This window comes from Nocardia ninae NBRC 108245, assembly GCF_007990755.1.
GTDB classification, from domain to species: domain Bacteria; phylum Actinomycetota; class Actinomycetes; order Mycobacteriales; family Mycobacteriaceae; genus Nocardia; species Nocardia ninae.
On sequence record NZ_BJXA01000010.1, the window covers coordinates 1 to 112,584 of the forward strand.

Sequence of the window (112,584 nt, forward strand, 5' to 3'; positions counted from 1 at the left end):
ACCGCCGTGCCGTCGGCGAGCAGCCTGCGGGCGGTCGCGCCGCCCTGCTTGCCGGTGGCTCCGGTGACCAGGACGAGGTTGTGCTGAGGGGACATGCGTGCCTTCTCTGTCGATAGAATCGGGTCGGGCGACCCGCATTTCGGACCATACGGGCGCTGGGACCCGGTTCGCCAGGTCAGGCAACGGAAGGCCGTAACGAAATGAGTGCTCCGAGCCCTGCCGCGCGGGCCGACGCCAGACGTAACCGCGCGCTCGTACTGGCGGCCGCGCAGCGGGCATTCGCCGAACACGGCCCGTCAGTCTCGCTGGCCGAGGTGGCCCGACGGGCCGGCGTCGGGGCGGGCACCGTCTATCGGCACTTTCCGACGAAAGTCGATCTGCTGGAAGCGGTTATGCAGCAGCGGGTCGACCGGCTGGCGAAGCTGGCCGCCGCCTACCTCGATGCGCCGGATCCCGGTGCGGCCTTCTTCGAGTTCTGCACCGAGGTGGTGGTGTCGACACCGGGCAATGAGGCGCTGTGCGAACTGGTGCAATCCGACGACGGCTGGCCGCGGGCTTTGCTGATGAGCGCGGGGGAGCGCTTCCATCGGGCGCTGGGGGCGTTGCTGCTGGCCGCACAGCGGCAAGGCACCGTTCGCAGCGATGTCGAGGTGCCCGATGTGCTGGCCATTTTCACCGGCTGTGTTGCCATACAACGGCTTCGGCGGTCCGAAGGGCTCGATCGCGCGGCCGCGTTGGTCCTCGACGCGATGCGCGCCACCTCGACCGTAACGAATCGCTCGACGGACGCTGATATGCGTAACGAATCAGCGGATAGTAACGAAACCGGCGACCCGCACTGCCCGGTATGCGACGCGCGGGTTCGGCACACCGGAACCGGCCGCCGCCCTCGCTACTGCTCGGCGGCGTGCCGCCAAAAAGCGCACCGCCAACGCGCCGCCGCCCGGCGGCCGTGATCGACGGGACATAGCGGCGGGCCCGAGCGGCTTGTCGCCGACGCCCTGTCCCGTCGATCGTGAAGGGGTCCGGGGCTGTGATTTGAATCGCTTTGTCTGGGGACGGGACCGGATGGCGCATAAGCGACATGTGCCATCGGCGGCCGTGGCCCGGATGGGCGGGCTTACAAGAGGTCGCTGACGTCGTTGGGGACGTCTACGGCGTACTTACGCAGGATGTCCATCGAGATCACTTCCAGGGCATTTTCGTGCGTGGCGGCCAGCACTACGGGTGCGGCGACACCGTCCTCATGCGCGTGTAGCCATCGCACGGCCACTACGCACCACCGGTCTCCTGGCTGCAAGCCCGGAAAGTTGTTCTCCGGGCGCGGCGTACTCAGATCGTTGCCGATAGACGCCTGGTGCTCCAGGAATTCGGCCGTGACGACGGTGCACACGGTGTGGCTACCGAGATCCTCCGGCCCGGTGCTGCAGCAGCCGTCCCGGTAGAAGCCGGTGAGAGGATCGGTGCCGCACTCTTCCAGCGGCCCCCCAAGCACGTTTCGATCGGTCACGTCGCCGATCCTATTGCCACCTCGCGAGAAGTTCCGCAGGACAAGAAATCTCGGGGGTTGTGTCTCTGCGCCGGGGCGGCGTGGTAAAGCGGGCCGGTCCGTTCTGCAAGGATGGGCGCGTGAGTGCCGAAGCCTGGATCCTGATCGCCGTGGCCGCTGCCCTGCTGCTCGTGGTGCTTGTCGTCGGTTTTGTCCGATACAAGCGCTCGCGGGTGTCACTGACGCCGCCTACCGCCGACAAAGAGCTGACCGACAAGTCGGGTGGCTATGCGGCGTCCGGTGGGTTCAGTTTCAGTCAGGGTGGCACCGCGACCAGGCCCGAGCCGTTGCCGGTGGAGCGGACCGACACCGACGGCCAGCCGCACGTCGGTGACGACGCGGCCATTCCGCGGGACGCGCACAAGCGGGGGATCACCAACGTTCCGCTGCCGGAGGCCGACATCGTCGAGGCGCCGGAAACCGAGTCGGCCGGAGCCGATACCGCAGCGGACACGGAAACCGCGCCGAAGGGGACCGCAGGGGCGGGAGAAACCGGCACGGCCGGATCGGAAACCGCTCCCGCCGGACCCAGTACTGCCTCCGCGGGTTCGAGTGCCACGGCTGCCGAATCCGATGCTGCGGCGGCAAAGGAGTCTGGCACGGCGGCCACCGGATCCGGCGCTGCGGCTGCTGAATCCGGCACTGCGCCGGTCGAGTCGGGCACCGCGCCTGCTGACTCGGCCACTGCTGAATCCAGCACTACCCCTGCCGAATCCGCCACCACCGCCGCTGACTCGGGTACCGCCCCGGCCGGTTCGAAAGCCCCGACCGGACCGACCAAAGCCAGGAAGGGCACCGGCACGGCTCCGTCCGGCACGGACGCGACCGCAGCCGGCACAGCCCCCGCCGCACCCGACACCGCCGCCGGCGCCGAAGCCCCCATCCCTCTCGAGGACATCGACCCCACCGCAGGCCGCCTCGTCCGTCTGCGCGGCCGCCTGTCCCGCTCCCAGAACGCGGTCGGCAAGAGCCTGCTCGGCCTGCTCGGCGGCGGCGACCTCGATGACGAGTCGTGGGAAGAGGTTGAGGACACCCTGGTGCTCGCCGACCTGGGCACCGCAAGCACGGCCGCCGTGGTGGCCCGGCTGCGCGCGGAGATGGCCTCCCGCAGTGTCCGCACCCCCGAGGCGGCCCGCGCGGTGCTGCGCGACGTGCTGATCGAGGCCCTGCGCCCGGAACTCGACCGCTCGATTCGCGCCCTGCCGCACCCCGACCACCCGTCGATCCTGCTCGTCGTCGGCGTCAACGGCACCGGAAAGACCACCACCACCGGCAAACTCGCGCGCGTACTCGTCGCCGACGGCCGTCGCGTGCTGCTCGGCGCGGCCGACACCTTCCGCGCCGCCGCCGCCGACCAGCTGCAGACCTGGGGTGAGCGCGTCGGCGCCGACACCATCCGCGGCAAGGAGTCCGCCGACCCGGCCGCCGTCGCCTTCGACGCGGTGACCGCGGGCATCGAGCGCGGTGTCGACGCCGTCCTCATCGACACCGCGGGCCGCCTGCACACCAAGACCGGCCTGATGGACGAGCTCGGCAAGGTCAAGCGCGTCGTAGAGAAGAAGGCCGCCGTCGACGAGGTGCTGCTCGTGCTCGACGCGACAGTCGGCCAGAACGGCCTGATGCAGGCCCGCGTCTTCGCCGAGGTGGTCGACATCACCGGTGTGGTCCTCACCAAGCTCGACGGCACCGCCAAGGGCGGCATCGTCTTCCAGGTCCAGCACGAGCTCGGCGTGCCGGTGAAACTGGTCGGCCTCGGCGAGGGCGCCGACGACCTGGCACCCTTCGAGCCCGGCGCGTTCGTGGACGCACTGCTCGGCTGAGTCACGCTGTCAGCGTCCGGTAGGGGAGCCCGCTCTTCCACTACCGGACGCCGTCGCGATCCTGGGTGAGAGTTCCGCCGTAATCCACCCTCGGCTCAGCGAATCGTCGGATGACCCGCACCCGGCGACGAAATATTTCTCCCCGCCCGTGGTGTTTGCGGCGAAACGCATCGCAAACGGAATGTTTGCTAGCTCTACTCGCCAGTAGCCGCAAATCCCTTTTGTCCGGAGTCACCTTCCGACCGGCGCGAAAACTTGCCGGTTAAACCACGAAACGTGGAAGCAACACAACTGGCCCATCCGTTCACGCAGGCGAAACACGCCAGCTCTGTGGATGAAACACCAAGTGAGGACCCTTCTGTGCAGGTCCATTTGCCGGAGTCGGCAGGGCCCGAGATGAGGAGGACTTCAAGGTGGCATTTCCCCTTACCGGTGCACCGGACACCGGTGACACCGCATGGATGCTGGCGAGCTCAGCGCTCGTATTGTTGATGACGCCCGGTCTGGCGTTCTTCTACGGCGGCATGGTCCGTTCGAAGAACGTGCTGAACATGATCATGATGAGCGTCAGCGCCATGGGCCTCGTCGGCGTGCTCTGGTCGCTGTACGGATACTCGATGGCATTCGGTGACAACAAGTTCGGCGTTATCGGCGATCCCGCTCAGTTCTTCGGACTGAAGGGATTGATCGGCGGTAACGCGGTAGCCGAGGTCAAGGACGCGAGTGGCACCGTCACCACGGCGGCCACCGACATCCCGCTGCTCGGCACCATTCCGATGACGGTGTTCGTCGCGTTCCAGCTGATGTTCGCCATCATCACGGTCGCTCTCATCTCGGGCGCGGTCGCCGACCGCCTGAAGTTCGGTTCCTGGCTGCTGTTCGCCGGCATCTGGGTCACCGTCGTCTACTTCCCGGTCGCGCACTGGGTCTTCGACTTCGACGCCAAGGACGCCGACGGCAACGTCATCCACGAGGGCGGCTGGATCGCCAACAAGCTGATGGCGGTCGACTTCGCCGGTGGTACCGCGGTGCACATCAACGCCGGTGCCGCCGCACTCGCCCTCGTGCTGGTGCTCGGCAAGCGCAAGGGCTGGCCTGCTACCCCGTTCCGCCCGCACAACCTGCCGTTCGTCATGCTCGGCGCCGGTCTGCTGTGGTTCGGCTGGTTCGGCTTCAACGCGGGCTCCGCGCTCACCTCGGGTGGCCTGGCCGGGTCGACCTTCGTCATCACCGCCATCGCGACGGCGGCGGGCCTGCTGGCCTGGATCCTGGTGGAGAAGTTCCGTGACGGTAAGCCGACCTCGCTCGGCGCGGCCTCGGGCATCGTGGCCGGTCTGGTCGCCATCACCCCGGCCTGCTCCTCGGTGAACGTGCTCGGCGCGCTCGCCATCGGTGGCGTCGCCGGCGCGCTGTGTGCCCTGGCGGTGGGCCTGAAGTACAAGTTCGGCTTCGACGACTCGCTCGACGTGGTCGGCGTGCACCTGGTCGGCGGCATCGTCGGCACCTTGATGATCGGCCTGGTCGCCGCGCCCGAGACCGGTGCGGCCAAGACCGGCCTGTTCTACGGCGGCGGCATCGACCAGCTGTGGCGTCAGGCGGTGGGCGCCGGTGTGGTGCTTGCCTTCTCCTTCATCGCCAGCCTGATCATTGCCTATATCGTGAAGTTCACCATTGGGCTGCGCGCGAGCGACGAAGCCGAGTCGGTGGGCTTGGACGAGTCCGAGCACGCGGAAACCGCCTACGATTTCGCCGCTGTGGGCAACACGGCACGTTCGGCCGTCAAGGAGGCATGACGAACATGAAACTGATCACCGCAATCGTCAAACCGTTCACACTCGAGGACGTCAAGACCGGGCTCGAGCAGGCGGGCGTGCTCGGCATGACTGTCAGCGAAGTCCAGGGTTACGGCCGCCAGAAGGGGCACACCGAGGTCTACCGCGGTGCGGAGTACTCCGTGGATTTCGTGCCCAAGGTGCGGGTCGAGGTGGTCGTCGACGACGCGTCCGTGGAGAAGGTCGTCGAGGTGATCGTGGAGGCCTCGCGCACCGGCAAGATCGGTGACGGCAAGGTCTGGGTGACTCCGGTCGACACGATCATCCGAGTGCGGACCGGCGAACGCGGTACCGACGCTCTGTAGGACAGATATCGATCGAGCGGCGGCCCCGCCTCCCACCGGCGTACCGGTCGGGGCGGGGCCGCGGCGCATGGATGGGCGGTGGGTTGTGGGTAGTGACGAGCACGGCGGTGACCGAACGGTGGCCGGAGACGCCAACGGCGGCAAGGTATCCAATGGAGCGGCCGATCTGGTCCGCGCTCGAACCCAACTGCTCGACGGCGGCATGCCACGCAATCCGCGCCTCGACGCCGAGTCCCTGCGGCAAGCCCTGGTCGATCTCTACGAACTGTGGCTGACCAGCAAAGGCGCCGAACTCGGCATCACCAGGGACAGCGGCCTCGCCGTCGTCGCGGTGGGCGGGCTCGGCCGCCGGGAGATGCTGCCGTACTCCGATCTGGACCTGGTGCTGCTGCACGACGACGTGGACCCGGCCAGGGTCGCCGAGGTCGCCGATCAGCTCTGGTATCCGCTGTGGGACGCCCACATCAAGCTCGATCACAGCGTGCGGACCGTCCCGCAGGCGCTGCGGGTGGCGTCCGACGATCTCATCGCCGCGCTCGGCATGCTCGAGGCCAGGCACATCGTCGGCGACCAGGATTTGAGCGATCTGCTGATCGGCGGGGTGCGCCGGGAATGGCGGACCGGCATCCGCACCCGGTTCGACGAGCTGATCGCCCAGGCCGAGGCGCGCTGGCAGCGCAGCGGCGAGATCGCGCACCGCGCCGAACCCGACCTGAAGAACGGGCGCGGCGGCCTCCGCGACATCCAGCTGCTCGACGCCCTCGCCATCGCCCAATTGACCGACGCCATGCCGGGGCTCGGCCCCGAGGTGCCCGGTGGCGGTCTGCGCCAAGCACATCGGCGTTTGCTGGATGTTCGCACCGAGCTGCATCGGGTGGCCGGTCGAGCCCGGGACCAGCTGCGCGCCCAGGATGCCGACGAGATCGGCGCGGCGCTGCGCATCGGCGACCGATTCGATCTGGCGCGCACGCTCAGCGACTCCGCGCGCACGGTGAGCTACTCGGTGGACGTCGGATTGCGTACCGCGGCAAACGCTTTGCCGCGCCGCGGCTTGGCCCGGCTGCGCCGTATGCCGGTGCGCCGACCGCTCGATGAGGGGGTGGTCGAGCACGCGGGCGAGGTGGTGCTGGCCAGGGACGCGCGGCCGCAGCGCGACCCGGGGCTCATCCTGCGGGTGGCGTCCGCCTCGGCGCAGACCGGGCTGCCGATGTCGGCCACCACGCTGAACCGGCTCTCCGAGGACGCGCCCGAACTGCGCGAGCCGTGGCCCAAGGACGCCCTCAACGACCTGCTGGTGCTGCTGGGCGCGGGCCGGGGTGCCATCGATGCGATCGAGGCACTCGACCGAACGGGCTTGTGGGGCAGGCTACTTCCGGAATGGGGCGCCGTCCGCGACCTACCGCCGCGCGACGCGCTGCACACCTGGACCGTCGACCGTCATCTGATGGAGACGGTGTCCTACGCCAGCGCGATGAGCACCCGCGTCGCCCGGCCGGACCTGCTCGCCCTCGGCGCGTTGCTGCACGACATCGGCAAGGGCCGCGCGGGCGACCACAGCGTCGTCGGCGCGGAACTGGCCACCCACATCGGCCGTCGGCTCGGCCTCTGGCCGTCGGACGTGCGCACGCTCAGCGCCATGGTGCGCCATCACCTGCTGCTCCCGGACACCGCGACCCGCCGCGACCTGGCCGACCCGGCCACCGTCCAGCGCGTGGTCGACCTGCTCGACGGCGACCCGGAACTGCTGGAACTGCTGCACACCCTGGCCGAGGCGGATTCGCTGGCCACCGGCCCCGGCGTCTGGGGCGACTGGAAGGCCTCGCTCATCGGCGACCTCGTGCGCCGCTGCCGCCTGGTGATGGCAGGCGGCGAGCTACCCGAGCCCGAACCGATCGCGCCGGAACTGGTCGCCAAGGCCGCCTCGGGCGGCGTGCACGTCGAATTGAAGCCGGGGGAGGGCAAATACATCTACACGGTCACGGTGATCGCGCCGGACGCCGCGGGCCTGCTCTCCGACGCCGCCGGGGTGCTCGCGCTGCACTCGTTGCGGGTGCTTTCGGCCTCGCTCGGCGTCGAAGGTGACTCCGCCATCGACACCTTCGTGGTGTCGCCGAAGTTCGGTGACCCGCCGGATGCCGGACTGTTGCGCCAGGAACTCATCCGCGCCATCGCCGGTGATCTGGACGTGGCGGCGGTGCTGGCGAAGCGCGAGCGCGAGGCCGGTGGCATCGGCCCCGGCCAGTACGCCCAGGCGCAACCGAGGGTGCTCTGGTCCGGCACCTCGGTCCCCGGTCAAGTGCTGCTCGAGCTGCGCGCCGAGGACCGGATCGGGGTATTGAGCAGGCTCGCCGCCGCACTGGAGGCCTGCGGAGCCGACGTGCGCTGGGCAAAGGTTGTGACCATGGGCTCGGCGGTCGTCGACACTTTCTGCGTCGACCTCGGCAGCGAGGACACCCCGGACCGCCGTGCGGCCATCGAGAAGGCGATGCTCGCGGTCGTGCCGCGGCCCGCACCGAAGAAGCCGGAGAACGGAATGCCGGGTCCGGAGATCATCGGTTCCTGACCGGTACCTGCGGTAACCAATCTGTTGCACGTGATTTGCTGGAACCCATATCTCGAGGCCCCCTCACGTTCTAGTATCAGAGCGTCTGGCTATCGCTAGCATGAGGGGAGCACGTCGGTGGCAATTGAAGTTGTTTCGGCGTCGATGATGACGAGCGACGAGACCACGCATATGGCGCGGTGCGTCGGCGAAGATCGCTGGGTTGTTTCCTGGCTACCGGGTCGCACATTGTCCGGACAACAGGCTGTGACCGCCATGACCATCGCCTCCACGGTCGCCAACTCACGAATCCCCACGACCACGGAATGGGCCATTCTCGACGACCTGGCCCTCGAACTGGGCTTGACCGCCCGCGAGGCGGTCTACATGGTGGCCCAGGAAAATCACGACTATCGCAAGACCGTCAAACCGCGTCGCCGTTCCCTCGAATAGGCACGCCACTCGAGTGGGAAACACCTCGACCGGGCAGCGAAGCGGCCCGGTCGATTTCTCGCGTGTTCGCGCAGAGCGCGAATGCGCGGGGCCGCCCCGTGCGCGGCCAGGCCGGTGATCCCATTACCCTGGGAGACAATTGACGTCCCCCGAGATCAGGAGCGCGATCGGTGTTCGAATCCCTGTCCGACCGGCTTACCGGTGCCCTCAAGGATCTGCGCGGTAAGGGGCGTCTGTCACCGGCCGACATCGACGCCACCTGTCGCGAGATCCGGCTAGCCCTGCTCGAAGCCGACGTCGCGCTGCCGGTGGTCCGCGGTTTCATCGCCCGGATCAAGGAGCGCGCCAAGGGCGCCGAGGTCTCCGCTGCGCTGAATCCGGCCCAGCAGGTCGTCAAGATCGTCAACGAGGAACTCGTCGGGATCCTCGGCGGCGAGACCCGGCGGATCACCCTGGCCAAGACCCCGCCGACCGTGATCATGCTCGCCGGTCTGCAGGGTGCCGGTAAGACGACCCTCGCCGGCAAGCTCGCCAAATGGCTGAAGGGACAAGGACATCAGCCGTTGCTGGTGGCCTGCGACCTGCAGCGTCCCGGCGCCGTCACCCAGCTGCAGGTGGTCGGTGAGCGCGCAGGTGTGCCCGTGTTCGCACCGCACGGCGGCACCTCCATCGGCGGTGGCGACAACGCGCTCGGTGTCAGCGCCGCCGACCCGGTCGTGGTCGCCCGCGGCGGTATCGAGGAGGCCCGCGCCAAGCAGTACGACGTGGTCATCGTCGACACCGCCGGTCGTCTCGGCATCGACGAAGAGCTGATGCGCCAGGCCGCGGGCATCCGCGACGCCGTGCAGCCGGACGAGACGCTGTTCGTGCTCGACGCGATGATCGGTCAGGACGCGGTCAGCACCGCCGAGGCCTTCCGCGACGGCGTCGGCTTCACCGGTGTGGTGCTCACCAAGCTCGACGGCGACGCCCGCGGTGGCGCCGCGCTGTCGGTGCGCGAGGTGACCGGCGCGCCGATCATGTTCGCCTCCACCGGTGAGAAGCTCGAGGACTTCGACGTCTTCCACCCGGACCGGATGGCCAGCCGCATCCTCGGCATGGGCGACGTTCTCAGCCTGATCGAGCACGCCGAGCAGATCTACGACCAGGAACAAGCCGAGGAAGCCGCCCGCAAGATCGGCAGCGGCGAGATGACGCTCGAGGACTTCCTCGATCAGATGCTCGCCATCCGCAAGATGGGCCCGATCGGCAACCTGCTCGGCATGCTGCCCGGCGCGGGCCAGATGAAGGACGCGCTCGCCGCCGTCGACGACAAGTCGCTGGACCGGGTGCAGGCCATCATCCGCGGCATGACCCCGGCCGAACGGGCCAACCCGAAGATCATCAACGCCTCCCGCAGGCTGCGCATCGCCAACGGCTCCGGCGTGCAGGTCTCCGAGGTCAACCAGCTCGTCGACCGCTTCTTCGAGGCGAAGAAGATGATGGCGATGATGGGCCGCCAGATGGGTATGCCCGGCTCGCGGCGCGCCAACAACAAAAAAGGCAAGAAGGGCAAGAAGGGTGGCCGCGGCCCCACGCCGCCGAAGGTGCGCGGTGGCATGCCGGGCCTGCCCGCGGGGATGCCGGGGATGCCCGCCGGAATGCCGGACCTCTCCAACATGCCCGCCGGGTTGGACCAGTTGCCGCCCGGACTCGAAGGGTTCGATCTGTCGAAGTTGAAGTTCCCGAAGAAGTAGACGCCCGAACGCCGCTCTGCACCGAGATCGCCGGTGCGGGGCGGCGTTTCGTTTCGCAGGCGGGCCCGCTGTGCGCCGCCTCTCCGCATGCCGCCGCCTCGTCTCGCGCCGCCGCGCCGACCCCTCGGCGCATGCAGTTATCGGCGCGGCCGCCGTGGGCTGCGGTTTGATGCGTGACTGTCACGGGGCGTGGACGTTAGGTTGGAGACAGCCGACGTCGTCTGGAGGTTGCTGTGCATCTGCGAGGTGTGGTTCTCCCCGGGGAGGAAGTCCGCGATCTGTGGGTGCGGGACGGGCTGGTGTCGTTCGAACCGGTACCCGGCGCTGAAACACTGTGCCGCACAGGGTGGATCGTGCCCGGCCTGGTCGACGCGCACTGCCACGTCGGGATCCGCTACGGCGGCGGCGACGAGGATCACGACGGCGCCATCGCGCAGGCCGAGACCGAACGCGACGCCGGTGCGCTGCTGTTGCGCGACGCCGGCTCGCCCATCGACACCCGGTTCATCGATGACCACGAGGAACTGCCGCGGATCATCCGCGCGGGCCGCCACATCGCCCGCCCGCGCCGCTACATCCGCGAGCTGGGCATCGAACTCGACGACGAGCGCGACCTGCCGGAGATCGTCGCCGAGCAGGCCCGCTTCGGCGACGGCTGGGTGAAGATCGTCGGCGACTGGATCGATCGCTCCGTCGGCGACCTGCGTCCGCTGTGGAGCGACGCCATCCTCAAGGAGGCGATCGCCGCCGCCCATGCCAACGGCGCCCGCGTCACCGCCCACGTCTTCGGCGAGGACGCGCTACCCGGCCTGATCGACGCGGGGATCGACTGCCTCGAGCACGGCACCGGTCTCACCGACGACACCATCGAGATGATGGTCGAGCACGGCACCGCTCTCGTGCCGACCCTCGTCAATATCGACACCTTCCCCGAAATCGCCGACAGCGCAGGTAAATTCCCCACCTACGCCGCGCACATGCGCGACCTGCACCGCCGGGTCCGCGGCACCGTGGCCAACGCCCACGACGCGGGTGTGCCGATCTTCGCGGGCACCGACGCGGGCGGATCCATCCGGCACGGTCGTATCGCCGACGAGATTACCGCCCTCGCCGGAGCGGGCCTGTCCGCACACGACGCCCTCGGCGCCGCCTCCTGGAACGCCCGCACGTGGCTCGGCCGCCCCAGCATCGAACACGGCGCCCCCGCCGACTTCGTTGTCTACCAAGAAGATCCGCGCACCCACCCCGAGACGCTCACCACCCCGTATGCGGTAGTCCTGCGCGGCCGCTTGTATGCCGACCACACGCCCGTCACCGGCCACCGGTAGTCGACCGGAAACCGGCGCTGCGATTACCGCCACCATTTTCCGGTGATCATGATCGCGTCTCGGGTGCCCGCGTAGGGTCAGGTGATATGAGCATTCGCCTCGGTTATCAGATGCCCAACTTCAGTTACGGCACGCCAGTTCGCGAGTTGTTCCCGACCGTTGTCGCGCAGGCCAGGGAGGCCGAGGCGGCGGGGTTCGACACGGTGTTCGTGATGGACCATTTCTATCAGTTGCCCGGCCTCGGTGAACCGGAGGATCCGATGCTGGAGGCCTATACCGCGCTGGCTGGAATCGCCGCATCGACGGAGCGAATTCAATTGTCCGCGTTGGTGACCGGCAATACCTATCGCAATCCGGCTTTGCTCGCGAAGACCGTCACCACGCTCGATCTGGTCAGTGCCGGCCGCGCGATTCTCGGCATCGGCGCGGGCTGGTTCGAGCTGGAGCACAAATCCTATGGCTTCGAATTCGGAACTTTCACCGAGCGTTTCGAGCGGCTCGGCGAGGCGTTGCAGATCATCGAGCCGATGCTGCGCGGCAAGCGTTCCACCTTCGACGGCAAGTGGTATCACACCGACGACGCCATCAACGAGCCGCAGCTGCGCGACGATCTGCCGATCATGCTCGGCGGCGCGGGGGAGAAGAAGACCTTCGCGCTGGCCGCCCGCCATGCCGACCACCTCAACATCATCTGCAATGCCTCGGAGCTGCCGCGGAAGATGGCGGCTTTGCATCAGCGCTGCGCCGAGATCGGCCGTGATCCGGCCACGATGGAGGTGAGCTACCTGTGCTTCCTGATGGTCGACGAGGATGGCGACCAGGCGCGCGAACAGCAACGGGACTTCTTGCGCAGCATCGATATCGATCTGTCCACGCTGTCCGAGGAGGAACGCGAGCAGACCGTCGCCGACCGTCAGTTCGTCGGCACGCCCGATGAGGTTGCCGAACAGTTGCAGACCAGGGTGCTCGACCATGGTGTGCAGGGCATCATCGTGAACATGGTGACCAACGGTCACGAACCCGGCGCGGTCGAGCTCGCCGGACGCACCCTTGCTCCGCTGGTCCGCTGAGTATCGAAGGCCCTGAAAAGTGTTGGGGCGCGAAAACTTCTGGGCTCGATAGACTTGGTCTTGTGACGACGACCACACCGCGGCGCGCGTCCTACGGCTTCGACGCGCCGCCGGTCATGCTCACATTGGGTGTCCTCGCGGTCGGCTTTCTTGCGGCCGCCGTCGGCAACGCGGTGGTCGGCAATGCCGCACCGGCCTGGCTGACCTTGCTGGGCGGTCTCGCCATGGCCGTGCAGTTCGGACTGTTCCTGCACGCGACCCGGCGCGGAAAGTTCCGCGCCTGGGAACGCCTGCTCGACGATCTCAGGCTGCGCGGCGACGAGCGCCTGCTCGACCTGGGCTGCGGTCGCGGCGCGGTGCTGCTCGCGGCTGCGAAACGGCTACCCAAGGGACGCGCGGTCGGCATCGATCTGTGGCGCTCCGTCGACCAGTCCGGCAACAGTCTCGCAACCACCGAGCGGAACGCCGTGGCCGAAAACGTCGCCGACCGCGTCGAATTGCACACCGGCGACATGACCGCCCTGCCGTTCCGCGACGGCGAATTCGACGTGATCGTCTCCAGCCTCGCCATCCACAACATCAAAGCCCCCGCGCGCCGGGCCGCCGCCGTGCGCGAGGCACTGCGCGTGCTCCGCCCCGGCGGGCACCTCGTGCTGGTCGACATCGGCCGGACCGGCGAATACGAGTCCACGTTGTCTGCGAACGGCGCGGAGACGCTCACCGCGCGCACCCTCGGCTGGCAGCTGTGGTGGGGCGGGCCATGGACGAAGACGCACGCGCTCACTGCCGAGGCTCCGCCCGCGACTTGAGCGCGAGGGACGGCGGAATCCCGCGGTGCCGATGAATTCCGTTGGCGCGGCACGTCTTCAGTAGAAGACGCATTCCCGACCGGCAGGAGCAGCGATGCGGGACCTGATAGTGACCGAGAACATCACCCTGGACGGCGTGATCGAGGCCGCGGACTGGTTCGCGGTGGCCAACGCCGAAGGGGTGGATCAGTCCGACCTCACGGCGGTGCTCGGCACGCACATGGCGAACTCCGACGCGGTGCTGTTCGGCCGCGTCTCCTTCGAGGAGATGCGCGGGTACTGGCCGAAGCAGATCGACGACCCGACCGGCGTCACCGACCACCTGAACAAGACGACGAAATACGTCGTGTCGAGCACCATGGAGGACCCCGAGTGGGAGAACACGGTCATCCTGCGCGGTGTGGACGACCTCCGCGCCGTGCGTGAGCAGCCGGGCAAGGACATCGTCGCGACCGGCAGCATCCAGCTGGTGCACGCCCTCATCGCCGCCGACCTGGTCGACGAGTACCGTCTGTTCGTTTACCCGGTGGTCCAGGGCACAGGCAGGCGTTTGTTCGCCGATGCCGCGCGTATCCCGTCGTTGCTCCTCGTAGAGACGCACCCGTTCAACTCCGGCGTGGTGCTGCTGCGTTACCGGCGGCCGTAGCGGGGCCGGCCTGTCTCCAGGTACGCGATTTCTGGTGGCGGTGACCCATCTGGCACAATGAACAACCGTCCTTCCGGACAAGTGTCAGCCCGTCTCCGGTTACGTACCGCGCGGCGGTCACACACTCCATGCGCTAAACCGGGCTCGCAGACCGTGCGGGTCGCTGAATTGCGCCGTGACCAACCTACGAAAGAGGCAGAACAAGCATGGCTGTTCGCATCAAGCTCACCCGCCTGGGCAAGATCCGCAACCCGCAGTACCGCATCGTCGTCGCCGACGCGCGCACCCGCCGGGACGGCCGGTCCATCGAGTCCATCGGCCTGTACCACCCGAAGGAAGAGCCGTCGCTCATCGAGATCGATTCCGAGCGCGCTCAGTACTGGCTGAGTGTCGGCGCGCAGCCGACCGAGCCCGTCCAGCGCCTGCTGGAGATCACCGGCGATTGGCAGAAGTTCAAGGGCCTGCCGGGCACCGAGGGCACCCTGAAGACCAAGGCTGAGAAGACGTCCAAGCTGGACCTGTTCAACGCCGCGCTGGCCGCCGCCGACAACGGCCCGACCAACGAGGCCGTCACCCCGAAGAAGAAGGCCGCCAAGAAGGAAGAGGCCGCCGAGGCGCCCGCCGCTGCCGAGGCCGCTGAGTAATGAGTGCTGTCGTCGCCGATGCCGTCGAACATTTGGTTCGCGGCATCGTCGCCAATCCCGATGACGTCCGCGTCGAGCTGATCACCGGCCGCCGCGGACGCACCGTCGAGGTGCATGTGCACCCCGACGACCTGGGCAAGGTGATCGGTCGCGGCGGTCGTACCGCGACCGCGCTGCGCACCCTCGTCGCCGGCATCGGCGGCCGGGGCATCCGGGTCGACGTGGTCGACACCGATCAGTAGATGGAACTTGTCGTAGGACGGGTCGCCAAGTCGCACGGCGTGCGCGGTGAACTGGTCGTCGAGATACGCACCGATGATCCCGCGGCCCGGTTCGCGCCGGGCAGCACGCTGCGCGGACGGCTGCCGCGATCCAAAGAAGTCCACGACTTCACCGTGGAGTCGGCTCGGGAGCACTCGGGCCGGCTTCTGGTGTTTCTCGCCGGCGTCGCCGGCCGGGACGCGGCCGACGCGTTGCGCGGCACGCTGTTCGTGGTGGACAGCGAGGACCTGCCGCCGTCCGACGACCCGGACGAGTACTACGACCACGAACTCGAGGGGCTGACCGTCCAGCTCACCGACGCGACCGTGGTCGGCACCGTGCGCGAAGTGCTGCATTCCGCTGCGGGAGAACTGCTTTCGGTGACCGCCGCGGAAGACGGCCGGGAGATCCTGATCCCCTTCGTCACCGCCATCGTGCCAACGGTGTCCCTCGCGGACCGGCTGATCGTCATCGATCCGCCCGAAGGACTCCTCGATCCGGAATGAGGTCGGCGTGAAACTCGATGTCGTCACGATCTTCCCGGAATACCTGGAGCCGCTGCGAACGGCGTTGCTGGGCAAGGCCATCGACAAGGGCCTGCTCTCGCTGGACGTACACGATCTGCGCCGCTGGACCCACGACGTGCACAAGTCCGTCGACGATTCGCCCTACGGCGGCGGGCCGGGCATGGTCATGAAGCCGACGGTCTGGGGTGACGCCCTCGACGAGGTCTGCCCCGACGACGCACTGCTGGTCGTCCCCACACCCGCCGGTGTCCCGTTCACGCAGGAAACTGCGCACCGCTGGGCCGCCGAAGAGCACCTCGTTTTCGCCTGTGGCCGCTATGAAGGCATCGATCAGCGCGTCTTCGACGACGCCGCCCGCCGAGTCCGCGTCGAAGAGGTCAGCATCGGCGACTACGTCCTCATCGGTGGCGAGGCCGCCGTGCTCGTCATGACCGAAGCCGTCGTCCGCCTGCTGCCCGGTGTGCTCGGCAATCAGCAGTCCCACCAAGAGGATTCGTTCTCCGACGGCCTGCTCGAAGGCCCCAGCTATACCCGCCCCGTCGTCTGGCGCGACCTCGAGGTGCCCTCGGTGCTGCTGTCCGGCGACCACGCCAAGGTGGCCGCCTGGCGCCACGAGCAATCCGTCGAGCGCACCCGCGCCCGCCGCCCGGACCTGCTTCCCGGCACCGACTGAAGGTGCTCTCGCGCCGAGAGCACCTGTCTACGGCAGCAACCCGTGCCGGCGCGCGGTGACCACGGCCTCGTGGCGGGTATGCGCGTCCAGCTTGGTCATGGCGTTGCGGAGGTAGCTCTTGATGGTCTCCGGCCCGACCGAGAGGCGTTGGGCGGCTTCCTGATTGGTGCAGCCGAGCGCGATCTGAGCGAGCACGTCCAACTCACGCCGGGACAGGTGCGGAGCGTCCGTCGCCGGGTCGCCGACCATCACGCGCGTCAGGCGTTCGCACACGGTGTGCAGGCGATTGCGGAGGTGGTCGTCGGCCGAGTGGACCATGCCGCGGAGTTCGGCGTGGATGTCGCGCAGCTCCTCGGCCATGGCGGGTGCGGTGTCGGAGGCCGGGTTGGTCGCCTCGAGCAGCCGCAGGCGCCGGTCCACCTCGTCGCGAATAGCGATCTCGGTGGCCAGTCGGCGACCCGCCTGGACGACGAGGTCGGCGGTGCGATCGCCCAGCGGGCTCGCACCGCGCGTCGCCGCGTAGAGCACCGCGCGCGAGCGCTGGCCGACCACCACTGGCACCGCGACGATCGAGCGGAGCCCTTCGCCGGAGACCGGCCCGTCGTAGTGGTGGGTGATGCTGGAGGTGTTGAAGTAATCCGAGACCGAGGCGGGGCGGCCGGAATCCATCACGCGCCCACCGAGACCCGAGGTGCGCAGCACCGAGAGTCCGCGCAGGCCGTTGGTCAGGGTGCCGACGAATTCTGATAGCAGCAGTGCATCGCCGTGCACTTCGCCGCCGAACGCCACCGGCACCCGCGCCGTGCCCGCTACCCAGCGGATTTCGGCGCGCAAGGCGTCGGCGTCGCGTGGACGCAACAGTGAACTGTGGGTCATGGGACTCACCCCTTTTCGGGGGTAGTGGGTGATCGATGTGACCCACATCCTATTGGGTGAGCTGGATCATGATGAGGAGTGGCGGAAATGGGCACCGATCTGACTGCGCGGGTGCGCGAACTGCTGGACATGTACGACCGGCCCGACGCGTGCGCGGCGGACCTGCTGTGTGACCGGCATCCGGCGGACGCTATCGCCTGCACCATCGTCGATCGCGACCTGTCCTCGATCGATCTCACCTACGGCGAACTGCGCGAACGTTCGGCGCGTTTCGCCACCGGCCTGGCCCAACTGGGGATCCAGCAGGGCGACCGGGTGGCGACACTGATGGGGAAATCCACCGATCTGGTGGTGGCGTTGCTCGGGATCTGGCGCCGCGGCGCGGTACATGTTCCGTTGTTCACCGCGTTCGCGCCGCCTGCCATCGCGTTCCGGCTGGAGGCGAGCGGCACCTCGATCGTCATCGCCGATGCCGATCAAGCGGCCAAACTGGCGCCCGGCCCCGACATGCCCGCCGACCCGCCATGGCAGCTCATCGTCAGCGGTGACGCGCCCGAGGGCACGCTGGGCATGGTGGATCTGCTCGCCGAAGACGCGCAGCACGAACCGGCGGCGGTGATCGGCGGCGACGGTCTGCTGGTCGAGCTGTTCACCAGCGGCACCACCGGAACGCCCAAGGGCGTGCCGATTCCGTTGCGCGCACTCGCGTCGTTCCAGGCGTATCAGGAGTTCGCACTGGACGTGCGCGCGGACGACGTGTTCTGGAACGCCGCCGATCCGGGCTGGGCGTACGGCCTGTACTGGGCGATCATGGCGCCGCTGGCGAGCGGTGTGCGCAGCATCCTGTTGCACGCCCCGTTCTCGCCGACGCTCACCTGGCAGGTGCTGGAACGCTTCGGCGTCACCAACTTCACCGCCGCCCCGACGGTGTATCGCGCACTGCGCGCCGACAGCGCCGGGGCGTCGATGCATGCCGCACTGCGCCGCGCCTCGTCCGCCGGTGAACCGCTGACCCCCGAGGTCGTCGCATGGTCGCAGGAGCATCTGGGTGTCGCCGTGCGCGACCATTACGGGCAGACCGAGCACGGCATGCTGATCTGCAACTCCTGGCACGAGGCGCTCGACGCCGAGGTCCCGGCCGGCTCGATGGGCCGGGCGCTGCCAGGGTGGACGTGTGCGGTGCTGTCCGATGACAGCGACACCATCGCGCCCACCGGCGAGCTCGGCCGGGTGGCCATCGACACCGAAAACAGCCCGCTGCTCTGGTTTCTCGGCTATCTCAACGCGCCGGAGCGCACCGCGCAGCGCTACACCTCCGACGGCCGCTGGTACCTCACCGGCGACGCGGGCTCGCAGGACGAGAACGGTTTCTTCCGCTTCTCCGCGCGCGACGACGACGTGATCATCATGGCCGGCTACCGGATCGGCCCGTTCGAGGTGGAGAGCGTGCTGGTGTTGCACGACCAGGTCGCCGAGGCCGCGGTGGTCGGCATGCCCGACGAACTGCGCGGTGAGGTGCTCGAGGCGTTCGTGGTGTTGCGCGACGGGGTCGCCGGTAGCGTCGAGCTGGAGGCCGAGCTGCAGGATCTGGTGAAGAAGAAGTTCGCCGCCCACGCCTACCCGCGCACGGTGCACTTCGTCGAGAGTCTGCCGAAGACGCCGAGCGGCAAGGTGCAGCGATATGTGCTGCGGCAGAAGGGAAACAAGTGATGTCGCTCCCGAGTTACGCGTCCGGCACCTCGGAAACCCCGCTGCTCGGTGACACCATCGGCGGCAATCTCGACCGCACCGTCGCCGCCTACCCGGACCGGGAAGCGTTGGTGGACAAGCCCACCGATCGGCGCTGGACCTACCGCGAGCTCGGTGCCGCGATCGACGCGCTGGCCACCGGGCTGGCCGAGCGCGGTATCGGCAAGGGCGACCGCGTCGGCATCTGGGCGCCGAACTGCGCCGAATGGTTCTTCGTGCAGTACGCGACGGCGAAGATCGGCGCGATCCTGGTCAATATCAATCCCGCCTACCGCACCAGCGAGCTGGAATACGTGCTGTGCCAAGCGGGTGTGCGGGTGCTGGTCGCGGCCCCGGAGTTCAAGACCTCGAACTATGTCGCGATGATCGAGGAGGTTCGGCCGAACTGCCCGGCACTGGAGCAGGTGCTGGTGCTCGGTACGCCGGAATGGGATGAGCTGGCGGGCACCGCGATCGACGCGGATCGGTTGGCCGCGCTGGGCGCGGAACTGTCCATCGACGACCCGATCAACATCCAATACACCTCGGGGACAACAGGTTTCCCCAAGGGTGCCACGCTCAGCCATCACAACATCCTGAACAACGGCTTCTTCGTCGGTGAACTCTGCGGCTACACCGAACAGGACCGGATCTGCGTGCCGGTGCCGTTCTACCACTGCTTCGGCATGGTCATGGGCAATCTGGCCAGCACCAGTCACGGTGCGGCGGTGGTTATTCCGGCGCCGGCGTTCGATCCGGTGGCGACCCTGGCCGCCGTCGAGTCCGAGCGCTGCACCTCGCTCTACGGCGTGCCGACCATGTTCATCGCGCTGCTCACCGAATTGGATTCCGCCACACCGGATCTGTCCAGCCTGCGCACCGGCATCATGGCGGGCTCGCCGTGTCCCGTCGAGGTGATGAAGCGCGTGATCGACCGGATGGGCATGCACGAGGTGTGCATCTGTTACGGCATGACCGAGACCTCGCCGGTGTCCACCCAGACCCGCCGCGACGACGGCATCGACCGGCGCACCGCCACCGTCGGCCGGGTCGGCCCGCATCTCGAGGTCAAGATCGTCGATCCGGCAACGGGTCTCACGGTGCCGCGCGGCGAGCCGGGCGAACTCTGCACCCGCGGCTACTCGGTGATGCTCGGCTACTGGAACGACCAGGACAAGACCACCGAGGCGATCGACACCGCCCGCTGGATGCACACCGGCGACATCGGCGTGATGGACGACGACGGCTACCTGGCGATCACCGGCCGGATCAAGGACATGGTCATCCGCGGCGGCGAGAACGTCTACCCGCGCGAGATCGAGGAGTTCCTCTACACCCATCCCGACATCCTGGATGCCCAGGTGATCGGCGTGCCCGACCCGAAATACGGTGAGGAGCTGATGGCCTGGATCCGGATGCGCGACGGCGCGGCGCCGTTGGACGCCGAGGCCGTGCGCGAGTTCTGCGCGGGCAAGTTGGCGCATTTCAAGATTCCGCGCTATGTGCACGTGGTCGAGGAGTTTCCGATGACAGTCACCGGCAAAATTCGCAAGGCGGAGATGCGTGAATTGTCACGTGGGCTCCTGTGTTTGCCGCAGGAAGTCTGATATCGCTGCTGGTGAGAGACGTTAACGTAGCGGATGCCCCGAATTGTGTGGTCATGTGAGTTGCCAGTGATCCACATATGGTGGAACAAGGTCATTTTCGGGGATTGACAAATCTGATATCGAAAGGTCTTGCATGTCCATCAGTTCGTTATCACGTGTCCTGGCCGGCGTTTTCGTCGGCGCCGCACCACTGCTCATGGTCGCACCGGCCGCCTCCGCGGCGCCGAACGGCCCCTACGAATGCTCGGGTATTTATCTGACAAGTGATGGTTCCGCGGAAGTGGAGTCGTGCATTTATGCGGAGAACGGCGTGCCGAGGGCATTCGGTGGAATCACTTTCAAAAATGATTCTATCAATTCGAAGAATTGCACCATGGTGGTGACCGTCGTGGATAAAGACGCGTACGCCGACGGGGGCACCGATGAACACGTCGCAACCAGCGGTCCATTCCCTTGCACCAACGGCAGATACCCCTCCCCGCCGTTGACGGTTGACCAGGCCTTGGCGAAGCCGGGACATCGGTATGTCAGTTTTACCGAGGTCACCAAGGACGGCAACGGGATCATCCGGATGTACAGCCCGGAATTGATCTTGCCGTAGGCAATTGGGTCCAGTTGCGCGAACCACCGAACCAGGCCGAGCACGCTCGGCCTGGTTCGTCGCGTCGTGCCGAAGGCCGGACCAGCGGTGACACGGCACGTGCGACCCGGTTCCACTGGGTGCGGGCCCCTTGTCGGGTGGTCCCGGTAGTGTCTGCGGACGTGACGACAGCGCCCGAGACTGTAAGTGCAGAGTCCGACCCCGCCGTGCTCCCATCCGCGACGCCCCTCGGTGTCGCGAGCCAAGCGAGCGTGAACCGTCGCATCGCCGACGAGCTCGCGGTGCGGGAAAGCCAGGTGCGTGCCACCGTCGAGCTACTCGACGCCGGCTCGACCGTGCCGTTCATCGCGCGATACCGCAAGGAAGTCACCGGCGGCCTCGACGATGCGCAGCTGCGCCTGCTCGACGAGCGTCTGCACTACATCCGCGAGCTCGACGAGCGCCGCGGCGCCATCCTCGAATCCATCCGCGGCCAGGGCAAACTCGACGACGCGCTGCACCAGCAGATCATGCTCGCCGAGACCAAGGCCCGGCTCGAGGACATCTACCTGCCGTACAAGCCGAAGCGGCGCACCAAGGCGCAGATCGCGCGCGAGGCGGGCCACGAGCCGGTCGCCGACGCGCTGATCAACGACCCGACCACCGATCCCGCGCAGTACAACGCCGAGCAGCTCGACGGTGCGCGGTCGATCCTGGTCGAGCGGTTCGCCGAGGACGCCGACCTGGTCGGTGAGCTGCGCGAGCTGATGTGGAACCGCGGCCAGGTCCGGTCGGCCGTGCGCGCCGGCAAGGAGGAGGCCGGCGCCAAGTTCGCCGACTACTTCGAGTTCAACGAGCCGTTCACCAAGCTGCCCTCGCACCGCATTCTGGCGCTGCTGCGCGGGGAGAAGGAAGACGTACTGTCGCTCCATCTCGAGCCGGACACCGAAGAACTCGAACCAGGCGAACGCTCCATTTATGAGGGACGCATCGCCATCAAGTTCGGCATCGCCGACAAGGGCCGCGCCGCCGACACGTGGCTGCTGGATACCGTGCGCTGGGCGTGGCGGACCAAACTGCAAGTGAGCCTTGGCATCGACACCAGGATGCGGCTGCGGCAGGCGGCCGAGAAGGACGCCGTCGACGTGTTCGCGGCGAACCTGCGCGACCTGCTGCTCGCCGCGCCGGCCGGCACCCGCACCACCATGGGTCTGGACCCCGGCTACCGGACCGGTGTGAAGGTGGCCGTCGTCGACGCCACCGGCAAGGCCGTCGCCACCGAGGTGATCTACCCGCACAAGCCGCAGGGGCAGACCGAGAAGTCCCTCGCCGTGCTCGGCGCGCTGGTCGCCCGGTTCGGGGTCGAGCTCATCGCCATCGGCAACGGCACCGCTTCGCGGGAGACCGATGCCCTTGCCACCGAGCTCATTTCGCGCATTCCGGAGAACAAGCCGACCAAGATCGTGGTGTCCGAGGCGGGCGCGTCGGTGTACTCCGCCTCCGCCTACGCCACCCAGGAACTCCCCGACATGGACGTGTCGCTGCGCGGCGCGGTATCGATCGCGCGTCGCCTGCAGGACCCGCTGGCCGAACTGGTGAAGATCGATCCCAAGTCGATCGGCGTCGGCCAGTATCAGCACGACGTGTCCGAGACGCTGCTGGCGCGTTCGCTCGGCGCGGTGGTCGAGGACGCGGTGAACGCGGTCGGCGTCGACGTGAACACCGCCTCGGTGCCGCTGCTGTCGCGGGTGTCCGGTATCGCCGGGTCGGTGGCGGAAAGCATTGTGGCGCACCGTGATCAGAACGGGCCGTTCCGCAGCCGTACTGCGCTGCTCGAGGTGCCTCGGCTCGGTCCGAAGGCGTTCGAGCAGTGCGCGGGCTTCTTGCGGATTCGCGGCGGTGACGACCCGCTGGACACCTCCGCGGTGCACCCCGAGGCGTACCCGGTGGTCCGGCGGATCATGGAGCAGACCGGCCGAGACATCACCGAGGTCATCGGCAACACGACCGTGCTGCGCTCGCTGCGCGCCGACGAGTTCACCGACGAACGCTTCGGTCTGCCGACCGTCACCGACATCATCAGTGAACTCGAGAAGCCGGGCCGCGACCCGCGACCGGAGTTCAAGACCGCGGAATTCGCTGCGGGCGTGGAGAAGGTCGCCGACCTCGAGCCCGGCATGGTGCTCGAAGGGGTCGTCACGAACGTCGCCGCGTTCGGCGCGTTCGTCGACATCGGTGTGCACCAGGACGGACTCGTGCACGTTTCCGCGATGTCGCACAACTTCATCAAGGATCCGCGCGAGGTGGTGAACACCGGTGACGTGGTCAAGGTGAAGGTGCTCGAGGTCGACGTCGCCAGGCAGCGCATCGGATTGTCGCTGCGGCTGGACGACGAGCCGGGCGTCGCCGCCAAGGGTGAACGCGGCGAGAACCGGCAGCGTGGCCAAGGTGAGCGCAAGGGTGGCGCGCCGGAGCGGCAGAATGGGCAGGGCAAGAACCAGCAGGGCCGCAATCAAGGTCAGCGGAACCAGGGCCAGGCTCGCGGCGGTGGCAATCAGCGCCGCAACGCGCCTGCGCCGACCGGTTCGATGGCGGATGCGTTGCGCCGGGCGGGTTTCGGGCAGTAGTTCGGACGGAGGATTCAGGCGGCCATGCGACGGTGGCTCAGTGAGGATGTGATCGCGCAGGGCAGGCTCCCGCTGCTGTGCTTCCTTCTAGGGTTCATCGTCGGCTTCCTGTTGATCCGGCTCAGCGTCCGGCTGATCCGCAAACAGGTGCGCTGGTGGCCGGGCAACGTGCGGTCCGGCGGGGTGCACATCCACCACATGGTGTTCGGGGTGATTCTGGTGCTGGCGTCCGGCGTCGGCATGGTCACCCAGTACCAGACCGCCGACACCACTACGGCCGCCGTGCTCGCCGCCGCCTTCGGGGTCGGTGCCGCGCTCACTCTCGACGAATTCGCGCTCATCTTCTATCTGCGCGACGTGTACTGGGAGGAGCAGGGACGCACGTCGGTCGACGCGGTGTTCGTCGCGCTCGCGGTAACCGGGTTGCTACTGCTGGGCTTTCACCCGCTGTGGTTGCTGGACATCAACGACTTCCGCAGCGACCCGAGCATCGAGGTCCGGGTGTTCGTGGTTGCCTTCGCCGTGGTGAACCTCGGGCTCGCGGCCATGGTCATCGCCAAGGGCAAGATCTGGACCGGCCTGTTCGGCATGTTCTTCCTGCCGCTGCTCGTCGTCGGCGCACTCCGCCTCAGCAGGCCCGGCGCCCCCTGGGCCCGCTGGCGTTACGCCGACCGCCGCCGCCTCATGTACCGCGCCATCGTCCGCGAACGCCGCTACCGCCGCCCCGTCATCCGCGCCAAGATCTTCGTCCAAGACCTGGTCGCCGGTAAACCCGACGTCGAACACGTCCGCACCGCCGCCGAAGCCGAGCTGACCCGAACCGTGGTACCCGCCCCACCCGCACCCCACAGGCATCACTTATCCCTGTTCTCCTCGGACCACGAGCCGGTGGCGGACACGCCTGACGCCGAGCCGGTGGTCCACGCGCCTGACCGTGAGTGAGTGAACCCAGTCAGCACGATCTGATCGGCCACCGCACCGCGTTGCTCGAATACTCGGATCCAGAACGTGATTCGCTGCAATCACGCTGGTATCGCCGAGTTTTCCGATATCAGCGCGATCTGCATGCACGCGGCGATCAAGGCGGTCTCACCCACCGCGCAGAGCAACGATTGGGCGAGTGCGGCACCAGGATCCGCGGTAACCACGTCGAACCACATGTCGACCACCGCGGCGCCGGCGACCGCCGACGCGACCAATCGGGCGCGGGAGTCATTGCGGCACAACAGAATTGTGGTCAGACCGCAACCGGCGGCCAGCAGGAGGTCCAATCCGACCCACGCGGATGACCAGTTCCGCACCTGAGCAGTACTCGGCAAGGTATTCGAGAGCACGGCCGCCCACGGCACCAGCGCGAGGGCGCTGGCGGCAATGAACCAGCGTGCCTTGTCGCCGGGCAACCGGGTTCGGGGAGCCGATGACGGGAGCAGGGCAGTCATTCGCATGTCGGCCACGGTACGTCCGCAAAGGTTTCTTTGCAAACGAATCTTTGCAAAGAAATCTTTGCTACTCTTCGTCTCATGGCACCGGGCAGAAGCGACGACATGACGAGCGCCGAGCGCACCGCGCTGTATCGCACGCTCGCGCACCCGTTGCGCGGTCGCATCCTCGACTACCTGAGCAAGCACGGCGAAGCGAACTCGGCGACGCTGGCGAACGTGCTGGGGGAGAGCACCGGCTCCACCAGCTATCACCTGCGCAGGCTGGCCGAGCTCGGACTGATCACCGAGATCGCGGAGAAATCGACCGGTCGAGAACGCTGGTGGCGGTCGCTGCCGTTCAGCCACACCACGCCCGACCCGGCGAGCATGGAACCGGCGGAGTACGCCGCGGCTGAGCAACTGGCCCGGCTGAAGTCCGGCCGCGATATCGAGCTGTATATGCGAGCGGTGCGCGAATGGGCAGGCCCGGATGGCTGGGCGCAGGTCCAGCGCCACGGCACGTACCTGACGAAAGCCCAGGTCGGCGAGTTCATGGCGGAGTATCTATCACTGCTCGAGCGTTACACTGTCGATCGGGCCGACGCACCCGAAGGGGCCGAGCCGATGAACATCCGCCTGTTCGCGGTGCCCGAGGCCCCGGCCTGATTCTGGGGGCGATTTTTCCAGCGAACCCCTGATCTGGCACAATACTCAGGTTGCCCTGGGTGATCGTGGACCAGGCGCATCCCCTTGAATCGGAGCATGAACCGGCCGAGCACGCGATGTGCCGCCAGGGTCCTCTGTTCGCGCGAACCCATAAGGATGGAAATGAACACCCTTGACTTCGTCGACGAGAAGTCGCTGCGCAGCGACGTCCCCGACTTCCGGCCGGGCGACACCCTCAATGTGCACGTAAAGGTCATCGAAGGCTCGAAGGAGCGCATCCAGGTCTTCAAGGGCGTCGTCATCCGACGCCAGGGCGGCGGCATCCGCGAGACCTTCACGGTCCGCAAGGTGTCGTTCGGTGTCGGCGTGGAGCGCACCTTCCCGGTGCACACCCCGAACATCGACCACATCGAGGTCGTCACCCGCGGTGACGTCCGTCGCGCCAAGCTGTACTACCTGCGCGATCTGCGCGGCAAGGCCGCCAAGATCAAGGAAAAGCGCTGAGCTGACCTGTCGCGCCCCGCGCGGCAGTTGGTGGCTGTCGCCACGCATAGACACGTCGAATAGCCCGACATCCTCGGATGTCGGGCTATTCGTTTGTTCGGCGCAAGCGGGTTGGTCGCCGTGCGGCGCGAGCGGGTTGGTCGCGGTGCGGCGCGAGCACCTGGCGGGACCGCCTCGGTCGATGTGCTCGAATCTGCGCGGGGCGGGCTCGGTGGCATGCCACTGGGGCGGACTCGCCGCCTACCTGGGTGGGAACACCCCCGCCGGCTCATCGATGGTCGCCGGAACGTCAGGCATGATCACAAGACGGCAGTACTCGAAGGTCGCATCAGTGGGCATGAACCTGTACTCCACTGCAGCACCCCCAATGAGCGGGCTAATCTAGTCCGCGTGGCAGACGAAAGCGGGTCGATTGCGGTGTCCGGGTCGGACGACGAAGGAAACCGTCCGCGCAGCAGGCGGCGCGGAAAGCAGCGCAAACAGCGACCGTTCTGGCAGGAGCTGCCGATCCTGGTCGTGATCGCGGCGGTGATCGCAGCCCTCATGGTCACTTTCATCGGGCGCCCGTACGTGATTCCGTCCCAGTCGATGGAGACCACCCTGCACGGCTGCGCCGGTTGCACGGGCGACCGCATCTACGTGCAGAAACTCAGCTACTACTGGGGTGATCCGAAGCCGGGCGACGTCGTTGTGTTCGTCGGACCGCCCTCCTGGAACGACACCTACCGGTCGATTCGATCGGACAACGCCGCCGTGCGCGGCGTGCAGAACTTCTTCTCGTTCTTCGGCCTGGTGCCCCCGGACGAGAACGACCTGGTCAAACGCGTGATCGCGGTCGGCGGGCAGACCGTCGAATGCTGTGATCCGCAAGGGCGGGTCATCGTCGACGGCAAGCCGCTGGACGAGCCGTACGCCCGCTACATCGTCCCGTACACCCCCGGCCAGCCCTTCGGCGCCGGTGGCGGGCGCGAGTTCAAGCCGGTGAAGGTGCCCGAGGGTCATCTGTGGGTGATGGGCGACAACCGCAACGAGTCGCGGGATTCGCGCGCCCACATCAAGGACGAGCTCCAAGGCACGGTGCCGGTGGACAACGTCCGCGGCAAGGCCGTCTTCAAGATCTGGCCGCCCGGCCGGATCGGTCCGGTGCGTTCGGAAAACGCCCAGGAAAACTAGACCATCAGCGGCCGCAGCATAATTGGACGGTGGGGCAGGGTCGAGTGGTACAGAGCAATGGGTGGCCGCCGCGCGTGGTGATGCGCAAGGCCAGTGGGTTGCGCACGCTGGAAGCGGCATTGATCCGCAGCGGGCTCGGCCCGGTGGCCGGCGTCGACGAGGCGGGTCGCGGACCGTGTGCGGGACCGTTGGTCGTCGCGGCGTGCCTGCTGGCGCCGAAGGCCTACGACAAGCTGGCCGGGCTCGATGACTCGAAGAAGCTCACCGAGCCCGTCCGGGAAGAGCTGTATCCGATCATCACCCGGCTCTCGCTGGCCTGGAACGTGGTGGTCATCCCGGCCTGGGAGATCGATTCGATCGGTATCCACGTCGCCAATATCGAAGGCATGCGGCGCGCGGTCGCCGGACTCGGTCGGACGCCGGGATATGTGCTGACCGACGGGTTCCGGGTGCCGGGCATTCCGGCGCCGTCGCTACCGGTGATCGGCGGTGACGCCGCCGCGGCCTGCATCGCCGCCGCCAGCATCCTGGCGAAGGTCACCAGGGACCGGATGATGGTCGAGCTCGACGCGCGGTTCCCCGGCTACGGTTTCGCGTCCCACAAGGGCTACAACACGCCCGACCACATCGCCGCGTTGCACCACCTCGGCCCCAGCGACGAACACCGGCGTTCCTGGCGCAATGTGCGGGAGGCGGCGGGCCTGCGGCCGGTCGCCACGGTGGCCGAGGAGGCCGACGCGGTACTCGCGGGCGAGGTCGACCCGATGATGTCCGAGGAGTTCCCAGTCGTGCGTCCGGATAGCCGAGTGGCTACCGGCGCTACCCATGCGCGATGATGTCAGCACACGACGCAACGCGGCGAGAAGGAGGACGTCCCACCCGATGAGTGCCGAGGACCTCGAGAAGTACGAAACCGAGATGGAGCTCTCGCTGTACCGAGAGTACAAAGACATCGTCGGTCAGTTCTCGTACGTGGTGGAGACCGAGCGCCGTTTCTATCTGGCCAACTCCGTGGAGCTGCGCCCGCAAAACGCCGACGGTGAGGTGTATTTCGAGGTTCGGATGAGCGACGCCTGGGTGTGGGACATGTACCGCCCGGCCCGCTTCGTCAAGCACGTCCGAGTGATCACCTTCAAGGACGTCAACATCGAAGAGCTCGAGAAGCCGGACCTGCGCCTGCCGGAGTAGCCGGCCGGCCCGGCAACTCCCATTCCTCGGTGCCCGCGCACCGCGAGTTGTCCACAGGGCCTCGGCTATCAACAGGTTTTGTCTTTGCCCAGGTCGAGGCCCGAAGGCGCGGTGCCCGGCCGGGGACGCTGACCGAGTGACAGACACAAGGGCGCTCGGCGCGTACGGCGAGAAACTGGCGGCACGGTACCTGCAGGCCGCGGGGATGGAGATCGTCAGCAGAAACTGGCGATGCAGATACGGCGAACTGGACCTGATCGCCAGGGACGCCGACGTCACCGCATTCGTGGAGGTCAAAACCCGGTCCGGGCTCGGGTTCGGGATACCGGCCGAATCGGTCACCTTCACCAAACAGCAGCGCATTCGACGGCTCGCCCTGCTGTGGCTGGCCGAGCAGGACGGGCCGTGGCGGCACATCCGGTTCGACGTCGTCTCGGTGCTCCTGATCCGCGGGCACGAACCGCAGATCGACCATCTCGAGGCGGTGTTCTGATGGCCCTGGGCCGGGCTCATTCGGTCGCGGTCACCGGGGTGGACGGTCTGCTGGTCGAGATCGAAGCCGATATCGGGCAGGGGCTGCCCTCGGTGCACCTGGTCGGCCTGCCGGACACGGCCCTGCAGGAATCGCGGGACCGGGTGCGCTCGGCCGTGGCGAACTCGGGGGAGAAGTGGCCGGACGGGCGGGTGATTCTGGCGCTCTCGCCTGCGACACTGCCCAAGATCGGCAGCGTTTACGATCTGGCCCTGGCCATTGCGGTGCTCGACGCGTCGGGTGCCGTTCCGTCGGAGCGGCTGGCGAAGACGGTGCTGCTCGGCGAGCTCGCGCTGGATGGCCGGGTCCGCCGGGTGCGCGGCATCCTGCCCGCGGTGATCGCGGCCCGCAATGCGGGGTGGCCAACGGTCGTGGTGCCGGAGGCGGCGATGGCCGAAGCCGGATTGGTCGCCGGGGTGGAGGTTTTCGGGGCGCCCAGCCTGCGCATGGTGGTGGCCTGGCTGCGTGGCGAAGGCACGCTTCCCGAACCGAGTGGGCAGCTGCCCGATCCGGTGCGCTCCGGCGGCGACCTGAGCGAGGTGGTCGGGCAGGACGAAGCCCGCTGGGCACTGGAGGTGGCCGCGGCCGGCGGGCACCATCTGCTGCTCACCGGTCCGCCAGGAATCGGGAAGACCATGCTGGCGCAACGTCTTCCGGGGCTGTTGCCGCCACTGTCGGAGTCCGAATCGTTGGAGGTGACCGCCATCCATTCGATGGCGGGCGTGCTGTCCGGGGATCATCCGCTCATCACGATGCCGCCGTTCGTCGCACCGCACCACTCGACGTCGGTGACCGCGATGGTCGGCGGCGGCTCGGGCACCGCACGGCCGGGCGCGGTGAGCAGAGCGCACCGTGGCGTGCTCTTCCTCGACGAATGCGCCGAGATCGGGACCAAGGTGCTGGAGGCGATGCGAACTCCGTTGGAAGAAGGCGAAGTTCGCATTGCCCGCCGCGACGGCGTCGCCCGATATCCGGCCCGGTTCCAGCTGGTGCTCGCCGCCAACCCCTGCCCGTGCGCACCGGCGCGGGACGTCGACTGCATCTGCGCACCGCTCGCCCGGCGCCGCTACCTCGGGAAACTGTCCGGGCCGCTGATGGACCGCATCGACATCTGGGTGCAGATGCGCGGACAGTCCGGTGCCGCGTTCAGTACCGACGAGGCCGAGAGCAGCGCGGTGGTGCGCGAGCGGGTCGCCGTGGCGCGGCAGGCGGCGGTGCGGCGCTGGCAGGAGTTCGGCTGGCTGAACAACGCCGAAGTCCCCGGACATATTCTGCGCCAACGATTCCGGCTACCGCGGGAGGCGATTGCTCCGGTCGAGACGGCGCTGCGTCTCGGTCGAATGTCGGCGCGCGGAGCCGACCGGGCCATCAGGGTGGCTTGGACGATCGCCGATTTGCGTGGTGCGGAGCTGCCGAACTCGCAGGATGTGCTGGCGGCGTTGAACTTTCGTCAGCGGGGTGTGCAGTGAGTACTGGGCAGGTCGCCCGAACGGGTAGCGAGCCGGTGTCGCCTCCGGGGTCCGCCGGTGGAGAGCTGCTGGTGGCCGGTGCGGAAGGGTGTGCCGCGCCCATCGATCTCGACGCCTACGAGCGGCGGCTGGCGTGGGTGTATCTGTCCCGAGTGGTGACCGGGCCGTGTGCGGCGTTATCGGCATTGATCGAGTCGGTCGGCGTGCTCGAGGCGGCACGGGCAGTGCGCGAGTGCGACCTGCCTGCGTCGCTGCGCGGGCCCACCGAGCAGCGGCGCGAGACTGATTCGGCGGCACGGGATCTGGAGACGATCGAGCGGATGGGCGGGCGCGTCGTCACGCCGGAGGATCCCGAGTGGCCCGCGTGGCGGCTGCTGGGACTTGCCCAACTCGATGCCGAACGCGACCAGGACGGCGCGGTGCCGCTCGTGCTGTGGGTGCGCGGCCCGCTGTCGTTGCTGGAGTCGAGCGACCGCGCGCTCGCGGTCGTGGGTGCACGATGCAGTAGTGGGTACGGAAATCAGGTCACCGGCGAGATCGCGGGCGACCTGGCGGCCCAAGGCTGGACCATCGTGTCCGGCGCGGCATTCGGGATCGACGGGATGGCGCACCGCGCGGCACTGGCCGTAGGCGGACGCACCATCGCGGTGCTGGCCTGCGGCATAGACCGGCCGTACCCCGCGCAACACGATCGGCTGCTGGCCGAGATCGCCGAGACCGGACTGGTGGTCAGCGAATATCCCCCGGGAACCACCGCTCACAAGCACCAATTCCTGGCCCGCAACCGACTGGTCGCCGCATTGGCGGACGGCGTCCTGGTGGTCGAGGCGGGATTGCGCAGCGGCGCGCGCAACACGGTGAAATGGGCACGCCGCCTCAACCGTCCGGCGCTGGCCGTCCCCGGCCCGGTCACCTCGGCCGCGTCCGTCGGCTGCCATCGGATGATCCGGGAAGGGGAAGCGCTACTCGTCACGCGTGCCGAAGAGGTCATCGACGAGGCGGGCCCCCTCCACCTGCCCTTGCCCGGCGTCGCTGGTCGGGGCGACCGGCGTAAAGAAGCCCTGTCCGGTGACGAAGCGCTCGTGTTCGCGGCTATGCCCGAGATCGGTTCTCGCCTGCCCCGTGAACTCGCGAACTATGCCGGACTACCTCTGCCGGTCGTTCGCGCGGCACTGCCCGCGCTCGAACTGGCAGGCCTGGTTACCGCCGACGCGGATGGCTGGCGACGAACAACGACGTACGGCAAGTAATGGAATCTCAGCCCTATCAGGAAGGATGTCCCGATGTATGGTACTGGTACCATAACCAGCATGGCTCTCAAGAAGACTACGGTCATGGTCGACGAGGATGACCTCGCGATCATCAAGGCGGCCGCTGCGCGCGAAGGCCGTCCAGAGTCCGAATATTTCCGCGAGGCGTTTCACATCGCGGCACTGCGCGCCAAGCGGTGGGAAGACGACGACTGGGATATCCCGGAGCTCGACTTCGGTCGTGAAGTGACCAAAGACGACATCAAGAAGGCTGTATCGGACGCGATCGCCGACAAGCTGTGATCGTCATCGCCGACACGTCGGGGCTGGTTGTCGCCTTCAACAAGGTCGAGCGCGAGCACGTGGAGACCAAACGCTCGATGCAGCGCGCCGCACTGGTCGTCGCCTCGCCGCTGATACTGCACGAGATCGAGCACATCATCACCCGCGATCTGAACCGCTCGGCGGCGCATGGCATCAATGATTGGATCCTGGCGCAGGAACGCACCGGCAGATTTCTGGTTCCCGGAATCGGGTCCGGACTGATCCGTAAGGCGCGGCGGATTCAGAACCACTACATGTCGTTGTGTCTCGATCTCGCGGATGCATTGAATGTGGTGCTGGCGGCTGAGTTCGAGACCAACACGATGCTGACTCTGGATCGCCGGGATTTTCGGGCGATCCGGCCACTGACTGGCGCCAAGGCATTTCGCCTGCTTCCCGACGACCGCTGACTTGTCCGCCCGGCGAATGATCGAGCGACTCGGGCGGGACCGGCGCGGTGGCTTGCCAACGGGGACGACTGTCGGGACGGTGGTGGGATGGATGAGCTACCCGAGGATCTGGAAGCGCTGCTGACGGAGTACGGCAGGCATCTGCGGCTCGGGCGGAACCGATCGGCGCACACGGTGCGCGCTTATCTGGGGGATGTGCGTTCGCTGCTGGCGCACCTGTATGCCAGATCGGCGGATTCCGCGGTGCGCGAACTGGATCTGCTGCTACTGCGGTCCTGGCTCGCGCAGCAGTCGACGGCGGGGGTGGCGCGGACCACGATGGCGCGGCGGGCGTCCGCGGCGCGGACCTTCACCGCCTGGCTCACCCAGACCGGACGGTTGGCCGTCGATCCGGGATTACGCCTCGGTTCGCCCAAGGCGCATCGGGTGTTGCCTGCCGTCCTCGGCCAGCAGCAGGCACTCGGCGTCATGGGAGCCGCGGAATCCGGTGCCGCACAGCATGACCCGATGGCACTGCGCGACCGGCTGATCGTGGAACTGTTGTACTCCACCGGAATTCGGGTCAGCGAGTTGTGCGGCCTGGACATCGACGACGTCGATCGCGAACGCCGGGTGGTTCGGGTGCTCGGCAAGGGCAACAAGGAACGCTCGGCCCCTTTCGGAAGACCCGCCGACGAGGCGATCGGCCACTGGCTGCAGCACGGCCGCGCGGCCTTCGCGACCGCCGAGTCCGGACGGGCACTACTGCTCGGCCGCCGCGGCAAACGCCTCGACCAACGTCAGGCCAGAACCGTTGTCCACGAAGTGGTGTCGTCCATCCCGGGAGCCCCCGATATGGGCCCGCACGGTCTACGCCACACCGCCGCCACCCACCTGCTCGAGGGTGGTGCAGACCTCCGTGTGGTGCAGGAACTTCTCGGCCACGCCAGCATGGCCACCACTCAGCTCTACACCCATGTCTCCATCGAACGTCTCAAGAAGGTGCACGACCAAGCTCATCCTCGCGCCTGAAGTGCGACGATCGGCCGCTTTGGTGAGCTGAGGTGTAATGACCGCGCTGGTCTTGCTCACGAGGAACGGTTCCAGCTCTGCGAGCAGCGAATTCACCGATCGTCACTCGGTCTCCAGTACGCGGAGTTCGTCACCCGTATCGCCCTCGCTGATTTCAGGGCCCGCACTCCTAAGGCCGGCCGACCGAGCCGGTCATCGTGGGTTGTTGGCGGGGCGGCCTGCTGTGCTGCCAGGCGCTCGGCCGGATCCGCTGACGGAGGCGGAGGCGGCGCAGATCTGCCACCGCCGCCTCCACCACGAAGAATGCGCATCCCGAGATGTAGTGCGGATCCCTATTGGGATCAGCCGACCTCCACCGTGTCCGCCTGCGGCAGTCCCGCCGACGGCTTCCGCGTCCGCAGCAACGTCACACCGAGCACTGCGGCCGCAACGCAGAACCCCGCACTGATCCACGAACCGGTCGACATGGCGGTGGTGAACGCATCCTTCGCAGCTTCGCCGAAGCCGAGTTGGAAAGCGGCACCGATGGATTCACGTGCCGCAGCGGGTGCGTCCGTCGGCATGTGATCGGTGAACACACCGGCGAGCACGCTGCCGAGGATGGCGATGCTGATCGCCATACCAACCTGCTGCAACGTGTCGTTCATGGCCGAACCGACGCCGGCGTGCTCGAGCGGAATGGCGCTCATGATCGAGGTGTAGGCGGCAGGGCCGGCCAATCCGCCGCCGATGCCCATGACGAGCATGCTGACCAGGATCCACAGGTATCCCTCGCCGATCGCGAGAATCGCGAACGCTCCCGCCATGATCAGCAACCCCGAGACGATCAGCGCCTTGTTGCTGATCTTCTTGCCCAAGGTCGCGCCGAGCCCGTTGCACACCGCGGCGGCCACCGCGTACGGCAGCAGCGCCAGCCCGGCTTTCATCGGCCCGTAGCCGAGCACGAACTGCAGGTACTGGGTGAGCATCAGCATCACCGCGCCCATGCCGAACACCATCAGCAACAACGTGAACGCAGTGCCGGTGAAGTCCCGATTGCGGAACACCGCCAGCGGCAACATCGGATGCTCCGATCGGCTCTCCCACACCACGAACCCGATCGCGGTCAGCACGGCCAGCGCGATCATGCCGATATTCCACTCGCGTTCGATGATCACGTAGACCGTCGACACCAGCGCGACGATGGACAGCAGCACGCCGACCAGGTCGACCGGCCGCTGCTCACCGGTGGACTCCGGCATGAGAACCAGCGCGGCCACGATGGCGAGCACCGCTACCGGGATATTGAGCAGGAACACCGACCCCCACCAATAGTGCTGCAGCAGTAGACCACCCAGCGTCGGCCCGGCCACGATGCCGACCATCGAGACGGTCGACCAGGCCGCCATCGCCTTGCGCCGCTCGTCCTCGGCGAAGGTGGTCATCAGGATGGACAGGGTCGACGGCATCAGCAGCGAACCGCCGATGCCCATCGCCACGCGCGCGGCGACGACATGCCATGGCTCGGTGGCGAGCACCGCGGCCAGCGAGGCCACGCCGAAGACGGCGAGGCCGTAGATCAGCATCCGTCGCCTGCCGAATCGGTCGGACAGGCTGCCTGCGGTGAGCAGGAGTCCGGCGAAGACCAGCACGTAGGCGTCCAGGATCCACTGCACGTCCGACGGTGTGGCACCCAGTTCCCGGATCAGCGACGGGATAGCGAGATTGAGCACAGTGCTGTCGAGCATCAGCACCAGCAAGGACAGGCAAAGGACCCCCAGAATCCACCAACGGCGAGGGTCTCGTACAACGTTCGATTCCACTCGAACAGCGTACGAGAGACTCGAACAATGTGCGAGTGAATATAGGATCGACACGTGACCAAGCAGTTCACCTCGGTATGGATCCGCGAACCCCGTCAGCCGAAGACGTCGGGTCTACGCCTCGATCAGATCATCGGCGCCGCCGTCGAACTCCTCGACGCCGAAGGACTCGAGTCCTTGAGCATGCGCAAGATCGGCGCCAAGCTCGGCGCGGGCGCCACCAGTCTGTATTGGTATGTCGCCAACAAAGATGAACTGCTGGAATGGGTCCTCGACGAGTTCTGGGGCATGGTGGAGGTCCCGGAACCAGAGCAGGCGCCGTGGCGTGAAGTGCTCACGACATTCGCCTACAACTTCCGCGCCGCGCTGCGCGAGCATCCGTGGGGCGCAACCCTGATCGGGCAGCTACCCAGTCTGGGTCCGAATGCGCTGCGGCTCACCGACCGGCTGCGTCGCGCGTACGTCGGCGCGGGCTTCCGCGGCGTCGATATCTACTTCGCCAGCGGCACGGTGATGTCCTATGTGCTCGGAGTGGTGACGCCGGAGATCGCCTGGCGGAAGACGTATGGCGACATGGAGATCGACCGGGACCTCATCGTGCAAACGATGGAAGGCGTGGCCGAGGACTATCCCGAACTGCTCGCGGACTATCAGGAGGCGACGCCGGAGGACACCGAGGTCTCGCGAGCGATGTCGTTCGACTTCGGTTTGCTGTGTTTGCTCGACGGTCTCCAGCACCGTCTGCGCGGTTTCCCCGAGGGGGCGCGTCCTCGATCCGAGGAGTAAGGCCTCGTCAATCATCGGCTTTCGGTCCGTCGCGGGGGCCATCTTGATAAACTGGAACAAGTTCTAGTTTATGGGCCCGGTGGTCCAATGAAACGGTGCGCTCCACGGCTCGAAGCGGGTGCGCGGGAAGGCGTTCGGGTGAGCACCCATACCGTCCTCGGCCAGGAAGTTCACATGCCGGTTCGTATCCGGCTCGCACACGCTTTCATGGCGACCTACCTGGTTCCCGCCGACGCCGCGCAGCAGTTGGTCGACTACTCCGGGTTGCGAGTGCTGCACCTGCCGGGCGGCCGGGCTATGTGCTCGCTCGTTTTCGTCGAGTACGTCGACGGTGATCTCGGCCCGTACCACGAGTTCGGCGTCTCCTTCATGGTCCGGCACCACACCGCCACAGCGGCCGGCCGGTTCGGCGACGTCCGGGCCTTGGCGACGAATCAGGCCGGAGTCTTCATCCATCGACTGCCGGTCGACGGCGACTTCACGCTCGCGGCGGGGCGTGGAATCTGGGGATTCCCCAAGGAACTCGCCGATTTCAGTGTTCGTCACGACACGGAAACTCGTCACGGTGCGCTGCGCCAGGAGGGTGAGCTGATCGTCGACCTGACTGTTCGTCAGGGCTTTCGCACGCCGGAACGTCGAAACACCGCCTCCTCGTTCGACGCCTACTCGCACATCGACGGCGTCACTCGATGCACGCCGTGGCGGATGGAGCCGTCGGGCATGCGCGCCCGTCCGGGCGGGGCCACTTTGTCCCTCGGCAATCACCCCATCGCCGACGAACTGAAGTCACTGCGCCTGCCCCGTCGTGCTCTCATGGCGTCCAGCATCGCCCGGTTGGCGATGACCTTCGAGGATGCCGATCCTGTCTAGGCCACCATCAGCGCGAACCGGGTGCGAGCCCGGTCGATAACCGCATGATCACGGCCTTGCGCGGTTCGTGGACGCTCTGAGAAGGTCCGGTTAGTGTGACGTAGCGGATTGTTTGCTCGCCGACTGTGGCGTAGCGGACTATTCGCTCGCAGCCCGAACCGATCTGTGTGGGAGAGGTGCCCGTGAACTCCGACGACCAGCGCGAGGTGCTGGATCCGGGCGACAGCCCGGCGGAATCACGCGGAGTCGTGGCTGAGATGTGGGGAAAGTTCCGGGCGATGCGCGGCCCGCAACACATTCTGGACGGCGCAGCTCCGGCGATCGGTTTTCTGATCGGATACTCGGCAGCCGGTGCGGAGGTCGGTGTTTTCGTCGCCATCCTGATCGCAGTCTTGCTGGGCGCTGTGCGGCTGATGCGCGGCGATTCGGTGCGGGTGGTTGCGGGCGCGGTGCTGGTGATCCTGGTGTTCTCGCTGTTCGTCGAGATCACCGGGGAGGGGCGCGGTTTCTATCTGCCCGAAGTAGCGTTGAGTGTCGTGATGACCGTGCTGTTCGGCGCGACCTTGCTCACCGGAAAGCCACTCAGTTACACGGTGAGCCGCAGGATTCGGCTCGAACCGGCCGAGCCCGCCGACACGGCGACGCGGCTGCGCCTGCATCGCCGAATCACCTTCGCCTGGTTCGTGTTCTGGGCGGCGCACGTGGCGGTGATGGTGCCGCTGTACCTGGCCGACAAAGTGGTCCTGCTCGGCACCTTCGCCCTGGTCTTCGGCAAGCCCGCGCTGGTCGTGATGCTCGCGTTGACCTGGTTGTGGGTGCGCAGCAAGACCACGGTCCGAGCCGGGGCGGCATGACGCTGCCGAGCCCCGACGCCGTGTCGGAGGACGGGGAAGAAGAGGTCGATTACCGCTTCACCCTCGCCAACGAACGCACGTTCTTGGCGTGGATGCGCACGTCGCTCGGTCTGCTCGCCGGTGGTGTCGCGGTGCACACATTGGTGCAGCCATTTCGGATGGGCGGCATGCGGCGCGCACTCGCGCTGAGTTGCCTGGTCCTCGCGGTGATCGTCGCGGTGGGCGCGTATGTGCATTGGCGCCGAGTCGGGGTGGCGATGCGGCAGGGGCGTCCGCTGCCCGACACGGTGATGGTGCCGATCCTGTCCGCGGGCATCGCTGTCGTTTCGGTGCTCGCGGGTGTCGCGGTGTTGCTGCGATGAGCCGCGCCGGGCTCGCCGCGGAACGCACCGCCTTGGCCTGGCGACGGACGGCGGTGGCCGCGATGATCACCGGCGCACTGTTCCTGAACCATGCCGTGACCAGCGGGTGGCGTCCCGCGATGATCGCGCCCATCAGTGCGGCGATCGCCATGGCCGCGCTGGCAGGGCTGAGTTACCTGCGCAACCGCAGCTTGCATCAGGGCAACTACGGCCACGGCAGACGGGTCGTCGCCGCGACGACCGTGGTGGTGGTGGTCGTCGCTGGTCTCGCGGCAGCTATCCAGTTCACCGATCCATCGCCCTAAATCCGTACCGGCACAGCGACTTTGTACCGACTCTCAGGAGGATGACATGAGCGAACGACGCGAGCGGATCGTGTGTCAGCGGGTCTGGCGCATATCGGAGCCGAGTGTCAGCGGGGTGCGGGCATGAGCGATCGAACTGAGCGAATCGTGCCAGCGCGTGCGGCGCAGGCTGGAGCCGAGTGCGAGCGAGGTGCGGGCATGAGTCAGCGAAGTGCACGGATTGTGTCGGCGCGGGTGAGGTATGCCGGAGGCGAGTGCCGGCGAGGGGTGAGTATGAGCGATCGGAGTGAGCGGAGCGTGTGGCGCCCATCGGAGCCGAGTGTCAGCGAGGTGCGGGCATGAGTGAACGAAGTGAGCGAATCGTGTGCCGATGCGCAGGACGCATGCTTGTGCAGGGTGCTAGCGAGGTCCGGGCATGAGCACAGCGACCGAGCCGAGCGATTTCATCGTTGCCGAGCAGCGGCGTGCGGCCGCCGCGATGCCGTTCGCCGATACCGCCGATCTCGCGGATGCCGAGCGCGGGTTCATCGCCGCGCCGGAGTCCGGCTTGGTGACCGCAGCCGACGGAAGTGTGGTGTGGGACAACGACTCCTACAGCTTCTTGCGCGGATCCTGTCCCGCGTCGGTCAATCCGAGCCTGTGGCGGCAGTCCGGCCTGGTCATGATGCAAGGGCTGTTCGAGGTCACGGCTGGGATCTATCAGATCCGGGGGTTCGACCTGTCGAACATGACCCTCGTCGAGGGCAAAACCGGTGTGCTGGTGATAGATCCGCTAATCACAGCGGAGACCGCGGCCGCCGGTCTGGCGCTCTATCGTGCGCATCGAGGCGATCGTCCGGTGACCGGCATCATCTACACCCATTCGCACGTCGATCATTTCGGCGGCGTGCTGGGGGTTACCAGCACCGATGATGTTGCGGTCGGCCGCTGTCCCATCCTTGCTCCGGCGGGTTTCTTGGCGCACGCAGTGGCTGAGAACGTGTACGCGGGTACCGCCATGGCGCGACGAGCGGGCTACATGTACGGCGCCGTGCTGCCACGTGGGCCGCTCGGGGCGGTGGGCGCCGGTCTTGGTCAGACTAATTCGATCGGCACGATCACTCTGATTCCGCCGACCGTGGACATCACCAGGACCGGGCAAGAAGAAACGGTCGACGGGATCAGGATCGTCTTCCAGATCACCCCCGGTACCGAAGCACCCGCCGAAATGAACTTCTACTTTCCCGAGCACCGCGCACTGTGCATGGCCGAAAACGCCACGCACACACTGCACAACCTGCTCACCCTGCGCGGCGCCCTGGTGCGCGACCCGCACGTCTGGGCGAAGTACCTGACCGAGGCGATCAACCTGTTCGCGCGCCGGTCCGATGTGGTGTTCGCCTCCCATCACTGGCCCACCTGGGGCACTGATCGTCTGGTGGAATTCCTTGCGCTGCAACGTGATCTATACGGGTACCTGAACGACCAAACCCTGCGCCTGTTGAACCAGGGCTACGTCGGCGCCGAGATCGCCGAAATGCTCACGCTGCCATCGGCTATCGAGGGCAGCTGGCATACGCACGGGTACTACGGGTCGGTCAGTCACAACGTCAAGGCCATCTACCAGCGGTACATGGGCTGGTTCGACGGCAACCCGGCGCATTTGTGGGAGCATCCGCCGGTCGAATCCGCTGTTCGGCATGTGGAATTCATGGGCGGCGCCGAGGAGGTCCTGCGCAAGGCGCAGGAGTCCTACGATGCCGGCGACTATCGCTGGGTGGCCCAGGTGGTCAACTACGTGATCTTCGCCGATCCCACCAATGATGCCGCGAAAGCGTTGCAGGCCAGCACCTTCGAGCAACTCGGCTACGGCGCGGAGAACGCGACCTGGCGCAACTTCTACCTCAGCGGCGCCTATGAACTGCGCTACGGCTCGTTCGGCACGCCGACCAAGGCCACCTCGCCGACCATGCTCGCCGCACTGACCGTCGACCAGATCTTCGACGCCATGGCGCTGCGCGTCGACGGGCCGAAGGCGTGGAATCAGCGGGTCGTCGCGGAGTGGCAGATCAGTGACGAGGATCGGGTGCACCGCCTCGAACTGCGCAACGGGCGGCTGACCCACTACGACCGGCCCGACGGGGTGCCGCTGCCCGAACCCGACGCGACCTTCACGCTGAGCAAGGCGACGCTCATCCGAGTGTTACTGACGGGCGAGGATTTCGGCGTCGCGGCGGCCGCGGGCGACATCCTCATCGACGGTGATGTCACCAAGCTGGCCGAGCTCGTAGGCGTATTCGACGCGCCGGACCCGGACTTCTCCATCGTCACGCCGCGGGGCACCGTCGGGTAGCTCACCCGCGAAACATGTTCGACTCCGCGAACGACTCTCCTTACGGTGGTGATCATGTCAACCGAGCCGTCGACCGATCCCTTGCGTGCGCGCCTGCGCGCCGCACTGTCCGTGGCGATGAAATCCCGGGACCGCCAGGCGATCACCGCCCTGCGGTCCACGCTGGGTGCCATCGACAATGCGGAGGCGGTGGATGTCGGCGAGCATCGGGCGGGTGCCGTGGAGGGTAGCGCGGTCGGCCTGGGCGTCGCCGAGGTTGCCCGGCGCGAGCTGACCGAGGGGGACATCGAACAGATCGTGCGCGCCGAGATCGCCGAACGCCGCACCGTCGCTGAGGAATACGATGGAGTCGGGCGCGCGGAGCAAGCCGAGGAGTTGCGGGTGCAGGCCAACGTGTTGGCGGACCTGCTCTAGAACCGCTACCAACCCAAACCGAGGCGATCTGAGTCCGGGTCCGCCGGCGTGATGTAGAACTGCGGAACGCTGCTCGGCCGCGCACCGCGACCGAGCATGAAATCGCATCTCGAAAGCCGGGAGCCGGGAGCCCAGTTTCCTTGCGCGTCAGGGCGTGGTGGGCAGGGTCTTGATGTATCGCCCGGCGACGAAGCGCTGGATGAGGCGAGCTACCGGACCGCCGAGCCGGGTGTACCAGGTCGCCGGGCGGGAGAATGCGGTCACTACTCCGTATACGGCGTCGTCGGCCGGGTCGTACTCGACGGAGAACAACTCCTCGCCGCTCTCCGGATGCCCCGGCAGTGTGCCGTAGGCGAAGCCGCGCTGATTCGGCGCGGCCAGCACGTACACCACCCGGCACGGCGCGGTGATGGCCAACGGCCCGATGCCGAGCCGCACCGTCAGGCGAGTGCCCGGCTCGGCGGTCGGGGTCGAGGCCTCATGAAAGATGCCGGTGCCCTTCTGCATCCGATACTCCAGGATCGCCACCGCCGCGTGCTCGAACAGCGCCCGCCCGTGCCCGATCTGCCGCCGTAACCGAAACCCGTGATACCCCGCAGGCAGCTCACTGCTCGTGGCACCGACTTCGGAATAGGTGAACGGCGGATCACTGGGCCCATGCTCCATGCCTTGATCTTCACCCCGGCCGGCCCGGTTGGGAAGCATTACGCGGCGTCGGTTTCGACACGCCGAGCGCCCAGTGGCACGTACTCACGACGGTTCCACCGGTTTCAGGCGTAGGGGAGCGAGGTGCAGCAACCCCAGGGGATCCAAGTACTCCCGTCGGCGCCGACCACCACCTTCGCTCCTCAATCCCCAATGCAGACACGTCCCACACCCTTCGTGCCCGGCTTCCAGCGTGCCGATCCGGTCGCCTCGCCCAACCCTGCGCCCCACCGAAACCTCTGCGCGCACAGGCTCATACGTGGTCCGCAACCCACCCGGATGATCGATCGACACCACCGCCTTGTCCGCCACTGTCCCGGCGAACACCACGATCCCCTCTCCTGCGGCCAGCACGCCCTGTCCGGGCGCACCAGCCAGATCCACCCCGCGGTGCCCCGGCAGCCAGTTCTGCGCAGGCTTGTCGAACCGCCGCAACACAGCAGGCCGAGGCTGCAGCGGCCAGCCGAACCCACCGACCGGTGCGGCCGTCGAGGCCGGCTCCACGCAGATCAGCACGATCAACACGAGACCGATCAGGACGAAGGCCCGGCGGACGCTTTTGCTCCCCATCACGCGAAATCAATCAGTTGCGGCTGATGGCAACGCCAGCGGTGCAGGCGAGACGAGCCCACAGAACTCGGAATCGCTCGGCGACATGAAAAACAGTGCAGGACCGACATATTCGCAGAACTCCGGGTCAAGCGGAGATATCGCCAACAGGCCGACACCGGATCCCCTCTCATGCGCCGCCTCATCGCCCGTGACGCGCAACGGCGCCGGACGCACCAGCCCACAGAACGAACCTGTGCACGTCGCGAGCGCGCCGGCCGTGTTGTGCGGCGCCCCATCGCCCGTGACGAGTACCGGTGCCGGGCGTACGAATCCGCAGGATGAACCTGTGCACGCCGTGAGCGAGGCTCCCACGCCCGGTGGCGCCGGTTCACCCTCGGCTCGTATCGATGTCGGCTGAACCATCCCGCAGAGCACGCCTGGGCACGTCGCCAGCGGTCGGCCCGCGGCATGCGGCCACGTCAACCACTCCCGCTCGCAGACCAATCTCGCGCATTCCACGCGCACGGACGGCAAATCCTGCGGAACCCCGCCCACGACAACAGTGGCAACTTGCGCAGGCGGCCCGAGCCCACCCGCCGCAACCGGCGGCGCCGTCAACACAGCGAGCGCGAAGAAAAGCGGTATGACCAGCGTCATCATGGACGAGATCGGTTTCGAAGGCATGCCACAAAGCCTCATCCGAGCGAACCGATCCCGGAACCCCCACTGCCCCGAATGTGGACAACTTTCTCGACTGTGGACATCCCTCGTTCCACAGTCGGCAACCACCACCGCGTACCCCCTGACAGGCCGATTTAGTAGCTGGCCTGGAACCCGATAGACTGATCGAGCGGTCTGTGCCTGCATAGACCGACTTCGCGCGCCACCCCGTGCTTGTTCGCAACGGCGCTGTTCGAATCGAGCTCATCATCCATCGATTCGCGACGGTGTCTGTGCGGAGCAGGGAGTCGTCGGCTGGTCCCCACCTTCACGGTCGGGTCCGACGGTTCGGAGGCGCCAGGGCAGTGGATCACCGATTCACTGCGTCAACCGGCAAACGAAAGAGAGATACGGGAGCTATGGCTGTCGTAACAATGAAGCAGCTGCTGGACAGCGGCGCGCACTTCGGGCACCAGACACGGCGCTGGAACCCGAAGATGAAGCGGTTCATCTTCACCGACCGCAACGGCATCTACATCATCGACCTGCAGCAGACGCTGACCTACATCGACAAGGCCTACGAGTTCGTCAAGGAGACCGTCGCCCACGGTGGCACCGTTCTCTTCGTCGGCACCAAGAAGCAGGCCCAGGAGTCGATCGCGGCCGAGGCGACTCGCGTCGGGATGCCCTACGTCAACCAGCGCTGGCTGGGTGGCATGCTCACCAACTTCTCCACCGTGCACAAGCGCCTGCAGCGCCTCAAGGAGCTCGAGGCCATGGAGCAGACCGGTGGTTTCGAGGGTCGCACCAAGAAGGAAATCCTCATGCTCACGCGTGAGATGACCAAGCTGGATCGCACCCTCGGTGGTATCCGCGACATGGCCAAGGTGCCCTCGGCCATCTGGGTCGTCGACACCAACAAGGAGCACATCGCCGTCGGCGAGGCGCGCAAGCTGAACATCCCGGTCATCGCGATCCTGGACACCAACTGCGACCCCGACCTGGTCGACTACCCGATCCCGGGTAACGACGACGCGATCCGTTCCGCCGCACTGCTCACCAAGGTCGTCGCCTCCGCGGTGGCCGAGGGCGTGCAGGCGCGGGCTGGTCTGTCCTCCGGCGACGACAAGCCGGAGTCGGGCGCGGGCGAGCCGCTCGCCGAGTGGGAGCAGGAGCTGCTCGCGTCGGCCGCACCGACCGCCGAAGCCGCTGCCGAGACCCCGGCTGAGGCCCCGGCCGAGGCTGCCGCTGAGGCCGCCCCCGCCGAGGCTCCGGTGGAGACCCCGGCCGAGGCCTGAGTCTTCTCAACCCACGGCGGCGTGCGCCGGTAGCCTGCGTAACCACGTAGGGACAGCGAACGCCGCCGTTCAGGCACTGTTCCGGCGGTGATCACGATCGCGTGCGATGGTGATCACCGCTGCCCAGTATTCAAGTACTTTCTCCGAAGGAGGCTCGCCCCCGATGGCGAACTACACCGCTGCCGACGTGAAGCGGCTCCGGGAGCTCACCGGCTCCGGGATGATGGATTGTAAGAACGCGCTGGCCGAGACCGACGGTGATTTCGACAAGGCCGTCGAGATCCTGCGCATCAAGGGCGCCAAGGACGTCGGCAAGCGTGCCGAGCGCACCACCGCCGAGGGCCTGGTCACCGCCAAGGGCGGCGTCATGCTCGAGATCAACTCCGAGACCGACTTCGTCGCCAAGAACGCGGAGTTCCAGGCGCTGGCCGATCAGATCGTGGCTGCCGCCGCGACCGCCAAGCCGGCCGACCTGGACGCGCTCAAGGCGCTCGACCTCGGCGGCCAGACCGCCGACGAGGCCGTGCAGGCGCTGGCCGCCAAGATCGGCGAGAAGCTCGAGCTGCGTCGCGTGATCTCCTTCGACGGCCCGGTCGCCACCTACCTGCACAAGCGTGCCTCGGATCTGCCGCCCGCTGTCGGCGTGCTGATCGAGTACCAGGGCGAGGGTGACGCCGCGGCTGACGCCGCTCGTGCCGCCGCCATGCAGGTTGCCGCGCTCAAGGCGAAGTACGTGACCCGCGACGAGGTTCCGGCCGACATCGTGGAGAACGAGCGCCGCATCGCCGAGCAGACCGCTCGCGAAGAGGGCAAGCCCGAAGCCGCACTGCCGAAGATCACCGAGGGCCGCGTCAACGGCTTCTTCAAGGACGTCGTGCTGCTGGAGCAGTCGTCGGTCACCGATTCGAAGAAGACCGTCAAGGCGCTGCTGGACGAGGCCGGGGTCACCGTGACCCGCTTCGCCCGCTTCGAGGTCGGCTCGAACTGATCGCGCCCCGCACGGTCGTCCCGGCAACCGCCGGGAACCAGACGCGGGACCTGGTCTGAATGCCGTCCAATGGCTACATAGAGCAGACCCCTCGTCGACCGATATGCCGGTTGACGGGGGGTCTTCCTATGCCGCCGAGCACACATAGGGCAGGATAGGGGCCGCTCCGTGTTGAGGAGCCTTTCCGAGCTGCCGAATTCTTTGACGCACTTGCCTGCCGAGAACACGTTGACCGCCGAAGGAGAAGAACACCCATGACGGACCCGGGGAACGACCGCCCAGGATATCGCCGGGTGCTTCTGAAATTGGGTGGCGAGATGTTCGGCGGCGGCCGCGTCGGCCTCGACCCCGATGTGGTGGAGACGGTTGCGGAGCAGATCGCCGAGGTGGTCGCCACCGGCGTGCAGGTGGCCGTGGTGATCGGCGGCGGCAACTTCTTCCGCGGCGCCGAGCTCGAGGAGCGCGGCATGGAACGGGCCCGCTCGGATTACATGGGCATGCTCGGCACCGTGATGAACAGCCTTGCGCTGCAAGACTTTCTGCAGAAGCAGGGCATCGAGACCCGGGTGCAGACCGCGATCACCATGGGCCAGGTCGCCGAGCCCTACCTCCCGCTGCGCGCCAAGCGGCACCTGGAGAAGGGCCGCGTGGTGATCTTCGGCGCGGGCATGGGCATGCCGTACTTCTCCACCGACACCACCGCCGCCCAGCGCGCTTTGGAGATCGGCGCCGAGGTGGTGCTGATGGCCAAGGCGGTCGACGGGGTGTTCACCGCCGACCCCAAGGTCGACGAGGACGCCACCATGTACTCCGAGATCACCCACAAAGAGGTCATCGAACAGGGCCTCAAGGTCGCCGACGCGACGGCCTTCAGTCTCTGTATGGACAACCAGATGCCGATGCTGGTGTTCAATTTGTTGACCAAGGGCAATATCGCCCGAGCGGTCGCCGGTGAGAAGATCGGCACATTGGTTCGGTCCTGACCCCGCGACCCGCGGATCATGACGATGACGACGCTGTGGAGGAAACGGTCGTGATTGAAGAAGCGCTCTTCGACGCCGAGGAGAAGATGGAAAAGGCTGTCACGGTTGCGAAGGACGATCTCGCAGGCATCCGCACCGGACGTGCCAACCCGGGGATGTTCACTCGAATCGTCGTGGACTACTACGGCTCGCTCACCCCCATCACCCAGATGTCCAGCATTACGGTGCCGGAGCCGCGCATGGTCGTGATCAAGCCGTACGAGCAGGCACAGCTCGGCGCGATCGAGACCGCGATCCGCAACTCCGATCTCGGTGTCAATCCCACCAACAACGGTGACATCATTCGGATTTCGGTACCGCAGCTCACCGAGGAGCGCCGCCGCGAGCTGGCCAAGCAGGCCAAGGGCAAGGGGGAGGACGCGAAGGTGTCGATCCGCAATGTCCGCCGCAAAGCCATGGACGAACTGTCGCGCATCCAGAAGGATGGCGAGGCGGGCGAGGACGAGGTCGGGCGTGCCGAAAAGGACCTCGACAAGACCACCGCCAAGTATGTCGGCCAGATCGACGAACTGGTCAAACACAAGGAAGCCGAACTGCTCGAGGTCTGACGCCGGTGGCGTGAGCGATGGGCACCGGGAATGCCGCCGATGGGACACCGCAGCACGCCCGCCCGGGCGGGGGACGAACGGAACGACGAGTTGAGCGACGGGACAATCGTGGCCGAGAACGCCGCCGCGACCGGTGCGGCTGAGGAGCCGAGGCCGGTGAACGGCACAGCTGAAGCGAGGCAGGAGCACGTGCGCGATGCGGGAGCGTCGGGGCACGAGCCGTTAGCCTCCGCTGCGGCGTCCGGTCACGACGCTTCGGCCGATGGGGACGGTTCGGCAGCCCGTCTCGACGGTGCCGCGGGGCAGCAACCTCAGACCTCCGAGGCATCCGTGTGGGCATCGAATGCCGCGGGCGCTGAAGAGGCTCCGGCTGCCTCGGCGGCCGAGCACGATCCGGAGGCGCACGGCCCCAACGCGGTGCTCGCCGCCGCGCCCGCGCCCGGCTCCCGCGCGGGCCGGAATCTGCCCGCGGCGCTCGCGGTCGGCTTCGGTCTCGGCCTCTCGCTCATCGCGATTCTGCTGTTCGTGCCGAAGGTGTTCATCGGTGTCGTCGGTGTCGCGGTGGGTGTGGCGACCTGGGAGGTCGCCAAACGTCTCCGCGAAGCCGACGTCCTGGTGCCGCGCATCCCGCTGATCGTCGGCGGGCAGGCCGTGTTCTGGCTCGGCTGGCCCTACGGGGCCAGCGGGGTCGCGGGCGCGTTCGCGGGCACCGCGCTCACGTGCATGGTGTGGCGCCTGTTCGACCACGGCTTGCAGACCGCGCCGCGAAACTTCCTCCGCGACACCGCCATCGCCCTCTTCACGCTGGCCTGGATTCCGCTGCTCGCCTCGTTCGCGACGCTGCTGCTGCTCGAACCGGACGGCAACCTGCGGGTGCTGACCTTCATGATCCTGGTGGTCTGTTCCGACGTCGGCGGTTATGTGGCAGGCGTGCTGTTCGGCAGGCATCCGATGGTGCCGTCGATCAGCCCGAAGAAATCCTGGGAAGGCTTCGGCGGCTCACTGGTCTTCACCGTCATCGGCGGCCTGCTCACCGTCACCCTGCTGCTGGAAGCCAACTCGATGATCGGCGTCGTCCTCGGCGTCGGCCTCGTCCTGGTCGCTACCTGCGGCGACCTCATCGAATCCCAGATCAAACGCGAGCTCGGCATCAAGGACATGGGCACCCTGCTGCCCGGTCACGGCGGCATCATGGACCGCCTCGACTCCATGCTCCCGTCGGCCTTCGTCTCCTGGTTGGTTCTCTCAACCCTGCTCTGACCTGCGACTATAAATTCTTGCCACCCTGTCGGCCAAAATTTATACTCGCAGGATGTCCGAAGACAAGCTGTCGCGTGCCGAGGTGGCTGTGCTGTCGTTTCTGCTCGGCAGCCCTGCTGCCCAGCGGCAGGTCGGCATCGCGGAAGCTACCGGAGTGACGCAGGCGCGAGTGTCGCAAATCCTGGCTGCCGCTGATGCGTTCGGCTGGACCGAACGCGGCCCGGACGGCTGGCAGGTGCGCCGCCCCCGCGAGCTGTTCGAGCGTCTTGTCGCCGCCCGTCCGCCCAAGGTCGACGTCGTCGAGTCCTGGTACAGCCTCGACACCATGCAGCGGCAGATCGAGCTGGCGTTGGAACAAGCCTCGGATCAACAGGTTTCGCTGCAGGTTTGCGGCGATTGGGCAGCGGATCGGGTCGCGCCGTGGCGAATCCCGGACATCGTCTATCTGCACGCCGACGGGCATTTGGACCTGCAAGCAGCAGGTTTCGTCCCGGTCGAAACGAGTCCTGCCGACGCGACCATCGTGGTGAACGTCGGCAAGCTCGCGCCCGGATTGCGACTCGACCCGGCGATCGCCACGGCGATGGGCGGCCCGCCTGCGCAAGCGTGGCCGCTCGCACCCATCACCGAGATTGCCCGGCACTTGCTTACCGGCAACGGGCCCGATACTGCCGAAGCCGTAGCCGAACTCGAACAACGCTTTCTCGCCGCCCGCAGCGAGCTCGAGCGCGTTGCATGATCGAGCTGGCGGTCTTCAGCGGTTCGCGGGCCGAGGACGGTGCGTATCTGGCGCTGGCCGACGCCGCGGCCGCCGGTGCCGCGCTGGAGTCGTGGGCGGTGATCGGCGGGCACATGGTCAATCTCCATGTGCTGCGCAGCGGGGTATCGGTCCCGTTGCGCGCGACCAGAGATGCTGATCTCGCGGTAGAACTAGTAACCATCCGGGACGGAGTCCTGCTGGATCGATTGCGCGGCATGGGCTATGACAATCCACGGGCGGGCAACCGATTCGAGCGCTCGGTCGGTGGAGCTGCCGCGACGATCGACTTGCTGGCACCGTCGTTCACCAACCGGCATGTCCCCGATCTCGATGCGGGACCGATCGCGGTCGACGGCATCCCGGCGCTGCATGTGGCGTTGGCGCGGGAGCCGGTGTGGATTGCTTTGAGCGCCGAGCTGATCGATGGCACCCGGACATCCGCCATCGTCGCGATCCCGGACATCGCAACGGCCCTCTGCATCAAAGTCTTCGCTTACCTGCACCGCTTCACTCCGCGTGACGCCGAAGACATCGCACGACTGCTCGAATGCGGATACGCGGACCGGACATCCTGGCCCACCGGAACCACTTTCACCGAGGCGCTCGATCTGCTGCGCGAGCATTTCGACCAGCCGGGACACGCGCTGCGGAGGTGCACCGGAAATCCCGCGCGCACCCGTGCCCTCGTTCGTGCTCTCACGCCTTGACGGTCCGGCATTCTCCGCCGAAGCGCGATGAGCTACCTCTTCGCGACGCGGCGGAGTTGCAGGATGCGCAGGCCGCCGACCAGAGCCATCACCAGCGCGCCGCCGATGACCGACAGCAGCACTGCGACGCCGAGCGGCAGCGAGAAGTGCCAGAAGAAGAAGCCGACCTCGACCTGATCCAGGTTCTGCAGGATGAAGACCAGTAGGACGATGAGAATGAGAGCGCCCGCGATCAGACTCATCCAGGTGGTGCCGGTGCGCGTGGACAGCGATTGGCGGTGCTTGACCGGGGCGGTGCTCGGCGGGGTGGTGGCCGGTGGTGCGGTCGGCGGCGTCGGCGCCGTGCGCTCGTCCGTCAGATCCGGATCGGGCTCAGGCAGGTGTTCAGCATTGGTGGACATGTTCCGATCATTGCCCACTGCTATGACAGTTACACGTATTTCCCGGCGACGATCCGGCCATGTCGGAACTGCCGCGTGCGGGCGAGTGTGCGGCACATTCGCCCAGATGGGAGAATGGAGGAACTATGACCGTCTCCCTGCCCCTCGTTTTCGATGCTCCGCGCCGTGGCATGCCGCCCCGGCACCTCGCCGACCTCGACGCAGAGGGCAGGCGGGCAGCTATCGAGGAGCTGGGACTGCCGAAGTTCCGCGCCGACCAGATCGCCCGCCAGTACTACGGCAGGCTGCAGGCCGACCCGGCGCAGATGACGGATCTGCCCGCGCCCGTGCGCGAGAAAATCGGCGAGGCGCTGTTCCCGCCGCTGATGTCGGTGGTGAAGCACGTCGCCTGCGATGCGGGCGAAACCCGAAAGACGTTGTGGCGCGCGGGCGATGGCACCCTCTTGGAGAGCGTGCTCATGCGCTACCCCGACCGCGCCACCCTCTGCATCTCCAGCCAAGCAGGCTGCGGCATGGCTTGCCCGTTCTGCGCGACCGGCCAAGGCGGACTGAACCGCAACCTGTCCACCGCCGAGATCGTCGACCAGGTGCGCGCCGCGGCAGCCGCGATGCGCGACGGTGAGGTCGCGGGCGGGCCGGGCCGGCTGTCCAACATCGTCTTCATGGGCATGGGCGAACCGCTGGCCAACTACAAGCGGGTCGTCGCCGCGGTCCGCCGCATCACCTCCCCGCCGCCGGACGGTTTCGGTATCTCTCAGCGCAACGTGGTCGTCTCCACCGTCGGACTGGCCCCCGCGATCCGCAAACTGGCCGACGAAGACCTCTCGGTCACCCTCGCCGTCTCCCTGCACACCCCCGACGACGAACTGCGCGACACCCTCGTCCCGGTGAACAACCGCTGGGCGGTCGCCGAGGTCCTCGACGCGGCCCGCTATTACGCCGACAAGTCCGGTCGCCGTGTCTCCATCGAGTATGCGCTGATCCGCGACATCAACGACCAGCCGTGGCGGGCGGACATGCTGGGGCAGAAGTTGCACAAGGCTTTGGGTTCTCGCGTGCACGTCAACGTGATTCCGTTGAACCCGACGCCGGGTAGCAAGTGGGATGCCTCGCCGAAACCTGTTGAGGCCGAGTTCGTTCGGCGTGTGAACGCCCAGGGTGTACCGTGCACGGTCCGTGACACCCGCGGCCAGGAAATCGCTGCTGCCTGCGGACAACTCGCTGCCGAAGGCTAACGAATACCGAGGCGTCCGGCTTGTATGCAGTGGCGCTGTGGCCCTTGAGGGGTGGGAAGCTGTTATCGCAGGAGGAAGGTCCGCAACCGGGTCGATTCCTTGAACTCATTGAGCGTGAGTGTGTTTCGCGCGGATCAACGCCAGACAGCCCTTGTCCCCCGGTGACACACGCAGCCAGGAGACTGTTGCCTGCAGACAGTCGGGCCGCAGTAGGCGTGACGGGTGTTGTGGCACAACGGTCCGTCGGCTAGTTACGGTGCCTGCTCGCCTACGATCTCAATCGGTTCCATGTCGCTTCCGATCCATTGCCACTTAGGTCTGTGCCCGAGGATCAGCAGTACCGCGTCACCGTACCGAAATGGGTCCGATAGCAGGGTTTCTAACCTCCGCAAATCTTCCTCGACCGCTGTGGCAGCCTTCTTTATTTCCACTGCGAGCAGATTCGAGTCATTGGTACCCCGGACATGGATGATTAGGTCCGGTCTCTCTCCGAACGGGCCGTTTTTGACAATCGCTTTCGGTCGTTTTCCTTGGCGGTTGTACTCGGCATCCACACGCAGCTTGCTACCCGGGCGCTCGATCGCATTGGCGAGGCTCTGACCGAGCCGGAATGCGATTGCTTGCTCATGTACCGCAGAAAGGACAAGCTCGCGCTCGGCTCGATACAGTGTCAGGATCGCACTATGGAGCAAGTCGCGGAGCTGCTGTTGGGTCGGGTAGCCATCACCGATAGGGTTCTTTTCATGAGAGTCGCCAGTTGATCGAGGCACCTCAATGGATGGGCTCACCGGGTTTGAAATTCGCGTCGCCAGTCTGTGACCCATCCACGCATGGCCGCGATGAGATCTGATGTCCTGTACTCAGCGAATGCTTCGTCGGTGATTTGCATCAACGTGCCGAGGGCGTGAGCGAACATGCGCGGCTCGGAGCCATCGTCAGCACTTTTGGTGAGAGAGCTCAGTCGGTCGCGGCTGTAGCGGCCGCTGGTGAGCGCGGTGCCGACACTCAGGAAGTCCCTGGGAAGTGCTCGCCTGTAGAGTGCGCACATCTTGTTGGCTACGGCATCGTCGGGGTGGAGGACCGTTCCGATGTCGAGCAGGACAGGAGGGTGTGCTCGCCAGTCGGCGCGGATGGCGTAGCCGCCAGCGAGGGCGAATCCTTGGTCGCCGGCCACCGCGAGCGCGATTTCTGCCAGCTTGCGATGGCGTGGCTCCACTGGATGCCTACGCCGAGGCCAGTCGGCTGAGTTGCGCGAGCTCAGGGAACCGGCTTTCCCAAGCGCGTTTGATCTGCTGAGGGAGCCAGATGTAGGACCAGAGCCGTTTGAGAACTGCCTCGTTGAGGTAGTGGTACAGGTCGGTCGGGCTGGCTGCTTCGTTGATCACCGTGCGGTAGAGGTCGACGATTCTTCCTGGCCGGTCGAGGTCGTACTCGGCACGGCCGGACCAATCGAGATGCGTTGGAAGGTTGACGACGCCGCTGGTCGGGCCCGTGAGCAGGTGCAGGTCCTCGGGCACGGCGACAGGCTTGTGGTATCTCGGCCCGCCCTGTGTCAGTTCCGGCATCTTCTCTCCCTCCTCTGGCATATTGCTTGTCTGGTCAGCTTACCGTCGGTGTCCGACTGGCAGCGCGCGACAAAGCGCATTTATTTCCGCAGGTCAACCGGTTTGTAGGACGGTGGTTATGGGCTACCGCTGGCCAACTACTAGCGGGTCGTCTCCACCGTCGGCGTGAAACCTGTTGAGGCAGAGTTGGTTCGGCGGGTCACCACACCCAGATGTGCCGCGACACGGTGCGCGGTTACCTGAGGCGGGAGATCGCCGCTGCGTGTGGACAGTTGTCAGCGGAGGACCTGGTTTCGTAGTTGCACCTGTCACTCGAGGGCGCGACTCTGGAGTTGGATCTCGGAACCCAATGTGTCAGCGGCTCAATAGTTTCGGCGAAGAAGGTGATTCCATCCGGCAATGCAACCGGTGGAGCGCAAAACTGGAACCTGTTGCGGTTTGTGCTGCATGATCGTCTCCAGCGAGGTTGATCCCTGGCTGTGCCGATTGAGACGAGCGAACAGAGGCCCGCAGATGACCACCTCGCACGATCCACCGCCGCGTGTGCAGTTGCCCGACGATTTCTTCCGCCGCGCATACGAGATCTACCCGAGCTTGCGGGAAGCCGGTGGTGTCCACGAGGTGACATTCCCCGGTGGTGGCACCGCTATTCTGATTACCGACTACAAGCTGGCTCGCCAGGCACTCGGCGAGGAGAGCCTGCGGAAAAACCCCGCCGCGACCACCAGCCCCGAGGTCAAGCAGTTCGCTGAGCTCACGTTGCCCGCGCTCGCGATGGCGGAGCGACTGCCGTGGTCGGATCCGCCCGAGCACACCCGCCTGCGGGCGCTGGTGGCCGACGCATTCACACCCCGGACCGTGGCCGCTCTCCTGCCACGGGTGCAAGAGATCGCCGAGAAACTGCTCACCGACCTCGCTGCGGCCGCCGACGAGCCGGTCGACCTGCTACCGGCGTACGCCACACCGCTGCCGGTGCAGGTGATCTGTGAAGTCCTTGGCGTCCCAGCCGCTGATCACCAGCAATTCGGGGAATGGGTGCAGACGATGTTGCTGTCCCAGAATCCGGGTCAGGAACGCGCTCGGGCAAGCAAGAAGTTCGCGTACTACCTCATGGGGCAGGTGAGTCTCCGCAGGCAGCGAGCCGATCTGGTGTCCTGGACTCCGGATGACCCGTTGCCGGCCGACCTGCTCGGCACGTTGATCATCCGCTGTGATGCCGCGGTCGCAGCGGACCCCCCGATCGCCGAGCTGCCGACCGCCGACCGAATCGCCGCGGCCGACCGGGCCATCGCAACGAATACCACCGTGCTTCTGGCTGCCGGGTACGAAACCACGCGTGGGTTGATTGCCAACAGCATCATGCTCCTGACACCCGAGCTCCGCGACGAACTCGTCGCCGACCCGGATCGTATCGACACCTATGTCGAGGAGGTGCTGCGCATCGCAAGCCCAGGACCGTTCGCCACCATGCGGTACACCACCGCGCCATTGGTGCTGGGGCAGTTCGAGATTCCGCCGGGCCGGGTGGTCATCGTAGGGCTCGGCGCGGCCAACACCGATCCCGCGGTCTTCGACGACCCCCTGCATGTGCACTTGGGCGACCGCTCCGGCCCGATCCATCTCGCGTTCGGTCTCGGCATGCACTACTGCATCGGTGCACGACTGGCTCGGCTCGAAGGGCAGGTGGCGCTGCGAGCTCTACTGGCGCGCTACCCCGACTTGTCTCTCGCCGCTGCCCCCGCCACCCTCCCGATGGTCGAGTCGATACTGACGGCAGGGCCGCAGTACCTGCCGGTCCGGCTCGCTCCCGCTCCGGTTTGAGGGCACGTCGCGCCATCGCTCGGCACTGATGCCGACTACTAGGATTCGTAATCCGCCGGCCATCTACCGAATTCGAATGGACATGACCGCAGAGCAGATCACCGGGGCGAGCGAAGATGGCTCCACGCCCGAAGCCCCCGACCGCCGAAACGTGGTGTCTAGTAGACCGGCGCTGACAGTCGGCCAAGCGGCGGTGCGGGATCGGCTGGCCAAGGCCCGGATCGAAGCCGAGCCCCGACTCAGTCAGCAAGATCTCGCCGACCTCACCGGACTGTCGGTCGCGACGATCAAGGCTTACGAGTCCGGTGCCAGGAAGGTGACTCATCGCACCTTGGCAACGGTCGCCGCCGTGCTGGAACTACCTGATCTGCACAGTCTGGAAGAGATTCTGGTCCAAGGCATTCAGCTCCAGCACGCGGTGCCGGGCGCACAGATCGTCCCGGAACCGCGCGACAAGGCATGGGTGCACAGCATGTCCTTCCCTGCCGCGCTGCTGATCCCGGGACTCCTGTGGGTGCTCGAGGCGAATGCCGCCTATGAACGGCTCCACCCCGGCGTTCGGGCCGGCAGCTCGTTTCTGGAGTGGCTGGTCCTCGACCCTCGATCGAAACACGTGCTGAGCGAAGATTGGTGGCCGGAAACGCATCTCGGTGTCTGGACGGCCATCCAGTTACGGCACCATTTCGTCGGACAGGCCGATCTGCAGGCGCTCGACAGGATGTCCAGGGCGCCGGAATTCCAGATCATGTCGACCCGGCCTGCGGCACGTTTCTACGCCAGCCGCGCGCGACTGCACCTGCGCGATCACACCGGCCAGCAGTACTACTACGTCAACGTCCACCGAGACGCCAATCCGCTGCCCCGCTCCGGCACGCCGGCACTGCCACCGGTGCTCTTTCATTCGCTGATTCCCGTCGAGACGCGGTAGCACCGTTGGTGTCCGCCAGCTGCCGAACAGGCGGTTCTTCGAAAGGCGTTGGGGCGTACGGAAAGTGCTACAAGTTGTAGACATTCTTTCGTCCGGCTTTCTGAAAAGTCGCTGGCCGCGCACGGGGCCGCGCGGAATGGTCCGCGAGACGGTTGACAAGCGTCGTGCGTCGTCAAAGACTGCACCCATGACGAGTGAAAAGCCTTAGGGCGCAAACTTTTAACGATCCGATCCTCTGATCGGATCACCGCGCGATGCCAGGGCATGCGCGAGCAAGCCGTTGCAAGGTTGACGGCTCGAATCATTATCTCGGCACGCCGACTCCGCACATCGGAGGATCGGCGGCACCGCGCCGTCCGGTCGACTAGCCCGCCCCCGACTACACCACATTCGCCATACCGATGACGTTCTCGCCTTTGAAGGTGTACCGCCTGGCTCGAGCAAGTACGGTCCCCAATCTGGAGGGGAGGGGACCGCACTGCGTGCTGGCCAGACGGTGCACCTTGAGGGGCGAGAACCATCGGCCCTTTTCGACGGGTTGACGTGGACAGCGGAACCCGTACCAGCCGACAGCTTGCACGGCCGCGGTCGGGTGCGAGTGTGCAAAGGCAGGCGAGCCAGTTCGGGTCGGATACCGGCTTGTGGAGATGCGCAGCTCTGCTGCACTCTGCGCGTTCACTATTGGAGTCGTAACCCACGCGGTTACCTATTCCATTGCGATGGCGCTGCGCGTCGCTGCAGGCGATCCTCGACCGCCCACAAAGGGGCGAGGCGGGCGTTGACGATCGACGAGTGCTGAGCCAGCCCGCATATGCGTCGCATAACTGTGCTCAGTGGCCGAGCCCCGGTCTGCCGGGCACGTGGTTGAGGTCGGTCCTAACACGAGTGGTCGCTTGGTTGGTGGACGTGGCGGGATGTGCGTGAGATGCTTTCGCGATTCGATCGCGGGGGACGCGACGTGAGCCGAGGGGGAGTCGAAGTGGATTGCTTTGTGGGACCATCGCCTGCGCTGAATACCGCACCGGTGGAAGACCGTCGGCAATGTGCGGCGGGCTTGTCTGCGAGTCGGTCAGCCGGTGACGCGCTGCATCCCGAGCGGTCGCAGCGGTCGGGCAGGCCGGCTCCGCGTCGCATGCTGCGTGCTGGGCACCTCGGGTCGCGTCTCGATGGCGAATCGGATAGCGAGGCAAAGGAATTCGCTCATCGCGTGGTGCGATGCGCCCTGGAAGTACTCGATCGTCACCGACCGGTCGCGCAGCTCGGCCACATTGCTGACCCGGCGGTGGTGTCGGTGGTGCGCACAGTGATCAAGGGTGGCTTTGTGCCTGGGGCTGAATTGGGCACGGCGGTACTGAGACGGGTCGACGTCGTGATGGTCAACGGTGCTGCTGCGGAGGTGTGCGCCTCGTACGACCGAGGACACCGTCATTTCGCGCTTGCCGCACGCATTGCCCGCACTCGCGCCGGCTGGCGGCTGACCGCTCTCCGTGTGCTGTGACAGCACGCATTCGGTGTGGTCGTGGCCGTTGATTCGGTCGACCTGACGGGCTCGGCGGGTTCACGGCGTTCCTGGCTGGAATCGCGCGCGAACCTTAACGTTGCGATAGCAACGATAACGACGTCGCCGACGAGATTTCGGCCCACATTCGCAGCTTTATCGTTGCTATCGCAAGCTTAAGACGCCGCGGTGATGGGTGGAGACGGGAGATCAGCGCGAGTCTGCTCCGGCCCGCCGCTCGTAGCGGGAACGTGCGCGGAGGTAGGCGGTGTGCAGTAGTTCGCGGGTCACGGTGTCGGTGCGGGTGCCGGGGTTCACGACGGCGAGCCAGGCTGCGGTGCCGTAGATGGGGTGGGGGATGACGGTGTCGGTGGCGCTGTGGTCCACATCCGCGGTGATTGCTTCGCGCGGCTGGTGACCGGTGTGGTCGATGAAAGCGTCTTTTCCTGCGGCGATATTGACTCGGAAGGTATCGGCGCGGTTCAGGCGCGAGTTCTGGTCGTCGGGGTAGTCCTTCGTGACGATGGTGGCGAAGGGCTGGGTGTTGGTGGGGACGACGCCGTCGGGGGAGTAGTAGAAGAAGGTGTCGCCCCAGCTGATCTCCGGCCACTGGTCGCCGGCGGCGGGGCGGAGAATCAGTACGCCGTCGAGGGCTGCCACGAAGTCGATGATCTCGTCTATGGTCATGGTTCCAGCGTGTCATTCAAGTGCTTGTGTGGACTTTGGGCACGGTCGCTAGGAGTTCTGTTTGCGAAACCTCAACTCGCAGGTCATGCGCACCGTAGATGTCGCACGCCGGGTCGGGTACTCGGTGCAGCAGGTGCGCAACCTCGAACGCGAGGGCGTCCTGCCGCCTGCGACACGTACTCCGGGCGGACACCGGGTTTATGGGGAGGTGCACCTCCATGCGGCGCTTGCTTACCGGGCACTCGCGGCTGCGACTGACCCGACCGAAGCCAAGAAGATTCTGCGGACTCTCCACACGGGCCCGCTCGCGACAGCCCTCGCCCTGCTCGACGCCGCGCACGCAAGACTGCACGTTGAGCGCATCGAACTCGGCCACGCCCAACAGGCCGCCGCATCGATCTCCTTCGAGCCGATCGTCGACGTACACAGCGCCGATTCGATGAGCATCACCGAACTCGCCGACGCCCTCGGCATCCGCACATCGACGTTGCGGCATTGGGACGCAGAAGGTCTGGTCATCCCAGAACGCAGCCGAACCCAACAGGGAGCACGGCACTACACCCCCGCGCAGGTTCGGGACGCCCGTATCGTCCATCAACTCCGCAAAGCCGGCTACCCGATCACACACCTCCGAGCCGTACTGCCCGAGCTGCGCCAGGCCCACCGATCCGACGACGTGCAGTCCGCCTTAGCCGCCCGGGACGCCACCCTCGCGATGCGTTCCACAGCGTTCCTCGACGCCGCCGCAGCCCTGCACGCCGTGATTTCATCCCCTGCTGTCACGGTTCCGGACCAGGCCGCTGACCGCTAGCCGACTGGCTGCGGCGAGGCTCACAATTCGCTTCTGAGCATGGGAAATGCTGCCGGCTACGAAAAATATAGTTTCGCGAACCAGCCTATGGCTACTCCTGAGAGAACGCCGGTATGGCCTGCCGACGCCGATGGGGGCGTTGGTGGCGGTCGGCGGGATCGGAGTTCGCCAAATTCTTGGCTGACTGTCACGACAGCGGGAAGGAACCACATATATGTTGATGCTCACCCCCACCGCCATCGAGGTCGTTCGCACTATTACGTCGGCGGAAGGCACACCGGAGGATGCCGGGCTGCGCATCTCCACGGCCGACGGCGCGGAAACGCTGCAGCTCGAGGTAGCCGCGGTACCGGCTGAGCAAGACCAGATCCTGACCGCCGAAGGGTCACGCATCTTCCTGGACGAGGATGCCGCGGCGTTCCTGGACGACAAGGTTCTCGACACGGGTCAGGACGCCAACGGGCAGGGTGGTTTCGTCATCGCCCAGCAGGCGCAGTACACCTGAGTTTTCGGGATGCGCGGGTGTCGTGCGGATCGACCGGTCGGTGACAATGACGGTCGACCCGCACGACACCGCTCTGCAAGGCGCAGAACGTGTTTCGAAGCCAGCAGAAGCGCTATGCAACGAGCGCGAGACGCGCCCGCGGCCCGGCCCCGCTCACCCGCTTCGCCAACCGGGCAACAGCCTCGGCGACTCGCTCCGGCTGCTCGAGAATGACCGAGTGCCCAGCCCCCTCGACCAGCACCAGATCCGAATACTCGACGCCCGCCGCCATAGCGATGGAATGCGAGGGGGGCGTCATCAAATCCGCTGTCCCGCAAAGTATTAACGCGGGAATCTTCGAGAGCACCGCAAGCGCATCGGTGCGGTCATAGTCCATGAACGAGCTCAAGAAGCCGGCCATCGTCACGATCGGCGTCGCGTTGTGCATGGCGTTGGCGAGAGCGAGTACGCGCGCGCTGACCTTGCGATCACCGAACTCGGCCATCCGGATGATGGGCGCGAAAACTTTGCAGGCCAACAACTTCGCATGGTGCATCAGCACCGGAGCCCGTCGAACCGCAGCCTGGAACACCGAGATCACCGGGTTGCGCAGCAGCCGCCCGAAGCCCGCGTCGGCCAGCCCACTGGCCGCGGTCGCGATGAGTGCGACGCCGACGATCCGAGTGCCGATCTCGTGCGGTCGCTGGCTGACGTAGGTCAGTACGGTCATGCCGCCCATCGAGTGGCCGACGAGCACCACCGGGCCGGTCGGCGCGACGGCGTCGAGCACGTCGCGCAGGTCGTGCCCGAGCTGCTCGAGGTGATAGGTCTGCCGGGACGCCGCGGCGGAGTCACCGTGCCCACGGTGGTCGTAGCAGACGATTCGGGCACCGGGGTGCTGGCGCCGTAGCGCGTCGCGCACATCGGTCCACGACTCGGTGCGCAGGCAATGCCCGTGCAGGAGAACGACGGTGAGCTCCGCATTACGCGGCCCGTATTCCCGAACCGCAAGCGCCACACCGTCTTCGGTCGACACCGTCGCACGGCGTGCTGCCGAGGTAGCAATGGTGCTCGAGATCGACATCGGAGGCTCCGGGTTCGCTGGTGGTGACTTCTTCAACTGTCCACCGCAACGTCCGCCATTTTCAGATCCCCGAGTGCTGGGCCCGATCCCCCAAGGTGGAGCAGACCGCCACCAAGGGTGTGCACGGATCTATGCTCTGGATCGCCGTTCCAACTCCACTCACGATTAGGGATACCGATGCCCGCAGGTTCCAGGCGCGCCTACCGCACCGGCATGTCGCGCGACATGATCGTGGCGGCCGCGACGGCCCTGACGGCCGAGCGGGGGCTCGACGGCTGGAGCATGCGTGAACTCACCGCCCGTCTCGACACGTCGCTGTCGGTGATCTATCACCACGTCGGCGACCGGGCGAAGGTCTGCGCGGCCGTCGTCGACCGGGTGTACGCCATGATGGACCTGACGATTGATGACACCGACTGGCGGTCGATGCTGCACAGCGTGCTGTCGGCCATGATCGACCACTTGCCGCAATGGCCCGGTGTCGCCACCTGGCTGTTGCACAACGGCCCGCAGACCGACCAACTCCTGCCGACGCTCGCCACCGGGATGCGGCTGATGGTCGAAGCGGGGTGGGGGGAGGAGTCTGCCGTCGCGTACTCCACCGCCTTCGACACCTGTCTCGGGCTGATCGCGATCGGCGACCAGCAAGCGCACGTCGACAGCGGGGCGGGGTTGGCGGGCCTGCTGACCATGCTCGAATCGCATCCCGCCGCGGGAACCGGCACCGAGGAGATGCGGCGGATGGTCGCCCGCTTCGAGGGTGATCGCGCCGTGCGCGACGCTATGCAGCGGGAGTTCTGCCGATACGCGCTCGACCGGGTGCTGGACGGGCTCGCTGTTCGGTTGGCCGAGCTCGGTGCATCGAGGCAGTAGGCCGACGTGTTTCGGTCACCTCGGTGCTCGACCGGAGGCGCTGGATCGCACGGCGGGCGCGGGCAGTTGCCGCGTAATCCGCAGTAGCCCTGCGCTATTCGACGGCCTTTGGGTGTGTTGACGTCAACACTCTTGCATTCGTCGGAGTCATCTATACACTCTGAATTGAAACACTGATCTAATTTGCGAGGGGCCGGATGACTACGGCAGTGCGAGATGACGCGACGGTGGCTGAGGCGGCGCAGCCGGAACAGAAGCGCGGCGGATTGGGTGTCGTACTCGCGCCTGTCCGTGGTCGGCTGGCGGTGGCGGGGGTGCTCCAGCTGCTGGGATCGCTGGCCGGACTCGCGCCGTATCTCGCGATTGTTGAGATCGCCCGTGAGTTCCTCGGCGATGACGCGGTGGATCGCGACCGGATCTGGACGTTCGTGGCGGTGGCGGCCATCGGTTTCGTCATCCGCACGGTGTGTGCGGGGTTCGCGTACACGCTGAGCCACACCGCGGATGCCGATGTGGGCCTGCAGATCCGGCGCAGCACGGCGCTGCGGCTGAGCCGAGTATCGCTCGGCTGGTTCTCCGAGCACAGCTCCGGTCGGGTCAAGCGAGCGCTGTCCGATGATGTCACCGCCGTGCACCACGTGGTGGCGCACGCGATCAACGATCTGGTGGCCGCCGTGGTCACTCCCGTTGTGGCACTGGGCTATCTGTTCTTCCTCGACTGGCGGTTGGCGGCGCTGTGCCTGGCGCCGCTGGTGCTGTGGTTCGGCTTGGTGGCGTACATGGAGCGCGGCGAAGGGGCGCGGATGGCGCGCTGGAACGCGGAGGTGGACAAGGTCAACTCGGCCATGGTCGAGTTCGTCGACGGCATCGCGGTCGTGAAGGCGTTCGAGCGAGCCGGACGTGAGGCCCGCTACCAGCGCGCAGGCGACGATCTCGCGCGTTTCTTCAGCGAGTGGGCCGGACCGACGCGGCGGCTGGATGCGCTTGCGTCCATGATGATTTCGCCACCGGTGCTGTTGGTGGTCGCCCTCGGTGGGGGTATGTGGTTGCGGGCGGAGCCGGTCGAGCTCATCGCATTCGTGATGTTGGCGGTGGGGCTCGGGGCGCCGGTGCTGGCGCTCGGCTTCGGCGCGATCGCGATGCAGCAGGCGACCGCCGCCGCCGGGCGCGTCGCCGAACTGCTCGCGACCCCTGAGCTGCCGCGAGTCGCTGATCCGTCGGTGCCGAGCGGGGCTCGCGTCGAATTCGATTCTGTGCGTTTCTCTTACGACGGGCAGGCGGCCGTGCTCGACGGTGTCGACCTAGTGCTGGAGCCAGGCACGGTCACCGCGCTGGTAGGCGCGTCGGGTTCGGGGAAGTCGACAATGGCGCGTCTGCTGCCACGCTTCTGGGATGTCGATGGGGGCGCTGTCCGGATCGGTGGCGTCGATGTACGGCATATCGCGGAACGGGAACTGTATCGCCGGGTCGGGTTCGTCTTTCAAGAAACGTCGTTGCTGCGCACCAGCATTCGCGACAACATCGCGCTCGGACGGCCGGATGCCGGCTTCGCCGAGGTCGAGGCCGCCGCGCGGGCGGCGCAGATCCACGAGCGCATCACGGCCTTACCGCGCGGCTACCACAGCGTTGTCGGCGTGGATGCGCAGCTCTCCGGTGGTGAGGCGCAACGGATCTCGATCGCGCGAGCGTTGCTGGCCGATGCGCCCGTGCTGGTGCTTGACGAGGCGACGGCCTTCGCCGATCCGGAATCCGAAGCGGCGGTGCAGGACGCGCTGTCGCGCCTGGTGACCGGTCGCACCCTGCTGGTGATCGCCCACCGCCTGTACACGATTCGCGGTGCGGACCGCATCGTTGTTCTCGCACACGGCCGAGTGCTCGAAGCAGGCACCCACGACGAACTCCTCGCAGCCGATGGTGAGTACGCGCGGATGTGGGCGACCCAGCGGCACGACACGGTCGCTGTTGCTCCCGCCGGCTCGGCTCAGTTGGCTTATGGAAAGGAATCAGTATGATCCGCAAGCTCTTTCGGATCGTCTATCCGGACGATCGAGCACGGTTCATTCGATGGGTGGGGCTGATAGTCGCCTTCTCGGTGCTGCAGGGCGTCTGCCTACTACTCGTGGTTCCCGTGCTGCGTCCGCTGCTGGACGGCGATCGGGACGCCGCGGCACCGTGGTTGACCGCCCTCGCCGCGGCGACGGTCGTGACGTGCGTGGTGTTCTATGCGCAGGCCATACATGGCCAGCGGATCGCCGACAGCCTGCTGGCCGGGATGCATCACCGCGTCGGCGACCATCTGGCCAAGTTGCCGTTGGGCTGGTTCGGTACCGACCGGACCGGTCGGCTGACGCACACCATGACGCAGGGAACGATGAGCATCCTCGGTGTGCCTGCGCACCTGATGCAACCGGTGGTCAGCGCAGTGGTGACTCCGGCGGTCGTGGCCGTCGGAATGCTGCTGTTCGATTGGCGGCTCGGAGTGGCGTTGGCCCTCTCCGGTGTGGTGCTACTTGCCGCATACCGCTGGTCGCAGCACGCCCTCGCGCGCAGTTTCGGCGCGGTCGACGACGCTGCGGTCGAGGCGGCCGGGCGCGTTGTGGAATTCGCGCAATGCCAACCGGTGCTGCGGGCCTTCGGCCGCACCGGCACCGACAATCATCTGCTGGACAACGCGCTGGTCGGGGAGCGTCGCGCCTTCGGTGAGCTGAGCCGGAACGCGGTCTCCGCCCTGCTCGTGTTCTCCGTCGCCGTGCAGGCGGTGTTCGTCGCGCTGATCACCGTCGGCGTCGCCCTCGCGCTGGGCACCTCGCTCGATGCCGCCGAGTTGATCGCGTTGCTCGTACTCGTCACTCGGTTCGTCGGCCCACTGGTCGAGATCATGGACCACGGGGCGGCGTTGCGGGTGGCCGCGGAGAACATCGATCGGATCGACGAGGTCCTTGCGGTGCCCACGCTGCCGGAAGGTGCAGTGACACAGGTGGTTACACCCGGCGCGGTGAGTTTCGAGAACGTCGGTTTCAAGTACGGCGATCGACCGGTGCTGCGGGACATCGGTTTCGAGGCAGGGCCCGGCACGCTGACGGCCATCGTCGGCCCGTCTGGAGCGGGTAAGACAACGCTGCTGCGGCTGGCCGCGCGCTTCTGGGATGTCGACGCCGGCACGGTCCGGGTCGGCGGTGTCGACGTGCGTGAGCTGACCACCGAGGCGCGAATGAGCCAGCTGGCCATGGTGTTTCAGGACGTGTACCTCTTCGACGACACCATCGAGGCCAACATCCGCCTCGGCCGGCCCGAAGCCACCGACGCGGAGATCCGCGACGCCGCCCGGCTGGCCCGCGTAGACGAGATCGTCGAACGTCTCCCCGACGGCTGGCACACCCGCGTCGGCGAAGGCGGTGTCAGCCTGTCCGGTGGTGAACGCCAACGGGTTTCGATAGCCAGGGCACTGATCAAGCAGGCCCCGATCGTGCTGCTGGATGAAGCCACCGCGGCACTCGACCCGGACAACGAGGCGGCGGTAGTTGACGCGATCCGCGTACTCGCCCAGCAGCGCACCCTCCTGGTCGTCGCCCACCGCCTGCACACCATCGCCGCCGCCGACCAGATCCTGGTGCTCGACAACGGACGAATCGTCCAGCGCGGCAACCACGATGAGCTGATCTCGCAAGAGGGAAAGTACGCCGACTTCTGGCGGGAACGCGAACGGGCACAGGGATGGCGGTTGACGGTATAGACGGGCCGTGATTCGGTGCGAAGCTGCGCTCTCTGCGCCGTTGGGCATCGAAGAGTGCCACCGCTGGAAGTCAGCGGGTGAGCAAGGTGATGACCACGGTGGACACCGTTGTGATGATCGGAGTCAGCGTCACGATCCATAGTCGGATTCGTTCGTCACGGGACTGCCACCTGCGGTTGCCTGGAGGCTCCGAATCTCCGGGATCGCCGTGTGGCTCTCCGGGCGGGCCCGGCCTACTGCTGTCGTTCGCGTCGTCCATGCGAACCCCCCTTTATGGTGGTCTTTCCACCGCGTCGGGACGGGGTAGCGGGGCAGAACAGCTTGCGTCGGATTCCGTCCTGTAGGAGCCTTCGGTCGCCGCTCGCAGGGTGTGAAGATCGGCTCCGCACGCCCCGCTAGTTAAAACCTATAGTCGGCTAATGGCTGCGTCAACATACCTACGGTATGTTTTGTGGGCACCTTTAAGGGGGCTGGTCCGATCTGTCGAGGGTCGAGCATCAAGGTCCTCTTGGGACCTGGACGGTGGGCAACTGCGCGGACGGTACTGTGCAGAGGACGCTGGCGGAGGGCATCGACATGGTGCGTCTGGCTTCAGAACCCGATGATGTGCCCCTCAAATCTAATGCAGCTAGGGGCTATTGGTTCGTTCGTGTCACGCGGCGATGGTTGGGCAAGCCTGCGGCGGAGGCCCGTCTGTCCGTGCTGCGGAGCTAGAGCTGATCGGCTCGGCCTGCGTATCGGACTATGCTGCGCTCGATCCGAGTGCGCTCGATAGGAGGGACCGTGGTGCTTGGAGTGGGCGAGTCGTTTGCCGAGTACCTCGTCGAGGATGTGCTCGGGCGCGGCGGTATGGGCACTGTCTATCGGGCTCGCCATCCGCGCCTGCCGCGACTGGTTGCGCTCAAGCTGCTGCACCGTGCGGTGTCCGAGGACGAAGAGTTGCGTCGCCGCTTCGAACTCGAAGCGAATGTTGTTGCACGCCTGGACCATCCTGGCATTGTCGGAATCTATGATCGCGGCACGGAGGATGGGCATCTCTGGATCTCCATGCAGTACATCGCCGGTACGGACGCTGCGCGGTTGGATCCCCAAGCGGCATCGCCGGAACAAGTCCTGCAAATCGTCGCCGATACCGCGGAGGCCCTGGACTATGCGCACGGCCGAGGAGTGCTGCATCGCGACATCAAGCCCGCGAATATCCTGCTGTCCGAAGCGAAATTCGGCCGTGGCCCGCGGGCGATCCTCACCGACTTCGGTATCGCGCGATTGCTCGATGCCGACACCAAATTGACCGCCACCGGGACTTTCACCGCCACTCTCGCGTACGCGTCGCCGGAGCAGCTATCCGGTGAGCAGGTGGATCACCGGGCCGACCAATACTCGCTCGCTTGTACGCTTTTCACCCTGCTGGCCGGACAGTCACCCTACCCCGCAACCAACCCGGGCCAGATCATCGCCGGACATATCACCAAACCGGTGCCACGGCTCAGCAGCCGTCGCCCCGATCTACCATCGGCGCTCGATGATGTGATCGGGCGCGCGATGGCCAAGCAGCGGCACGAAAGATTCGCCAGCTGTCGCCAATTCGCGGAAGCAGCGACGACGGCGTTGCATGGAGGGCCCGCTGTGCCGGGTAATTGGGCACTCCCCACAGTGCGCAACCCGGGGCTCGAACCGATTCCGTCCACCACTACCGAGGACGATCCACGGCGTCGCCTCGCCCCGACCGTGCTGAATCGCCCTGATCCGATTCGCCGCGCGGGTGACTCGGGGTATCCGTGCCACATGTCGCCGGTGGCGGACCCTAGCCAACCGTCTGGTTTTGCCCCCAAAACCGCCGCTGCGTTCGCCCTGGTTTTCGGTCTGATCGTCGCAGTGCCCGCAGTCGCCGCGGTGATCGAGCTGGTGTCCGGTCGTGCGACGGGGCCGGGCTACAACCAGACCGCCGAGCTGGTCATCACTGCGATCGTCGCCACCGCGCTGTCGTCGTTGCTGATCGGTGGTTCTATCGGGCTGTTGGCACGAAAGCGAGCCGGACGTCTAGCAATTGTATTCGGTTCTGCCATCACCACACTGGGCGGTTTTGTTGCCGTCGGTGGGAGTCTCGTCGGTCGTGAGTATGGTGCCCTGTTGGCTTTCGTTCCCGCACTGTTGTTTTCGCTGATCGTCGTGGGATGCGCAACATCGCGCTCGACCACTCGATGGCTCGCACACATACGCGCAGCCGGATGAAGACGTTTGTCGCTCGCTCTCGGATACCAGACGCGCTGATTCGCAATAGCGTTGGCAGGTAGCGCGAATGGTCCTGAGGCGCACGAAAGGTGGGTCTCGTCGAGCGAGACCCACCTTCGCGTGTCGGGTTCCTACTTCAGCGTGATGTCATCCGCGTTGTAAGAACCTTGGCCGTACCAACCGTGGACCCAGATGGTGACCTTCGTGGTGGAAGGTCCGGTGGTGAACTTGGTCGAAAGTTGTTGGTAGGCACCGTTGGTTCCCGGTGTCCAGGTGGACGTGTCAGTGGTGCCGGAGCCGGTGACACCGAGGTAGACGTACTTGCCGTTGACCCAGGCCGACAGCGTGTACGTGCGGTTCGGTTCGACGGTGATCTCCTCGGAGCAGCGGGCGGTGTCACTGCTGCTTGCCGCGCCGGTGAGGGCGTTCTTTCCACCGTGCACCGCGGCGGTGGTGATCGAGCCGAGGTTGCCCGCGCACGACCACGGGGACAGGGCGCCGGTCTCGAAATCGCCGTTGATCACACCGTTTCCGTTCGGCGGTGTGGTCGTTGTCGTAGAGGTGGGCGGTGTGGTTGTCGTAGAGGTGGGCGGTGTGGTTGTTGTGGAGGTAGGCGGTGTGGTTGTTGTTGAGGTGGGCGGGGTCGTGGATGTCGGCGGGTTGCAGTTCGTCGCGGTACCGTCGACGGTCTTGACCACCTGGTTGAACAGGGTCGACGCCGGATCCAGATTCTCCAGCGAGTACATCATCGCGCCGCCGAGACCCTTGCAGTGCAGGTAGTCCGACTTGGCTTGGATGGATCGCAGCGAGTCGCCGCCCCACCAGTTGGTGCCGTCGTAGAAGAAGGCGGCCTGGGCGACGGGGTCGTAGAAGGTGCGCGACGGATTGTCGACGACGCCGGCCAGCTCTTTGTACATCCGGATGCCGGGGACGTTGCCGGAGGACGGACCGCCGGGTGCCGGACCTGTCGCAGGTTGGAACAACCCATTGCTGTTGCCCGCGGGCACACCGGTCCAGCCGCGGTAGTAGAACGGATATCCGATGGTCAGTTTGTTCGCCGGGAAGCCGCCGGGGATGCCGTATGAGCTGTCGCCGGTGGTCCATGCGCTGATCGCCGCGTCGATGTTGTACTTCCCGTTGCCCGGCGGGACCGGTGCCATCGGGTCGTCCGGCCTGCTGTAGATCGGGTCCTGGAAGTTTGTGGGCCCCTTGGCATCCCAGGCGCCGTGCATGTCATAGGTCATGACGTTGACGAGGTCCAGGTACTTGCCGAGGTTGTTGGTCTCGTAGTGGCGGATCTTGTCCTGGCCCGCCGCCACCGCAGCGGTCAGTGCGTAGCGTTTGCCGTCGACCGCGCCCTGCGCGTCCAGCTGCTTGCGCAATTCGGCCGTCAGCAGCGTGAAATTCGCCCTGTCCGCAGCCGAGGCGTGGTTACCCACATGGCCGCCGCCGCCCGGGTACTCCCAGTCCAGGTCGAGCCCGTCGAAAACACCCTTGCCGGTGCCCGGACCGCCGTAGCCGTCCATCTTCGGCAGGTTTCCCTTGATGAACATGTCGATGCAGGAGGAAGCGAACTTCTTGCGCGCGGCGTCGGTCGCGGACACATCGGAGAAGAACTTCGAGTACGTCCAACCGCCGATCGACAACAGCACCTTCAGGTTCGGGTGCTTGGCCTTCAGCTGCTTGATCTGCTTGAAGTTGCCGACGATCGGGTCGTCCCACTTGTCCGCGGTGCCGTCGACACTCATCGACGCGTCGTGGGACTTGCCGTAGTCGGCGAACGCGTCACCCGCGCCGTCGCCGGCATTCGGGTTGTTCTCGTCCTGGCTCGCCGCCTTGTTCGCCTCGAAACAGGTGTGTTCTGTCGGGTGGATGTTCGCGAACGCGTACATCATGTAGTCGAGCTTGGCCGCCATACCCGAGGTATCGACGTTCTTGAGGTAGAAGCGGTTCTCGTAAACCGACCACTGGTTGTAGTAGGCGATCTTGACACCGCCGGAGGTCGCGCCGACCGACGCCGTGTGCACCGGCGCGGCATTGGTGAACCCCACCAACACCGCCGATATGCCGATCACCAGACTCGCGACCGTGGCGATGAGCCCCGTATGTTTCGCGGTTCGCATGGGTCCTCCCTATGGGGACGTTGTATCGGTCCCCGATGAACCGAATCGCTTAGGTCAGCGAATCGGCCACCACGACACCCAATTTCGGTGATTGCGCGCGGCGACAGCCCGAACAAAGGAGGCAAGCGAGAACCGAGAACTGTTGTGCAAGAGGGTGTCCCGGCCAACAGCAGACCGGTCTGCCGTCACTGCCGGAACAACCATTTGAATCATGACACGAAAAGTCACCGGCGAATCCCCAGTGTAAGAGTGGGGATTTCGGCGCGTCAGTGGGTATTTACTTCCCCAGTTGCGCGGACGGGGGAGCTGAGGATTATTGTGCGCGGCGGTTATTCAACTATTTCGATGCGACCAGCCGGTAGTGGTCTTGCTGAGGCCTTGTCGCAAACCTCTGATTTCACGTTCGCCATTACGGGATGGCTTGATGTTGTTGCGTATTATGCAAACGTCGGCGTGTGTTGCCGGAAAACAGCCGTGCAAGTTATGTGAGGCTGCCATGACCGAGTAACCGTTCGTTCACTCTGATCCCGGCGGCCCGCTGCAGCCGAACGTCTGGTCATCACGAGGATCGTCGCCCTGATCGTGGTAGCGGCACTGGCCGCTGGAACGCTGGTGGGAGTCATCACCACACACCTGTGCCGGCCCAGCGTGTCGGCAACACCGCCGACTCCCACCTTCGTCATCGGATTGGCCAGTGGCGGAACTGATCGAGTCGGCCCTTGGTCGCTGACCCCCTCCGACTCGAGCGTCATCGGACCCGCCAACCGTTTCGTGGTGCCGGTGGTCGCCAAGAATTTCACCGAATTGCCCGCATATCCGGAGAACTTGCGGTTTCTTCGACGCCATTCGCAATGACAAAGGCAATTCGAGTGGACGCCACGGAGTGGAGATACGCCCATCGAGTCCGTCATCGCCACCAACCTCTTACGCTCTCATGATCGGCTACTCACTACCTCGCGTGTTCTGGGACATCCCATTCCCGGCCTCTGACAACCGAGCCCTGAATTCGACGCCGTGCGGCGGTGGTACCGCAATTCTTCTGTCGTGCGCCTCTTTTCGTGGCGCGGCGTGCAATGCCCCGTCGGACCTGGCTGAACCGGCGGGTTACCGCCTTCGCTGACCCCACAGCCGCTACCCTCGGAGGAAAACACTGCGTGGGAGGCGCTTTGAGCGACGTCGGATCGTTGTGGAAAGCCTTGGATGAGCAGTTGCTGCCGTTGCTCCGCCGATACCGCCGCAACCTCGGCTCGATGCAGGTCGGTACGAAAGCCGACGACACGTTGTTGTCCGAAGCAGACCTGGCGGCTCAGACGACCATCATCGAAACCATCGGGAGACACTTTCCCGGGTCGCGCTTCGTCGCGGAAGAAGACGAGGCGGAGCTGCCCAGCTCGGGTGAACCGACCTGGATCATCGACCCGATCGACGGTACGAGTGAGTTCATCACACCCGGCGGACGCGAATTCTGCAGTGTTCTATGCCTTCTCGAAGCCGGTGTGCCGACTGCGGCGTATGTCCTTGCGCCGGAGTTGGGTGTTGATCGCGTACCCATCTCGATCCATTGGTCGGGTGCGGTGCTGGTGAACGGAGCAACCGCTGAGCCGGTTGGCCCTACGAAGACACCGAGGCGGGCCTCGGTCACGCGAAGTAAGAACACTGTCGCGCGGAAGTTCGAGGCCGATCTCGCCGACATCGGATGCGTCATGAAGACCCGCACCACCTCCCAAACCTTGGACATGGTCAGAACCTGCATCGACCTCTCCACTTGGACCGAGCACCGAAACATCAGTTCGACCTGTTCTACCGGCCCGATCAGAAAGTCTGGGATGGGGCTGCGGGCATCGGTCTGGTGACGGCGATGGGTCGCACAGCGACCGACGACCACGGGATCAGCCCGTTACCGCTCGATGAGCAGTTTCTGAACCAACGCGAGCCGACATTCCCCGAAACGATTGCCAGCGACCCCGATTGCGTGCAGTGGTTCGTCGACTTGCTGGCGGAGTCACGGAGCGGCTGATGTCGAATCGTGTCGCCTCGCCTTGATTTCCCTCCCGCGGCACTCGGGAACCCTGGAAAGTCTGCATCAGAAGTTCCTTTACCGCGAGTTCGTCAGCGGTATGTGAGGTGTCCCGAGGACAGCGGGGAAACGCCTACGTGCGGTTCTTGGCGGGGCGGTTGGTGGCGGCGCGGCGCTCGGCTTCCTTGGCGGCGATTCGCTCGTTTTCCTTGAGGACCTCGGCGTAGTTCTCGCGTTCGCGGACCAACCATTCCGGGGGGTCGGCGAGGAGGGCGGCGATCTCGTCGGCGGTGAGGGCGTCGGAGACCTGGGCGCGGGAGAGGCCGGAGTTGGAGACGCCGAGTTTGCGGGCGGTGACGTCGCGGGGGAAGGGACCGGTGCGGCGGAGTTCGGTGAGCCACTCCGGCGGGTCGGTGCGGAGGGCTTCGAGGTCGGCGCGCGAGAGGGGGGTGTTTTGGAAGGATTCGGGGGCCGCGGGGAGGTAGATGCCGAGCTTGTTGGCTGCGGTCAGGGGCTTCATCAGCTGGGGGTTCGGGTCCGGGCTCACTGAGACAGCGTATCGGGTGGCGATAGTGTTCCTGGCATGAGCCGGTTCGAGTCGATCGATGTCGCGCGGCTGCGATGGTTTGTCGCGGTTGCCGAGGAGCTGCATTTTGCGCGGGCGGCGAAGGGGTTGAATATTTCGCGGCAGCGATTGAGTCAGACGGTCATCGAATTGGAGGGGGAGCTGGGGACGAAACTGTTCGTGCCCGGCGCGCAACCTACTCAGCTAACTGAGGATGGGGCGGCGTTGTTGGCGGAGGCGCGGGAGTTGATTGCGCGGGCCGAGCCGGTGGCCGAGGCGACAACGGACGGGCCGGCGGCGTTGCGGGTGGGGTTTGTGCCCGGTGTGACGGTGTCGAAGTGGACGCGGATCTGGGGGGAGCGGTTTCCGGATACGCCGCTCGAGGTGGTGGGGGTGCCGATGGGGGAGCAGGAAACGGCGTTGCGGGCGGGGCGGGTCGATGTGTGCTTTGTTCGGCTGCCGATCGACCGGGACGGGATGAGTGCGATTCCGCTCTATCGGGAGGTGCCGGTGGTTGTGGTGCCGAAGGATCATCCGATCTCGGTGTTCGAGCAGGTGAGCATGGCGGATCTGGCCGATGAGCGGATGCAGGACGCGTCCGATATCGACGCCGTTTCGGGTGCTATCGAGCTGGTCGCGGCCGGGGTGGGTGTCGCGGTGGTTCCGCACTCGATCGCTCGGCTGCATGCTCGTCGTGACCTGGTGTATCGCACGGTCACCGACGTTGCGGACACCGAGATCGCGTTGGCGTGGCCGACGGAGAGGACCAGTGATCTGGTCGAAGATTTCGTGGGCGTGGTGCGGGGTCGCTCGGAGCGCAGTTCTCGGTCGCCGGTTGTGCGCGCGAAAAGTGCTGAGCCGCAGAAGAAGTCGGTGGCGAAGCGGGCTGGTGGTCGACCTGGTCCGGCGAAGAACGCGGTCGGTAAGAAGAAGCCCGCGAAGCGTCGGGGGCGGTAGTTCGGATCCAGGCGGTGCACGGGTGAATCCTTTTCCGGAGTCCGCCCCTCTCTTACTTGTGCCGGCAACCACGTCGGCACGAGCCTGGGAGGTTGCTGTGATCATTGCCGCGATTGTCGTTGGCGCACTGCTGGTTTGTGCGTGCAGTGTTGCCGTGCTGCGTCGGCGGAGCCGGAAATGAGTTGGCCCGACGAACAATTGGTGGCCTGCGCGCGGGCGGGTGATGTGGAATCGATCGCCGCGTTGGTGTCGGGGACGCACCCGCATGTGCGGCGGTTCGCCTATTCGCTGTGTGCGTCGCCGGAGGATGCCGAGGATGCGGCGCAGGAGGCATTGATCATCCTGTACCGCAAGATCGGCACGTTGCGTGCGTCAGGAGCGTTGGCGGCGTGGATGTTTCGCATCGTGCGCAACGAGTGCCTGCGTCAGTTGCGGCTGATGGCGCGACCTGTCGAGGTGGCATCCGACGTCTCGATGGTTTCGGCGGAGGACGAGGCGATGCGCCGGTTGGAGGCCGAGCGGGTGGCAACGGCCATCGCGGCCTTGCCGATCGATCAGCGGCAGGTGCTGATCATGCGAGACATCCAGGGGTACAGCGGGCGAATGGTGGCGGATCGTCTCGGTATCAGTACCGCGGCGATGAAGTCGCGGTTGCATCGGGCTCGTTCCGCCGTGCAGCACTCGTTGGACGGCGGGTTTCCGGAAGCGGGTCGCGAATGAACGAGCAAAGTTTCGCCAGCACTTCGGTGCTGCGGCATCTGGCCCGAGGGGTGGCCGGATTCGGCGCACTGATCGGAGCGTTCGCGTTGCTGCCGTGGATCGGTGTCGCGAGTTTGCTACTGGCCCCGATCGGCTTCATCGCACTCCGCGGCTGCCCGACCTGTTGGGCAATCGGATTGATGCAGACCATTTCGATGGGCCGGTTGCAGCGTTCATGCGCGGATGGCCGATGCCAGCTGACGCTCGCCGATTGACCCCCACCCCACTAATCCGTCGAGCTGGACATGGCGGCAGCAACTGCGAGTGCGAACTCCGTCATGTCCCGTCCGACGGCATAGGCCGCCCCGGACCACCTTTCATCGAGCGGGACGCGTCGTGGCGGCAAAGTGCGGGTGCGTGCTGCGTCATGTCCCGCTCGACGGCATCGTTCGGCTTGTTCGGGACGTAGCGGCGGCGAATCGCGAGTGGGCGCGGCGTCATGTCCCGCTGGACGGCATTGGGCGGCTTGCCCGGGACGTAGCGGCGGCCAATCGCGAGTGCGCGCTCCGTCCATGTCCCGGCCGCCGCATCGCGTGGCCGTGCCTGGGCTCAGCTTTCGTCGAGCGGGACGTCGTCGCGGCAATGTGCGGGTGGGTGCTGCGTCATGTCCCGCTGGACGGCATCGTTCGGCTTGCCTGGGGCGTAGCGGCGGCGAATCGTGAGTGCGCGTCGCGTCATGTCCCGCTGGACGGCATCGTTCGGCTTGCCTGGGGCGTAGCGGCGGCGAATCGCGAGTGCGCGTCGCGTCATGTCCCGCTCGACGCCATCGAGCGGGCGTGCCCTGGAACAACTTTCGCTGAATGAGACGTAGCGGCGGCGAAGTGCTGCGTCATGTCCCGCGCGGCGGTGTCGGGCGGCTTGGCCGGGACGTAGCGGCGGCAAAGTGCGAGTGAGCACTCAGTCATGTCCCGCTCGGTGGCAACGGGCGGCTTGCCCGGGACGTAGCGGCGGAAATGGCGAATGCGCGCGGCTTCATGTTTCGCTCGAGGCCATCGAGCGGCCGTGCCCTGGAACAACTTTCGTCGAATGGGATGTAGCGGCGGTGAAGTGCTGCGTCATGTCCCGCTGGGCGGCGTCGGGCGGCCTGGCCGGGATGGAGCGGCGGCGAGGTGCGGGTGAGCGCTGCGGCATGTCCCGTTGGGCGGGGTCGGGCAGGCTGGCCGGGACTTAGTGGCGGCAAAGTGCGAGTGAGCGCTGCGTCTTGTCCCGCTCGGCGGCGTCGGGCGGGCTGGCCGGGACGTAGCGGCGGCGAATCGTGAGTGCGGGCACCCTGATGTCCCGCTCGACGCCGCTACTCCGAAGTGGTCAGGCGCCGCAGACTCGGTTGAGTTCGGTGGTGTACGGATCCAGGTCGGTGACGTTTTCGTCGAGTAGGGCGTTGGCGTAGCCGGTGATGGCGGCCTTCTCTTCGCCTTGGGCATCGAGGGACATCAGGGTGAAGTGCAGGGCCTGCGCGACGACGTCGTCGATGACACCGTCGGGGGAGCCGTCGATGGCCTTGTTGATCGCGACGATGGCGCGGTTGCAGGCGTCGGACTGGGCGTGGGCCGTGGCGGCGGGGACTAAGAGCAGGGAGCCGACGGCGCTGGCGGTGAGCAGCGCGGCGGCGAAGATCTTGGGCATGGGGTTCCTCACAGGTCAGCAGCGAAGGTCCGCGACTCGAGTGAGTCGCGGACCTCTCGACGCACACCGTACTGGACCCCGCTGGCCTGCTGAAAGCCGGTATATCTCAGGGCATTCGGCCGGTTCCACCATGATCAACGGCACCGCACCGTGGCGACGGTCAGGTGCCGTGGAGCTGGAAAGCTAGCGAGGCTTGCGCCGCAGGAACGAATCCCGGACCAGAATGCCGACGATGGCGGCGGCGAAACCGATGAGGAAGATGTCCTCGACCCGACCCTTGTGGTTACCGATGATCATCGCAAGCAGAATGAACGCGGTGATCCAGCCGGCGATGCGGAAGGTACGGGGCGACTCACCGCTCCATCCCCACTCTGCGGAGGGAACCTCGGCGGTGTCCACGTGAGTGACGATGCCGCGCTCGGTGCTGGCGGGTTCGAGTTCCGTGGCGGCCACGATCGCTCCTTAGCTGGTTCGGGTACCGCGGGTTCCGGTACACGCTCGATGGACTGCTGCTCGATATCGTGACATACGACGCCGCGTCGTTGTAAGTCGGCCACGCCGGTCGGGCGATGACAGCGGGCGGGGCGGGTAAGCACTGCACGGACTTTCTTGTGCGCCACAATGAACCCGTGTCCGACATCGTGAGAGTCCTGCTCCTCGGCAGTACCGGATCCATCGGTACCCAAGCGCTCGAGGTGATCGCCGCCAACCCCGACCGGTTCGAGGTGGTCGGCCTGGCCGCGCGCGGCGGCAATACCGAGCTGCTCGCCGCGCAGATGGCCGCCACCGGGACGCGCAATGTCGCCGTCGCCGATCCGGCCGCCGCTCAGCAACTGGACGTGCCGCTGGCTGGTCCGGACGCGGCTACCGAACTGGTGCGTCGCACCGAGGCCGACGTCGTGCTCAACGCGCTGGTCGGCTCGCTCGGCCTGGAACCCACCCTGGCCACCCTGCAGTCGGGGACTCGGCTCGCGCTGGCGAACAAGGAATCGCTGGTCGCGGGCGGCTCGCTGGTCACCCGCGCGGCCGCGCCCGGCCAGATCGTGCCGGTCGACTCGGAACACTCCGCGCTCGCCCAATGCCTGCGCGGCGGGCGGGCCGAGGAGGTGGACCGGCTGGTGCTCACCGCGTCCGGTGGACCGTTCCGCGGCTGGACCACCGAGATGCTGGAATCGGTGAACCCCGCTGAGGCGAAGACGCATCCGACCTGGTCGATGGGTCCGATGAACACGCTGAACTCGGCGTCGCTGGTCAACAAGGGGCTCGAGCTGATCGAGACGCACCTGCTGTTCGGCATTCCCTACGACCGCATCGACGTCACCGTGCACCCGCAGTCGATCGTGCACTCGATGGTCACCTTCACCGACGGCTCCACCCTCGCCCAAGCCAGCCCGCCGGACATGAAACTGCCCATCGCGCTGGCCCTCGGCTGGCCCGACCGGGTGCCGGGCGCCGCCGCGGCCTGCGACTTCGGCACCGCCGCCACCTGGACCTTCGAGCCCGTTGACAGCAAGGTCTTCCCCGCGATCGACCTCGCGCGCCAGGCTGGTGAAGCGGGCGGCACCGTCACCGCCGTCTACAACGCTGCCAATGAGGTTGCGGTGCAAGCCTTCCTGGACGGCGCCATCCGCTTCCCCGCGATCGTCCGCACCGTCGCCGCCGCGATCGAGGCCGCCGACCAGTGGCGCACCGAACCCAACTCCCTCGAAGAGGTCCTCGCCGCCGACACCTGGGCCCGCGACTTCGCCCGATCGCGAGTGCGCGCCTGAGACTGTTGGTGGCGCCGGTGGTCGCCTGACGGCTCCCGCGACCCGGGTTCGTGCCTGGTCGTCCGAGATCCGGGCTGGCCTGCGTGAGGTCGGCGGTGATTGGGCTGGCCTGCGTGAGGTCGCCGGTGATCCGGGCTTTTTGCCTGACGAGGCCTGCGATCCCGGGCGCGTGCTTGATGACGTCCGCGATCCTGGGCGCGTGCTTGACGACGCCCCGTGGTCCGGGGGTGCGCCTCGCGGCCGACGCCTAGCCGTGCGCGCGCCCCGCGGCCGACGCCTTACCGCGTACGCGCCCGAGCCCGCCCGCTGACCGGCGTAAACACGCGACTTCCTCGCCGACGCTCCAATCATCCCCGCGCGACGAACTCGCGTTGCCGCGGATCGACTCGCCTGGTGAGCCCCGCCTGGCACACTGAATACGCAGGGTCGGGCGGGGTCCGGTTACTGTGGTCGGGGTGCTCGCGGCCGTGACGGGATGTGCGGGTGCAGGTTTGTGGGCGGCCGACCCGGCGGTCGCACTTCATCGAGGCGAGCTGCGCTATGCAGGAGGGCTGCTAAACACATGGTCTACGCGTTGGGGTTCGTGCTGTTCGCCCTTGGCATCACGATATCGATCGCGTTGCACGAATGCGGGCACATGTGGGCCGCCCAAGCCAGCGGTATGAAGGTGCGGCGGTACTTCATCGGCTTCGGGCCGAAGGTGTTCTCGTTCCGGCGCGGTGAAACGGAGTACGGCCTCAAGGCGCTGCCGCTGGGCGGGTTCTGTGACATCGCGGGCATGACCGCGCTCGACGAACTGGAGCCCGACGAGATCGACCGGGCGATGTACCGGCAGGCCACTTGGAAACGACTCGTGGTGATGTCCGGCGGCATCGCGATGAACTTCGTGCTCGGCTTCGTCCTCATCGTGATCATGGCGGTCGGCTGGGGACTGCCGATATTGACCGAACCGCCGGTGACGGTCGGCGAATTGCAATGCCTGTCCGACGAGAACCCGGACCGCACCACCAATCCGTGCTCAGGCGTCGGGCCCGCGCAGCAGGCAGGGCTGCAGATCGGTGACACCATCACCGCCGTGAACGGTAAGCCCGTCGACAGCTGGGCCAAGTTCACGACCGAAACCAGGAACGCGACCGGGGAGATGACCTACACGGTCGACCGTGCCGGACAGTCGCTGACGCTCCGCGTGAACCCCGAGCGGGTCGTGCGCTACACCGAGACAGGGGAGAAGCGCGAGGTCAGCGCGGTCGGCATCATCCGCGAACTGCCGAAGAGTCCCGATTACAACGTGCTGACCGCGATCCCGGCCTCGCTGTCGTTCACCGGTGACCTCACCGTCCGCACCGTGCAGTCGCTCGCCCAGATGCCCGCGAAAGTGGCGTCGCTGTGGGAGGCGGTGACCGGTGGCGAACGCGACCCGGAGACGCCGGTGAGCGTCTACGGTGCGAGCCGGATCGGCGGCGAGACCGCCGAGCGCGGCCTCTGGGGGATGTTCATCCTGGTGCTGGCCAGCCTGAACTTCTTCCTCGGCGCCTTCAACATCCTCCCGCTGCTGCCGCTCGACGGCGGGCACATCGCCGTGGTGATCTACGAGAAGATCCGCGACGTCCTCCGCCGCTGGCGCGGGCTCGCCCCGGGCGCACCCGTCAACTATCTGAAGCTGTTGCCCGCCACCTACGTGGTCGTGGTCATCGGCGGTGCGTACATGCTGCTCACGCTCGCCGCGGACATCGTGAATCCGATCAAACTGTTCTGATTTCGCACTACTCGACCTGGACGAGCTCCCGGTCGAGGACCGAACCCCCACGGTGCGCCTGCGACGCGGTACCCTGTCGCCGGCGCTTGGGGGACAGCACGTTGTCGTGGGCGTCACAGGGTGGTCGTTCGGCGTGCGCGACTAAGCTCGGAAGGCGAACGGCCCGGAATGTACAGAGCGCTTGCGAGCCGCGGATGCGCGAGGCCGCACGTATGAAAGTAGGCAGCCGAAGGTGACCAGCACAATCGGATTGGGGATGCCCGCCGCTCCTGCGGCCGTTCTCGCTCCTCGACGCAAGACCCGTCAGTTGATGGTGGGCAATGTCGGGGTCGGAAGTGATCACCCGATCTCCGTGCAGTCGATGACCACCACCAAGACCCACGACATCAACGCCACCCTGCAGCAGATCGCGGAGCTGACCGCTTCCGGCTGCGACATCGTGCGGGTGGCCTGTCCGCGTCAGGAAGACGCGGACGCACTGGCGACGATCGCCCGCAAGAGCCAGATCCCGGTGATCGCCGACATCCACTTCCAGCCGCGCTACATCTTCGCCGCGATCGACGCGGGCTGTGCCGCGGTGCGCGTGAACCCCGGCAACATCAAGGAATTCGACGGCCGGGTCGGCGAGGTCGCCAAGGCCGCGGCGGCCGCGGGCATCCCGATCCGCATCGGCGTCAACGCCGGTTCGCTGGACAAGCGGATGCTGGAGAAGTACGGCAAGGCCACCCCGGAGGCGCTGGTGGAATCCGCGCTGTGGGAGGCCAGCCTGTTCGAGGACCACGGTTTCGGCGACATCAAGATCTCGGTCAAGCACAACGACCCGGTGGTCATGGTCGAGGCCTACCGGCAGCTGGCCGCGCGCAGCGACTACCCGCTGCACCTCGGCGTCACCGAGGCGGGCCCGGCGTTCCAGGGCACCATCAAGTCCGCGGTGGCGTTCGGCGCGCTGCTGTCGGAGGGCATCGGCGACACCATCCGCGTCTCACTGTCCGCGCCACCCGCCGAGGAGATCAAGGTCGGCGACCAGATCCTGCAGTCGCTGAACCTGCGCCCGCGCAAGCTCGAGATCGTGTCCTGCCCGTCGTGTGGCCGCGCCCAGGTGGACGTGTACACGCTGGCGAACGCGGTCAGTGCCGGACTGGAAGGCATGGAGGTGCCGTTGCGGGTGGCCGTGATGGGCTGCGTCGTGAACGGCCCCGGTGAGGCGCGCGAGGCCGACCTCGGTGTCGCGTCCGGCAACGGCAAAGGCCAGATCTTCGTCAAGGGCGAGGTCATCAAGACCGTGCCGGAGGCGATGATCGTGGAGACCCTGATCGAGGAGGCGCTGCGCATCGCCGAGCAAATGGGCGTGGAAGCGGGCGCGGGCGAACCGGTCGTCACGGTCAGCTGAGTCGCCGACCGAACTTCACCAGGCCCGGGCGGGGCTGAAGGTGCGCTTCGCCCGGTTCAGTTCGACACACCTCGGACTGTTGCGTTCGGCATAGCCGTACCACATCGTCGATATTCGTGGCAGGCTATCACCGTGCGGAGTCTGCTGGAGCCGACGCGAAGGGCGAAGTACGTCCCCGCGCGGCAGCTCGCGAACCGGGACCTGGGCCAGGTCCTGCGAATTCTGGATGCCGATCCGGTGGCCTCGTGCATGGTCGCCGCCCGGCTCCAGGAATTCGGCCTGGACACGGCCAGGTGCGGGCAGGGTGAACTGTGGAGTCGCGGTGGCCCGGCGGAGTCGTTGTGTTTCTCCGGCGCGAACCTGATCCCGCTGCGCGGTGATCGCAATGCGCTGCGGGCGTTCGCGGACCGGGCGATCCGGTGGCCGCGCATCGCCTCCTCGGTGGTGGGGCGTCGTGAACTGGCGTTACCGCTGTGGGAGATGCTGTCCGACCATTGGGGTCCGGAGCGGGAACTACGCGGCGAGCAGCCGCTGCTCGCCCTGACTCAACCGCCGCTGGTGGCTCCCGACCCGACCGTCCGCCGGGTGCGCCCGGACGAACTCGATCGCTACCTCTGCGCCGCGATCGCCATGTTCATCGAGGAAGTCGGTGTGGATCCTCGCGCTGGTGACGGTGGCCGCGGCTACCGTCGCCGCATTCAGAGCCTGATCGAATCCGGCCGGGCCTGGGCACGTTTCGAGGACGGCGAGGTCGTGTTCAAGGCCGAGGTCGGTTCGCTGTCCCGGCGCACCGGCCAGATCCAGGGTGTCTGGGTGCATCCCGAACATCGCGGCACCGGGCGCGGCACCATGGGCACCGCCGCCATTGCCAACGCGGTGATCGCGTCCGGCCGCACCGCTAGCCTTTATGTGAACGACTACAACGAAGTCGCGCGCCGCGCTTACTCCCGGGTCGGCTTCCGGCAGATCGCTACCTTCTCCACGGTCCTGCTCGACTGACCCCGCCTACGCTGAAAACTGTTTCAGTGGAAAGAAACACGGAGCGGCGCGGGTGTTTGCTCGGCGTTGGCTATTACCATCGGTATCGATGTCGACTAGCACTACTCCGCTGAGAACACCGCTTCTCATCACGCTCACTGTCGCGCTGCTCGCGGTGCCCGCGGCGGGTTGTGCGCGCGGCCCGCAGGGCCCGGTACCCGCGGCCGACGACTTCGTCGCGGCGTTCGCCGAACGCGACCTGACGGCTGCGGCTCAGCTCACCAATCAGCCCGAAAAGGCTGGAGCTGCAATGGGTTCCGCCTGGGACCACCTGCAGGCCGAGCGGCTCACCGCTCGCATCGGCTCGTCCAGGGTCACCGGCGACACCGCGACCGTCGACTACACCTACGAGTGGCGCCTCCCCAAGGACCGGACCTGGCGTTACACCGGGCAATTGCAGATGGGCCGCAGCGGCGGTCGCTGGAAAGTGCGCTGGACCTCCTCGAACATCCATCCCAAACTCGGTGACACGCAGACGATGTCGCTGCGATCGACCCCGGCCCCGCGCGCCAGGGTGAACGAGCAGGCCGGCAGCGATGTGCTGGTGCCCGGCAAAGTTTCCCGGGTCGCGTTCACCGCGGCGAACGCCGGGGACCCCGGTGCGGTCGCGACCGTGCTCGCGGGGGCGTTGCGCCGATTCGACCCGCAGCTCACGCCCGAATCCATCCGGGACGCCGCCACCGCGACCAGCGGCGCGTACACGGTCGCATCGCTCAGCGAGAACGAATTCGACCAGGTGAGTACCGATCTCATCGGCCTGCCCGGCGTGGTGATCAGCACGCAGTGGGACCTGGTGCCCACCGACCGCGCCTTCGCTCCTGATTTGCTGGCCCAGATCCGGAAGACGGTGATCGCCGAGGTGGACGGCAAGGCGGGCTGGAGCGTGGTCACCATGAACGCGAACGGTGCCGACACCGATGTGCTCACCGAGGTGCCGTCGCAACCGGCCCCCTCGTTCTCGCTCAGCGTGGACCGGAATGTGCAGAACGCCGCGCAGCGCGCCGTCGACCTGCGCGAAGAGCAGACCATGATGGTGGCCCTGCGCCCGTCCACCGGCGCGATCCTGGCGATCGCGCAGAACAAGGCGGCGGATCGGGACGGCCCGGTCGCGACGATCGGGCAGTATCCGCCGGGTTCGGTGTTCAAGACGGTGACCGCGGCGGCCGCGATGTCCACCGGCCTCGCCACCCCGGACACGGTGCTGCCCTGTCCGAGCCGAATCACCATCGGGGAACGCATGATTCCCAACTACAACCTGTTCACGGTCGGTGACGTGCCGATGATCACGGCCTACGAGCGGTCCTGCAACACCACCTTCGCCAACGTGGCCAGCAGGCTGCCGGGCGACGCGCTGCACGCGGCCGCCGCGAAACTCGGTGTCGGACCGGGCTATACGGTGGCCGGATTGCCGACGTTCTCCGGCTCGGTGCCGCCCTCCGACGGGCTGATCCAGCGCACCGAGGACGGTATCGGCCAGGGCAAGGTGGTGGTCAGCCCGCTCGGCATGGCTTTGATGGCGGCCACCATCGCGCACGGCTCGGTACCCGTGCCGTACCTGATCGCGGGCCGCACGACCACGGTCGACGGTGAGCTGACGACCTTCCCGCCGCAGGTGATCACCGGGTTGCGGGCGATGATGCGCAGGGTGGTCACCGGCGGCACCGCGGAGCGGATCGCCGATCAGGGGGAGGTGTACGGCAAGACCGGTGAGGCCGAGGTCGACGGTGGGTCGCACTCGTGGTTCGTCGGCTACCGCGGGGATATCGCGTTCGCGACGCTGCTGGTCAAGGGTGGCAGCTCCGACAACGCGGTCGCGGTCACCCGCGATATGGTCGCCGCGCTGCCGCCCGGTTACTGAGCCTGGTCTTGCGCTGACTGGTTGCTGGTCGCGGCGGTGTGGTCCATGATCGCGGCGCCCGCGTCGCCGCCGTCGAGGATCTGCACGGTGGCCGCGCCGCTGAGGATGATGGCCACACTGGCCAGAACTGTGGTGGAACGCTTCATTGTTCGGCTCCCTCGGGTCAGGGGTGTCGACGGGGGAATGGTGCTGGTTACTCCGCGCGGAGGTTGCCGCGCAAAGTTTTCTGGAAGTTTGCTGAAGCAGAACCGTAAACCGTGATCGATTCAGTGAACAAGCGCAAGTGACGGACGACATGTCAGGCCCGTGAAGTGCGTCGGGTCACATTCTCTGGCGATCTTCGGTGAGGCTACCGTCGGGCGAGAGGCCGATTTCGTGGATTGTGGCGATGGTGGAACTACTCCGTGAAATGAGCGATCGCGCCGAATAATGTCGAGAATTTACCCACGCTCTGCGGAGGTATTCGGATCCGCAGGGTTTGTCCGCTGCGTGGGGGGTCGGTTGTCGGTGGGTCCCCGCAGGCAATGGGGGTTTGTCCGCAGCGATCGAAGCCGCCAGGTGAACTTCGGAAACCGAGCCGAGGGGAGCCGCCGAGGCGGACCTCGAAGCGGCGGTCCGTGATCTGCTCGCGGACGGCCGAGCCGCGGGAACCATTCGTGCCGACGCCACCGCGGCGGATAGCTACCTGATGGTCGGCGCCTTGTCCGCGACCATCCGTACCCGTAGCGGCGACTGGCGGCGGTTCATCGAGCTTGCGACGACGGCCTGAGACATGGCCGCTTTCGCGCGCGGCTACTCGGCGCGGCGCAACGTGGCGGCGAGGTGGTGTTGCAGTGGCTCGCCGACGGCGGCCATGCGCAACGTGTAATCGATGGTGTCGCCTTTCAATTGAAAGGTGCGACCAAGGGCGGTAACGAGTTTCGCGGTGCCGGTGCGGCCGATGCTGGTGGAGTCGAATTCCATGTGCAGCGCACCGTCGGCGACATTCAGTGCGCCCTCACATATTTCGGTGATTCCGGTGGGATGCGCCAAGATCAATTCGACCCGGTCCGGGCTCGGGCACCGCAGATAGCCGGTTTCGGCGTGCATCGGGCGGCTGCCGTCGGCGGCGCGGGTGCGCTGCCGATAGGTGAGGAACGGGCGGCCGAGGTGGCCGAACCGGACTTCTTCCAGGTAATCGAACGACTGGATGGTCGGGTATTCGCCGTGTCCGTTGCCACGCCAGGTGCCGAGCAGTGGAGCGAGGGGGGCGATATCGGGATGGGGCGCGATTGCGGGTTGGGGTTCGACCACGGCGCACAGCCTAAACCTTGTTGGTTCGCGGGGTGTTCGTATACTGCCGAATTCTGTTGAAGCTAAGGTTAGCATCGCCTAAACGCCGATCGTGGTGTGTGGCCCACAGACCTTGCCGGCAAATATCGACCGGCTCGGAGAATGCGCTTTCGTCGGGGTAGCGCGTGCTCCGCTGTGCGGTTCGTCCCGGCAGGGGCGAGCCTGTCGGAAAGGAACAAGATGTTGAACGGACACTGCAGTGATTTGCGCCCGGCCGGTGCGTGGCGGGCGCGGACGAGAAACGGTCTGCTGCGTGCCTCGGTGCTCGGCGCCGCGCTGGTGGTGGCCGTCGCATGCTCGGAGTCCGAGCCGGCCGACACCGAGGTGCCCGCACTGGACGGCAATCGGTATGTGCAGACGAACCTGGCCGCCAGCAAAGCCGAGTATCAGGCGCTGTTCACCTTTCCCGACATGGTGAACGCCTGGGGCCTCGCCGACCGGCCGAAGGGCGCGGGCGGCCATTTCTGGGTGGGCGCGGGCGGCAAGTCGTTCCAGTTCGTCGGCGATGTGACCGCGTCCGCGGACCCGAAGTTGCAGAAGCTGTTCCAAGATCCGCTGAAGATCGTCACCATTCCCGGCGCCGACGCCGACACCTCGGACAACGGCATCGGCAAGGCCACCGGTGTGCTGTTCAACCCGGCGCCGATCACCTCCGATCTGTTCGTGGTGCGCGATCAGTCGGTCGAGGTGAACGGTGCGCGGCAACTGCTCAGCGGCTCGGCGCGGTTCATCTTCGCCACCGACTCCGGCAAGATCTCCGGCTGGACCGAGCAGGGCGCCGACGGCACCATCGTCCGGCAGGACGGACCGGCCAACCTGATGTTCGACGGCGAACCGCAGGGCATGCAGTTCTTCGGTATCGCGCTCAACCCGTCCGGTGACAAGCTGCTCGCGGCCGACTTCGGCGAGGAGCCGCAGGTGCGCACCTTGGACAAGAACTGGCAGTTGATCCCGACCACGGGCTTCGTCAACCCGTTCGCCACCGGAGAAGCCATCGACGCCGCCGCGCCGGACAAGGGCAAGAAGGTGAAGCCGGGCGATCCCGCTCCGTTCAACGTGTCCACCGTCGGCAACCGGGTGTTCGTCGCCTACGCCACCACCAAGCCGGCCGAGGCCGACGCGACCAAGCTCGATGTCGGCGAAGAGGATTCGCTGGACAAGGATCAGGAGAAGGACGCGAAGGGCCTGCCGGACAAGGGCAAGGTCGCCGAGTTCGACGCCGACGGCAAGCTGGTTCGGGTGCTCGACGGCGACAAGCGCTTCAACGCACCCTGGGCGGTGACCGTCGCACCCGCCGGCTTCGGGCCGCTCAGCGGCAAACTGCTGATCGGCAACTTCGGTGGCGCGGGCTACATTCTCGCGTTCGACGACGCGACCGGTGAGTTCGTCGACTACCTGCGCGATGCGGAGAGTAAGCCCGTTGCGGTGGAAGGGCTGTGGGCGCTGATGTTCGGCAACGGGGAGAGCCTCGGTGATGCCGACTCGCTGTACTTCACGGCGGGTCCGGAAGATGAGAAGGACGGGCTGTTCGGCAAGCTCCGCCTGAAGTAGATCCTGACGTCGACGGCCCGCGCTCTCGGAGTGCGGGCCGTTCGCGTGTGTCGGCCTGAGTCGCGCGAGCCAAGCCCGCGAGCCGAGCCGAGCCGGGCCCGCGAGCCGAGCCGGGCCCGCGAGCCGGGCCGGGCCGAGCCGAGCCGGGCCGAGCGGAGTCGAATGGTTGCTATCTGATCTTGCCGAGCAACCATATGACTCTGCTGAAGTGGCAAAGCTCGACAAGCTGCCGCTGCCCGTCCGATTGCGCACTGCTTGTTTCCGATCGCTACCTGCGGCCAGCGGGTGCGGATGGCCGGGGCTGGGTGTTCTGAGCACGGATCGCTTGTTCGACTTCCTCGACCGCGGTGCGAATCATGGTGGCGTAGGGGGTGTCAGGAAGGGTGTGGAGGGTGGCTCGGGCGGCGCCGACCTCACGTTGGGCGGCGGCGAAGGAGCTCAGCCGGCGATAGTTGTCGGCCAGGTTGAGGTGCAGGGAGGGGTAGAAGCCTTGGACGTCCAGGCTGGGCTCGTACTGCTGGGCACGGGCGTTGGTCAGCGCGTCCGCGGCATCTAGGGCGCGAATGTCCCAGGCGAGGGATTCGGCTGCGTCGTCGTAGAGGTCGGCGAGGTAGTGCGCGAGGCTGCAGCGGTGTAGCGGGTCGCCCTGTGGGCCAACGGAATTCCAGAGGGTCAACAGGGACTCGCGGGCCGCGTCGGGGTGACCTTCGTGCCCGAGTGTTACCGCCTGCGTGATGGCGGCCATGGTGTCGTCTGTCATGGCAAATGGTCCTTAGTTGTCGAGTGGCTGCCGGGTCGGCATGGCCAGGGTGGTGAGGTCGCCGTCGGTGGCGGAGCGCAGGACGACCGGGAGGTCGGCTGCGGCGATGTCGAGCATGAGATCCGGGCCCAGCGCGGTGTGGATCGCGGGCAGCAGTGTTGCTACGTCGAAGGAGATATCGATGGCGTCGCCGGTGACCGTGGCGGGGAGGTGGTGTCGGTGGCTGTCATCGGAGACCGTGAGACCGGTCTGGTCACGTGGAGTGACGGCGTCGGTGGCGAACGGGTTGACGAAGCCCGTGGTCGGAAGCAGCTCGAACCGTACTGTGCGGGAGGAGTTTTCGAGTAGATCGCGTAACCGATCCCGTGCCGTGAGTACTCGTGTTCGGACCGGCGCGAGTCCCGACAGCACCGCTCGATAGTCGGGAAACGGTTCGTCGATCACTCGGCAATGCCGCTCGGCGCCGTCACCGGTGAGTACCAGTGCCTGATCCCTTGGGGCAGCGATGATTTCGCCCTGCTGTCGCAGCCATGCGATGACCGGCGTGACGTCGCTCGCGTCCACGACCAGCGCCCAATCGTCGCCTCGCCGATCCCGTGTCACCACTGTTCGTGTCGACAGCCGATATCGATCGGTGGCGGTGAGCGTCAGCGAGTTCGCGTTGGCCTCCACCAGAATCCCGGCGAGCACGGGTATTTCGCGATCGATCGCCGCTGCGGCCCGCACTTGTTCGAAGGCATCTGCCAGCAATGCGGCTGACAGCACGACCCGGTCGCCCATCGATCCGGCACCGAGGGTCTGTTTGATCGTCTCGGCAACGCGGGCGGCCTCCTGTGCCCGGCGCGCCAGCTCGCCGACGTGCTCGTCCAGCAAGCGTTCCGCGCGCTCGGTATCACCGGACAGGATGTCGGAGATCGAGTCGAGCGGTACCTCGATCGCCCGCAGCTTGCGGATCAGCGCCGCGCGTTCCCGCTGTGCCGCCGTGTAGTAGCGGTACCCGGTGAGCGGATCCACCCGGGCGGGTACCAGCAATCCGCTGTCGTCGTAAAACCGCAGCGCACTGGCTGTGAGCCCGCTCGCTCGCGCCAGCACGCCTATCGTGATCAACCCGTCGGACTCTGCCACCCCGTCATCATGGAGTCTCAGGTAGGCGGAAGGTCAAACCGTGCGATCGGCCGGACCGGTGAGTGCCGCGTCCCATCGTCGCGACCAATCCCAGACGCCGCGCAGGGCGACGCCGAGTTCGGTTCCCGCGGTGGTGAGTTCGTAGGACTTGTCCGCGTTCTTCACGATCAGCCCCGCGCTTTGCAGGTGTTGCAGGCGCACCGACAGCATGCTGGAGGAGCAGTTGTTCATCCGTCGCCGCAGTTCGAGGAACCCGAGCCGCCCTGGTTCCAGCTCCCACAGCACGCGCAGCACCCACCGCTGACCCAGCAGTTCCATCGCGGCCAATACCGGTGCGTTCGCTGGATCGGCCCGGTCCTTGGGCGGCCTCGCCCCGCTTGCACTTCTCATTTAGAACTACCATAGTGATTCTGAATTAGAAGCAATCCGTCGGGCCGCCGGGTCCGCAACCGAGAGGGAGACGGTGGTCGAACCAGCCGGACAGCGAATCGTTCTGATCACGGGTGCCTCCCGCGGCATCGGCGCCGAAACGGCGCGCATCCTTGCCGGCCGCGGCGACCACGTGATCATCAACTACCGCGAAAAGGCCAAGCGCGCCAACACGATCGCCGACGAGATCATTGCTGCGGGTGGCAGCGCGTCCACCGCGGGCGCCGACATCTCCGACGAGGACTCCGCCCGCGCCCTCATCGACGGCATCGTCCAGCAGTTCGGCCGCCTGGACGTCCTGATCCTGAACGCCTCCGGCGGCCTGGAGCGCAACGCCGCCACCGACTACGCCATGTCGATCAACCGTGACGCGCAAACCCGGCTGGTCCGACTTGCCTTGCCGCACCTGCCTTCCGGTGCCCGCATCGTCTTCGTCACCAGCCACCAGGCGCACTTCCACGGCCGCAAACCCGTTCCCGCCGAATACGAACCCATCGCCGCCAGCAAACGCGCGGGCGAAGACGCACTACGCGCCATGATCCCCACCCTCACCACACACGGCGTCACCCTGCACACCGTCTCCGGCGACATGATCGACGGCACCATCATCGTCCAGCTCCTGGAACGCCGAAACCCGGACGCCGTCGCCGCCCGCCGCGACACCGCCCCACTGCCCACCATCACCGAATTCGCCACCGCCGTAGCCGAAGCCACCACCACCCCCGCCCAATCCGGCCACACCACCTACATCGGCGGACCCGACTACCTCACCACCGAGCCCGCACTTTCGTAACCCGCGGCCGCACCGGGTTCGGATCGACCGGCGCCGGTTAATCAGTGGAGACCCACGGCCCGAACTTCCAGGATGAAGGCATGGTCGACTACGCGGACACCGCCTGCCGGATCGAATGGGACCAGCTGCCGCACGATGTCCGCACCGGGATCGAGCGTCGGCTCGGGAGCACTGTCGCCCGCGCGGACGGGCAGCGTACTGGGTTCAGTTATGGCATGGCGGCTCGGTTGTTGTCGGCGGACGGGTCGCGAATATTCGTGAAGGCGATCCGTGCGGACGACGAACTGGCGGCGATGTATCGCCGCGAGGCGGAAATGGCGGCGCAGTTGCCGGAAAGTCTTCCGGCAGCACGATGCCGGTTCGAAATGACCGTGGCCGGGTGGCTCGTCTCAGCGTTCGAGGATGTGGCGGGCGCGCAACCTCGATTGGCCGACCCGGGGGAGCTGGCCGATGTGCTGCGGACGGTGCAGCGGCTGGCCGAAACGCTGACGCCATGCCCGCTCTGGGACATCCCGGAGATTGCGGCCGAGATGGAGTCCGAGTTCACGGGGTGGCGAGGTTTCGCGAAATCGGGAGCACCCGCGGATCTGGACGATTGGTCGGTACGCAACCTCGACCGGTTGGCCGAGCTGGAGGCCCGGTGGTCTGCAGGTGTGCGTGGCGAGACGCTGCTGCACGCGGATCTGAGTCCAGGGAACCTGGTGCGACGGCCGAATGGTGAAGTCGTCGTGGTCGATTGGGCCTGGGCGTGCCGGGGAGCGGCTTGGGTCGATCTCATCCTGCTCGCCCCGTATTTCGCAGCCTGCGGTGTCGATCCGGAGCCGATCGTCGCCGGCCATCCGGTCACCGAGGATGTCGATCCGGCCGAGATAGACGCGCTGGTGTGTGCGCTTTCCGGGTATTGGGCGGTCAACTCCCGGCGGCAACCGCCGGCCCGCTCGCCGCATCTGCGTGCGCATCAGGCACGATTTGCCCGACTCGCCCGGGATTGGTTGCGGCGCCGCGTCGATTGGGCATAGCCGCAGGTCATTAGTTCCGGGTGGCAGATTAAGGTGTGCTCACTCGAGGTTTGCCGAACCCGGATCGACGCGACGGCAGGCTGGTGGGGAGGTGGCTGACCAGCGCGTGTCGGATGAATGGAAGTAGGTGAAATCGACGTGGAGGGGGGAAGTCTCGTTCACTCTATCGATGTGTGCCAGGTGCGCGATGAGCTGCGGCGACGGTGCGGTGTTCGGTACCCGGGTGCGTGGTCGCACGTCCAGGTGGGTGCGCTGCGATGAACCACTCGGGCAACGACCGCGCGCTCCCCGGAAAAGACCTGCTGCTCGCGGCCTTCCGCGGCTTCCCGCACGAGGACCATCCGATGCTGGAGGCGGCGGGCGAACTGGCTCAGTTGCATCTGGTCCGCGAGCGGACCCCGGCGACCGAGTCGGTCAAGATCGATCGGCGTCGCATCCAGCTGGTGCGCACCATCGACCGCTGGGTCACCTTGGCGACCCCGGTCCCGGAGATCGCCGCCCCCGAGCACACCGAAACCGTCGGCAGAATCGTGGATCGGCTCGCGGGGATGACCGCACAGGCGTTCGCCGCGCTGGCCTACGCCCCGGAGGCGGTGTTCTACGACGCGTGGGTGCAGATCGAGGAGCTGGCCGACGGCTACCAGGACCTCATCGACGACCTGCGCTACGGCATTCGGCGATTACCGGACGACCCGTACGAGCGGTCGTAACTATTTCCCGCGGCCGAACAGCCGGAACGACCGGCTCCGGCGCTGCGGCAATGTCGCGTAGACCATGGTCATGTCGGCGAACACCTCCGCCTCCCGCTCCCGTTCGACGCCGAACTCGGTCCGGCCGAGCACATGCTCGATCGACTGCGGCGACACCGACGGCAGCAGCAGCCCCAGCGCAGGAGGCACCGGCGTGCTGCGATCCGATTCGGTCGTGCCGTGGCCGAGCAGCATGTGCCCGACCTCGTGCAGGATGATGTGGTCGGCATTGCGGTCGGTGGCGTCGACGTCGTAGACGATGATGTCGTCGTGTTTGCGCGCGACCCAGAGACCGCCTCCGCCGCAACCGATCTCGTTCAGCAGCGGCTTGGGCGCGGTGTGCAGGCTGATGGAGCGGCCGCGGTGCGCGGCGACAGCGGCCAGATAGGCCGCCAGGTTCCACGGGTTGGGGAGGGGCACGGTTCGGGTCGCGTCACCGAAACGAGCTTCCATGCTGGTCATCCCGGCACACATTACTCACCGTGCCGCGACTAGTCACCTAGTGATCCGGGCGAACCCGGCGTGAGTTGGTGCACTGTCCGAGAACAAGATCCACTATTCGACGGGTGGTTTCGCCGCTGCGGGTGCGGCGTGGAAGTAGCGAATCGCCAGGTGGTTGACGCCCCACAGCACGACGCCGACCGCGAGCAGCACCCCCGCGATCGCGTACTGCTCCGGATTCCGATCGGTCCACGGCGTCACCAGGAACCCGCACGTCAACGCCCCGATCACCGGCAGCGCGGTCGGCGTGCGGAAGTGCTCGTGCGCCACCGGATCTCGGCGCAGCACCAGCACGGCGACGTTCACGATGGTGAACACGGCGAGCAGCAGCAGCGCGGTGGTGCCGCCGAGCTCGGGCACCTCGCTGACGACCGCGATCAGGCACAGCGCGAGCAGCGTGGTGAACAGGATCGCGATGTAAGGCGTGCGCCGACCGGCGTGGACGTGCCCGAGCTGCCGCGGCAACACACCCTGCCTGGCCATGCCGTAGAGCAGGCGGCTGGCCATCAGCATGTTGATCAGCGCGGTGTTGGCGACGGCGATCATGCTGATGTAGGCGAAGACGTGCGTCGGGAACGCCGGCCAGCCCACCTGCACCACTTGCAGCAGCGGTGTGTCGCCTTGGCCGAGTTGCGCCACCGGCACCAGGGCGATCGCGGTGATCGAGACGAGCACATAGACGAGCGCGGTGATGGCCAGGCCGGCCAGCAGCACCTTCGGGAAGATCCGGCTCGGCTGCTTGCACTCCTCGGCCATATTGACCGAGTCCTCGAAGCCGACCATCGCGTAGAAGGCCAGCGTGGTGGCGGCGATGACGCCGCCGACCGCAGTCCGGTCGCCGGTGTCGAACTCGACCACCCGGCCGAAGTCGCCGTCGCCCGCGCCGAGTGCCCAGCAGCCGATCCCGATGACGATCAGCAGACCGGTCAGCTCGATGCAGGTGAGCAGCACGTTGAGCTTGACGCCCTCGCTGACCCCGCGCAGGTTGATCGCCGCGACCACCATCATGAAGGCCAGCGCGATCAGGGTGATCGCGATGCCCTTGCCGAGATCCAGGTCGAAGGCCGCGGCGAAGTTGGCCGCGAAGGCGCGCGACGCCGTCGAGGCCGAGGTGATCCCGGAGCACATCACCGCGAACGCGACCATGAAGGTCAGGAATTGGATGCCGAAGGCTTTGTGCGTGTAGAGCGCGGCACCGGCCGCATGCGGGTATTTGGTGACCAGTTCGAGGTAACTCATCGCGGTGACCAGCGCGACCAGGAACGAGACCACGAACGGCACCCACACCGCGCCGCCGACCTCGTTGGCGACCTTGCCGGTGAGCGCGTAGATCGAGGAGCCGAGGATGTCGCCGACCACGAACAGCAACAGCAGTCCAGGGCCCATCACACGCTTCAGCTCCGGCTGCGATTCCCGCTGTGCGGTGACCTCGGCCATGGTCCCTCCCAGATGTTCGAACAGATGGATGCGGTACCCCGAACCACTCGAAAGTAGTCGACCGACTTTTACTTTCGCGGCAAATCGCGCGACGCGGTGAACCGAAACGCGCGCTGTCTCGGTATCTCCTAGGACAAGTCACCCGCGACATGCGGACAAGTGCCGGTTCCCGGCAAACCGGTGCGGATATCCGCAGGATGAGAGCGTGCAGATGAGCCTGCTGACGGTGGCGTCGCGGCCGCGGATCGGGGCGGCCGCTCAGTGGTGGGTGCTGACCTGCCGCCTGATCCGGCCGTCCTGGCGCAATGGTGAGTTGGTGACCGCCGTGGTCGCGCCGACCGTGTTCACGCTGGGGTTCTATGTGCCACTGAATCTGGTGATGAGCGTGTACGGGCACGGGCTCAGCAGTTACGCCCAGTTCCTCATGCCGATGATCGTGATGCAGGCGGTGGCGTTCTGCGCGACCTCGGCCGCGTTCCGCGCGGCCAGCGACGCCAAGGATGGGCTCACCGTTCGATTCGGCTCGATGCCCATGCCCGCGACGGCGCCACTGGCGGCGCGGGTGACGGCGGCTATGTACCGTGCCGTGATCTCGTTGGCGGTCGCTGTTGTGTGCGGGCTGGTGATCGGCGTCAGGTTCTACGGAAGCTGTTGGCATACGGCGGGATTCATGGCCCTCTCGTTGTTTATCGCGTTGTCGTTCTGCCTGGGCGCTGATCTGATCGGCAGCCTCGCGAAGAGTCCCGAGGCGATCACGCAGGCGCTCATCTTTCCGCAGTTGATCCTCGGCCTGGTGTCCACCGGTATCGCGCCGGCGCACCAATTTCCGTCCTGGCTCCAGCTTTTCGCGCGCAATCAACCGGTGTCGCAGTTCGTGTACGGTCTGCGCGCGCTGGCCGGTGATCCGAGTGGCAACGCGGGCGTCGTCGGCTGGCCGGTGCTCGGGCCCGGCTTGGCCTGGGCGGTCGGGATACTCGTGGTGTTCGGTGGGCTGAGTGCGGTCGTCGCCATGCGGAGGACGGGATGACTCAGACGGACGATCAGGTAGCCGCGGCGAATCTGCCTGTAGTGCACGGTCACACCGAGACCTGGCGGTTGCTGGTGCCGCAGACCGTCATCCAAACCCGGCGGCTGCTGCTGCGCTGGTGGCGTGACCCGTTGACGATGGTGCAGTCGCTGGTGTTTCCGGCGCTACTGCTGATCGTGCTGAATACTGTGCTGGGCAAGCAGATTTCGGTGTTCTCCGGCGCGAGCGCCCTGTACGGCTCCGTGCCGATGGTGGCGCTGGTCGGGGTGATGTCGGGGTCGCTGGCCGGGGCGATCACGCTCGGCCGGGAACGCGATCAGGGCCTGCTCGCTCGACTGTGGGTGCTGCCGGTGCATCGCGCGTCCGGACTCGCCTCGCGGATCCTCGCTGAGGCCGTCCGAATCCTGTTGTGCACCACGGTGTTGTTCGGGGTGGGCATGCTGCTCGGCTTCCGATTCGAGCAGGGGCTGCTCGCCGGGATCGCGCTGTTCGGGGTGCCGCTGCTGTACGGGCTCGGCTTCGCGACGTTGGTCACGGCGGTCGCGGTGTTCAGTGCGAAAGCGGCACTGGTGGAGGCGGTTTCGCTGGGCTCATCGATCATGATGTTCTTCAGCACCGGGTTCGTGCCGTTGGCCGCGTATCCGCGCTGGGCGCAGCCGATCGTCGCGCACCAGCCGATGAGCTACGCGATCGACGCCATGCGCGGGCTGTCCCTCGGCGGAGCGGTGCGAACCCCGTTGCTCGCCACCGTGGCGTGGTCGGTCGGTGCGATCGTGCTGTTCGCGGTGCCCGCAGCCGTCGGCTACCGCCGTGCCAGCCGCAGTTAGTGCCCCATCCGCGCCGCGGCGTCCATGATCATCTCCGCGGAGTCGCGCGGGCTCAGCGCCATCGCGCGCAGTTGGTCGAAGATCACGCCGAAGCGCCGGATTTCGGGGTGACCCTCGATGAGTTCGTCGCCCGCGATGCCCTCCACGTACACCAGCTCCGGGTCGGCCGGATCGTGGAAGTCGAGCAGGGTGAACGAGCCTGCCATGCCGGGGTGCGCGCCCGCGTCGAACGGGAGTACCTGCAGGATCACGTTCTTGCGCTTGGTTTCCTGGAGCAGCCGATTCAGCTGGCCGTGCATGACGGCCGGCCCGCCGACGGTGCGCCGGATCGCGGCCTCGTCCATCACCACCCACAGTTCGAGCGGGTCCTCCTTGGTCAGGTTGGCCGCGCGGTCCATCCTGGCGCGTGCCCGGTCCTCCATGATCGACGCTTCCACCTTCGGCATCGAGGTGTCGATCACGGCGGTCGCGTACTCCATCGTCTGCAAAAGCCCTGGGATGGTGGAGGTCTGGTAATGCCGCGCGGACAAGGCCTCGGCCTCGAAATTGATGTACGCCGCGTACACCTCGGACACACTGCCCTCATAGGCCCGCGACATACCCGGCTTGAGCGCGTCCGACAGCAGCTCCATCGCGTCCTCGCGCTGCTCCTCGGTCACGCCGTACAGATCGAGCATCGCCTGGAGGGTGCGCCGCTGCGGCCGGGCCTGCGCGGTCTCGATCCGGTACAGCGTGGTGACATTTATACCGGTCTTGCCACTCACGTCTTCCTTGCTGAGCTCGGCCTGCTCGCGCATGACCTGCAGCATCGAGGCCAACCGGCGTAATCGCACGGTCAGGACGGTGCGCTTGCCTGCCATGACCACTTCCCTTCGATCTGCGCGCTGCTCGGCACACTCGCAAGTCGGTGAGGAAAGTCCACGTCGACGGCAGAAGTGCCACGGGAGCGTGTTCGTAGACGAAGCGTACCGCTTTCGATCTCGCTGCAATCCAAGGTTTTCGGTTCTGGCTCAGCAGGTTTTTCAGCCGCGTTTGTGGCGGAAGGCATCGAGGCCGTTGCGGTTGAGCATGCTGAACGTCGTCTTCCACCAGGGGCGGGCAGGGTCGGGGTCGTTGCCCGCGCCGAGCCGGTGCAGCTGATCGGTGTGCCATTGCAGGTCCAGCGCTCCGTCGAGCGAGCGCAGACTGGTGACCTTGGACAGCGGGCCGCGCAGGCCCATCGCGATGCCGACGGTGCGGAGGCGTTCGTCGCGGCCGGTGAGTACGGCGTCGGCGGCGTCGGGGGTTACACAGGTCGGACGGCCGATGCCGATCACGTCGCAGCCGCCGGAGGCGAGGGCGTCCGCCATGGCGCTGCGCGAGCGGAACCCGCCGGTGACGGCGATAGGCAGCGGGCCTGCGGCGGCACGGGCGGTCCGCGCGTAGTCGAGGAAGTAGGCCTCGCGGGCGAGGGTGCTCGCCGCGGGTGCGTCCTTGCGGCCCATCATGGCGGGGGATTCGTAACTGCCGCCGCTGATTTCGATCAGGTCGAGGCCCTCGGTGGCGAGCCGTTCGATGACACCGCGCGACTCGTCCTCGGTGAAACCGCCGCGCTGGAAGTCGGCGGAGTTCAGCTTGATGCCGACGGCGAAGCCAGGCGCCACCGCAGCGCGAATGCGGCGGACCACCTCGACGGCGAAGCGCATGCGGCGCTCGGGATTACCGCCCCACCGGTCGGTCCGCTGGTTGGCGAGCGGCGACAGGAACTGCGACACCAGGTATCCGTGCGCTCCGTGGATCTGCACGCCGTCGAACCCCGCTATCTCGGCGATCCGCGCCGTCGTCGCGTAGCGGTCGATGATGTCCTCGATCTCGGCGTCGGTGAGCGCCCGCGGCGTCGGCATGCCGGGGATCTTCGGGGCGATCGCCGACGGTGCGACCGGCCGGGTGCGCGTCACCAACGGATTGGCCTGTCTGCCAGGGTGATTGATCTGCATCCAGATCGGCGCGCCGCCGTCGTGGGTGGCCTTCGCCCACGCGGTCAATGCGTCGAGATCACGCTCGTCGTCGACCACCACATTGCCCGGCTCGCCGAGATGACCGCGGTCGACCATCACATTGCCGGTGACCACCAATCCGTAACCGCCTGCGCCCCAACGTGTGTAGAGCCGTGTCAGCCGCTGGTCGGGTGCGTTGGCGGTGTTGCCCAAGCCTTCGCTCAACGCCGATTTCATCAGCCGGTTGGCCAGGATCTGGCCACAGGGCAGGGCGAGCGGGTCGGCCAGGGTGGTGGCGGAGGTCATGCTGAGTCCTTCTGCTGGGCAACGGGTTCAGGATTGTGCGGCGGCCGCACGCGCGGTACGGACCGCGAGTTTCTTGGCCGCGGCGAGCGGCTCCCACTTCGCGGGGTCGGCGGTGTGGACGGCGACGCCGAGGACCTTGCCTGCACGGATTTCCGCGTCCAGGTCGCGCCCGCATGCCGCCCCCGCGGCATGCAGGCCGGACAGCATCGCGCCTTCGACCGCGGGGCCCCACGCGGTGCTCGCGCCGCACAGGAACAGACCGTCGATTTCGGTACGCGTACCCGGCCGGAACGGACCGAACTGGGTGAGGGACAACTCGAGTCCGTACGGGGTGCCCGCCGTGGCGCGGGTGTAGCGGTGCTGGGTCAGCGGGGTGGCCGCCTCGCACCACACGATGTGGTCCTCGATCCCGGGGATGACCTCGGCGACCCGAGCGATCATGATTTCGGTGAAAGCCGCCTTCACGCGCAGGTATTCGGGGTTGCGCTGATAGCTGTCGTCGCCGGCCGCGGGCCAAGCGGCCAAGCCCCAGAATTCGGGCTCGCAGGGGACGAGGGTCATCACCTCGAGTACCGAGGAGCCCGTCGGCGCGCCGTGCGGGTTGTCCGGATCCTTGACCGTGGTGACGCTGACATACGCGGGCAAGCGCTTTCGAGCCTCGGCGATGCGCTCATCTTTGGTGTAGCCCGGCTTGTTCTCCGACAGGGCTTGGAACAGTGAGGTGACATCCTCGGAGGTCGGCAGCGAGTAGAAGTTGGTGTTGACCATCCGGGTACTCAGGTCGAGGTCGACGCCCAGATGGCAATTGAAGAACGATTGCGACATCCGCAGCCGCTCGACGCGCGCGATGGTGGTACGGCGCAGGTGTTTTCGGCCGACGAGCTCGAGATAGGTCTGTTTGAAGTCGGCGTTGGAGACCACGATCGGCGCGGTGAACCGGGTGCCGTCCTCCAGTTCGACGCCGGCTACCGCCTTGTCGTCGACCAGGATTCGGCGCACCGCGGACCGCGTACGAATCTGTCCGCCGTTGGCGACCACGACCTCGCCGAGCCGGGTCGAGAGCACTTGTCCACCGCCCTTGGGGAACCAGGCGCCGTCGCTGAGGAAGTTCTGCAGCATGAACGCGTGCACCGCGACGGGGGTGCGGTGCGGTGGGCTGGCGTAGGTGCCGTACTGCACCGACATCGCGGCTTTGAGTGCGGGACTGAGCAGGTGGGCGTTCAACAGCTGGGTCAGTGGAACCATCGCCCACGGCGCGTGAATACCGGCGGCCAGCAAGAACTTAGCGTTGCCGAGCAGGGATGCCGGGGTGCGGCTGTGGTCGATGCCGGAGCCGATCCGCCGCAGAATGCTGACCACCCGGCGGATCTTTCGTGCCTCGGCCGGGAACGCCTCGATCAGGTTGCGCTGGTAGTTGTCCCAGCCCCGGGGGATCTTCAGTGTCAGGTCGGGAAAGACGATGGTGTCGAAACCGTCGGGGTCCAGCGGCAAGAACTCGACCTTCTGGTCCAGCCCGAGGCCGCGCAGGACGGTCGGGATCTGACCGTCCGGCCCGCAGTCGCCCAAATAGTGCACCCCGACATCGAATTCCCACTTTCCTGCCCGCCGGAACACGTGGGTGCAGCCGCCGATCACGTCGTAGGCCTCGAGCACCACGGTGCGCTTGCCGGCCACCGCCAGATAAGCGGCGGCGGTCATGCCGCCGATGCCCGCGCCGACGACGATCGCGTCGAAGGTGTGGTCCGCGGTGGCCGCGTCCTGCTCGACGAGAGCGGTCATGTGTTCCTCCATGATCGGGCCTCGCCGCAGCGAGCTGGACCGTTGCTGTTACCAAAGGTCACGGTTTCCTACACGGTAGTAGCATGATCGGTCTACCGCAAGCAGGAAATGGGTAAGCTGCGACCATGACGATGCGTCCCCGTGAGCGGCTCATCATGGGCACGATCGATCTCATCCGCCGCCGCGGCGTCGCGGGCACCGGCATGACCGAACTGCTCGCGCACAGCAACACCGCCCGCCGGTCGATCTACCAGAACTTCCCGCGCGGCAAGCAGCAGCTGGTCGAGGAGGCCACCCGGACGGCGGGCAAGGTGATGGCCGCCGCCATCACCGCAACCGCGGAATCCGGTACCGCCGCCGCCCGGCTCGCCGATTTCGTGCGGATGTGGAAGGACACGCTGGTGAATGGTGACTTCACCGCGGGCTGCCCGGTGGTCGCAGCGGCCTTGGCGGGGTCGGAAGTGCCTGCGGCGCCTGCCATCGCCGCCGAGGCGTTCGCCGAATGGGAGGGGCTGATCGCCGAGCAGTTGATCGCCGAGGACTTCGATGGTGCGACCGCGGCGTCCCTGGCGACCACGGCGGTAGCCGCCATCGAGGGTGCGGTTGTCATGTCTATCGCCGCCCGTTCGGTGACGCCGCTCGAGCGGGTCGCGGGACAGCTCGATCAGCTGCTCCGTTGCCCGCGGGCCGGGCGTGAGGCGTAGTCAGGACTTCTACGAGTCCGGCAGATCCAGCGCGGCTTCGGTGCCGAATACGTTCTGGCCGGACGTGCTGACCCGGGTCCGCTCTGGGGCTTCGTCCGGCCTGTCGGCGAGCACGAATCCATTGAAGGAGATCCCGTGTCCCCCAGCTACCGTTCGACCGGTGCCGCAATCCTCGCAGGCGCGGTACTCGGCGCATGCATAATTGCCGCGCCCAGCTCGGCCAGGCCGGATCCGGCCGGCGACAACGCGCGCATCACGTGCGACGAAAACGGCCAAGTTGCCTGGCTCAACGTGGGAATCGGAGAGAAAGCGTTGCCCGTCGGATGGCAGGCGACGATCTTCTTCAGCGGCTGCTCGGGGCCGGACATCTCGCTGATTAAGCCGAAGCCGATCAGTATGGCCCTCGCCGGGACTGAGAAGGTCGCCTGCGACGGTCCGGTCGAGGAGCACAAGGGCACCGGGGCGATCACCTGGTCGGACGGAACCACCAGCAAGATCAGTCAGACGAGTAAGGGGCAGACCAAGTCCGACGGCTCTGGCCCTGGCGACTTCCCGATCAAGATCGAGTCGGGTCATTTCAAAGGCCATTCGGCAGTGGACAGCAATGACGTGAAGGTGAAGGGCACCTGCCCGGGTGTGACAGCTGGGGTGCTCACCGGAAAGTTCTACATCTTCTGACGAATGCCAGACCCCTCCGCGTACGGGCCGCTCCGGGCGGAGCCGTTGCTGCTCGCGCATCCGCACGCTCTCCCGGACCGGCTGACGATGTTCCACCGCCGAGCCGCGCACGACGAGCCCCGCCCGTCACGTGCGCGGCACCGCATTCGCTCACCACGGGCGAGGCCGAACACGACGAGTTCTTCGGAATCCGACGTGCGGCAGGGGATGTCGAGTCGCTCTGGCATGCTGCGTTCGCGCGTGTCGTCGAAGCCGTTATGGCACATACTCCGAGCCATCAGCACGAGGAGCTGTGCGGCGCTTTGACCACGGCGTTCCCTGCGCTTCGCTGGTCTTCGGCACAGCCACCGAATGAGCCACTGTGGGCCGGCCTCGACTACTGGGTCCGCGGCCATCAATTGTTCGCGGTCCTGACCCAGGCCGCCACGGTGAGCATGCGACACGCCTGCGCACGTGCACGACTCGGGGATTCGACGGCCGCCGCAGCTGGCCTCGAGACTACGGCGGCCGTCTTTCGTTGCAGCGCAGCGGCTTTGCGGCTCACCGCCGGATTCGCCGCCGATGAGTATCGAGAGCGGGTGCGGCCGTTGATGGAACCGCCGCGAGTTACCGCAGGCTTCAGCGGGATCTTGTCCGTCGACCATCGTGCGCTGGTCGACGCTCTGCGAAAGTGGCAGGCCTACAGCGAGACCCGTGAGTTATCCGGCGGAGCCGCGCTGCTGCGCGATGCCCTTGCCGAGGTATACGCGGCGCACGTGGGTGTGTGCGAGCGCTTCGTCGGCGAACAGGCGCCCAGTCTCCGCACCGCGGCCACCGGGCAGCAGTCCGCGGCGGTGCGGGTACTGCGCGCGCTGGGACAACGTCGACTCGGCTTGGTCGATGGGTCCGCAGATCGATCGGACCGAGGCCGCTCAGTCGCCGAGTAGCCCGGATGCGTTGCTGCTGAGCAGATCCCATGCGGCGGTGACGTGCTCGACTCGGGTCGCGGTGCCGCCGATGGCGAGCCGGAGGGTGAACGCATCCCGGACCATGGTGTGGGACAGATAGATTCGCCCCGACCCATTGACCGTCTGCAACAGCTGCCGATTAGGCTCGTCGGCACCGCGCAACCGGAAGCACACCAGTGAAAGCGGATGCGGGGCCATCAGTTCGAAGCGGTCATCAGCAGCCACCCATGTGGCGAACTGTTGCGCCAGCGCGACACTGTGCCGAATATGCGCCCGCAGCCCTTCGACGCCGTAGCAGCGGATCACGGCCCACAGTTTGAGCGCGCGGAACCGCCGTCCCAGTGGTACCTGCCAGTCGCGATAGTCCACCACCGCGTCCGCCGCACTCACGTTGCTGCGCAGGTACTCTCGCACCACCGAGAGGGCACCGACCAGTGCCGCGCGGTCGCGGACATAGCAGGCGTCGCAGTCGAAGGCGGTGAGCAGCCACTTGTGCGGATTCGTCGCGTAGGAATCGGCGTAGTCGGCCACGCCGTGCTGGATCCAGCGCAGCTCCGGGCACACTGCGGCGACTCCCGCATAGGCGGCGTCGACGTGCAGCCAAGCGCCGAACTCGGCGCAGATCGGACCGATCCGGTCCACCGGGTCGATGGCGCTGGTCGAGGTCGTTCCGACGGTTGCCATCACCATCACCGAGGGAGGCCCGCCCGAACATCATCCGCGATCGCGGTCCGCAACGCCTCTGGGCACATCGATGAGTCCGCGCGAGTACCGATGAACCGGACCGCCGCTGTGCCGAGACCGGTGATGCGCGCGGCTTTTTCCAGCGCCGAGTGCGCGTCGGTCGAGGTGTAGACGCGATAGCGCGCGCGGTCCACGCCCTCGGTCTGCACGCGACCCTCCGATGCCCGGTGCAGCGCGGCGAGCAAGGCGACGAGGATCGCGCTGGACGCCGAGTCCTGGATGACGCCGCCGCCGCTGCCCGCGAAGGTGAAGCAGTCGGGCAGCCCGAGCAGGCCGGCGAGCCAATCGAGCACGTGCTGTTCGAGTTCGGTGCAGGCGGGACTGGTCTGCCACATCATGCCCTGCACGCCGAGGCCGGCGGACAGTAGTTCCGCGAGCACCGCCGGGCCCGACGTGCTGGACGGGTAGTACGCGAAGAACCCAGGATGCTGCCAGTGCGTCAGCCCGGGAACCAGGATCGAGTCGAGATCCGCCAGTACCGCGGTGAAGGGTTCGCCGGTCTCGGGTGGTGTGGCCGGCAGCCCGGCTCGCACCTGTCCGGGCGTTACCTGGGACAACACCGGCAGCGACGCCACCCGATCCCAGTAGTCGGCGACCCAGTCCACGACCGCGCGGCCGTGTCGGCGAAATTCCTCGGTGCTCATGTGGTCGGGCGCAGGCTGCATTCCTGGTATTCGATCCGGTGACCCGCGCGGATAGGCCACGAACTGCGGAAAGTGCTGTCGGGCACCAAAGCTTCACGGATCGGAAACCTGCGGAAACCTGGAGTTCGGATCGGTCACGTAGGTTCACGCCTTATGACTGGGGCGGGATCGACCTCGAAGCGGTTCGTGCACATCGTCGTTGTGGTGACCGCCGCGTTGGCGCTGATATTCGGGCTGTCCACGGGCGCGCCGGAGCAGGCGCGGCCGGTGCGGACGGATGAGTCGATCATGCTGGTCAGTGCCGCTGTCCCGCAGCGGGCCTGGGACACGCTGGCGCGGATCGACGCGGGCACGTGGCCGCCGAACGACGGTTCGGGCACCAAAGGTGGTGGGGTCTGGTCGAACCGGGAGGGGCGGCTGCCCGCTACCGACTCGGCGGGGAGCCGGATCGCTTACCAGGAGTGGGACGTCAATATAAAGAAGCCGGGGCAGACGCGCGACGCCGAACGCATTGTCACCGGCAGCGACCGATCCGCTTGGTACACCGGCGATCACTACGCCAGCTTCACTCGGATGCGCTGAATGGACTGGACCGGACCGCGGCTCGATTGGTAACCCGCCTTGACATGATGGGCTGGCTGATTTCGGGGTCTGCGGTGTGTCCGGCAACTGATCGGCATCCACTCGAATGGTGGGAAAGTAGCGTCGATTCGCCCCCCGCGCGGTAGCCCCGCACCTACGCTGGCGTGCAGTGAAAGCCGGCTCTCGTATCGTCTCGTAATCCGCGGCGACGCCCTCGGCTCAGATGGCGCTGGAGGCGTTGTCAGCCTGCGGAAGCGGGCGCTTGATCCCCCGCGTAGCGGCCGGTTGCAGCAATGCGGACGCACTCTTGCGTTCTTGCATCTGTAAGAGCATGATCCAGCTAGCCTAGTTGTGAACAACCGATCCGATGACCGGGATTACGGAATCGAGAGCCAATTATGTTGGTACAAAGCGTGTTGGTATCGGGCGCACTCGGGGTGACACGATGAGTGCACCTACTGTGGGGGTACTGCCGACAGCTCCGCAATTATTGTGTGCCTTTCAAGGACGTCGTTTCCAAGATCGGGAAATGCTGCGTTCCGCGCATGCGCTCGCCGAACTGCATGCGCGCAGGCAGCAGGTGCGCGACACCGCATTGATCATCGAAATAGACTACCGCCGGGGTGAACTCGTCGACGAGATCAATGACTGGATCGGCAAGGAAATGCCGCAGCATCGCAACGGCGCGTCGCTGCACACGGAAAGCCTCGGTGCGGTGGTGGACCGGATGGCACGCAGCTGGGTGGATGCGAACCAAGCCATTGACGTCTCGGGCGCGCGTAGCGACAATACCCATAAACATTGGTATCACCTGGCCGAACTTGTTGATGGGTACACTGATCTGGTAACCGACGTGGCCGGTGGCCGGCGTCGATTGCCTGAGCAGTGATCTTCTCGACCGATGTTCTCACCGCGATAGTGACACTGCCCCGACAGCGTCGCTTGCCAAAAAGGGCGACGTTCAGCGTAGTCATCCGACCAGTGACTTTCTCTGAATGATCACGTCGTCACAGTGACGGCGGGCGCAACGGGGCGCCCCGCCCGGCGTGCCGCGTGGTCGACTGGCGCGGCACGCCCGCTGGAATCTCATTCGCCGCAATCATTCGGCAATAGTGAAGATTTCGTGCGCCGCCACCCGGACGCTGCTCTGTCCATGCGTCCGCATCCGGGTGAGTAGCTCCGCCCAGGCGGGCGTCCAGCCGAAGTGACTGCCGCACTGCGCGATCAACGCCAACGCGGCCAGCGCGACCGCGCTGTCCACGTCCACGGACAACTCGCGCGCCACCCGCGTCATGGTGTCGGCATCGACCATCTGCCCGCTGCGGGACAGCCGCGTGCGCAACTGTTCGGCCGGATAGACCACCAGAGCGCCGCGGGCGAATCCGCACGCCTGCCGGATCGACCGCACGCTCGAATCGACGTCGGCCCAACGGATTTGGGTCACCAGCAGATCGATCGCGAACCGGCGCCACTGCGGTTCGACCGCCAGCCGTTCGGCCACGGCGACCGCCGTCTCGCGCGCCGCATCGGACACACCGGCCGAGCTACCCAGATTCCCCAGCAGCGTCGAGAGTCGTTGCCGGGCAGGGAGATCCCGGCCCGCGATGACGACATCCTCGGCGGCGAGCAGCCGATCCACCGCCGCGGGCACCGCCGCCCGGAAGTCGCTGGCGACGAGCACGCGCGCGGCATGCCGCCAGAGTCCCGTCTCGCTGAGGTCGGCGAGCCGGTGCACCAGCATGTCGCCGGTATCGGCGGGTGCCCAGCGCTGCCAGCCGCCGAGGACCCGCATCGCCTCGGTGGCGAGCTGGACGTCGGCGCCGCCCGCCATCTCGCGCACCAGCCCGGCCATCCTGCGCCGCTGCGGGATCGGTAGCAGGGCGGGGACGAGATTCAATGCCTCACCCGCCACCGCCGGGTCGCGGGACGCCGCATCGAGGATCTGCCAGGCGTCCTCGTGGTCGAGCAGCCAGCGGCACGCGAAGACGACCGCGCGCCGGACATCCCGGTGCTGGTCCGGGCGGTCCCAGATCGCCCGGAGGACGGCCATCACCTCCGGCGCGTGCAGCGCGGCGAGCAGCCGCACGCCCTCCTTCCGGGAGGTGATCTTCGGGGAATCGAGCAGCGGTGTGAGCGCGGCCGCGAGCCGATCCGGGGCGATGCTCCTGGCCCGGGAAGCGATGCCGCTCACCGCGACTCGCGCTCGATCGGAGTCCACGTACCTGCTGAGCACGCCGATCGCGGCCTCGGCCTCGGTGCTGCGGCCGAGCGCGGTGAGCGCCGCCTCGGCCACCGTGAGCTCCGGGTGATCGGTGTAGCCGACGAGGCGAGCGAAGCTGCCGGGCAGCCGGCCCAATCGGCGCACCGCCCAGGCCTTCTCCCACGGCGAGGACTCCTTGGCGCGCACCAGCGCGATGAGCGCTCGCGCGTACAACTCGACCTGTCGTGCGGTCCAGCCGCCGAAGCCTTCCGAAAAGTCGGGCACCAGGCGCACTTTCGGCGCGATGAAGCGCCCCGGTGTGGCGCCGTTGAGCACCGTGTCGAGCAGGTCGGTGCGGCGCGTGGCGATCAAGTGCTGCACTCGGGGGAGCGAGATGAGCGAGCGGTCCCGGTTCAGCAGCGTGGTGAGCTGCTCGTCGCGGGTGGCCGGGTCGGCCAGTACCAGGTCGACCGCGCGGTGGATGACGGAGTCGTTGCGAGCGCTGCACGCCCGGAGCAGCAACTGCTGTAGCGGCACAACGTTCCAGGCGCGCTTGTTCAGGCCCTGGGCCAAGTCGAGGGCCAGCCCCCATTCGTCGCGCACCGCATCGCCGTCCAGTCGCCGGCGCAGTGCGGTGCAGAGCCGCTGTTCCGCGCCGCGCGGCAGATCGCGGTCCAGATCCCATAGCGGTAGTGAGACAGCCTGTGCCGCGAGGGTTTCGATCAATCGCAGTGCCGCCTCGGTGTAGGCCGGATCGGCGGCTCTGGCGCCGTGCACCAGCAGCGTGCGGGCCATGGTGCCCACCGCGCCGGTGGTCATGGCGGATCGATCGCGGGCTTGCAGCGCGTCCGTACCGAGTCCCTCCAGCGCGGGTAGGTGTTCGGTGCGCAACAGGGTGGGTGGGATCTGGTTGATCGCTTGTAAAGCTGTGCGCCGCACCGGGTCCTGTTCGTTGCGTAGCCGACGCATTGCCTCGAACAATGCACCGACCACCGCGGGGTCGCGACTGCCGATCGCCGCGGCCACCAGCAGCGGATAGGCTTGCGCGCGCTCGTCGGCGGTCGGGCGGCGGATGCTCTCGCGCAGCACGGGTTCGGCTTCCGCCCACGGGAGCCGGGCGATCAGCCGCTCGCGAACCGGCCGATCATCGGATCCGCCTCGGCGCGAGAGCAATTCGCGGGCCAGCGTGGCGCGGTCGTGCCGGGGCAGGCTGTCGAGGGCGTCGAGATCCACCTGCGCGGCGTCGACGCCGGGCCGGATGAAGACCCGCCGCACCGGTTCGAGGCGCCGGCTCGGCGGCAGGACATGCAGGAAATGCCGTTGGTGATAACCCGAATACGCGGCGCACACGGCGATCAGGCGCTCGTCGGGGAGCTCGCGCAACGCCGTGAACAGCGCACGCCCGGCCAGGCAGGTGCCGCGCCCGCTCGGATGCAGGATCAGTTCGACGACGGCATCGGTGTTGTGCCGAGCCAGCTTCCCCGCGACGGCATGCAATCCGTAGGGCTGCACGTACCGAACCGCTTGTGCGGCGAGGGCGAGCAGGCGGTCCGGGTCCCGCAGCGCGAAGCTGCTCGCACCGGCGGCAATGCGCGGCCACAGCTCGGGCCAGTCGGATTCGCCCGCCTGCGCCGCGAGGTCCGATAGGTAGGTGAGCACCACTTCGGTGTGCCTGCGGCCCAACGTCTGCCAGTTGGGCGCCGCGTACGCGAACTCTGGCAGGTGCTCGGTGACGAGCGGCGTCGAGCAATACGACAGGACGCGCACCGCCTCCGCGTCACCGAAGCGGCGTCGGATCTCCGGCAGCAGAGCGTCGGCGAGAGCCGCACTGTGTTTACGGCGCCCGATCGCGCGATACAGCATTGTTCGCGTCCGGTGCGCCATCCGTGGCAATCGGTCGACCAGGACCGGTGGCTCGACGCCGATCCGGACCAGCGCGACGATGGCCCGGGACACGAACTCCTGCTCGGCCGAGTCCATTTGGCCGACAAGGTGATCACGGTCGACGGCGATCGCGGCGAGGTGAATCGAGAGGACCCGCTCGTAATGACCGCGCCCGGCCAGATCGGTCAGCAGTGCGCGGAGCTCCGCGGTGCCCGCCAACCGCAATGCCACCGTCGCGAGGGCCCGGCGCCGCTGCGGCGCGGACAACGGTTCGAGGTCCTTCACTAGCTTCGTCGCCGGTGCTGCCATTCGTCGACCGCCAACCTTTCCTCGGGTGTCGCGGGATCACCCCGTGGTCGTTGTGAGGATATGTCGCGCACACCGGGTTTCGCGGAACGAGCTCGAATCGACGGCCGGCACCGGGTTTTTCGCCGGCGATGCGCCGTCCGGGGTTCAGGTCGCGGCGGCGGTCCGCGCCGCCCTGCGCTGTCGGCGGCGGCGCAGATAGCGGCGGATGCGGGTGGCGAGGAAGGTCACCAGGATCAAGCCGATCAGCAGCAGAATGCCCGCGATGATGGCCGCGGGCAGCGGGTGGAAGATGGCCAGGGTGATGATGCCCGCGACGGAGATGTCCTCCGCGGTGCTCGTCACGATGTTGCTCGCCGGTTCGGGCGAGGTGTTGATCGCCATTCGAGTCCCGGCCTTCACCAGATGACTCGCCAAAGCGGTGACGCCGCCGACCGCGCCCGCGGCCAGCTCGGACAGCGAACCGTCCTGTCCCGCAAGCAATGCCGCGACGACGGCGCCCGAGGCGGGCCGGACCACGGTGTGTAGCGCATCCCAGAAGGAATCGAAGTACGGGATCTTGTCGGCGACCGCCTCGATCGCGAACAGCACTGCGGCGGCGATCAGCACGTCGGTGCGTTGCAGTGCCTCGGGCACCGAATCGGTCAGGCCGGTGCGACCGAACAGGCCGAGCAGCAACACGACGGCGTAAGCGTTGACGCCGCTCGCCCAGCTCGCGGTGAAGATCAGGGGAAGTGCTGACACGTCGCCATCCTAGGTCGAGACCCGGCCACCCGCCCTGACCACCGCAAACCCGCGCGCCGCCGCACACCTCCCGGTCACGCATGCCGTTGCGAGTGCGAGAAATCAGGAGATGTGCGGCCGGTCAGCGCAGGGCGGCGCGGCTGCGCAGGCGGCCGAGCAGGACCAGCGCCAGCAGGGTGACCAGCACGAGCAGCGTGGTGCTCGCGGCCGCGTCGAACACCTCGCCGCGGTCGGTCTGGGCGAAGATGCCCACCGGCAGGGTCTTCCAGGTGGCCGGGTAGACCATGATGGTGGCGCCGAGCTCGCCCATGGACAGCGCGACGGCGAGTCCGGCTGCCGCGCCGAGCGCCGGGAGCAGCAGCGGCAGCGTGACCTGGCAGAGCACCCGGATCGGGCCGGCACCGAGGGATTCGGCGGCCTGGCGGTAGCCGGGGTCGATGCGGTCCAGCGCGGCGGCGACCGCGCTGAAGGCGTAGGCCAGCACGAGCACCGAATGTGCCAGGATGACAATCCATTTGGTGCCGCCGAGCAGCACCGGTCGCTCGTTGAACGCGATCAGCACTCCGAGGCCGATGGCCACCGACGGGACCGCGACCGGCAGATGGAACACCGCGTCGGTACAGCGCCGCCACCAGCTCGGTGCCTCGCGCGCCGCCAAGGCCGCCCAGGTGCCGAGGACCAGTGAGACGGCGCCGGCCAGCAGCGCGGTCTGCAAACTGACCGAGAGGCTGGCGGCCTGCTCGCCGGACAATGCGCGCTCGAAGTTGGCGAAGCCCAGGTCCGATGGCAGCGGGCCGGTCCAGTGCCCGGCGAGGGCGGCCGCGATCACGGTGGCGATCGGCGCGACGAACACCACGAACACCACGAGGGCGAACACGGCGAGCACCGCGACCCGGCCGCGTCTGGTCCACATCAGCATCGGTTCAGTTCTCCTTCTGGGCCGTGAACCGGGCGAAAACCAGCCGGTACCCGACGTACAGCGTGAGCGAGAGCAGCACCTGCACCGAGGCGAGCACCGCGGCGCCGGGCAGATCGAAGGTGACGATGCCGCGGGTGTAGATCAGCGCGGGCAGCGTGATCACGCCCTTGGCTCCGGTGAAGAGCACGATGCCGAACTCGTTGAGCGTCAACAGCAATACCAGGCTGCCGCCCGCCGCGAGCGCGGGCCACGCCTCGGGCAGCACCACCTGGCGCAGCACCCGCCACGGTGATGCGCCGAGACTCGCCGCCACGTCGAGCTGTTCGCGCGGTAGTTGGGCGAACGCGGCGAGCAGCGGGCGCACGACGAAGGGCGTGAAGAAGGTGATCTCGGCCAGGATCACGCCGAGCGGGGTGCTCAGGAAGTTCAGTGCGGGTTCGTTTTTCCCGGTGATGTTCGTGATCAGCGCGTTGACCGCGCCTGCCGTGCCGTAGAGGAACGTGAAGGCCAGGGTGATGAGAAACGACGGCAGCGTCAGCACGGTGTCGATGAGCCTGCCCACCACCTGCGACCCGGGAAACGGCACAAACGCCAGCACGATCGCCAGAAACGCGCCGAGTATCAGGCAGCCCGCGGTCGAGCTGACCGCGATGAACACCGTGCGCCACAACGCATTACGGAACGATTCGGAACCCAGCACCTGCGACCAGACCGAGGTGCCGCGCCCGGTCGGGGTCACCGTGGATTCGGCGAGGACCCGCACGATCGGGTACACGGCGATGAACAGCACCACCAGCAATGGGGGCAGGCTCCACAGCACCGGCTTCCAGTTACGTTGCCGCGGAGGTTTCGGCCGCTCAGGCGCGGCGACCGGCGCGAGTACCGCAGGCGTGCTCATGCTCGGCCGCCTCTGCGCGGTTGTCTCGCCGACATGCCGCACACTCCTTGATTTCCCGCACATGGAATCGCATGCGATTGCGTATGCGGGAAATCAGAAAGTGTGCGGCAACTCTGACTGCGCCTCATCGCGGCACCTCGGTGCGGGTCGTGCGGCCGACCGCGCGGGGGATCAGCACGCCGGCGGGGTCGGGGAAGAGCACGCCGACGACCGAGCCTACGGCGGTGTCGACATGCCCGGAGACGTCGGCGGTGATCTGGTCGGCCACACCGTCGATCGCCAGGTGCAGGCGGGTGGACGCGCCGCGCCAGACGGCGGAGACCACCGTGCCGCGCAGCGCGTCTCGTTCGGAGGTGGCGCCGATCCGCACGGTGTGCGGGCGTACGCACAGCAGGGCAGGGGAGTCGAGGGCCCAGTTCTCCTGTCCGACACCGGGTGCGGGTGCCTCGGCCCGCAGTGTCCGGTTGCCGACGGTGACCAGCGCCGACCCGCCCGACAGCCGGTTCACCGTGCAGGACAGCAGGTTCGCGCCGCCGAGGAAGGCCGCGGTGAAGTCGCTGGGTGGCCGCCGCCAGAGGTTCTCGGCGGTGTCGATATCCACCAGGTGGGCATCGCGCATGACCGCGATCCGGTCGGCGAGCGCGAGCGCCTCGGACTGGTCATGGGTCACGTACAGCATCGCCGTGTCCGGCAACGCCTTTCGCAGCTGCTGGAGCTCGCCGAGCATGGACTGGCGCAGCTGCGCGTCGAGTGCGGCCAGCGGCTCGTCCAGCAGCAGCACCTTGGGCCGGATGGCCAGCGCCCTGGCGATAGCGACTCGCTGCTGCTGGCCGCCGGACAGTTCCCTGGGCAGGCGCTGGGCGTAGGCGCCCATGCCGACCATGGCCAGTGCTTCGGTAACTCGTGCGCCGATCTCGTTGCGCGGCACCCGATGCGACTTCAGTCCGAAAGCGACATTGTCGTGCACACTCATGTGCGGGAACAGCGCATACGACTGCACGACAACGCCGATCCCGCGTTTGGCGGGTGACAGGTCGGTGACGTCGCGCCCGGCCAGCCGGACCGCGCCCGAGGTCGGCCGGACGAATCCGGCCAGGGCCTTGAGCGCGGTCGACTTGCCGGAACCGCTCGGTCCGAGCAGGGCGACGGTCTCGCCCGCGGCGACGCGCAGCGTGAAATCGGCCAGTGCGACAGTGGTTTTGCGGCCGCTGCGGTAGCTGACGCCGACCCGGTCGAACACGATCGCCGGTTCGGCAGCGGCCGGTCGGGACAGGGCGGTGGTGGATGACTTCGTGAGTGCGTCACCGGTGGACATGGTCGACTCCTCTGGGGTTGACGGCGTTTCAGCTACCGGTGGCCTTCTGGTAGGCCGCCAGATCGCCGTCGAGGTCGGTGAGCACCGTGTTCCAGTCGACCGGCAGCAGTTCGACGCCCTGCAGCAGCGAGCTCGGCGACGGTCCCGATCCGGCCGGGGCATCACGCAGTTCCGCGCGGGCGGGCACCGCGAAAGCGTCCGAGCCCAGCGACTTCTGCGCCTCGGCCGAGAGCAGGAACTCCATCAGTTTCTTGGCGTCGTCCTTATGCGGGGCGCCCTTGGCCAGACCCATCACGTAGGGGACGGCGACGGTCGACTTCTTGCCGTCGGCGGCGGCCGGGAAGAAGACGCTGAACTTCGCGCCCTTCTCCTTGATGGTGGTCAGGTTCATCTGCACGTCACCGTTGGCGATGCTCAGCTCACCCTTGTCGACCTTGGCCTGCAGCTTGCCCGTCGACGAGGACGGCCCGACATTGTTGGCCTGCAGCTTGTTCAGGTAGTCCAGCGCGCCCTGCTTACCGAGCAGCTTCTGCAACAGGATCAGCACGGCGGTGCCGTCACCGGCCTGGCCCGGCGTCGAATACTGCAGCTTGCCTTTGAAGTCCGGCTTCAGCAGGTCGTCCCAGGTGATCGCGGTGGTGTCGACCGAAGGGTTGGCGATGAAGCACAGGTAGTTGTTGGCCAGGGTGACGTATTTGCCCTCGGCATCCTTGTCGGCGGCCGGGACCGCGCTGGTGTCGACGCCGCTATCCTGAAGCAGGCCACTGGCTTTGGCCTTCTGGATGAACGGCGGCAGCGTGACGACCACGTCGGCCTGCGGGTTGGCCTGCTCCTTGTCGACCCGGTTGACCACCTCGCCGGAGCCCGCCTCGACCAGGTTGACCGCGATGCCGGTCTGCTGCTGGAACGCCGCGAACTGGGTCTGGTACCAGCTGCCGACACCGTCGGCGGAGTAGACCGTGACGGTCTTGCCGCTCGTGCTCTCGGTGCCGGTGCCACCACAGGCGGCGGTGGCGGCGACCGCAGTGGCGGTGGCGAAGAGCAACGCGGTGCGGGCGAGGGTGCGCGCCAGGCGAGCCGGCGGGTACGAAGTACGCACGATGACTACAACTTTCGGTTCGTGAGGAGTGTCGGAGTCGAAGGGGTTTATCCGGCGGCTGCCGGAACGGTTCAGCGGTGCTCGGCGAGCACCAGTTCGGCGAACTCGACGACCGACGGCACGACGTGGGTCGCGCCTGCCGCGCGCAGCTGCGCTTCGTTGTGGGCACCGGTGAGCGTGCCCGCGACGATGCGGGCGCCCGCGGCGAGGCCGGTGGCGATGTCGCTGGTCGTATCGCCCAGCACCGCAACACGATCCACGGCGTCGGCGTGCAAGCGGAGCAGCGCGGTGAGGA

At 66.8% G+C, this 112,584-nt stretch carries 113 protein-coding genes and 1 pseudogene (1 of these 114 only partly in view); 77 read left to right on the forward strand and 37 right to left on the reverse strand.

Going from position 1 to position 112,584, the window contains the following annotated elements; genetic code table 11:
• Window positions 1-200 precede the first annotated feature (200 nt).
• Entirely contained in the window at window positions 201-956 is a 756-nt protein-coding gene (locus NN4_RS09975; RefSeq protein ID WP_147129658.1) for a TetR/AcrR family transcriptional regulator, read from the forward strand.
• Window positions 957-1,120: 164 nt separating this feature from the next.
• Here NN4_RS09975 and NN4_RS09980 read toward each other — a convergent pair whose 3' ends face one another.
• Window positions 1,121-1,510 carry a DUF2237 family protein gene (locus NN4_RS09980; protein WP_040737431.1) on the reverse strand — a complete coding sequence of 130 codons (390 nt, stop codon included), beginning with the start codon at window positions 1,508-1,510 and terminating at the stop codon, window positions 1,121-1,123.
• A gap of 119 nt (window positions 1,511-1,629) precedes the next feature.
• On the opposite strand from NN4_RS09980, the gene ftsY reads away from it, so the two are divergent.
• The 14 genes from ftsY to trmD all read left to right on the forward strand — a co-directional run bounded on the left by ftsY (window position 1,630) and on the right by trmD (window position 16,195).
• Window positions 1,630-3,369 carry a signal recognition particle-docking protein FtsY gene (gene ftsY, locus NN4_RS09985; protein WP_147129659.1) on the forward strand — a complete coding sequence of 580 codons (1,740 nt, stop codon included), beginning with the start codon at window positions 1,630-1,632 and terminating at the stop codon, window positions 3,367-3,369.
• A 413-nt stretch (window positions 3,370-3,782) separates the two neighbouring features.
• Entirely contained in the window at window positions 3,783-5,162 is a 1,380-nt protein-coding gene (locus tag NN4_RS09990) for an ammonium transporter (protein WP_246180804.1), read from the forward strand.
• A 5-nt stretch (window positions 5,163-5,167) separates the two neighbouring features.
• Window positions 5,168-5,506 (forward strand): P-II family nitrogen regulator, encoded by a 339-nt coding sequence (locus NN4_RS09995; RefSeq protein ID WP_107660780.1) that lies wholly within the window; start codon window positions 5,168-5,170, stop codon window positions 5,504-5,506.
• A gap of 85 nt (window positions 5,507-5,591) precedes the next feature.
• Entirely contained in the window at window positions 5,592-8,069 is a 2,478-nt protein-coding gene (locus tag NN4_RS10000) for a [protein-PII] uridylyltransferase (RefSeq protein ID WP_371865638.1), read from the forward strand.
• A 117-nt stretch (window positions 8,070-8,186) separates the two neighbouring features.
• The gene (locus tag NN4_RS10005) at window positions 8,187-8,501 is read left to right on the forward strand and encodes a hypothetical protein (protein ID WP_308633306.1); all 315 of its coding nucleotides are present in this window, start codon (window positions 8,187-8,189) and stop codon (window positions 8,499-8,501) included.
• A 170-nt stretch (window positions 8,502-8,671) separates the two neighbouring features.
• On the forward strand, window positions 8,672-10,237 hold the full coding sequence (ffh, locus tag NN4_RS10010) for a signal recognition particle protein (RefSeq protein WP_107658395.1): 1,566 nt from the start codon (window positions 8,672-8,674) through the stop codon (window positions 10,235-10,237).
• Between the two features lie 233 nt (window positions 10,238-10,470).
• On the forward strand, window positions 10,471-11,565 hold the full coding sequence (locus tag NN4_RS10015; protein WP_147129660.1) for an amidohydrolase family protein: 1,095 nt from the start codon (window positions 10,471-10,473) through the stop codon (window positions 11,563-11,565).
• An 86-nt stretch (window positions 11,566-11,651) separates the two neighbouring features.
• Window positions 11,652-12,635, forward strand: coding sequence for an LLM class F420-dependent oxidoreductase (locus NN4_RS10020; RefSeq protein WP_147129661.1), 984 nt, complete (start codon window positions 11,652-11,654; stop codon window positions 12,633-12,635).
• Window positions 12,636-12,697: 62 nt separating this feature from the next.
• Entirely contained in the window at window positions 12,698-13,444 is a 747-nt protein-coding gene (locus tag NN4_RS10025; RefSeq protein ID WP_147129662.1) for a class I SAM-dependent methyltransferase, read from the forward strand.
• A 94-nt stretch (window positions 13,445-13,538) separates the two neighbouring features.
• A complete protein-coding gene (locus tag NN4_RS10030) occupies window positions 13,539-14,090 on the forward strand; it encodes a dihydrofolate reductase family protein (RefSeq protein ID WP_147129663.1) in 552 nt (183 codons plus the stop codon).
• Window positions 14,091-14,296: 206 nt separating this feature from the next.
• Window positions 14,297-14,734 carry a 30S ribosomal protein S16 gene (gene rpsP, locus NN4_RS10035; protein WP_147129664.1) on the forward strand — a complete coding sequence of 146 codons (438 nt, stop codon included), beginning with the start codon at window positions 14,297-14,299 and terminating at the stop codon, window positions 14,732-14,734.
• Complete coding sequence (locus NN4_RS10040; protein ID WP_011210690.1) at window positions 14,734-14,976, forward strand: RNA-binding protein; 243 nt, start codon at window positions 14,734-14,736, stop codon at window positions 14,974-14,976. The genes rpsP and NN4_RS10040 overlap by 1 nt, the downstream gene beginning before the upstream one ends.
• Entirely contained in the window at window positions 14,977-15,501 is a 525-nt protein-coding gene (gene rimM, locus NN4_RS10045; RefSeq protein WP_147129665.1) for a ribosome maturation factor RimM, read from the forward strand. It begins immediately after the preceding gene.
• A 7-nt stretch (window positions 15,502-15,508) separates the two neighbouring features.
• A complete protein-coding gene (gene trmD / locus NN4_RS10050; protein WP_147129666.1) occupies window positions 15,509-16,195 on the forward strand; it encodes a tRNA (guanosine(37)-N1)-methyltransferase TrmD in 687 nt (228 codons plus the stop codon).
• Between the two features lie 27 nt (window positions 16,196-16,222).
• Here the strand turns inward: trmD and NN4_RS10055 are convergent, their stop codons facing one another.
• Complete coding sequence (locus tag NN4_RS10055; protein WP_107658387.1) at window positions 16,223-17,071, reverse strand: LuxR C-terminal-related transcriptional regulator; 849 nt, start codon at window positions 17,069-17,071, stop codon at window positions 16,223-16,225.
• An 87-nt stretch (window positions 17,072-17,158) separates the two neighbouring features.
• Between NN4_RS10055 and NN4_RS10060 the strand changes: the two genes are divergently transcribed.
• The 5 genes from NN4_RS10060 to NN4_RS10080 all read left to right on the forward strand — a co-directional run bounded on the left by NN4_RS10060 (window position 17,159) and on the right by NN4_RS10080 (window position 24,555).
• Window positions 17,159-18,781 (forward strand): AMP-binding protein, encoded by a 1,623-nt coding sequence (locus NN4_RS10060; protein ID WP_147129667.1) that lies wholly within the window; start codon window positions 17,159-17,161, stop codon window positions 18,779-18,781.
• Window positions 18,781-20,406, forward strand: coding sequence for an AMP-binding protein (locus NN4_RS10065; protein WP_147129668.1), 1,626 nt, complete (start codon window positions 18,781-18,783; stop codon window positions 20,404-20,406). Before NN4_RS10060 ends, NN4_RS10065 begins: the two co-directional genes overlap by 1 nt.
• Before the next feature lie 133 nt (window positions 20,407-20,539).
• Window positions 20,540-21,007 (forward strand): hypothetical protein, encoded by a 468-nt coding sequence (locus tag NN4_RS10070; RefSeq protein WP_147129669.1) that lies wholly within the window; start codon window positions 20,540-20,542, stop codon window positions 21,005-21,007.
• 206 nt (window positions 21,008-21,213) lie between these two features.
• On the forward strand, window positions 21,214-23,613 hold the full coding sequence (locus NN4_RS10075) for a Tex family protein (RefSeq protein ID WP_147129777.1): 2,400 nt from the start codon (window positions 21,214-21,216) through the stop codon (window positions 23,611-23,613).
• 24 nt (window positions 23,614-23,637) lie between these two features.
• Window positions 23,638-24,555 carry a hypothetical protein gene (locus tag NN4_RS10080; RefSeq protein ID WP_107658382.1) on the forward strand — a complete coding sequence of 306 codons (918 nt, stop codon included), beginning with the start codon at window positions 23,638-23,640 and terminating at the stop codon, window positions 24,553-24,555.
• An 80-nt stretch (window positions 24,556-24,635) separates the two neighbouring features.
• Here NN4_RS10080 and NN4_RS10085 read toward each other — a convergent pair whose 3' ends face one another.
• The gene (locus NN4_RS10085; protein ID WP_147129670.1) at window positions 24,636-25,058 is read right to left on the reverse strand and encodes a hypothetical protein; all 423 of its coding nucleotides are present in this window, start codon (window positions 25,056-25,058) and stop codon (window positions 24,636-24,638) included.
• A 75-nt stretch (window positions 25,059-25,133) separates the two neighbouring features.
• Between NN4_RS10085 and NN4_RS10090 the strand changes: the two genes are divergently transcribed.
• The 11 genes from NN4_RS10090 (at window position 25,134) to NN4_RS10140 (ending at window position 33,561) form a co-directional block, all read left to right on the forward strand.
• Window positions 25,134-25,700, forward strand: coding sequence for an ArsR/SmtB family transcription factor (locus NN4_RS10090; RefSeq protein WP_147129671.1), 567 nt, complete (start codon window positions 25,134-25,136; stop codon window positions 25,698-25,700).
• 162 nt (window positions 25,701-25,862) lie between these two features.
• On the forward strand, window positions 25,863-26,204 hold the full coding sequence (gene rplS / locus NN4_RS10095) for a 50S ribosomal protein L19 (RefSeq protein WP_029893064.1): 342 nt from the start codon (window positions 25,863-25,865) through the stop codon (window positions 26,202-26,204).
• Between the two features lie 390 nt (window positions 26,205-26,594).
• Window positions 26,595-27,377, forward strand: a complete 783-nt coding sequence (gene lepB, locus NN4_RS10100; protein WP_370465358.1) for a signal peptidase I — start codon at window positions 26,595-26,597, stop codon at window positions 27,375-27,377.
• A gap of 80 nt (window positions 27,378-27,457) precedes the next feature.
• The gene (locus tag NN4_RS10105) at window positions 27,458-28,213 is read left to right on the forward strand and encodes a ribonuclease HII (RefSeq protein WP_147129778.1); all 756 of its coding nucleotides are present in this window, start codon (window positions 27,458-27,460) and stop codon (window positions 28,211-28,213) included.
• Window positions 28,214-28,259: 46 nt separating this feature from the next.
• On the forward strand, window positions 28,260-28,565 hold the full coding sequence (locus NN4_RS10110) for a DUF2469 domain-containing protein (protein WP_011210678.1): 306 nt from the start codon (window positions 28,260-28,262) through the stop codon (window positions 28,563-28,565).
• A 136-nt stretch (window positions 28,566-28,701) separates the two neighbouring features.
• Window positions 28,702-29,058 carry a YraN family protein gene (locus tag NN4_RS10115; protein WP_135232470.1) on the forward strand — a complete coding sequence of 119 codons (357 nt, stop codon included), beginning with the start codon at window positions 28,702-28,704 and terminating at the stop codon, window positions 29,056-29,058.
• Window positions 29,058-30,566: a YifB family Mg chelatase-like AAA ATPase gene (locus NN4_RS10120; protein ID WP_147129672.1), complete on the forward strand. Its 1,509-nt coding sequence runs from the start codon at window positions 29,058-29,060 to the stop codon at window positions 30,564-30,566. The genes NN4_RS10115 and NN4_RS10120 overlap by 1 nt, the downstream gene beginning before the upstream one ends.
• A 128-nt stretch (window positions 30,567-30,694) precedes the next feature.
• On the forward strand, window positions 30,695-31,816 hold the full coding sequence (dprA, locus tag NN4_RS10125; protein WP_147129779.1) for a DNA-processing protein DprA: 1,122 nt from the start codon (window positions 30,695-30,697) through the stop codon (window positions 31,814-31,816).
• Between the two features lie 84 nt (window positions 31,817-31,900).
• The gene (locus NN4_RS10130) at window positions 31,901-32,119 is read left to right on the forward strand and encodes a CopG family transcriptional regulator (protein WP_228541272.1); all 219 of its coding nucleotides are present in this window, start codon (window positions 31,901-31,903) and stop codon (window positions 32,117-32,119) included.
• The gene (locus NN4_RS10135; protein ID WP_147129674.1) at window positions 32,116-32,550 is read left to right on the forward strand and encodes a PIN domain-containing protein; all 435 of its coding nucleotides are present in this window, start codon (window positions 32,116-32,118) and stop codon (window positions 32,548-32,550) included. The genes NN4_RS10130 and NN4_RS10135 overlap by 4 nt, the downstream gene beginning before the upstream one ends.
• A gap of 87 nt (window positions 32,551-32,637) precedes the next feature.
• Window positions 32,638-33,561: a tyrosine recombinase XerC gene (locus NN4_RS10140; RefSeq protein ID WP_147129675.1), complete on the forward strand. Its 924-nt coding sequence runs from the start codon at window positions 32,638-32,640 to the stop codon at window positions 33,559-33,561.
• Window positions 33,562-33,902: 341 nt separating this feature from the next.
• Here NN4_RS10140 and NN4_RS10145 read toward each other — a convergent pair whose 3' ends face one another.
• Window positions 33,903-35,363, reverse strand: coding sequence for an MFS transporter (locus NN4_RS10145; protein ID WP_246180805.1), 1,461 nt, complete (start codon window positions 35,361-35,363; stop codon window positions 33,903-33,905).
• Window positions 35,364-35,417: 54 nt separating this feature from the next.
• Here NN4_RS10145 and NN4_RS10150 point away from each other — a divergent pair, with 54 nt between their 5' ends.
• The 7 genes from NN4_RS10150 (at window position 35,418) to NN4_RS10180 (ending at window position 41,286) form a co-directional block, all read left to right on the forward strand.
• Window positions 35,418-36,149 carry a TetR/AcrR family transcriptional regulator gene (locus NN4_RS10150; protein WP_147129676.1) on the forward strand — a complete coding sequence of 244 codons (732 nt, stop codon included), beginning with the start codon at window positions 35,418-35,420 and terminating at the stop codon, window positions 36,147-36,149.
• A 138-nt stretch (window positions 36,150-36,287) separates the two neighbouring features.
• The gene (locus NN4_RS10155; protein WP_147129677.1) at window positions 36,288-37,019 is read left to right on the forward strand and encodes an acetoacetate decarboxylase family protein; all 732 of its coding nucleotides are present in this window, start codon (window positions 36,288-36,290) and stop codon (window positions 37,017-37,019) included.
• A gap of 182 nt (window positions 37,020-37,201) precedes the next feature.
• Complete coding sequence (locus tag NN4_RS10160) at window positions 37,202-37,873, forward strand: DUF3159 domain-containing protein (RefSeq protein WP_147129678.1); 672 nt, start codon at window positions 37,202-37,204, stop codon at window positions 37,871-37,873.
• The gene (locus NN4_RS10165) at window positions 37,870-38,235 is read left to right on the forward strand and encodes a YidH family protein (protein WP_147129679.1); all 366 of its coding nucleotides are present in this window, start codon (window positions 37,870-37,872) and stop codon (window positions 38,233-38,235) included. Before NN4_RS10160 ends, NN4_RS10165 begins: the two co-directional genes overlap by 4 nt.
• Window positions 38,232-38,540, forward strand: coding sequence for a DUF202 domain-containing protein (locus NN4_RS10170; protein WP_147129680.1), 309 nt, complete (start codon window positions 38,232-38,234; stop codon window positions 38,538-38,540). The genes NN4_RS10165 and NN4_RS10170 overlap by 4 nt, the downstream gene beginning before the upstream one ends.
• Window positions 38,541-38,955: 415 nt before the next feature.
• A complete protein-coding gene (locus tag NN4_RS10175; RefSeq protein WP_147129681.1) occupies window positions 38,956-40,872 on the forward strand; it encodes an alkyl/aryl-sulfatase in 1,917 nt (638 codons plus the stop codon).
• Window positions 40,873-40,926: 54 nt separating this feature from the next.
• A complete protein-coding gene (locus tag NN4_RS10180) occupies window positions 40,927-41,286 on the forward strand; it encodes a GatB/YqeY domain-containing protein (protein ID WP_186818346.1) in 360 nt (119 codons plus the stop codon).
• Between the two features lie 147 nt (window positions 41,287-41,433).
• On the opposite strand, the gene NN4_RS10185 is transcribed toward NN4_RS10180, so the two are convergent.
• Both NN4_RS10185 and NN4_RS10190 read right to left on the reverse strand, forming a co-directional pair.
• Window positions 41,434-41,952 carry a DUF1990 domain-containing protein gene (locus NN4_RS10185; RefSeq protein WP_147129683.1) on the reverse strand — a complete coding sequence of 173 codons (519 nt, stop codon included), beginning with the start codon at window positions 41,950-41,952 and terminating at the stop codon, window positions 41,434-41,436.
• Between the two features lie 84 nt (window positions 41,953-42,036).
• Window positions 42,037-42,561: a M23 family metallopeptidase gene (locus NN4_RS10190; RefSeq protein ID WP_147129684.1), complete on the reverse strand. Its 525-nt coding sequence runs from the start codon at window positions 42,559-42,561 to the stop codon at window positions 42,037-42,039.
• 1,061 nt (window positions 42,562-43,622) lie between these two features.
• On the opposite strand from NN4_RS10190, the gene rpsB reads away from it, so the two are divergent.
• From rpsB to NN4_RS10225, 7 genes are all read left to right on the forward strand, one after another.
• Window positions 43,623-44,501, forward strand: a complete 879-nt coding sequence (gene rpsB, locus NN4_RS10195) for a 30S ribosomal protein S2 (protein ID WP_147129685.1) — start codon at window positions 43,623-43,625, stop codon at window positions 44,499-44,501.
• Window positions 44,502-44,664: 163 nt separating this feature from the next.
• Complete coding sequence (gene tsf / locus NN4_RS10200; RefSeq protein ID WP_147129686.1) at window positions 44,665-45,489, forward strand: translation elongation factor Ts; 825 nt, start codon at window positions 44,665-44,667, stop codon at window positions 45,487-45,489.
• A gap of 254 nt (window positions 45,490-45,743) precedes the next feature.
• A complete protein-coding gene (gene pyrH, locus NN4_RS10205; RefSeq protein WP_107658365.1) occupies window positions 45,744-46,472 on the forward strand; it encodes a UMP kinase in 729 nt (242 codons plus the stop codon).
• A gap of 50 nt (window positions 46,473-46,522) precedes the next feature.
• On the forward strand, window positions 46,523-47,080 hold the full coding sequence (gene frr, locus NN4_RS10210; protein WP_147129687.1) for a ribosome recycling factor: 558 nt from the start codon (window positions 46,523-46,525) through the stop codon (window positions 47,078-47,080).
• A gap of 417 nt (window positions 47,081-47,497) precedes the next feature.
• Window positions 47,498-48,340, forward strand: coding sequence for a phosphatidate cytidylyltransferase (locus NN4_RS10215; RefSeq protein WP_135237466.1), 843 nt, complete (start codon window positions 47,498-47,500; stop codon window positions 48,338-48,340).
• A 52-nt stretch (window positions 48,341-48,392) separates the two neighbouring features.
• Entirely contained in the window at window positions 48,393-49,079 is a 687-nt protein-coding gene (locus tag NN4_RS10220; RefSeq protein ID WP_147129688.1) for a MarR family transcriptional regulator, read from the forward strand.
• Complete coding sequence (locus NN4_RS10225) at window positions 49,076-49,807, forward strand: hypothetical protein (RefSeq protein WP_147129689.1); 732 nt, start codon at window positions 49,076-49,078, stop codon at window positions 49,805-49,807. The genes NN4_RS10220 and NN4_RS10225 overlap by 4 nt, the downstream gene beginning before the upstream one ends.
• Before the next feature lie 32 nt (window positions 49,808-49,839).
• Here the strand turns inward: NN4_RS10225 and NN4_RS10230 are convergent, their stop codons facing one another.
• Window positions 49,840-50,208, reverse strand: coding sequence for a LapA family protein (locus NN4_RS10230; protein ID WP_147129690.1), 369 nt, complete (start codon window positions 50,206-50,208; stop codon window positions 49,840-49,842).
• A 125-nt stretch (window positions 50,209-50,333) separates the two neighbouring features.
• Here NN4_RS10230 and rlmN point away from each other — a divergent pair, with 125 nt between their 5' ends.
• Window positions 50,334-51,443, forward strand: coding sequence for a dual-specificity RNA methyltransferase RlmN (gene rlmN / locus NN4_RS10235; protein WP_147129691.1), 1,110 nt, complete (start codon window positions 50,334-50,336; stop codon window positions 51,441-51,443).
• A gap of 251 nt (window positions 51,444-51,694) precedes the next feature.
• Here the strand turns inward: rlmN and NN4_RS10240 are convergent, their stop codons facing one another.
• Genes NN4_RS10240 through NN4_RS10250 form a run of 3 tightly spaced genes read right to left on the reverse strand, consistent with a single transcriptional unit; the run spans window position 51,695 to window position 53,008 of the window.
• Window positions 51,695-52,231: a hypothetical protein gene (locus NN4_RS10240; protein WP_147129692.1), complete on the reverse strand. Its 537-nt coding sequence runs from the start codon at window positions 52,229-52,231 to the stop codon at window positions 51,695-51,697.
• The gene (locus NN4_RS10245; protein WP_222595016.1) at window positions 52,228-52,659 is read right to left on the reverse strand and encodes a hypothetical protein; all 432 of its coding nucleotides are present in this window, start codon (window positions 52,657-52,659) and stop codon (window positions 52,228-52,230) included. Before NN4_RS10245 ends, NN4_RS10240 begins: the two co-directional genes overlap by 4 nt.
• A 7-nt stretch (window positions 52,660-52,666) precedes the next feature.
• Complete coding sequence (locus NN4_RS10250; RefSeq protein ID WP_147129693.1) at window positions 52,667-53,008, reverse strand: hypothetical protein; 342 nt, start codon at window positions 53,006-53,008, stop codon at window positions 52,667-52,669.
• 513 nt (window positions 53,009-53,521) lie between these two features.
• On the opposite strand from NN4_RS10250, the gene NN4_RS10255 reads away from it, so the two are divergent.
• The 3 genes from NN4_RS10255 (at window position 53,522) to NN4_RS10265 (ending at window position 57,255) form a co-directional block, all read left to right on the forward strand.
• Window positions 53,522-54,829, forward strand: a complete 1,308-nt coding sequence (locus tag NN4_RS10255; RefSeq protein WP_186818347.1) for a cytochrome P450 — start codon at window positions 53,522-53,524, stop codon at window positions 54,827-54,829.
• Window positions 54,830-54,905: 76 nt separating this feature from the next.
• Window positions 54,906-55,757, forward strand: coding sequence for a helix-turn-helix domain-containing protein (locus tag NN4_RS10260; RefSeq protein ID WP_186818348.1), 852 nt, complete (start codon window positions 54,906-54,908; stop codon window positions 55,755-55,757).
• 1,132 nt (window positions 55,758-56,889) lie between these two features.
• Window positions 56,890-57,255, forward strand: a complete 366-nt coding sequence (locus tag NN4_RS10265; RefSeq protein WP_147129696.1) for an Rv3235 family protein — start codon at window positions 56,890-56,892, stop codon at window positions 57,253-57,255.
• Between the two features lie 210 nt (window positions 57,256-57,465).
• On the opposite strand, the gene NN4_RS10270 is transcribed toward NN4_RS10265, so the two are convergent.
• Window positions 57,466-57,942 (reverse strand): DUF6194 family protein, encoded by a 477-nt coding sequence (locus tag NN4_RS10270; protein ID WP_147129697.1) that lies wholly within the window; start codon window positions 57,940-57,942, stop codon window positions 57,466-57,468.
• A gap of 85 nt (window positions 57,943-58,027) precedes the next feature.
• Here NN4_RS10270 and NN4_RS10275 point away from each other — a divergent pair, with 85 nt between their 5' ends.
• The gene (locus NN4_RS10275; RefSeq protein ID WP_246180806.1) at window positions 58,028-58,753 is read left to right on the forward strand and encodes a MerR family transcriptional regulator; all 726 of its coding nucleotides are present in this window, start codon (window positions 58,028-58,030) and stop codon (window positions 58,751-58,753) included.
• A gap of 214 nt (window positions 58,754-58,967) precedes the next feature.
• Window positions 58,968-59,258 (forward strand): hypothetical protein, encoded by a 291-nt coding sequence (locus NN4_RS10280; protein ID WP_107658355.1) that lies wholly within the window; start codon window positions 58,968-58,970, stop codon window positions 59,256-59,258.
• Window positions 59,259-59,370: 112 nt separating this feature from the next.
• On the opposite strand, the gene NN4_RS10285 is transcribed toward NN4_RS10280, so the two are convergent.
• Window positions 59,371-60,321 (reverse strand): alpha/beta fold hydrolase, encoded by a 951-nt coding sequence (locus NN4_RS10285; RefSeq protein ID WP_147129699.1) that lies wholly within the window; start codon window positions 60,319-60,321, stop codon window positions 59,371-59,373.
• Window positions 60,322-60,498: 177 nt separating this feature from the next.
• Here NN4_RS10285 and NN4_RS10290 point away from each other — a divergent pair, with 177 nt between their 5' ends.
• The 3 genes from NN4_RS10290 to NN4_RS10300 all read left to right on the forward strand — a co-directional run bounded on the left by NN4_RS10290 (window position 60,499) and on the right by NN4_RS10300 (window position 64,927).
• Window positions 60,499-61,194 (forward strand): TetR/AcrR family transcriptional regulator, encoded by a 696-nt coding sequence (locus tag NN4_RS10290; protein WP_147129700.1) that lies wholly within the window; start codon window positions 60,499-60,501, stop codon window positions 61,192-61,194.
• Between the two features lie 197 nt (window positions 61,195-61,391).
• Window positions 61,392-63,206 (forward strand): ABC transporter ATP-binding protein, encoded by a 1,815-nt coding sequence (locus NN4_RS10295; RefSeq protein ID WP_147129701.1) that lies wholly within the window; start codon window positions 61,392-61,394, stop codon window positions 63,204-63,206.
• On the forward strand, window positions 63,203-64,927 hold the full coding sequence (locus tag NN4_RS10300; RefSeq protein WP_147129702.1) for an ABC transporter ATP-binding protein: 1,725 nt from the start codon (window positions 63,203-63,205) through the stop codon (window positions 64,925-64,927). Before NN4_RS10295 ends, NN4_RS10300 begins: the two co-directional genes overlap by 4 nt.
• Before the next feature lie 70 nt (window positions 64,928-64,997).
• Here the strand turns inward: NN4_RS10300 and NN4_RS10305 are convergent, their stop codons facing one another.
• Complete coding sequence (locus NN4_RS10305) at window positions 64,998-65,186, reverse strand: hypothetical protein (RefSeq protein WP_147129703.1); 189 nt, start codon at window positions 65,184-65,186, stop codon at window positions 64,998-65,000.
• Between the two features lie 485 nt (window positions 65,187-65,671).
• Between NN4_RS10305 and NN4_RS10310 the strand changes: the two genes are divergently transcribed.
• Complete coding sequence (locus NN4_RS10310; RefSeq protein WP_147129704.1) at window positions 65,672-67,159, forward strand: serine/threonine-protein kinase; 1,488 nt, start codon at window positions 65,672-65,674, stop codon at window positions 67,157-67,159.
• Window positions 67,160-67,290: 131 nt separating this feature from the next.
• On the opposite strand, the gene NN4_RS10315 is transcribed toward NN4_RS10310, so the two are convergent.
• The gene (locus NN4_RS10315; RefSeq protein ID WP_147129705.1) at window positions 67,291-69,282 is read right to left on the reverse strand and encodes a glycosyl hydrolase family 18 protein; all 1,992 of its coding nucleotides are present in this window, start codon (window positions 69,280-69,282) and stop codon (window positions 67,291-67,293) included.
• Window positions 69,283-69,864: 582 nt separating this feature from the next.
• Here NN4_RS10315 and NN4_RS10320 point away from each other — a divergent pair.
• Together NN4_RS10320 and NN4_RS10325 are read left to right on the forward strand one after the other, a co-directional pair.
• Window positions 69,865-70,137, forward strand: coding sequence for a hypothetical protein (locus tag NN4_RS10320; protein WP_147129706.1), 273 nt, complete (start codon window positions 69,865-69,867; stop codon window positions 70,135-70,137).
• Window positions 70,138-70,448: 311 nt separating this feature from the next.
• Window positions 70,449-71,135, forward strand: a complete 687-nt coding sequence (locus NN4_RS10325; protein WP_246180807.1) for an inositol monophosphatase family protein — start codon at window positions 70,449-70,451, stop codon at window positions 71,133-71,135.
• Between the two features lie 297 nt (window positions 71,136-71,432).
• Here the strand turns inward: NN4_RS10325 and NN4_RS10330 are convergent, their stop codons facing one another.
• Window positions 71,433-71,846: a DUF5997 family protein gene (locus NN4_RS10330; RefSeq protein WP_135232407.1), complete on the reverse strand. Its 414-nt coding sequence runs from the start codon at window positions 71,844-71,846 to the stop codon at window positions 71,433-71,435.
• A 36-nt stretch (window positions 71,847-71,882) separates the two neighbouring features.
• Between NN4_RS10330 and NN4_RS10335 the strand changes: the two genes are divergently transcribed.
• The 3 genes from NN4_RS10335 (at window position 71,883) to NN4_RS10345 (ending at window position 73,795) form a co-directional block, all read left to right on the forward strand.
• Window positions 71,883-72,821: a LysR family transcriptional regulator gene (locus tag NN4_RS10335; RefSeq protein WP_147129707.1), complete on the forward strand. Its 939-nt coding sequence runs from the start codon at window positions 71,883-71,885 to the stop codon at window positions 72,819-72,821.
• Between the two features lie 177 nt (window positions 72,822-72,998).
• Complete coding sequence (locus tag NN4_RS10340) at window positions 72,999-73,541, forward strand: RNA polymerase sigma factor (RefSeq protein ID WP_147129708.1); 543 nt, start codon at window positions 72,999-73,001, stop codon at window positions 73,539-73,541.
• Complete coding sequence (locus tag NN4_RS10345) at window positions 73,538-73,795, forward strand: hypothetical protein (protein ID WP_147129709.1); 258 nt, start codon at window positions 73,538-73,540, stop codon at window positions 73,793-73,795. The genes NN4_RS10340 and NN4_RS10345 overlap by 4 nt, the downstream gene beginning before the upstream one ends.
• Window positions 73,796-74,129: 334 nt before the next feature.
• On the opposite strand, the gene NN4_RS10350 is transcribed toward NN4_RS10345, so the two are convergent.
• The 3 genes from NN4_RS10350 to NN4_RS10360 form a co-directional block, all read right to left on the reverse strand.
• Window positions 74,130-74,330 (reverse strand): hypothetical protein, encoded by a 201-nt coding sequence (locus tag NN4_RS10350; RefSeq protein ID WP_147129710.1) that lies wholly within the window; start codon window positions 74,328-74,330, stop codon window positions 74,130-74,132.
• A gap of 555 nt (window positions 74,331-74,885) precedes the next feature.
• On the reverse strand, window positions 74,886-75,203 hold the full coding sequence (locus NN4_RS10355; protein WP_147129711.1) for a hypothetical protein: 318 nt from the start codon (window positions 75,201-75,203) through the stop codon (window positions 74,886-74,888).
• A gap of 183 nt (window positions 75,204-75,386) precedes the next feature.
• Window positions 75,387-75,656, reverse strand: a complete 270-nt coding sequence (locus NN4_RS10360) for a DUF2631 domain-containing protein (protein ID WP_107658342.1) — start codon at window positions 75,654-75,656, stop codon at window positions 75,387-75,389.
• A gap of 176 nt (window positions 75,657-75,832) precedes the next feature.
• Between NN4_RS10360 and dxr the strand changes: the two genes are divergently transcribed.
• From dxr to NN4_RS10385, 5 genes are all read left to right on the forward strand, one after another.
• Entirely contained in the window at window positions 75,833-76,972 is a 1,140-nt protein-coding gene (gene dxr / locus NN4_RS10365; protein ID WP_147129712.1) for a 1-deoxy-D-xylulose-5-phosphate reductoisomerase, read from the forward strand.
• Window positions 76,973-77,534: 562 nt separating this feature from the next.
• Window positions 77,535-78,728, forward strand: a complete 1,194-nt coding sequence (locus NN4_RS10370; protein WP_147129713.1) for a M50 family metallopeptidase — start codon at window positions 77,535-77,537, stop codon at window positions 78,726-78,728.
• Window positions 78,729-78,960: 232 nt separating this feature from the next.
• Window positions 78,961-80,118 carry a flavodoxin-dependent (E)-4-hydroxy-3-methylbut-2-enyl-diphosphate synthase gene (gene ispG, locus NN4_RS10375; protein ID WP_147129714.1) on the forward strand — a complete coding sequence of 386 codons (1,158 nt, stop codon included), beginning with the start codon at window positions 78,961-78,963 and terminating at the stop codon, window positions 80,116-80,118.
• A gap of 132 nt (window positions 80,119-80,250) precedes the next feature.
• On the forward strand, window positions 80,251-81,117 hold the full coding sequence (locus NN4_RS10380) for a GNAT family N-acetyltransferase (RefSeq protein WP_186818349.1): 867 nt from the start codon (window positions 80,251-80,253) through the stop codon (window positions 81,115-81,117).
• A gap of 88 nt (window positions 81,118-81,205) precedes the next feature.
• Window positions 81,206-83,014 carry a penicillin-binding transpeptidase domain-containing protein gene (locus NN4_RS10385; RefSeq protein WP_147129715.1) on the forward strand — a complete coding sequence of 603 codons (1,809 nt, stop codon included), beginning with the start codon at window positions 81,206-81,208 and terminating at the stop codon, window positions 83,012-83,014.
• Here NN4_RS10385 and NN4_RS44875 read toward each other — a convergent pair.
• Window positions 83,008-83,160 carry a hypothetical protein gene (locus tag NN4_RS44875; RefSeq protein WP_186818350.1) on the reverse strand — a complete coding sequence of 51 codons (153 nt, stop codon included), beginning with the start codon at window positions 83,158-83,160 and terminating at the stop codon, window positions 83,008-83,010. The two genes, NN4_RS10385 and NN4_RS44875, sit on opposite strands and share 7 nt — an antisense overlap.
• Before the next feature lie 452 nt (window positions 83,161-83,612).
• Between NN4_RS44875 and NN4_RS46880 the strand changes: the two are divergent.
• Window positions 83,613-83,783, forward strand: a pseudogene (locus NN4_RS46880) (hypothetical protein); the annotation flags it as partial.
• A 23-nt stretch (window positions 83,784-83,806) separates the two neighbouring features.
• Here NN4_RS46880 and NN4_RS10390 read toward each other — a convergent pair.
• Window positions 83,807-84,307: a peroxynitrite isomerase gene (locus tag NN4_RS10390; RefSeq protein ID WP_107658335.1), complete on the reverse strand. Its 501-nt coding sequence runs from the start codon at window positions 84,305-84,307 to the stop codon at window positions 83,807-83,809.
• A gap of 219 nt (window positions 84,308-84,526) precedes the next feature.
• On the opposite strand from NN4_RS10390, the gene NN4_RS10395 reads away from it, so the two are divergent.
• Entirely contained in the window at window positions 84,527-85,897 is a 1,371-nt protein-coding gene (locus tag NN4_RS10395; protein ID WP_147129716.1) for a TIGR03118 family protein, read from the forward strand.
• A 268-nt stretch (window positions 85,898-86,165) separates the two neighbouring features.
• Here NN4_RS10395 and NN4_RS10400 read toward each other — a convergent pair whose 3' ends face one another.
• The 3 genes from NN4_RS10400 to NN4_RS10410 are packed head-to-tail and all read right to left on the reverse strand — an operon-like array spanning window position 86,166 to window position 88,172.
• The gene (locus NN4_RS10400) at window positions 86,166-86,657 is read right to left on the reverse strand and encodes a hypothetical protein (protein ID WP_147129717.1); all 492 of its coding nucleotides are present in this window, start codon (window positions 86,655-86,657) and stop codon (window positions 86,166-86,168) included.
• 12 nt (window positions 86,658-86,669) lie between these two features.
• A complete protein-coding gene (locus tag NN4_RS10405; protein ID WP_147129718.1) occupies window positions 86,670-87,782 on the reverse strand; it encodes a DNA polymerase III subunit beta family protein in 1,113 nt (370 codons plus the stop codon).
• A 33-nt stretch (window positions 87,783-87,815) separates the two neighbouring features.
• The gene (locus NN4_RS10410; protein WP_246180808.1) at window positions 87,816-88,172 is read right to left on the reverse strand and encodes a winged helix-turn-helix transcriptional regulator; all 357 of its coding nucleotides are present in this window, start codon (window positions 88,170-88,172) and stop codon (window positions 87,816-87,818) included.
• A 73-nt stretch (window positions 88,173-88,245) separates the two neighbouring features.
• Between NN4_RS10410 and NN4_RS10415 the strand changes: the two genes are divergently transcribed.
• From NN4_RS10415 to NN4_RS10425, 3 genes are all read left to right on the forward strand, one after another.
• A complete protein-coding gene (locus NN4_RS10415) occupies window positions 88,246-89,004 on the forward strand; it encodes an SDR family oxidoreductase (RefSeq protein ID WP_246180809.1) in 759 nt (252 codons plus the stop codon).
• A gap of 80 nt (window positions 89,005-89,084) precedes the next feature.
• Window positions 89,085-90,023, forward strand: coding sequence for an aminoglycoside phosphotransferase family protein (locus tag NN4_RS10420; RefSeq protein WP_147129719.1), 939 nt, complete (start codon window positions 89,085-89,087; stop codon window positions 90,021-90,023).
• Between the two features lie 257 nt (window positions 90,024-90,280).
• Window positions 90,281-90,733 (forward strand): DUF4254 domain-containing protein, encoded by a 453-nt coding sequence (locus NN4_RS10425; RefSeq protein WP_147129720.1) that lies wholly within the window; start codon window positions 90,281-90,283, stop codon window positions 90,731-90,733.
• Here the strand turns inward: NN4_RS10425 and NN4_RS10430 are convergent, their stop codons facing one another.
• Together NN4_RS10430 and NN4_RS10435 are read right to left on the reverse strand one after the other, a co-directional pair.
• On the reverse strand, window positions 90,734-91,234 hold the full coding sequence (locus NN4_RS10430; protein ID WP_246180810.1) for a hypothetical protein: 501 nt from the start codon (window positions 91,232-91,234) through the stop codon (window positions 90,734-90,736). It abuts the gene before it with no gap.
• 93 nt (window positions 91,235-91,327) lie between these two features.
• On the reverse strand, window positions 91,328-92,710 hold the full coding sequence (locus tag NN4_RS10435; protein ID WP_147129722.1) for an APC family permease: 1,383 nt from the start codon (window positions 92,708-92,710) through the stop codon (window positions 91,328-91,330).
• A gap of 211 nt (window positions 92,711-92,921) precedes the next feature.
• On the opposite strand from NN4_RS10435, the gene NN4_RS10440 reads away from it, so the two are divergent.
• Window positions 92,922-93,737 (forward strand): ABC transporter permease, encoded by an 816-nt coding sequence (locus NN4_RS10440; RefSeq protein WP_147129784.1) that lies wholly within the window; start codon window positions 92,922-92,924, stop codon window positions 93,735-93,737.
• Entirely contained in the window at window positions 93,734-94,564 is an 831-nt protein-coding gene (locus NN4_RS10445) for an ABC transporter permease (RefSeq protein ID WP_147129723.1), read from the forward strand. The genes NN4_RS10440 and NN4_RS10445 overlap by 4 nt, the downstream gene beginning before the upstream one ends.
• Here the strand turns inward: NN4_RS10445 and NN4_RS10450 are convergent.
• From NN4_RS10450 to NN4_RS10460, 3 genes are all read right to left on the reverse strand, one after another.
• Complete coding sequence (locus NN4_RS10450; protein WP_147129724.1) at window positions 94,561-95,424, reverse strand: helix-turn-helix domain-containing protein; 864 nt, start codon at window positions 95,422-95,424, stop codon at window positions 94,561-94,563. The genes NN4_RS10445 and NN4_RS10450 overlap by 4 nt on opposite strands.
• Window positions 95,425-95,586: 162 nt before the next feature.
• Entirely contained in the window at window positions 95,587-96,846 is a 1,260-nt protein-coding gene (locus NN4_RS10455) for an NADH:flavin oxidoreductase/NADH oxidase family protein (RefSeq protein ID WP_147129725.1), read from the reverse strand.
• A gap of 27 nt (window positions 96,847-96,873) precedes the next feature.
• Window positions 96,874-98,625 (reverse strand): phytoene desaturase family protein, encoded by a 1,752-nt coding sequence (locus NN4_RS10460; protein ID WP_186818351.1) that lies wholly within the window; start codon window positions 98,623-98,625, stop codon window positions 96,874-96,876.
• 125 nt (window positions 98,626-98,750) lie between these two features.
• Here NN4_RS10460 and NN4_RS10465 point away from each other — a divergent pair, with 125 nt between their 5' ends.
• From NN4_RS10465 to NN4_RS10475, 3 genes are all read left to right on the forward strand, one after another.
• Window positions 98,751-99,329, forward strand: coding sequence for a TetR/AcrR family transcriptional regulator (locus NN4_RS10465; RefSeq protein WP_246180811.1), 579 nt, complete (start codon window positions 98,751-98,753; stop codon window positions 99,327-99,329).
• A gap of 135 nt (window positions 99,330-99,464) precedes the next feature.
• On the forward strand, window positions 99,465-100,007 hold the full coding sequence (locus NN4_RS10470; RefSeq protein WP_147129727.1) for a hypothetical protein: 543 nt from the start codon (window positions 99,465-99,467) through the stop codon (window positions 100,005-100,007).
• Window positions 100,004-100,933 (forward strand): 3-methyl-L-tyrosine peroxygenase-related protein, encoded by a 930-nt coding sequence (locus NN4_RS10475; protein WP_503826340.1) that lies wholly within the window; start codon window positions 100,004-100,006, stop codon window positions 100,931-100,933. Before NN4_RS10470 ends, NN4_RS10475 begins: the two co-directional genes overlap by 4 nt.
• On the opposite strand, the gene NN4_RS46565 is transcribed toward NN4_RS10475, so the two are convergent.
• The gene (locus tag NN4_RS46565; protein ID WP_222595017.1) at window positions 100,919-101,638 is read right to left on the reverse strand and encodes a pyridoxal-dependent decarboxylase; all 720 of its coding nucleotides are present in this window, start codon (window positions 101,636-101,638) and stop codon (window positions 100,919-100,921) included. The two genes, NN4_RS10475 and NN4_RS46565, sit on opposite strands and share 15 nt — an antisense overlap.
• Window positions 101,639-101,643: 5 nt before the next feature.
• Window positions 101,644-102,363, reverse strand: a complete 720-nt coding sequence (locus tag NN4_RS46570) for a pyridoxal-dependent decarboxylase (protein WP_222595018.1) — start codon at window positions 102,361-102,363, stop codon at window positions 101,644-101,646.
• Window positions 102,364-102,495: 132 nt separating this feature from the next.
• Here NN4_RS46570 and NN4_RS10485 point away from each other — a divergent pair, with 132 nt between their 5' ends.
• Both NN4_RS10485 and NN4_RS10490 read left to right on the forward strand, forming a co-directional pair.
• On the forward strand, window positions 102,496-102,924 hold the full coding sequence (locus tag NN4_RS10485; protein ID WP_147129729.1) for a guanyl-specific ribonuclease: 429 nt from the start codon (window positions 102,496-102,498) through the stop codon (window positions 102,922-102,924).
• A gap of 529 nt (window positions 102,925-103,453) precedes the next feature.
• Window positions 103,454-103,813, forward strand: coding sequence for a DUF4254 domain-containing protein (locus tag NN4_RS10490; protein WP_107658318.1), 360 nt, complete (start codon window positions 103,454-103,456; stop codon window positions 103,811-103,813).
• 210 nt (window positions 103,814-104,023) lie between these two features.
• On the opposite strand, the gene NN4_RS10495 is transcribed toward NN4_RS10490, so the two are convergent.
• The 7 genes from NN4_RS10495 to NN4_RS10525 all read right to left on the reverse strand — a co-directional run.
• The gene (locus tag NN4_RS10495) at window positions 104,024-107,317 is read right to left on the reverse strand and encodes a hypothetical protein (protein WP_147129730.1); all 3,294 of its coding nucleotides are present in this window, start codon (window positions 107,315-107,317) and stop codon (window positions 104,024-104,026) included.
• Between the two features lie 144 nt (window positions 107,318-107,461).
• Window positions 107,462-108,058 carry a DUF4126 domain-containing protein gene (locus tag NN4_RS10500; protein WP_147129731.1) on the reverse strand — a complete coding sequence of 199 codons (597 nt, stop codon included), beginning with the start codon at window positions 108,056-108,058 and terminating at the stop codon, window positions 107,462-107,464.
• A gap of 121 nt (window positions 108,059-108,179) precedes the next feature.
• Window positions 108,180-108,977 (reverse strand): ABC transporter permease, encoded by a 798-nt coding sequence (locus NN4_RS10505; protein WP_147129732.1) that lies wholly within the window; start codon window positions 108,975-108,977, stop codon window positions 108,180-108,182.
• Window positions 108,978-108,981: 4 nt separating this feature from the next.
• A complete protein-coding gene (locus NN4_RS10510; protein WP_147129733.1) occupies window positions 108,982-109,875 on the reverse strand; it encodes a 2-aminoethylphosphonate ABC transporter permease subunit in 894 nt (297 codons plus the stop codon).
• A gap of 124 nt (window positions 109,876-109,999) precedes the next feature.
• Window positions 110,000-111,190: an ABC transporter ATP-binding protein gene (locus tag NN4_RS10515; RefSeq protein ID WP_147129734.1), complete on the reverse strand. Its 1,191-nt coding sequence runs from the start codon at window positions 111,188-111,190 to the stop codon at window positions 110,000-110,002.
• A gap of 28 nt (window positions 111,191-111,218) precedes the next feature.
• Entirely contained in the window at window positions 111,219-112,289 is a 1,071-nt protein-coding gene (locus NN4_RS10520) for a 2-aminoethylphosphonate ABC transporter substrate-binding protein (protein WP_147129735.1), read from the reverse strand.
• Window positions 112,290-112,360: 71 nt separating this feature from the next.
• Window positions 112,361-112,584 carry the 3' portion of a phosphonatase-like hydrolase gene (locus tag NN4_RS10525; RefSeq protein ID WP_147129736.1) on the reverse strand. Its footprint extends 466 nt past the window's final position, so 224 of the gene's 690 nt are visible here — the last part of the coding sequence; the start codon falls outside the window, past its right edge — the gene reads right to left on this strand; it ends in the stop codon at window positions 112,361-112,363.

Excerpts from the sequence above, each read along its gene's own strand:
- NN4_RS09975 (WP_147129658.1), top strand. The coding sequence starts at position 201 with ATGAGTGCTCCGAGCCCTGCCGCGCGGGCCGACGCCAGACGTAACCGC.
- NN4_RS09995 (WP_107660780.1), top strand. The coding sequence starts at position 5,168 with ATGAAACTGATCACCGCAATCGTCAAACCGTTCACACTCGAGGACGTC.
- NN4_RS10020 (WP_147129661.1), top strand. The coding sequence starts at position 11,652 with ATGAGCATTCGCCTCGGTTATCAGATGCCCAACTTCAGTTACGGCACG.
- NN4_RS10030 (WP_147129663.1), top strand. The coding sequence starts at position 13,539 with ATGCGGGACCTGATAGTGACCGAGAACATCACCCTGGACGGCGTGATC.
- rpsP (WP_147129664.1), top strand. The coding sequence starts at position 14,297 with ATGGCTGTTCGCATCAAGCTCACCCGCCTGGGCAAGATCCGCAACCCG.
- NN4_RS10040 (WP_011210690.1), top strand. The coding sequence starts at position 14,734 with ATGAGTGCTGTCGTCGCCGATGCCGTCGAACATTTGGTTCGCGGCATC.
- rimM (WP_147129665.1), top strand. The coding sequence starts at position 14,977 with ATGGAACTTGTCGTAGGACGGGTCGCCAAGTCGCACGGCGTGCGCGGT.
- NN4_RS10055 (WP_107658387.1), bottom strand. The coding sequence starts at position 17,071 with ATGACCCACAGTTCACTGTTGCGTCCACGCGACGCCGACGCCTTGCGC.
- NN4_RS10060 (WP_147129667.1), top strand. The coding sequence starts at position 17,159 with ATGGGCACCGATCTGACTGCGCGGGTGCGCGAACTGCTGGACATGTAC.
- NN4_RS10065 (WP_147129668.1), top strand. The coding sequence starts at position 18,781 with ATGTCGCTCCCGAGTTACGCGTCCGGCACCTCGGAAACCCCGCTGCTC.
- NN4_RS10070 (WP_147129669.1), top strand. The coding sequence starts at position 20,540 with ATGTCCATCAGTTCGTTATCACGTGTCCTGGCCGGCGTTTTCGTCGGC.
- NN4_RS10080 (WP_107658382.1), top strand. The coding sequence starts at position 23,638 with ATGCGACGGTGGCTCAGTGAGGATGTGATCGCGCAGGGCAGGCTCCCG.
- NN4_RS10085 (WP_147129670.1), bottom strand. The coding sequence starts at position 25,058 with ATGCGAATGACTGCCCTGCTCCCGTCATCGGCTCCCCGAACCCGGTTG.
- NN4_RS10090 (WP_147129671.1), top strand. The coding sequence starts at position 25,134 with ATGGCACCGGGCAGAAGCGACGACATGACGAGCGCCGAGCGCACCGCG.
- rplS (WP_029893064.1), top strand. The coding sequence starts at position 25,863 with ATGAACACCCTTGACTTCGTCGACGAGAAGTCGCTGCGCAGCGACGTC.
- NN4_RS10105 (WP_147129778.1), top strand. The coding sequence starts at position 27,458 with ATGCGCAAGGCCAGTGGGTTGCGCACGCTGGAAGCGGCATTGATCCGC.
- NN4_RS10110 (WP_011210678.1), top strand. The coding sequence starts at position 28,260 with ATGAGTGCCGAGGACCTCGAGAAGTACGAAACCGAGATGGAGCTCTCG.
- NN4_RS10120 (WP_147129672.1), top strand. The coding sequence starts at position 29,058 with ATGGCCCTGGGCCGGGCTCATTCGGTCGCGGTCACCGGGGTGGACGGT.
- NN4_RS10130 (WP_228541272.1), top strand. The coding sequence starts at position 31,901 with ATGGTCGACGAGGATGACCTCGCGATCATCAAGGCGGCCGCTGCGCGC.
- NN4_RS10140 (WP_147129675.1), top strand. The coding sequence starts at position 32,638 with ATGGATGAGCTACCCGAGGATCTGGAAGCGCTGCTGACGGAGTACGGC.
- NN4_RS10165 (WP_147129679.1), top strand. The coding sequence starts at position 37,870 with ATGACGCTGCCGAGCCCCGACGCCGTGTCGGAGGACGGGGAAGAAGAG.
- NN4_RS10170 (WP_147129680.1), top strand. The coding sequence starts at position 38,232 with ATGAGCCGCGCCGGGCTCGCCGCGGAACGCACCGCCTTGGCCTGGCGA.
- NN4_RS10175 (WP_147129681.1), top strand. The coding sequence starts at position 38,956 with ATGAGCACAGCGACCGAGCCGAGCGATTTCATCGTTGCCGAGCAGCGG.
- NN4_RS10180 (WP_186818346.1), top strand. The coding sequence starts at position 40,927 with ATGTCAACCGAGCCGTCGACCGATCCCTTGCGTGCGCGCCTGCGCGCC.
- NN4_RS10185 (WP_147129683.1), bottom strand. The coding sequence starts at position 41,952 with ATGGAGCATGGGCCCAGTGATCCGCCGTTCACCTATTCCGAAGTCGGT.
- NN4_RS10190 (WP_147129684.1), bottom strand. The coding sequence starts at position 42,561 with ATGGGGAGCAAAAGCGTCCGCCGGGCCTTCGTCCTGATCGGTCTCGTG.
- rpsB (WP_147129685.1), top strand. The coding sequence starts at position 43,623 with ATGGCTGTCGTAACAATGAAGCAGCTGCTGGACAGCGGCGCGCACTTC.
- tsf (WP_147129686.1), top strand. The coding sequence starts at position 44,665 with ATGGCGAACTACACCGCTGCCGACGTGAAGCGGCTCCGGGAGCTCACC.
- pyrH (WP_107658365.1), top strand. The coding sequence starts at position 45,744 with ATGACGGACCCGGGGAACGACCGCCCAGGATATCGCCGGGTGCTTCTG.
- NN4_RS10220 (WP_147129688.1), top strand. The coding sequence starts at position 48,393 with ATGTCCGAAGACAAGCTGTCGCGTGCCGAGGTGGCTGTGCTGTCGTTT.
- NN4_RS10225 (WP_147129689.1), top strand. The coding sequence starts at position 49,076 with ATGATCGAGCTGGCGGTCTTCAGCGGTTCGCGGGCCGAGGACGGTGCG.
- NN4_RS10230 (WP_147129690.1), bottom strand. The coding sequence starts at position 50,208 with ATGTCCACCAATGCTGAACACCTGCCTGAGCCCGATCCGGATCTGACG.
- rlmN (WP_147129691.1), top strand. The coding sequence starts at position 50,334 with ATGACCGTCTCCCTGCCCCTCGTTTTCGATGCTCCGCGCCGTGGCATG.
- NN4_RS10250 (WP_147129693.1), bottom strand. The coding sequence starts at position 53,008 with ATGCCGGAACTGACACAGGGCGGGCCGAGATACCACAAGCCTGTCGCC.
- NN4_RS10255 (WP_186818347.1), top strand. The coding sequence starts at position 53,522 with ATGACCACCTCGCACGATCCACCGCCGCGTGTGCAGTTGCCCGACGAT.
- NN4_RS10260 (WP_186818348.1), top strand. The coding sequence starts at position 54,906 with ATGGACATGACCGCAGAGCAGATCACCGGGGCGAGCGAAGATGGCTCC.
- NN4_RS10265 (WP_147129696.1), top strand. The coding sequence starts at position 56,890 with ATGCTGCGTGCTGGGCACCTCGGGTCGCGTCTCGATGGCGAATCGGAT.
- NN4_RS10270 (WP_147129697.1), bottom strand. The coding sequence starts at position 57,942 with ATGACCATAGACGAGATCATCGACTTCGTGGCAGCCCTCGACGGCGTA.
- NN4_RS10275 (WP_246180806.1), top strand. The coding sequence starts at position 58,028 with ATGCGCACCGTAGATGTCGCACGCCGGGTCGGGTACTCGGTGCAGCAG.
- NN4_RS10280 (WP_107658355.1), top strand. The coding sequence starts at position 58,968 with ATGTTGATGCTCACCCCCACCGCCATCGAGGTCGTTCGCACTATTACG.
- NN4_RS10285 (WP_147129699.1), bottom strand. The coding sequence starts at position 60,321 with ATGTCGATCTCGAGCACCATTGCTACCTCGGCAGCACGCCGTGCGACG.
- NN4_RS10290 (WP_147129700.1), top strand. The coding sequence starts at position 60,499 with ATGCCCGCAGGTTCCAGGCGCGCCTACCGCACCGGCATGTCGCGCGAC.
- NN4_RS10295 (WP_147129701.1), top strand. The coding sequence starts at position 61,392 with ATGACTACGGCAGTGCGAGATGACGCGACGGTGGCTGAGGCGGCGCAG.
- NN4_RS10300 (WP_147129702.1), top strand. The coding sequence starts at position 63,203 with ATGATCCGCAAGCTCTTTCGGATCGTCTATCCGGACGATCGAGCACGG.
- NN4_RS10305 (WP_147129703.1), bottom strand. The coding sequence starts at position 65,186 with ATGGACGACGCGAACGACAGCAGTAGGCCGGGCCCGCCCGGAGAGCCA.
- NN4_RS10310 (WP_147129704.1), top strand. The coding sequence starts at position 65,672 with ATGCTGCGCTCGATCCGAGTGCGCTCGATAGGAGGGACCGTGGTGCTT.
- NN4_RS10315 (WP_147129705.1), bottom strand. The coding sequence starts at position 69,282 with ATGCGAACCGCGAAACATACGGGGCTCATCGCCACGGTCGCGAGTCTG.
- NN4_RS10335 (WP_147129707.1), top strand. The coding sequence starts at position 71,883 with ATGAGCCGGTTCGAGTCGATCGATGTCGCGCGGCTGCGATGGTTTGTC.
- NN4_RS10340 (WP_147129708.1), top strand. The coding sequence starts at position 72,999 with ATGAGTTGGCCCGACGAACAATTGGTGGCCTGCGCGCGGGCGGGTGAT.
- NN4_RS10345 (WP_147129709.1), top strand. The coding sequence starts at position 73,538 with ATGAACGAGCAAAGTTTCGCCAGCACTTCGGTGCTGCGGCATCTGGCC.
- NN4_RS10350 (WP_147129710.1), bottom strand. The coding sequence starts at position 74,330 with ATGACGCGACGCGCACTCGCGATTCGCCGCCGCTACGCCCCAGGCAAG.
- NN4_RS10355 (WP_147129711.1), bottom strand. The coding sequence starts at position 75,203 with ATGCCCAAGATCTTCGCCGCCGCGCTGCTCACCGCCAGCGCCGTCGGC.
- NN4_RS10370 (WP_147129713.1), top strand. The coding sequence starts at position 77,535 with ATGGTCTACGCGTTGGGGTTCGTGCTGTTCGCCCTTGGCATCACGATA.
- NN4_RS10385 (WP_147129715.1), top strand. The coding sequence starts at position 81,206 with ATGTCGACTAGCACTACTCCGCTGAGAACACCGCTTCTCATCACGCTC.
- NN4_RS44875 (WP_186818350.1), bottom strand. The coding sequence starts at position 83,160 with ATGAAGCGTTCCACCACAGTTCTGGCCAGTGTGGCCATCATCCTCAGC.
- NN4_RS10395 (WP_147129716.1), top strand. The coding sequence starts at position 84,527 with ATGTTGAACGGACACTGCAGTGATTTGCGCCCGGCCGGTGCGTGGCGG.
- NN4_RS10400 (WP_147129717.1), bottom strand. The coding sequence starts at position 86,657 with ATGACAGACGACACCATGGCCGCCATCACGCAGGCGGTAACACTCGGG.
- NN4_RS10410 (WP_246180808.1), bottom strand. The coding sequence starts at position 88,172 with ATGAGAAGTGCAAGCGGGGCGAGGCCGCCCAAGGACCGGGCCGATCCA.
- NN4_RS10420 (WP_147129719.1), top strand. The coding sequence starts at position 89,085 with ATGGTCGACTACGCGGACACCGCCTGCCGGATCGAATGGGACCAGCTG.
- NN4_RS10425 (WP_147129720.1), top strand. The coding sequence starts at position 90,281 with ATGAACCACTCGGGCAACGACCGCGCGCTCCCCGGAAAAGACCTGCTG.
- NN4_RS10430 (WP_246180810.1), bottom strand. The coding sequence starts at position 91,234 with ATGACCAGCATGGAAGCTCGTTTCGGTGACGCGACCCGAACCGTGCCC.
- NN4_RS10435 (WP_147129722.1), bottom strand. The coding sequence starts at position 92,710 with ATGGCCGAGGTCACCGCACAGCGGGAATCGCAGCCGGAGCTGAAGCGT.
- NN4_RS10440 (WP_147129784.1), top strand. The coding sequence starts at position 92,922 with ATGAGCCTGCTGACGGTGGCGTCGCGGCCGCGGATCGGGGCGGCCGCT.
- NN4_RS10445 (WP_147129723.1), top strand. The coding sequence starts at position 93,734 with ATGACTCAGACGGACGATCAGGTAGCCGCGGCGAATCTGCCTGTAGTG.
- NN4_RS10450 (WP_147129724.1), bottom strand. The coding sequence starts at position 95,424 with ATGGCAGGCAAGCGCACCGTCCTGACCGTGCGATTACGCCGGTTGGCC.
- NN4_RS10455 (WP_147129725.1), bottom strand. The coding sequence starts at position 96,846 with ATGACCTCCGCCACCACCCTGGCCGACCCGCTCGCCCTGCCCTGTGGC.
- NN4_RS10460 (WP_186818351.1), bottom strand. The coding sequence starts at position 98,625 with ATGACCGCTCTCGTCGAGCAGGACGCGGCCACCGCGGACCACACCTTC.
- NN4_RS10465 (WP_246180811.1), top strand. The coding sequence starts at position 98,751 with ATGACGATGCGTCCCCGTGAGCGGCTCATCATGGGCACGATCGATCTC.
- NN4_RS46565 (WP_222595017.1), bottom strand. The coding sequence starts at position 101,638 with ATGGCAACCGTCGGAACGACCTCGACCAGCGCCATCGACCCGGTGGAC.
- NN4_RS46570 (WP_222595018.1), bottom strand. The coding sequence starts at position 102,363 with ATGCAGCCTGCGCCCGACCACATGAGCACCGAGGAATTTCGCCGACAC.
- NN4_RS10485 (WP_147129729.1), top strand. The coding sequence starts at position 102,496 with ATGACTGGGGCGGGATCGACCTCGAAGCGGTTCGTGCACATCGTCGTT.
- NN4_RS10490 (WP_107658318.1), top strand. The coding sequence starts at position 103,454 with ATGCTGCGTTCCGCGCATGCGCTCGCCGAACTGCATGCGCGCAGGCAG.
- NN4_RS10495 (WP_147129730.1), bottom strand. The coding sequence starts at position 107,317 with ATGGCAGCACCGGCGACGAAGCTAGTGAAGGACCTCGAACCGTTGTCC.
- NN4_RS10505 (WP_147129732.1), bottom strand. The coding sequence starts at position 108,977 with ATGCTGATGTGGACCAGACGCGGCCGGGTCGCGGTGCTCGCCGTGTTC.
- NN4_RS10510 (WP_147129733.1), bottom strand. The coding sequence starts at position 109,875 with ATGAGCACGCCTGCGGTACTCGCGCCGGTCGCCGCGCCTGAGCGGCCG.
- NN4_RS10515 (WP_147129734.1), bottom strand. The coding sequence starts at position 111,190 with ATGTCCACCGGTGACGCACTCACGAAGTCATCCACCACCGCCCTGTCC.